The sequence below is a fragment of the Pseudomonas sp. 7P_10.2_Bac1 genome, from assembly GCF_025465935.1.
GTDB lineage: Bacteria > Pseudomonadota > Gammaproteobacteria > Pseudomonadales > Pseudomonadaceae > Aquipseudomonas.
Genome location: NZ_JANLNV010000009.1, coordinates 1 through 82,492 on the forward strand (window position 1 = coordinate 1; position 82,492 = coordinate 82,492).

An 82,492-nucleotide genomic window follows, 5' to 3' on the forward strand; every position below is an offset into this window, starting at 1 on the left:
TTCGCAGATCAAAAGATCGCGAGGCAAGCCCGCTCCTACTGGAGGTGTTTATTTTCTGGGCATAAAAAAACGCCAACCCTTTGGGGGTTGGCGTTTTTTTACAACACTGAGCGTTTACTCAGGCTTGCGACGGCCAGAGCCTGGACGCTGGCCGGAACCTACCGGCGCACCACGACGTTTGCCAGACGGCGCGTCATCAACCAGTTTTGGCCCCGTACGGGTTGGCTTGGTTGGACGTTTGTTGACTTCGCTTGGACGCTCGGCGATGGGCGCACCACGGCCCGCAGGCACACGGTCAGTACGGCCGGCTGGCTTGCGTGCCGGACGGGCAGCCTCATCGCGGGCCGGACGACCTGGACGCTCGCCTTCAATGTGCGGCTGACGCGCCGGACGCGGTGCCGAAGGCTCGCCATTGGCCGGTCGCAAGGTCCGCGCAACGCGGTCTGCACGCGCCACAGGGCGCGAAGACTTGCGCTGCATACGCTCAAGCTTGTCTTTGCTCTTGGCGTTCATTTCAGGCAAGGCCACCGGCGTGAGGCCGACTTCTGCACTGAGAATGTCGATTTCGTACTGGCTCATTTCGCGCCAGCGCCCCATCGGCAAGTCGGAGTTGAGGAACACCGGACCGAAACGCACGCGCTTCAGACGGCTGACCACCAAGCCTTGGGATTCCCACAAACGACGAACTTCACGGTTACGACCTTCCATCACCACGCAGTGGTACCAATGGTTGAAGCCTTCGCCGCCCGGTGCTTGCTGAATATCAGTGAAACGCGCCGGACCGTCCTCCAGCACGACACCCGCCTTGAGGCGCGCGATCATGTCGTCATCGACTTCGCCACGCACACGAACAGCGTATTCACGGTCCATTTCAAAGGAAGGGTGCATCAGACGGTTGGCCAGCTCACCGTCGGTGGTGAACATCAACAAACCTGTGGTGTTGATGTCGAGACGACCGATGTTGATCCAGCGGCCTTCTTTGGGGCGCGGCAGCTTGTCAAACACGGTCGGACGGCCTTCTGGGTCGTCACGGGTGCAGATTTCACCGTCCGGCTTGTTGTACATGATCACGCGGCGCACCGACTCGGCAGCCTCTTCACGCTTGATCACCTTGCCATCGATGGAGATGGCGTCGTGCAGGTCTACGCGCAGACCAAGGGTTGCATCCTTGCCATTGACCTTGATGCGGCCCTGGCTGATCCAGCTTTCTACGTCACGGCGCGAGCCGACGCCGATACGGGCGAGCACTTTTTGCAGTTTTTCGCCTGCTGGAGCCATTTCCTGGCTGTCTTTAGGGTCTAGATCACTCATCTGGGCACCTCCCGGTGTGTCAACTCAGGCCTGGCCTGAGGTATTAAAAATAGGTCCTGCGGCTCGAACGAGCATGCGGGGGTCGCGAATCATACGCCGATGTTGGCCATTACGCATCAACGAGTAGCCGTGAAGCCGCCGGCTTACTTCTTTTTCCGCCGACCGGTGGCCTTAAGGGCCCGAAGACGCAAGGCGGCTTCGGCCATCACGGCACGCTTTTCATCCTTGTCGAGTTTCTTCCAGCTTTTGATTTCACGCTTGCTGCGCCCGCAGCCGATGCAGATGTCATCGGTGAACTTGCAGAGGCTGATGCAGGGGTTTTTCATGGTGCAATCTCCCAAAATCCCTGTAGGAGCGAGCTTGCCTCGCGAACTTTTAAAGATCAAAAGATCGCGAGACAAGCTCGCCCCTACAGGGGCGTGCGTCAGTCTTCGAGATCGCGGCGCTCCTGTTCGATGGCCTCGGCCAGGGCCTGTGCCTCGAGCTCTTCTTCACTCAGGGCGGCGCGGGCCTCCAGAGCCGCTACGGCTGCACGCAAGCGATCACGCGCCAGCTCCGCCGCGCTGAGCCGTGGCTCAGCCTCAGGCTGTGGCTCTGGCTCAGGTTGCGGTTCGGGCACTTGTTCTTCACTTGCCGCTTGCAGCTCAACGCTTACAACTGCTTCTTCTCTCAACAGATCATCAAAGTCTGTCTTAAGACCTTCCTCCATCGAGTCCAGCTCCACCAGCAAGGTGCGGAAGCTGGTTTCTTCCTTGGGCTCTTCGGGCTCCAGGCTTTCGTCCGCCAGGGCTTGCAGATGCTCGGGCACCGGTGCGTCGTCGAAGTCGAGGACCGGGTCCGGTTCCAGCTCACGCAATTCGGCCAAAGGCGGCAAGTCATCGAGGTTTTTCAGGTTGAAGTGGTCCAGAAACGCCTTGGTTGTCGCAAACATCGCGGGCTTGCCCGGCACGTCACGGTAACCCACGACCCGAATCCACTCGCGCTCAAGCAGGGTCTTGACGATATGGCTGTTGACCGCCACACCCCGCACATCTTCAATCTCGCCACGGGTGATGGGCTGACGATAGGCAATCAGCGCCATGGTTTCGAGCATCGCCCGCGAATAACGCTGCGGACGTTCTTCCCACAGCCGCCCGACCCAAGGTGAAAACTTCTCGCGGATTTGCAGGCGATAACCCGAGGCCACCTCCTTGAGTTCAAAGGCGCGGCCATCACAGGACTTGCGCAGCAAATCGAGGGCTTTCTTGAACACCGGCGGCTCGGGCCGCTCGTTTTCTTCAAACAGCTCAAACAGCCGCTCAAGGCTCTGCGGTTTTCCGGAGGCCAACAAAAAAGCCTCCAGCAGCGGTGCCAGTTCGCGAGGTTCAGTCAGATTCATGGTTTCAGCTCTTTATTCGGCTCGCGCCCGCACGTGGATTGCCGCAAAGGGCTCATTTTGGACCAGCTCGACCAGCGATTCCTTGACCAGTTCCAGAATGGCCATAAAGGTCACGACCACACCCAGACGACCCTCTTCGACGGTGAACAGCTCAATAAACGGCACGAATCCGCCACCTTTCAGGCGCTCCAGCACTTCACTCATGCGCTCGCGGGTAGACAGGGCTTCACGGCTGACCTGATGGTTTTCAAACATGTCCGTGCGCCGCAGCACTTCGGCCATGGACATCAGCAGTTCTTCTAGCGCGACATCCGGCAACAGTTTGCGCGCACGCGCTTCAGGCGCGTCGAGTTTGGGCACAATGACATCTCGCCCAACCCGGCTCAAGGCATCGATGCCCTCAGCGGCGGCCTTGAATCGCTCGTACTGTTGCAGACGTCGAATCAGTTCGGCACGCGGATCGCCCTCTTCCTCTTCAACCTCGGCCGAACGCGGCAGCAACATGCGCGACTTGATCTCGGCCAACATGGCGGCCATCACCAGGTATTCGGCAGCCAGCTCAAGTCGCACGGTTTTCATCAACTCGACATAGCCCATGTACTGACGGGTAATTTCCGCCACGGGTATATCCAGAATGTCGATGTTTTGCTTGCGGATCAGGTACAGCAACAAGTCGAGCGGGCCTTCAAAGGCATCAAGAAACACCTCCAGCGCATCCGGCGGGATGTACAGGTCCATCGGCATTTCAATGACGGCCTGGCCATAGACCATGGCAAACGGCAGCTCTTGCTGGGCACCGGCCTGATCATCAATCACGTCTGCAGGTTCTAGCTCTGACATCAGGCCTCGACCATAAACGGTGCTGGATCACCACACCCTACCCGAACGACTTCGGGCTCATCATTGACCAGACTGATCACGGTCGAGGCCTTGTGGCCGCCAAAACCGCCATCGATGATCAGGTCGACATGTTTTTCCAGCACGTCACGAATGGTATACGGGTCTTCCATGGGCTCGGCGTCGTCCGGCAGGATCAGCGTGACACTCATCAGCGGCTCGTTGAGCTCTTCAAGCAACGCCAGCGCAATCGGATGCTGTGGCACGCGCATGCCGATGGTACGCCGCTTGGGGTGCAACAGCAGGCGCGGTACTTCACGCGTGGCGTTCAGGATGAAGGTGTAAGGGCCCGGCGTGTGTGCCTTGAGCAAACGAAACACCTCGGTATCGACCTTGGCAAACAAGCCCAGTTGCGACAGGCCAGAACACATCAGGGTGAAGTTGTGCTTGTCATCCAGGTTACGCAGGCGCTTGATGCGCTCAATCGCGTTTTTATCCCCCATCTGACAGCCCACTGCGTAGGACGAATCGGTGGGGTAAATCACCACTCCACCCTTGCGAATGATCTCGACCGCCTGTTTGATCAGACGTGGCTGTGGGTTTTCCGGATGAATCTGGAAAAATTGACTCACGTTATGTTCCTGTTCAGTCGGTGGCAGCAGGCTGGTCATAGTTGAATCGACACCACAATGGCGGCAGATCTTCCGGGACGGGGCGGTATTCGCCGATCTCGGACCAACCTCCAGGGCCATGAAAATCACTGCCGGCACTCACCAGCAGACCAAATTCACGCGCCAGAATCGCCAGGCTTCCTACCTGATCAGCCGGTTGATAGCCATTGACGACCTCAATCGCGTGACCTCCCGCTTGAATATAGTCGCCAATCAGCCGACGTCGCTTGCTGCGCGTGAAATCATAGTGCGACGGATGCGCCAGACTGACCCACGCACCGGCCGCACGCAAGGTGCCGACGGTATCTTCAAGGCTCGGCCAATGCTGCTTTACGTCGCCCAGCTTGCCAGCACCCAGCCACTTGCGGAACGCTTCGGCACGGTCTTTGACGTATCCGGCTTCGACCAGATAATCGGCAAAATGTGGACGGGCTGGCGCGTTACCACTGTCACCCAGCCCCTGCTGAATGGCCCGGGCGCCTTCCAGCGCGCCCGGCATGCCTTTTTGGGCCAGTTTGCGGCTGATCTCTTCGGCGCGCAGCCAGCGCCCCTGATGCAGGTTGGCAATGGCCTCGAGCAAGGCCGGGGCATTGAGGTCAAAACCATACCCCAGCACATGAATCGTCGCGCCGCCCCAGGTGCAGGACAATTCAATGCCGTTTATCAACGTCATGTTCAAGGCCAGCGCCGCCGTACGGGCTTCTTCAAGGCCTTCAAGTGTATCGTGATCGGTCAGGGCCAGGACTCGCACACCTTTCTCGAACGCACGCGCAACCAGCGCCGCCGGCGCCAATGCGCCATCAGATGCCGTGCTATGGCAATGCAAGTCTATTTCCACGGGGATTTAATAACCTCTAGCTGACGCTTTCGCTGTCATTGATGTTTGTTATTATGCCGCCACATCCTGCTTCTGGCTGCCACTGTGAAACAATTCATCGATTTCATCCCGCTGTTACTGTTTTTCGTTGTCTACAAAATCGAACCACGCGTCGTCGATATCGCCGGGCACAGCCTCACGGTCGGGGGTATCTTCAGCGCGACAGCGATGCTGATCCTCAGCTCGGTGGTGGTTTACGGCATTCTGTTCATCAAGCAGCGCAAGCTCGAAAAGAGCCAATGGCTGACCCTGATCGCCTGTCTGGTATTTGGTAGCCTGACCTTGGCCTTCCACAGCGAAACCTTCTTGAAGTGGAAGGCTCCGGTAGTGAACTGGTTGTTTGCACTGGCATTTGCCGGTAGCCATTTCATTGGCGACAAGCCGCTGATCAAACGCATCATGGGCCACGCAGTGACCCTGCCAGATGCCATCTGGACACGCCTGAACGTGGCCTGGATCGGCTTTTTCCTGTTCTGCGGCGCGGCCAACCTGTTCGTGGCCTTCACTTACCAGAGCATCTGGGTCGACTTCAAAGTCTTCGGCAGCCTGGGCATGACCGTGTTGTTCCTGGTCGCTCAGGGCATTTATCTGTCGCGTCATATGCATGACACCGATTCTGCACCGACCAACACCAAATCCGAGGACTGACATGCTCTACGCAATCATTTCCACCGACATAGCCGATTCCCTTGAAAAACGCCTTGCCGCACGCCCCGCTCACCTTGAGCGTTTGAACGCACTCAAGGACGCTGGTCGCCTGGTCCTGGCTGGCCCGCACCCGGCCATCGACAGTAACGACCCAGGCGCGGCCGGTTTCAGTGGCAGCCTGGTGGTGGCCGAATTCGACTCCCTGCAAGCTGCCAAGACCTGGGCCGATGCTGACCCTTACGTGGCTGCAGGCGTCTACGACAATGTGACCATCAAGCCGTTCAAGAAAGTCCTGCCATAAACGCGGTATTTTTGCCGGTCGCCGACGCGTACAGCGTCGGCACTGGCTAAATCGAGTAAGACATGAGCGACCTGTTACTGATAGATGATGACCAGGAGCTCTGCGAGCTTCTGAGCAGTTGGTTAAGCCAGGAAGGCTTCCAGGTACGCGCCTGCCACGACGGCCTGAGTGCCCGCAAGGCGCTGCTCGATGCGAGCCCTGACGCCGTGGTGCTGGATGTGATGCTGCCAGACGGCAGCGGTCTGGAGCTGCTCAAGCAACTGCGCAACGATCACCCCGACCTGCCCGTGCTGATGCTATCGGCCCGCGGTGAGCCACTGGACCGCATTCTGGGCCTTGAACTGGGCGCCGATGATTACCTGGCCAAACCCTGCGACCCGCGCGAACTGACCGCCCGCTTGCGTGCTGTCTTGCGCCGCAGCCACCCCGCTGCCGTGTCCACCCAGCTGGAGTTGGGCGACCTGTGCTTCAGCCCGGTACGTGGCGTGGTCACCATCGACGAACATGACATTCCCCTGACCGTATCGGAAAGCCGCTTGCTGGAAGCACTGCTGCGTCAGCCGGGCGAGCCGCTGGACAAGCAGGAACTGGCGCAAATCGCGCTGGGACGCAAACTGACCCTGTACGACCGCAGCCTCGACATGCACGTCAGCAACCTGCGTAAAAAGATCGGCCCGCATCCCGACGGTCGCCCCCGGATCATGGCACTGCGCAGCCGGGGCTATTTCTATAGCGTTTAAGAACCGTTGCAGGCGGCGAAACCCTGTAGCAGGTGACGAGCAACGCGCGCCTGCGTCAGGCCGCGAAACAGTCGTAATCCAGACTTCACGGTCCGTGCCATGAGCCTTTACGATCGTTTCGCAATCGGACGCAGCCTGCGGCAACTGCCACAGAGTACGCGCCATAATCACAACTATTTTGTAAACCTCCCTTCAAACCCTCTTTACCTAAGCTTTACGCTCGACTGACAGCCATTGACCTTGATCTCCCTAAACTGGGCGCATCCGGATTCACCGGAATCGAACGAAGGAGACACACCATGCGTAAGACTTTAATTGCTCTGATGTTTGCTGCAGCCCTGCCAACCGTCGCAATGGCAATGCCAGGTGGCGACGGCCCAATGGGCCCACGCCATGGCGGTGACCATGGTCGAGGCGATGCCCCTTACAGCCAACTGGACCTGAGCCGCGACCAACGCCAGCAGATCGGCAAGCTGATGGGCGAGCAAATGCGCGAACGTAAGCAACTGGTCGAGAAGTACCTGGAAAAACTCCCAGCGGCAGATCAGAAAGCCCTGAAAGACGAAATTGCTGCCAAGCATCAGAAAACCCAGAGCGAGATTCGCGCCCTGCTCAAGCCTGATCAGCAAAAAACTTTTGATGAAATTCAAAAAAAACGCGCTGAACGCCAAGCTGAATGGAAACAGTTCAAGGAGTGGAAAGCTCAACAAGCTGTAAAAGCGCAATAATCTACAGTCTTACCAAGCCCAACGACCTTCGGTCGTTGGGCTTTGGTCGTTTCCATCAATAAAGTGTGAGGATTTACTGTGCGTTCACTGTTTTGGCGCATTCTGGCCAGTTTTTGGCTGGCAATAGCTTTGGTCGCAGGGCTGTCGATTCTGTTGGGGCATATGCTCAATCAAGACGCCTGGATCCTGAGCCGCCATCCCGGCCTGCATAATCTGGCGCAACAGTGGACTGAACGTTACGAAAGCCAAGGCCCGGATGCCGCCCAGGACTTCCTCGAACGTCGCAAGCGTCGTTATCACATTGACGTCCAAGTACTTAATGAAAGCGGTGATCCCGTGGTGGAAGGCACCTTCCCACGCCGTGCAGCGGTCTGGGAAGCCCGCCAGGGGCATGGTAAGGAGCAACTGCCGTGGCGCCGACTGACCGTGGAGTACACCAGCCCCAACACAGCCGAAACCTACTTGCTGATTTACCGTATTCCACACCCGGAGCTGGATGCCTGGCATCGTCAAAGCCTGATCTGGCCACTGAGCGCGCTAGGGATCGCACTGGTGGTGCTGACCCTGTTCAGTTTGCTGGTCACGCTGTCGATCACCCGCCCGCTGAGTCGCCTGCGCGGGGCTGTCCACGACCTGGGGCAAACCACCTATCAGCAAAACAGCCTGGCCCAACTGGCTTCGCGGCGCGATGAGTTCGGGGTGCTTGCCACCGACTTCAACCGCATGGGCGCACGTTTGCAAAGCTTGATCGGCAGCCAGCGGCAATTGCTTCGCGATGTGTCGCACGAACTGCGCTCACCCTTGGCGCGTCTGCGCATAGCATTGGCCTTGGCCGAACGCGCCGGGCCGCAAGAGCGCGAAAAGCTCTGGCCGCGCCTGACCCGCGAGTGTGATCGCCTGGAATCCTTGATCAGTGAAATCCTGGCGCTGGCCCGGGTGGATGCCGATCAGGCCAGCGCTGAACACATCGAATTGCCCCCGCTGCTTGCGGCCATCCAGAAGGACGCCACCTTGGCCGCGCCCGAACAACGGGTGCAGCTCAATACCGAGCCCGATCTGAGCATCAGCGGCTGGCCGACCATGATCGAGCGCGCCGTCGACAACCTGCTGCGCAACGCTCAACGTTTTAACCCACACGATCAGCCAATTGAATTGACCGCCCAGCGCTCAGGTGAACACATCACCATCAGCGTGCGCGACCACGGGCCCGGGGTTGCCAAAGAGTATCTGGCGCATCTGGGTGAGCCGTTCTTTCGCGCGCCGGGCCAGACCGCTGCGGGGCATGGATTGGGCCTGGCGATTGCCCGCCGCGCTGCAGAGCGCCACGGCGGTCGGCTGCTGCTCGACAATCACCCGCAGGGTGGCTTTGTTGCCACGCTGGAGCTGCCGGTGGAGCCCAATGCCACTTAGACAAAAGACTTCAGGAGCAGGCTTGCCTGCGACTTTTTGATCTTGACCTGGCCTTTGATCCAAGAGGCCAGGTCAAACCGCGCTGGTCAATCGCGCAGTAAAGCCGGAACCCGCATAAGGCAGGACGGCCACTCATAGAGCCAACGCTTAGGCTGACCAGACCTTTACAAATTCGGCACTGTTCACTTTTGGCGCATCACGCAGGTCGTTCTGCGGGGTGCCCAGGTACAGGAACGCAACCACCTCTTCGCCGTCTTCCAGACCCAGCCCCTTGGCCACGTGCGCGTTGTATGACAGCTCGCCGGTGCGCCACACCGCGCCAACACCTTGGGCAAACGCGGCCAGCTCAATGGCATGGGCCGCGCAACCGGCGGTAATCAGTTGCTCGGACTTGGGCACTTTGAAGTGATCCTGCAAGCGAGCCACCACCACGACGATCAGCGGTGCGCGCAATGGCATAGCCCGCGCTTTGTCCAGTGCAGCCTGAGTCACTTCGCCACCCTGCCCCTGCACGGCTTGCGCGAGGATTTCACCCAACTGGTTACGCGCCTCACCTTCAATCGTTAAAAACCGGTAAGGCCGCAGTTGGCCGTGATCTGGAGCGCGCAAGGCGGCCGCGAACAGGATTTCACGTTGTTCGGCCGTCGGCGCAGGATCAAGCAAGCGCGGAGCAGAAACACGGTGAAGCAAAGCGTCGAGAGCCTCCATTGGCCACCTCCTGAAGAAAATGTGCGGCTATTCTAACGGTATCCATCGAAAGTCTGGCGGTTTACATCGCTCAGACCACAGGTAGAATGGCGCCCCCCTTCAAGCCCGAGCTGATTTCATGGCATTGCCGACTTTACGCATTATCGGTTTTGTAATCGGCATCTTCCTGATTACGCTCGCGGTCAGCATGTCTGTGCCGATGCTGACGCTGGTCATTTTTGACCGCATGAGTGATCTGCCGTCCTTTCTCTGGGCCAGCCTGATCACCTTCCTGGCCGGGCTTGCACTGGTGATTCCGGGCCGCCCCGAGCAGGTTCACCTGCGACCGCGGGACATGTATCTGCTCACGGTGTCCAGTTGGCTGGTGGTGTGCATTTTTGCCGCGCTACCGTTTTTGCTGACACAGCACATCAGTTACACCGACTCGTTTTTTGAAAGCATGTCCGGGATTACCGCCACCGGTTCGACAGTGTTGAGCGGGCTGGACACCATGACCCCCGGGATCTTGATGTGGCGCTCGATGCTGCACTGGCTCGGCGGCATCGGCTTTATCGGTATGGCGGTGGCGATTCTGCCCTTGCTGCGCATCGGCGGCATGCGCCTGTTCCAGACCGAGTCGAGTGACCGCTCAGAAAAAGTCATGCCGCGCTCGCACATGGTGGCGCGCTTGATTGTCGCTACGTATGTCAGCATCACCATCCTCGGCAGCCTGGCGTTCTGGTGGGCTGGCATGAGCGTGTTCGACGCAATCAACCACGCAATGTCAGCGATTTCCACGGGGGGGTTCTCCACCTCCGACCAGTCTCTGGCCAAGTGGACACAACCGGCAGTGCACTGGGTGGCCATCGTGATGATGATTCTCGGCAGCCTGCCCTTCACCTTGTATGTCGCCACCTTGCGCGGCCATCGCAAGGCTTTGTTCAAGGATCAACAGGTTCAGGGCTTGCTAGGGCTGCTGGTGGTGACCTGGTTCGTCATGGGCACCTGGATGTGGTGGACCACCGATATGTCGTGGTGGGACGCCTTCCGGCATGTGGCACTTAACGTCACGTCGGTGGTGACCACGACCGGCTTCGCTCTGGGTGACTACAGCCTGTGGGGCAACTTCTCACTGATGCTGTTTTTCTATCTGGGTTTTATCGGGGGCTGTTCGGGCTCTACGGCGGGCGGGATCAAGATTTTCCGCTTTCAGGTGGCTTACATTCTGCTCAAGGCCAACCTTAACCAACTGATTCACCCGCGTGCGGTCATCAAGCAAAAATACAACGGGCACCGCCTCGACGAAGAAATCGTGCGCTCGATTTTGACCTTTTCGTTTTTCTTCGCCATCACCATTTGCGTGATTGCACTGGCGCTGTCAATGCTGGGCCTTGACTGGATGACCGCCCTCACCGGCGCCGCCAGCACCGTATCTGGCGTGGGCCCGGGGCTGGGCGAGATCATCGGCCCGTCCGGCAATTTTTCCACCTTGCCGGATGCCGCCAAGTGGATTCTGTCGTTTGGCATGTTGCTCGGACGCCTCGAGATCATTACCGTGTTCGTATTGTGTGTTCCGGCGTTCTGGCGGCATTGATCCACCTGCACACTGCAAGCCCGCGCCACCCGGGCGCGTCTACTCAAGAGGTTCCGCATGGGCCAGATCCTGTCACTGCGTCACTACCGCCAAGAGGTGATCGCGCATAGCCACGAGCATGCGCAGGTGGTGATCAGTCTGTCCGGCTCACTCGCTTTCGAGATTGACGGCCGCGGTACGTTGTTGCGTCAACAGCACCTGGTGGTGGTGCCCGCCGGTGCGCATCACACCTGCGGCAGTGACCAAGGCAGCCAATGCCTGGTGCTTGATGTACCGAGCCAGGACTGGCTGGGTGAGTCGCTGGGCAGTCATGCCGACGCCAGCCGACGCTTGCTCGACAGTGCCGGGCACTTGAGCCTCGACGCCAATCAACACCAGTTGGTGAGCTGGCTTGCCAACAGCCCGGTGAACGATCCCCTGATTGCCCGCCAAGGGGCGATCCTGTTGCTGGCAAGTCTGAACAACAGCGTCGCGCCGGTGACCGCAAAACGCCTGCCTTTTGCCGCACTGGATGCCTACATCGATCAAAACCTCGCTTACCCGTTGCAGGTAATCGATCTGGCACGTGTCGCCGGTTTATCCTGCGCCCGCTTGCACAGCCGCTTCCTCAGTGAATGCGGGCTAACGCCCATGGATTACATTCGCCAGCGTCGCCTCAACTGTGCCTTGCAGCTGCTGCGCCATAGCGCCCTGCCCATGGGTGAAGTCGCCAGCCGGGTCGGCTACGCGTCGCAAAGCGCATTCAGCGCCGCCATGCTGCGTGAGTTCGGGGCTTCACCGTCAAAGCTGCGCCGCGAGTCTGGCGACAACTGACGCGAGTCCGGCGACAGACAGCCTCCGCCCCCCACCCTTAGACTGCACGCCTTGCTTGTATCGACTTAAGGACTGCAATGACTCCGCGTACCGCTTTGGGCGCCCTGCATATTGGCGCACTGATGTTTGGCCTGACCGGCGTGTTCGGCAAACTCGCCGCCGCGTCGGCTTCGATTATTGTGTTTGGCCGGGCCGGGTTCGCGGTGCTGGCACTGGCCTTCTTTGCTGCCCTGGCCAAAGGCACCCGCTGGAAAAAGCTGGCACTGCGTGACGCCCGCAACTTGCTGGTCAGCGGGTTGCTGCTGGCCGGGCACTGGGTGAGTTTTTTTGTCTCGGTGAAAATTGCCGGCGTGGCGATTGCGACCCTGGGCTTTGCCAGCTTTCCGGCGTTTACGGTGATTCTTGAAGGGCTGATTTTTCGCGAGCGCATCCGTCTCAACGAAATAGTACTGGTGCTACTGGTCAGCATCGGCCTGATTCTGGTGACCCCAAGCTTTGACCTGGCCAGCCAGGCCACTGAAGGGCTGATTTGGGCGGTTGCCTCGGGCTTGCTGTTTTCGCTGCTGTCACTGAACAACCGGGCCAACAGCGGGCGGGTGCCAGCAGTCCAGGCGGCAATGTGGCAAAACGCGGTGGTCGCCTTTTGCCTGCTGCCCTTTGCAGCGCCAGGCCTGAGTGCGGTTCAGCCGCTGGATTGGCTGTGGATCGCTTTGCTCGGAGTGTTCTGCACAGGCGTGGCCCATAGCCTGTTTGTCGCCAGCCTGGCGGTGATCAAGGCCCGCACAGCGGCCGTGGTCTTTGCCCTGGAGCCGGTGTACGGCATCACCCTGGCGTGGCTGTTGTTCCATGAAACCCCAACGCTTCGCATGCTGATCGGTGGGGTTTTGATCATCGTCGCGATCGTAGTGTCGAGCCGCATGCCCAGTGGCCAGACGCTCAAAAAAGTCGAACAGGGTTCAGCCGCTCACTGAACCCGGTCGTTGTGCCCCAGGTCACGCTGGGGGTCAATCTGATCGCGCACCCGCTGCTTGAGCACCTTGGCCTCGGGGAAGCCGCCATCAGTCTTGCGCTCCCAGATCTGCACGTCGTCACAGGTGATCCGGAACACACCGCCTGTGCCCGGCTGCAGCGCCACTTGCCCCAGGTCGTCAGCAAAGGTGCTGAGCAGCTCTTGCGCCAACCAGGCCGCCCGGAGCAACCACTGACACTGGGTGCAATAAGTTATGACAATTTGAGGCTTGCTGGCAGTCATGTTTATGAAACTCCTGGGGTTGAAGGCGCCGCTATAATAGCCGCCTTTGCCGCTTGCCCAGAGACTCATGATGCGCCGTTTGCTGATTTTCCTGCTCGTGTGTTTAACCCCATTGGCGCTGTTTGCAGCCGATAAACCCCAGCCGAAGATCGGCCTGGTGCTCTCAGGGGGTGCGGCCCGTGGCCTGGCCCACGTCGGCGTACTCAAGGCCCTGGAAGAACAAGGCATTCACATTGATGCCATCGCCGGCACCAGCATGGGCGCGGTGATCGGCGGGCTGTATGCCTCGGGCTACAAAATTGATGAGCTGGAAAAGCTCGCCCTGAGCATCGACTGGCAACAAGCCCTGTCCGACAGCCCTGCTCGCGAGGACATCCCGTTTCGGCGCAAGCAGGATGACCGCGATTTTCTGGTCCGGCAAAAACTTAGCTTCCGTGACGATGGCAGCCTGGGCCTGCCCTTGGGAGTGATTCAGGGCCAGAACCTGTCCTTGCTGCTTGAAAGCCTGCTGGCACACAGCAGCGACGTACGCGACTTCGACAAGCTGCCCATCCCCTTCCGCGCCGTAGCCACTGACATCGTCAACGGCGAAAAGGTGGTGTTCCGCAAAGGCCACTTGCCGCAAGTGATCCGTGCCAGCATGTCGATTCCTGCAGTATTTGCCCCTGTAGAAATCAACGGCCAGTTGCTGGTCGATGGCGGCATGGTCGACAACATCCCGGTGGACGTCGCCCGGGAGATGGGCGTGGACAGAGTGATCGTGGTGGACATCGGCACCCCGCTGCGCGGGCGCAAGGAGCTCAACACCGTCTTCGACATTCTTAACCAGTCCATCACCCTGATGACCCGCAGCAACTCTGAGGTCCAACTGGCCACGCTAAAACCGGACGACGTACTGATCAAACCGTCGCTCGCGAGCATTGGCGCGACGGACTTTGGCCGCTCAGAAGACATCATCAATGCCGGCTATCGCGCGACGCAGATTCTCGAAAACCGTCTGGCCAGCCTGCGCCAACCCGCCGACGCGCAACTGAGCATCGCCCGCTCTGCCGAAGAACGGACCCCGGTGATTACCGCGATCAAAATCGAGAACGATTCGAAAATCGACGACTCAGTGATCCGCTATTACATCCGCCAACCGGTCGGTGAGCCCTTGGATCTCGCACGTCTGCAACGGGACATGGGCACACTGTACGGCCTGGATTACTTTGACCAAGTGCAGTACCGCGTGGTGCACAAAGGTCAGGAGCGCACCCTGGTGATCAGCGCCCGGGCCAAGCGCAGCGGCACCGATTTCCTGCGTCTGGGCATCAACCTCTCGGATGACATGCACGGCGACAGCGCCTTCAACCTCGGCGCCAGCTACCGGGTCAATGGCATTAACCGCCTGGGCGCCGAGTGGCTGACGCGGGTGCAAATCGGCGATAAGCAAGAGCTGTACAGCGAGTTCTATCAACCGCTGGATGCGGGCTCGCGGTTCTTTGTGGCGCCGTATATCAACGCTCAATCGCAGAACGTCGAGGCCATTCTGGATAACGACCCGATTGCTGAATACCGTCTTGAGCGCTATGGATTTGGCTTGAACCTGGGCCGCCAGATCGGCAACAGCGGTGAGATCCGTGTGGGCGTCGGTGAGGCATGGGGCAAGGCCGATGTACGAATCGGCGAGCGTGATTTGCCGAGCACCAGCTTCACCGAAGGCTTTTATGACGTTAAGTACTCGTTCGATTCGCTGGATAACGTTTACTTCCCGCACACGGGTGAAGACATCAGCTTGAACTTCCGCCAGTTTGACCCGGCGCTGGGCTCGGACGAGCGTTATCGCCAATGGGAATTCAACCTCGACAAGGCCCTGAGTTCGGGGCCGAACACCTGGATTCTGGGCGGGCGTTACGGGCGTACGCTGGACCAGGCCAACGTCGTGACCTCAAGCTTTTTGCTCGGCGGTGCGCGGCAGCTGTCCGGGTTCCGTGAGGATGCGATTTCGGGGCAGAACATCAGCCTGCTACGGGCTGTCTACTATCGGCGCCTGACACCGCGTTCGTACCTGCCGCTGGATTTCCCACTGTATGCCGGTGCGTCCCTGGAGCGCGGCCGCGCCTGGAACAATGACAACGAATTCGACAGTGGCTATATCAATGCCGCGAGCATTTTTATCGGTTTCGACACACCGCTGGGGCCGCTGAACTTCAGCTACGGCTTTAACGATGACAATCAGAAGGCGCTGTACCTGAACCTGGGGCAGACGTTCTAAGCTGTGCTCTTACAGGAGCGAGCTTGCCTCGCGATCTTTTAAACGATCAAAAGATCGCGAGGCAAGCTCGCGCCTACAGATAGGGAATGGGAATCAGTTTTTTTCGAGATTTTCGAGGATTCGCTTGTGCACGCGCATGCAGATGCGTTGCTCTTCTTCGTCAATGCCGACAAACAATTCCTGACGCAACGCAGTGGCAATGGCCTCGATCTGGGAAATCAGAGGCCGGGCAGTTTCACTCAATTCAATTTTTTTGGCGCGACGGTCTTCCAGTACCGCCTGGCGTTGCACCAACCCTTGAGCTTCCAGGCTGTCGAGCAAACGTGCAAGAGTCGGACCTTCAACCCCGACGCTTTGCGCCAATTCCCGCTGGGTAGGCTTGCCATCAAAGCGTGCCAAGTGCAGCAGCACCAGCCAGCGGGCTTGCGATAGACCGAGACCGGCCAGGCGTCGGTCCAGCTCAGCGCGCCAGCCACGGGACATTTGGGCCAGCTGCATACCAAAACGGTGTTGATCGGTTAACGGCATAAAAAACTCAATGTTTAGACTGAAAAATAGTGAAACTAATTGTTAGTCAGCTAAGCATGGAGCTTGCTCATAGGCAAGACCTGAGCGTCAATCAATTCGTTACATGCCAGTAACGTTTACAGCTCGAACTCCGATTGCAGAGCGGCTCGCACACAATACAGGACGCCTTCTGGGACTCGACCCTTGAACTGTTCGGCAATGCTGGAAACGCTTGGCAACTCGCCCTCGCCGTCCAGGAAGGCATCCTGTACTTCTTCCATCAGCTCTTCGGGCAAGTCCAGTGCTTGTTCCAGCGACAGTTCCTGACGGCCGATGGCTTCCGCCAGCAGGGTGTAGACGTTCTTCTCGGAACACTGCAACTGCCCGGAAATCTGCAGCGGGGTCATGCCTGCGCGCGCCAGGCTGATCAGTTCGTGGCGAATGTCCGCGACCACTTTCGGGGTCTCGACCTGCCCGCCCAATACCTCGAGGAATGCCTCGCCGTAGCGCTCCAGTTTGCGCGCACCGATACCGCTGACTTTGGCCATGTCGGACAACGACGTCGGCTGGCTGCGCAGCATTTCGAGCAGCGTCGAATCGGGGAAGATGACGTAAGGCGGCACGCCATGCTCTTCGGCCAGCTTGCGGCGCAAGGCGCGCAATGCTTCCCACTGCTCGCGTTCGTCGCCGCGTACCAGTTGGCTGGCCGGGCTGGCGGAGCTGCTCTTGACCGTAGTTTGCGGCTTGAGCTCACGGCGCAGTTCCAGGGTTACCTCACCGCGCAACAGGGAGCGGCAGCTATCGTTCAACCGCAATCCGCCGTAGCCTTCGATATCAATGTCAGCCAGACCACGAGCGACCAGTTGGCGGAACAAGGTGCGCCACTCCCCTTCGGAGCGGGCCTTGCCCAGACCAAAGACCGATAAATGCTGATGGCCCACGCTACGGATTTTTTCGTTCTCGCGACCCAGCAATACGTCGATCAGGTGGCCCGTGCCATAACGCTGGCCGGTGCGATGAATGGCCGACAACGCCTGACGCGCAGGCTCTGTAGCGTCCCAGGTTTGCACCCCATCGACGCAGTTATCGCAATGCCCACAGGGTTGGGGCATGTCTTCATCAAAATAAGCGAGCAAGGTCTGACGGCGGCAGCGGGTTTCTTCGCACAAAGCCAACATCGCGTCGAGCTTGTGATGCTCCAGACGCTTGTGCCGCTCATCGCCTTCGGAGTTTTGCAGCATTTGCTTGAGCATCACCACGTCCTGCAGACCGTAGGCCATCCACGCATCTGCCGGCAAGCCATCACGGCCTGCCCGACCGGTTTCCTGGTAATACGCCTCAAGGGATTTGGGCAGGTCCAGGTGCGCGACAAAACGCACATTGGACTTGTCGATGCCCATGCCGAAGGCAATGGTCGCCACCATGATCAACCCTTCCTCGATCAGGAAGCGTTTCTGGTTGGCTGCTCGCGTTTCGTTGGGCAGACCGGCGTGGTAAGGCAAGGCCGGGAAGCCTTGATCGCACAAAAATTGCGCCACTTCGTCGACCTTTTTGCGCGACAGGCAATAGACAATCCCTGCATCGCTGCGCCGTTCCGAGAGAAACGCCAGCAATTGTTTGCGCGGCTGTTCCTTGGGCACGATGCGATAAAAAATGTTCGGACGGTCGAAACTCGACAAAAAGCGTTCCGCATTCTGCAAATGCAGACGGGTGACGATTTCTTCGCGGGTGCGTTTGTCGGCAGTGGCGGTCAGGGCGATGCGCGGAACATGCGGAAACATCTCCGCCAATTGACCCAATTGCAGGTATTCCGGGCGGAAGTCATGCCCCCATTGCGACACACAATGCGCTTCGTCGATGGCAAACAGCGCAATATCGAGGCTCTGCAAAAACGCCATCATGCGCGGCTGCACCAGACGCTCGGGCGCCAGGTACAGCATTTTGACTTCGCCACGGCGAATCCGGCTGGCCAGGTCACGCTGCTGATCGGCGCTCAGGGTCGAGTTCAAGGAAGCCGCGGCCACGCCCAGTTCTTCCAGCGTGGCGACCTGATCGTCCATCAAGGCAATCAACGGCGAGACCACCACCGCCAGACCGTCACGCAACAGCGCCGGGACTTGGAAGCACAAGGACTTGCCGCCGCCGGTGGGCATCAGCACCAAAGCGTCGCCACCACTGGCCACGCGCTCAATGATCTCACCCTGGCGGCCACGGAAACTGTCGTAGCCGAAGATGTCTTTGAGTACGCGTTGAGCCTGTTCGAGCATAGAAACTCCAGAAATCGCCGAAACACCCCTGCGCCAGTGGACCCGGCGCGGCCGCAAGCCTCGTGTAAAAGCTCGGGCGCAGAGCGCTGGACCCGCTGTACTGAGCACAGGGCATCACAAAACGCGGCAGTATACCCGAGCACTCCATCGTGCAGGGTGCTGTGATTGCAGTACCGATCACCGGGAAGTGATGGCAAATGTGCTCAACGACTGGCTTGGGCGCTCAAGAAAGCCTAGAATTCAGTATTGTTTATTTTCTAGGTAGTCCCTTAATGTCCTTCGCTGAGCAACTAACCCGCCTGCAAGCCTTTCTCGACGCTGACGAGCTGCATGACGAGGCGCTGGACTACGTCGCCACTCACGGCTACCTGACTGCCCTTTCCATCTGTTCTGAGGAAGTCCCGGAGCGTGAATGGATCGATGCCATTTTCTCCGAAACCCCAGATTACAAGGACGAGGCGCAACGCGCCGAGATCGAAGGCACCCTGGTAAAACTCAAGGAGCACATCGCTCGCCAACTGGCTTCCGATGAAGAGTTCGAACTGCCGTGCGACCTGGACCTGGGCGATGAGCCAGACGAGTCTGATCTGCGCGGCTGGTGCATCGGCTTCATGGAAGGCGTATTCCTGCGTGAAGCCGCCTGGTTCGAAACCGCCGAAGAAGAAGTCAGCGAGATGCTGCTGCCGATCATGGTCGGTTCGGGGTTGTTCGACGACCAGCCTGAATTCTCCGATATCGCACAGGACGCCAACCTGATGGACGACATGATCGTCCAGATCCCGGAAGCCCTGACCGCCCTGTTCCTGCTGTGCCACGCACCAGACGAAAAACCGGCGATTCTCAAGCCGCGTCACCACTGATTCAATGCCCACTCCCACGTTCAGCAGCCGTTCGCGGCTGCTGCGCTACGTTCTGTTTGCTATTGGCTGGCTGAGCGTCGCACTGGGAGTACTGGGTATTTTCCTGCCGGTGTTGCCCACTACCCCCTTTCTTCTATTGGCTGCCGCCTGCTTTGCGCGCAGTTCTCCGCGCTTTTACCACTGGCTGGTCGAGCATCCTCGCCTGGGGCCATGGATTCGCGACTACCTCGACGGCAACGGTATCCCGCTCAAGGCCAAGGTCTACGCCATTGGCTTGATGTGGCTGAGCATCGGGGTGTCCTGCTATCTCGTGCCATTGCCGTGGGCACGAGGGTTCATGCTGCTCAGCGCGATACTGGTAAGCATTTATATCCTGCGACAGAAAACCCTGGAAAAACGCTGAAGACATAAAGATCACGAGGCGAGTTCGCTCCTACAGAGAGCGTTTTAAGACGTGGTTGCGCTGGTAGGTGTCGGCGCCCATGGCGTCGATTTGCCCCTCGATCAGCGCTTCAAACGGACGCAGCAGCGGTGCAAAGGATGCCGGAGCTTCAAGAATGTCCAGCGCCTGAACGATGGCTTCCACGGTAGACAAGGCCCCAGGCCCCGGCGCCTTGCGCAGACGGTAACGGGACACCGCGCCCTCGGGCAGGGTCACTCGCGGCAGTTGCGCCAGCAACGGGTTAAGGTGCAGCAGTTTGCGCGCCTTGCGCCACGTACCATCGGGCACCACCAGGAGCAGTGGCTGATCCACCGCCATGCCCGGCTCAAGCAACTGCGCGCCCTCCCCCGGAAACAACAACCGCGCCTGATACCCCGGCACGTTGAGCAGCGTGGACAAATCCTCGAACACTTCGCCCACCCGCAACTCGGCATGGGTCAAGCCCAGGGCGGCCAGCCGCGCGGTGTTCAATGCATGATTGACCTCACTCGGGTGTTGCAACAGCAAGACGCGGGTGCGGCTGTCCAATTGCGGGATCAAGGCGCACAAGCAGTGCGTTTGCGGGCGCAAGCAACGAGGGCATTGGGCACGGGACATAGCGATAACGCTCTTATTCAAGGTTGATTTAACTGCGCTTTGAGCAGGTCACGGAAGGTTTGAATCAGCGGCTCGCGGCTACGGCCACGGCGCACGATCATCGAGAATGGCGCCTGATAGCCAAAGGTGGCGGGCAGCAGCACGCGCAAGTCGCCCTTTTCGACCCATGGTTCGGCGTAATGCTCGGGCAAATAGCCGATGTAGGCGCCAGATAGCACCAGGATCAGTTGCGCCTCCATACTGTCGACGGTGGCCGCGCTGTGTTTAAAGCCGTGCCGCGCCAGCTCGGCCTGGCTCCAATACCCACGCCCAACCATGCGTTGCTGGGTGATCACCGGCTCGGGAATTCGTCGCTCGGCGAACAAAGGATGGCGCGTGCTGCAATACAACCAGTGCTGCTCGCGGTACAGGGGCTGGTAGACCAGCCCGCTCATGCGCGAGGAAAACGCCCCGATGGCCAGATCCAGCCGATTGTCTTGCACCCCGAGCTGTAGCTCATACGGGCTCATCACGGACAGGTGCAAGTGCACCGCCGGATGTTCCTGGCTGTAAGCGCCAATGGCCTCGGCAAAGGGCAAGGCTTTATCGCTGACCGTTGAATCGATCACGCCCAGGTTCAGGGTGCCGCGCAGCTCACCCTTTAGCGCAGCCGCGTATTGCTCGAAGCCTTCCAGCTCGCCCAACAGACGCAAGGTTTCCTGATGAAACAACTCGCCCTTGCTGGTCAGACTGAACCCACCGCGGCCACGGTGGCACAACACCAGACCCAGATTGGCCTCCAACTGGCTCATGTAGGTGCTGATGGCCGAAGTCGACAGGTTGAGCTCCTGCTGCGCAGTGGCAAACCCCTGATGCCTGACCACGCTGGCAAAGATTCGTAATAGTTTTAGATCGGGTAAAGCGTTGGCCATGTATGACTCACTTTTCACTGCAGCCGCGAGCTTATCTCGCGCTCATCTCAAGCTCAAAAGGTCGCGAGACAAGCACGCTCCTCCACGTGGCGCGCATATTTTAGGCTCGGAGTCTAACTCGGGACCTTGGATTAGTTTAGAAAAATCTGAACTAAGTATTTGCCCATAGAGATTCTTCCCGCCGCCCGCCTTTCGCAGAATCGACCGCAATAACCACAACAAACGACGAGGTCTTTCCCGTGGATAAAATTCTTCACCAGCCACTGGGCGGCAATGAAATGCCACGCTTCGCCGGCATTGCTACCATGATGCGCCTGCCCCACGTGCAATCCGCTGCCGGTCTGGACGCTGCCTTTGTTGGTGTGCCCCTGGATATCGGAACATCATTGCGTGCAGGCACCCGCTTCGGCCCTCGCGAAATCCGCGCCGAATCCGTGATGATCCGCCCATACAACATGGCCACTGGCGCTGCCCCTTTCGACTCGCTGTCGGTCGCGGATATCGGCGACGTGGCAATCAACACCTTCAACCTGCTGGACGCCGTGCGCATCATCGAAGAGGCCTACGATGACATTCTCGAGCACAACGTGATCCCGTTGACGCTGGGTGGCGACCACACCATTACCCTGCCGATCCTGCGCGCTATCCATAAAAAGCACGGCAAGGTAGGCCTGGTGCATATCGATGCCCACGCCGATGTAAACGATCACATGTTCGGCGAAAAAATTGCCCACGGCACCACGTTCCGTCGCGCCGCCGAAGAAGGCTTGCTGGACTGCGACCGTGTCGTGCAAATCGGTTTGCGCGCCCAGGGCTACACCGCTGAAGACTTCAACTGGAGCCGCAAACAAGGTTTTCGTGTGGTTCAGGCCGAAGAGTGCTGGCACAAATCGCTGGAACCACTGATGGCAGAAGTCCGCGAAAAAGTCGGCAACGGCCCGGTTTACCTGAGCTTTGACATTGACGGGATTGACCCTGCCTGGGCACCTGGCACCGGCACCCCGGAAATTGGCGGCCTGACCACCATTCAAGCCATTGAAATCATTCGCGGCTGCCAAGGCCTCGACCTGATTGGTTGCGATCTGGTAGAAGTCTCGCCGCCCTACGACACCACCGGTAATACCTCACTGTTAGGCGCGAACTTGCTGTACGAAATGCTCTGCGTCTTGCCCGGCGTAGCCCATCGCTGAGGCCCGCCCATGAACGCACACGATGAAGTATTGAGTGCTGCGGCACAGTTGGTATCTGCCTTCGCCCGTAATGACCGCGAGGCTTATTTCGGCGCCTTCAGCGCAGATGCCAGCTTTGTGTTTTACACCTTGCCCGAACCGCTGCTGAGTCGCGACGCCTACCAGGTGTTGTGGGACAGCTGGCGGCAGGAGCAAGGGTTCGAGGTGCTTTCGTGTACCTCGAGCAACGCTTTTGTCAGCCTGCAAGGTGACGTGGCGATTTTTGTGCATGACGTGGCCACCGAGCTGCGCATGCAAGGGGAGCAGTACTTTAGCCAGGAGCGCGAGACCATTGTCTTTAAAAGACAAGAACCCCGCGCACAAGAACAAAAAGGCCTTTGGCTGGCCTGTCACGAACATTTATCCGCGATGCCGGAAAGGCTGCCCTCCCCTTAGCCAATGTGATCGGAGATGATCATGAATAATAAAAACAACCAAAATAGTGTGCGTCAAATTGAAACCCACGGAGTCGAACAGATTCCGGACAACGAGCGCAGTGCCAAGCCCAGCGACCTGTTCAGGCTGATCTTCGGCGGCGCCAATACCTTTGCCACTGCAGTGCTGGGCAGTTTCCCCGTACTGTTTGGCTTGTCGTTTCAAGCCGGTGTCTGGGCCATTGTGCTTGGTGTACTGCTGGGCTCGGTGATTCTGGCGCCGATGGGCCTGTTCGGGCCGATCAATGGCACCAGTAACGCCGTATCTTCCGGGGCACACTTCGGTGTGCACGGGCGGATTGTTGGCTCATTCCTTTCCTTGCTGACCGCCATCGCCTTCTTCTCACTGTCTGTGTGGAGTTCAGGGGATGCGTTGATCGGCGGGGCCAAGCGCATGATTGGCCTTCCAGAAAGCGACCTCAGCCTGGGCCTGGCCTATGGCCTGTTCGCGATTCTGGTGCTGACCGTATGCATCTATGGCTTCCGGTTCATGCTGTGGGTCAACCGGATTGCCGTGTGGGCCGCCAGCTTGCTGTTTTTACTGGGCATCTTCGCTTTTGCTCCAGCCTTCGACAGCCATTTCGCAGGCACTGTAGCAATGGGCCAGACCGGCTTTTGGGCAGCCTTTATTGGTGCCGCATTGGTCGCGATGAGCAACCCGATATCCTTCGGTGCGTTCCTCGGTGACTGGTCACGTTATATCCCTCGCCACACCCCAAAGCACCGCATCATGCTGGCCGTGATTGCAGCCCAAATAGCCACCTTGATCCCGTTTCTGTTTGGCCTGGCCACCGCCACCATCGTCGCGAGCAAGGCGCCGGACTACATCGCTGCCAATAACTACGTTGGCGGGTTGCTGGCGGTAGCACCGAGCTGGTTTTTCCTGCCGGTTTGCCTGATCGCACTGATTGGCGGCATGTCCACCGGGACTACCTCGCTGTATGGCACCGGGCTGGATTTATCGAGTGTGTTTCCCCGTGTGTTGTCGCGGGTAAAAGCAACGGTGCTGATTGGTCTGCTGTCGATTGCCTTCATCTTCATAGGACGCTTCGCCGCGAACCTGGTGCAGAGCGTCTCGACCTTCGCCGTGCTGATCATCACCTGCACCACGCCATGGATGGTGATCATGTTGATCGGCCTGATCGTGCGTCGCGGGTTCTATTGCCCGGATGACTTGCAGGTGTTCACCCGTGGCGAAAGTGGCGGCCGTTACTGGTTCCATCATGGCTGGAACTGGCGTGGCCTGGGTGCCTGGATCCCCAGCGCACTGGTTGGCCTGTGCTTCGTCAACCTGCCGGGACAGTTCGTGGGGCCGCTGGGCAATCTGGCCGATGGCATTGATATCAGCTTGCCAATAACCCTCGGGTTGGCGTCGCTGATGTACCTGGCCTTGCTCAGTCTGTTCCCGGAGCCTGCGCAGGTGTTTGCCCCGCACGACCCACGCAGCACACCCAAGGCTGCACCCGAAAAACCGGTGATCCCTGAAATCGCCTGATCGATCATAAAAAAAATAACCGGAGACTCGCCATCATGGCTTTAGATCTAATAGTCGTCCTTATCTACGCTGCGGCAATGCTGGTGCTGGGTTACTACGGCATGCGCAAGGCAAAAACCCACGAAGAATATCTGGTTGCGGGGCGCAATCTGGGCCCGACGCTGTACATGGGCACCATGGCTGCCACTGTGCTGGGCGGTGCGTCCACGGTGGGTACGGTACGTTTGGGTTATGTGCACGGGATTTCGGGCTTCTGGCTGTGCGCGGCACTGGGCTGCGGGATCATCGCGCTCAACCTGTTCCTGGCCAAGCCATTGCTCAAGCTGAAAATCTTTACCGTGACCCAAGTGCTGGAAAAACGGTACAACCCGATGGCTCGCCAGGCCAGTGCGGTGATCATGCTGGCCTATGCGCTGATGATTGGCGTAACGTCGATCCTGGCCATCGGCACCGTGCTGGAAGTGCTGTTCGGCCTGCCGTTCTGGGTCTCTGTGCTGCTTGGTGGCGGTGTTGTAGTGGTGTACTCGACCATCGGCGGGATGTGGTCGCTGACCCTGACTGACATCGTGCAGTTTGTGATCAAGACCGTAGGCCTGATGTTCGTGCTGCTGCCGATCTGCCTCTACCGTGTCGGTGGTTGGGATGAGCTGGTGAGCAAACTGCCGGCCTCAGACTTCAACTTCACCAGCATTGGCTGGGAAACCATCGTCACCTACTTCATGATCTACTTCTTCGGCATTTTGATCGGCCAAGACATCTGGCAGCGGGTGTTTACCGCTAAAACGGACAAAGTAGCCAAGTACGCCGGTACGTTTGCAGGCTTCTATTGCATCCTTTACGGCCTGACCTGCGCTCTGATCGGCATGGCCGCACATGTGTTGATCCCGGATCTGGGCAACGTCAACAACGCATTCGCCGCCATTGTTAAAGTCTCGCTACCGGACGGCATTCGCGGGCTGGTGATTGCAGCAGCCCTGGCAGCCATGATGTCCACTGCCAGCGCTGGCTTGCTCGCCGCCTCCACCGTCTTGACCGAAGACCTGTTGCCCAAGTTGCGTGGCGGCAAGCAGTCGAGCCTGAAGATCAACCGCCTGTTCACCTTGCTCACCGGCTTTGTGGTTCTGGCCATCGCGCTGGTGGTCAACGATGTGATCAGCGCGCTCACGCTGGCCTACAACCTGCTGGTTGGCGGCATGCTGGTGCCATTGATTGGGGCGATTTACTGGAAGCGCGCCACCACGGCAGGCGCCATCAGCAGCATGAGCCTGGGCTTTATCACGGCACTGGTCTTCATGTTCAAGGATGGTCTGGACGCCAACACGCCTATCTATTACAGCCTGGGCGTAGGCCTCATCAGCTTTATCGTGGTCAGCCTGCTGGATCGTCGTCCAGCCACATTGGCCAACGCTGCCTGATACCCACTTTCTTCAGCGGGCGCGACGTCGGAGGTCGTGCCCGTTTTTTTTCGGTATCACGCGCTAGCGCTTCAACGGCGACGTTGCGGACGGCGACGCGGATCTTCGACGGGAATCGGAATCGGTTGCAATGGAGGCTCAATCAGGCCCAGGGCAACGCCGACGTCATGCAGCCAAGTTTTCAGTTTGTCTTTCATATTTCCCCCTTGGGGCCACTCTTGCGACCGGGTTCCTTGGTCGCTTCGTACAGATGATAGTCCTAACTCCTACAAGATGCTTGCTTAAGGTCAATGAACTTTAGGCTAGTGCTCCTCTTTTTTGGTTATGCCGACACCCGTTGTGGCACCGCATTCAGGTTGTGGTTTTGAGGCAGCGCCTGTTGCAACGCTATCCACGCATTCAAGTTGGCGCCCAGCATGCCCTTTCGCCACATTAACCATGTAGTGGCAGAGGCAAAAGGTTGTTTCAAGGGATGTACGCCAACGCTTTCTCGGCCCGGCAAGCTAGCCAGCATCGAGGCGGGCATCAACGCGACGCCTGAGCCTGCCACCACACAGGCCAACATGCCCTGATAAGACTCGATCTCCATGACCCGCCCCATCGCTGCCCGATCGCTGGCGTACCAGGCCTCAAGCCGGGTGCGGTAGGAACAGCCCTGGCGAAAAGCAAACACTTCACGCCCTTGCACATCCTGGGCGCGGGTGATCGGCGGGTGATCCAGATCGCTGATCAACACCAGTTGTTCTTCGCAGAACTCAACACCATCCAACCCCGCCAGCTCCAGCGGGCCGTCAACCAAGGCGGCATCCAGGCGCCCGGTGAGCAACCCTTCGAGCAACTCTGCACTCGGAGCCGACTGTACGTGCAAGTTCACTGCCGGGTAGGTGCGGTGGTAGTGCGCCAGCAAGCCGGGCAAATGTATGGCCGCGGTGCTGTACATCGTCCCGAGAGTAAATTTGCCGGACGGCACTCCGCCTTGAACGGCCCCAAGCGCTTCATCACGCAGGGCAAACAGGCGCTCGGTGTAATCGAGCAACACCTTGCCCGCTGGGGACAGTTGCAAGCGCTGACGCTCGCGCATGAACAGCTCGACCCCCATCTGCTCTTCCAGTTGCTTGAGCCGCGTCGACAGATTGGAAGGCACGCGATGCAGGCGCTCAGCCGCGCGGGTGATCGAGCCCTCCTCGGCCACGGCCTGAAATATTCGTAATTGACTGAACTCCACGCCTTTCTCCAAAACTGAACAAGTAACTCACTATTATTCAATTTTATAGAAAGTCAATTACCACTAGCCTGACGGTCATTGTCACTGCTCGGGAATTAACAGCATGTCACCCCTGACTCGTTTACTCGCCAGCTTTATCGCACTCATGATGGCCATGGGTATTGGCCGCTTTTCACTCACACCGCAGTTGCCGCACTTGATCAGCGAAGGTCAGATCGACTTGACCGGCGCCGGGCTGATTGCCGCCGCCAACTACCTGGGTTATTTGATCGGCGCTTTGGATGCCATCCGCGCCAGGCGCCCTGAGCAAGTACGCGGCCGCCTGCACATCGGCCTGTGGCTCTGTGTGCTGCTAACGCTGGTTTCATACTGGGCAAAAGGCTTTTGGCCGCATTTGCTGCTGCGCTTTGGCGCCGGGGCGGCCAGTGCATGGGTCATGGTGATGATCACCGCCCTGAGCCAACAGGTGGCCGTCAGCAGCAACCGTCCTCGCTTGGGTGCCCTGGTGTTCGCCGGGCCAGGCGCCGGCGTTGTACTCACCGGGTTGCTGGCACTGTTTGCCAACGTCCACGGGCAGAACTCATCCATGCTGTGGTTGATTTATGCAGTGGCGGCCTTGCTGATGTTGCTGGTTATCATGCCGATCCTGCCGCAATCGAACGCGCTTGCCCCACAAGCGCAAGCGGCACCGTCCAGCCCACGTCACCCGGGCATCACCCGCTTAGGGGCAATTTATGCCTTATACGGTCTGGGCTACATCATTCCAGCGACCTTCTTGTCGCAAATGGCCAGCGCGCAGTTTCACGGTCAGTGGCAAGCCGATCTGTTCTGGCCGGCATTCGGGCTGTGCGCCGCGATCGGTGTGGTGTTGATCAGCTTTCATCGCCCCTCGCCCCGTACCACTCGCCTGTGGCTGATGGCGGCGTTGTGGGTTCAAGCGGCAGGTGTTCTGGCGTGCTTGCTGCCCAGCAGCGCAGGGTTGGCACTAGGTGTGATCTTGTGTGGGACGCCTTTTCTGGCCTGTATGCCGCTGGTGATGCAAAGCTCGCGAGATATCGCCCCCCACGCCACTGCGCGCAACGCGGCCTTGCTGACGGCCTGCTTTGCCGTCGGCCAGTTGTGCGGGCCTTTGCTCGCGGCGGTTAGCAGCCATGTCAGTGGCGGCTTACAGCCAGCACTGATCATCGCGGCCAGCGGTTTAGTGCTGGCCGGCGTGCTGGCTTTGCAGTTGATCAATTTTGTAGCCATTGCCGAAATCCCCGAACGTGCGGTTTAAGGCATGCCCGGGGTAAAGACCAGCACCACATCCGTCGACCGCTTGCTTAAACCAGTTCGATGCGGTCGGCGTGGATCACAATCTTGCCTTCTTTGTATAACGCACCAATGGCCTTTTTAAAGTTGCCCTTGCTGACGCCAAACAGGCTGCTGATCAAGTCCGGTGAACTTTTATCACTGACCGGCAGTACACCGTTGTTTTCACGCAACTTGCTGAGGATCTTCGAGTTCAAGCTGCTGGCCGCTTGCTGCCCCACAGGCTGCAAACTCAGGCTGATCTTGCCGTCCGGGCGAACTTCTTTGATGTAGCCTTTTTCTTGCTTGCCCGCGCGCAGAAACTTGAACACTTCGTTCTTGTGGATCAAGCCCCAATGCTTGTTGTTAATCACAGCCTTGAAGCCCATGTCCGTAGCTTCAGCCACCAGCAGATCGACTTCCTGGCCAACCTGGTAATTAGCCGGGGTTTTGTCCAGGTAGCGGTCCAGGCGGGCTGTAGCCGTGATGCGACGGGTATGTTTGTCGAGGTAAACGTGCACGACAACATATTCGCCAGCGGTCATCTGGCGTTTTTCTTCGGAATACGGCAACAGCAAATCTTTTGGCAATCCCCAATCAAGGAAAACACCTATGCTATTGATTTCCACAACTTTAAGACTGGCAAACTCACCTACTTGAACTTTTGGTTTTTCAGTGGTGGCAATTAACTTGTCATCGCTGTCCAAATAAACAAATACATTGAGCCAATCTTCATCTTCACTGGGAATATCTTTTGGAATATAACGATTGGGCAACAGAATTTCTCCGTCTGCCCCACCGTCCAGATACAAACCAAAGTTAGTGTGTTTAACCACTTGCAAGCTGTTGTAGCGACCGATTAAAGCCATGTCCAATACCCTCATTACGTGGGGCGCATTCTACCCGAGTTTGGCCCGGCGAATCGGGGGGTTGCAGCACGGCGTTCAATTTTTTTGCAAAAGGCCTGATTTATCAGGGATTTTCCCCTGCTCCATGGGACCACTCGTCAGCCCGACGCAGGCCCCACGCCAGCCTGAACCGCTTAAATGCATGCCGATGATATGAATTAAAACAGCGAGTTAGCGGACTATTAGAGTGTTGATTATGGGCCTGATGATGGTCTTTATAATAATCCAGAGAGATATTTACCAAGCAATTATCACGTAATTCAGTTACTATCTGCGGCCAAGTTATTTTCTACAGGTGAATAGCCGCCATGCGTGTAAAAGCATCCGCCAGCAAAGTAAAGCCAGCGCCCGCTGTTGAAACCAGTGATTCAATCAATGCTCAAATTGCAGCATTCCTGAAATCCGGCGGCGAAATCCAGCAAATTGACAAAGGCGTCAGCGGCCAAACTTTCGGCGCATCCAAGCAAATTTCGCTGGGTAAAAAGTAATATCTCCGCTCCATTCTGGTCCTGATGCGCTTTGCCTCCCAAAGCGCTGGGACTTCTGACGGGGTTGCTCCCCCGCTGCGCAATATCCAGGAAATCGACGAACGGCGCCCATCTGCCGGTCTACATCCGTATTCTTGATCCTCTCTAGAGCAAGCCTTCGAGCCAATCACTGCATCCAGCTGTCAAGGGAGTGACCCATGCTCACACGGGCGTTATTACTCACCGGCACCTTGCTGTCCAGCGCGGCGGTAAACGCACAAGTGTTTTCCCGCGAATTGGGCGATTTCGACCTCAAGATGGGCACTCAACCAAGCCGCAGCATGGCCCAGGGCCTGGTCAAGCCAACCAGCCCGGGCTCGACGTTCCACGGTGGCCTGGACCTCACGCACAACAGTGGCTGGTACATCGGCCAATGGGCACCAACCATGGGCCTCAAGCCCGGCAGTAACCTGGAAGTCGACTCCTACCTCGGTTACAAACACCCTTTTGACCAGACCCTGAGCTATGAACTGGGGATGATTCATTACAGTTACCCCAAGGTCAGCCCTTTGGACAGCCAGCAGTTTTATGCGGGGCTTACCCTGTTGGGCACCCGGATCGGCGCGGCATTCACCAATGATCCGGATAGACGCGACAGCACCGTATTTGCCGACTTAGGCGCCAATCGTGCGTTGGGTATTGGGGTTAGCGTGAAATACACCACGCATCAATTGGGCACACCGGTTTCCATCGCCGACGGCGGCAGCGTGCGTACCTTCAATGACTGGTCGATCACCTTCTCACGCCCCTGGATGGGCATGAACCTGAACGTGATCTACAGCGACTCCAGCCTCGACGGCGGTGATTGCTCAGCCTACTCGGGGCAAAATCCGCAGTGCGATGGGTTGCTGACGTTCAAGGCTGAACGTTCGTTTTATTGAGGGGTATTACAGAATCTGCAGGAGCGAGTGTGCCTCGCGATCTTTTGCTCTGAAAAGCTCGCGAGGCAGTCTTTACCCGTGAGCGTTACTCAGCAGCCGGGGCCGGCTTGCGGCGCTTGAGCGGCGCCATGCCGTCGTTGCTGACCAGGGACGGAGCATCGGACTTGGGACGGTTGGCGGTTTTGCGCTTGGTCGGTGCCTTGGCGCCGGTTTTTTTCTTGTCGCCTTTGGCGTCCGTCTTTTTCTTCTTGACGCCCACGGCCTTACCCGAAGCCTTGACTTTCTTCGGACCGCTGTAGGTGCCTTTGACTTCCTTGATCACTCGGCGCTCGAAGCTTTGCTTCAAGTAGCGCTCGATGCTGGACATCAGGTTCCAGTCACCGTGGCAAATCAACGAAATTGCCAGGCCATCGTTACCGGCACGACCGGTACGACCAATGCGGTGAACGTATTCGTCGCCGCTGCGAGGCATGTCAAAGTTGATGACCAGGTCCAGACCTTCAACGTCCAGGCCGCGGGCAGCTACGTCGGTAGCGACCAGGATCTTCACACCGCCCTGCTTCAGGCGATCGATGGCCAGCTTGCGGTCCTTTTGATCTTTCTCGCCGTGCAGCACAAACGCCTTGTACTCCTGAGCCACCAGACGGCCGTAGATACGGTCGGCCATGGCCCGAGTGTTAGTGAAGACGATAGCTTTTTGATAAGTCTCGTTGGCCAGTAACCAGTTCACAATCTGCTCTTTGTGCTGGTTGTGATCCGCAGTGATGATTTGCTGACGGGTGGTGGAGTTCAGTTGGCTGACCTGGTTGAGCTGCAAATGCTCCGGGTTGGTCAAGACCTTGCCGATCATGTCGCGCAGACCCGAACCACCGGTGGTGGCCGAGAACAACATGGTCTGCTGACGGTTCGGGCATTCATCAACCAGACGCTGCACGTCTTCGGCAAATCCCATGTCGAGCATGCGGTCGGCCTCGTCGAGCACCAGCACCTCGACGTCGTTCAATTGCAGGTTGCCGGCGTTCAGTTGCTCAAGCAAACGACCCGGCGTACCGATCAGGATGTCAGGCACCTTGCGCAGCATGGCGGCCTGCACCTTGAAGTCTTCACCGCCGGTAATCAGGCCGGACTTGATGAACGTGAACTGCGAAAAGCGTTCAACTTCTTTGAGTGTTTGCTGGGCCAGTTCACGGGTTGGCAGCAAAATCAACGCTTTGATGCTGACACGGATTTTGGCCGGGCCGATCAGGCGGTTGAGAATCGGCAGGACGAAAGCGGCGGTTTTGCCACTCCCGGTTTGAGCTGTAACCCGCAGGTCACGCCCTTCGAGCGCGAGCGGGATGGCCGCTGCCTGCACAGGCGTAGGCTCGACAAATTTAAGCTCGGCCACAGCTTTAAGCAGGCGTTCGTGCAGGGCGAAATCGGAAAACACGGGTGCTACCTCGAAGAAATGCGAAAAATCAGCGGCATAGAGTAACGGTTTCGAGCGCTCAGGCCGAGTTTCTTTGCATCAACGGCCCGAAACAAATGCTTTTTTAGGGTCTTTAGTCCATTAACGGCCCATAAATCGCCTTGAGATGCTCTAATCACACGGCCATTTCTTTTTGGGATAACGCTTTAACTTATGGATACTCAAACACTCTGGAGCCAAATCGTGGGCCTATGGGCCAATCTGGAACAACATCCCTGGGTGTCGGCAATTCTGGGCCTGATCATTTTAGTGAGTATTGCCCTGTTTGCCGGTCACATCGCTCGCATCATCATCTTGCGCGTTACTAAAATGCTTGCACGCCAACCCGCACTGCATTGGGTCAGTGACTTACGCGAACACAAAGTCTTTCATCGCATTGCGCAAATGACGCCTTCGTTGATGATCCAGTTCGGACGCAACCTGGTGCCTGATCTGACCGAGAACGGTCGCCACTTCCTCGGCAATCTGGCACTAGCCATCACTATTTTCGTGCTGACGCGGGTCATCAGTGCCCTGCTCGACGCCTTGCTCGATATTTATTCGCGCACCAATTACGCCAAGACCCGCCCTATCAAGGGCTATGTCCAACTCGGCAAAATGCTGCTGTATGTGTTTTCCGCGATCATCATTGTCGCGACCTTGATCGACCGCTCGCCCATGCTGCTGCTCTCGGGCCTGGGTGCAATGTCTGCGGTCATCCTGCTGGTTTACAAAGACACGCTGCTGTCATTTGTCGCCAGTGTGCAGTTGACCAGCAACGATCTGCTGCGTGTCGGCGACTGGATCGAAATGCCGCAAGTGGGCGCTGACGGCGACGTGATCGACATCACTTTGCACACCGTCAAAGTGCAGAACTTTGACAAGACCATCGTTTCGATTCCGACCTGGCGCCTGATGTCCGAATCGTTCAAGAACTGGCGCGGCATGCAGCAGTCCGGTGGTCGGCGGATCAAGCGCAGTATCTTTATCGATGCCGGACAAATCGGTTTCTTGAGTGATGAACAGGAAGAACGCCTGGAAAAAGTACGCTTATTGAGCGACTACCTGGTGCGCAAAAAAATCGAACTCGAAAAATGGAACGAGGCACAGGGCAAGGTGGCCTCACTGGCCGCCAACCGTCGGCGCATGACCAACATCGGCACCTTCCGTGCCTATGCACTGGCCTACCTGAAAAGCCACGCACAGATCCAACCGAACATGACGTGCATGGTGCGCCAACTGCAAGCCACCCCGCAGGGTGTTCCCCTCGAAATCTACTGCTTCACGCGTACCACCGTGTGGGACGATTACGAGCAGATTCAGGGCGATATCTTCGACTACTTGCTCTCGGTATTGCCTGAGTTCGGCCTGAGCTTGTATCAACAGCCGAGCGGCAACGACTTGCGTAATGGGCTCTTGAGCAAAATCAAAGGGCCCGAGGAAAAAGAGCCACAGCAAATCGATATGCAATAAGTAAAAGGCTGCGATCCACGGGTAACCGTTGATCGCAGCCTCTCGCTTGGGCAGCCGTTCAGGTGTGCTTGAACTGCGGATCGCCGGTCAGCTGGAACAACAACTTGATGCCTTCGGGCCAGTCACCCAGGCCACTCTCATGGTTGATGTGCCTGGCTTGCTGCAACCACACCAATTCACTGCCCCAGGCCTGGCTGAAGGCTGTCGCCCGCTCAACGCTCACATAGGGATCATCCGTGCTGGCCACGGTTATCGAGTCAAAGGGTAAAAGGCCCAGGTGCATGGGTGTAAAACCTGACGTACCTTGCGGATAACTCGGCGCTTCAGTGTCGCTGGGGGCTACCAGCAATGCGCCGCGAACCCGGTTTTTGGCATCGTTGGGGTACTGTTTCGACCACGCCGCAATCAGGTTGCACGCAAGACTGTGCCCCACCAACACGACCGGTCGCTGGCTGGAAGTGACTTTGTCGTGTAATCGCTGAACCCAGTCAGCGCACACCGGCGTGTTCCAGTCGTCTTGCTTGACCCGTTTCAGTCCGCTGTAGTTCTTCTCCCAGCGCGTTTGCCAATGATCTTCCCCCGAGTTATTCAGGCCCGGCAAGATCAACACTTTGACTGTCATTCCTACTCCCCTTTAAGGCGTTAGTTAGGCCTTAAAGACCTTAGCCCCTCACAGCCCTGCGGTCTAGCCGACTGATCCAGACGGCCAACAGAATCACCGTGCCGCCCAACAACAAACGGCCCAACGGTTCGTGCTGGTTCCAGATCAGCAGGTTGAGCAGCAGACCGACCGGCACATGCAGGTTGTTCATGACCGCCAGGGTGCCACCGCTCACCAGGCAGGCGCCCTTGTTCCACCAGTACATGCCCAGCGCCGTCGACACCAGGCCCAGAAACAGCAGCACGCCCCACTGCAACGGTGCATCGGGTAAAAAGTGGGCTTTGCCGAACAGCAAGAAGGCAGGCAACACCACGACGAGTGCGCCGACATAAAAGAATCCGAAGCGCTGGTAACCCGGTAGGTCACTCGGATAACGCACCACCAAGCGACGGTACAACACCTGACCAGCGGCATAGGTGAAGTTGGCCAGTTGCAGTAGCAAGAAGCCTTTGAAAAAGTCAGGGCTGATGCTGTCAAAACGAATCACCGCAGCCCCCGAGACTGCCACCAGCGCAGCGACCAGCGCCCACGGGTTGAAGCGCCGATTGAGCGCGTCTTCGATCAGGGTGACGTGCAGTGGCGTCAGAATCGTGAACAACAGCACTTCGGGCACGGTGAGCACGCGGAAGCTCAAATACAGACACACATAGGTGATGCCGAACTGCAGGGCGCCAATCACCAGCATGCCGCGCATAAAGCCAGGTTCGACCTGACGCCAGCGTGTCAGTGGGATAAACACCAGGCCGGCCAGCACCACACGTACCAGCACAGCGAAGTAACTATCGACATGCCCGGCCAGATATTCGCCAATCAGGCTGAAAGAAAACGCCTGGATGAGCGTTACAACCAACAAGTAACCCATAAATCTCTCGCCCGAAATTGAATGGACGCGACCTTAGCGGTTTTTCAGCAGGCAGCGCTATCGGCCCGTAAACCGCAGGCAAAAAAAAACCCGATCCAGCGTAGAGCTGATCGGGCGATAGCACTCAAAGAAAGTGCCAAGGGAGGTTCGATGCGCGAACCGCTTGCTTGAAGGAGCAGTGATGCGAATTAAGCCATGGAACGATTATCTGTCGATTAACAGACCGGGCTCATGCCACATCAGAGAGCTTGGCCTTGGCATGGTTCAACCCTTTTTCCTGGAAATCACCGCCCAGGTTCATGCCTTCAGCATGGATAAAGGTCACATCGTGAATTCCGATAAAGGCCAGCACTTGCCGCAGGTACGGCTCCTGGTGGTCTGCGGCGCTGCCTGCATAAATGCCGCCACGGGCAGTCAACACATAGGCTTTTTTGCCGGTCAGCAGGCCCTGTGGCCCGGTGTCGGTGTATTTGAAGGTCAGGCCTGCACGCAACACATGGTCCAGCCAGGCCTTGAGTGTGCTGGGAATTGCAAAGTTGTACATCGGAGCCGCCAGGACCACGACATCTGCTGCCAGCAGTTCGTCGGTCAGCCGGTTGGAGCGCTGCAACGATTGCTGCTCGGCTGCACTACGCTGCGCTTCGGGCTTCATCCAGCCGCCGAGCAAATCAGCGTCCAGGTGTGGCACCGGATTAGCTGCCAGATCGCGAACAGTCAGTTGGTCAGCCGGATGGAGAGTCTTCCAATGGCTGATGAACTGCTGAGTCAGTTCGCGGGAAAACGAATCCTGTAAGCGAGCACTGCTTTCAACGATCAAAACATTAGACATGAGAGATAGGCTCCATCTGTAGGGGCTGTAAGGCGATGGACTAAATCCTAGAGGTCATTTCATTGATGAAAAAGCATAAATATCTGCTACAACCTATCTATAAATTTGTTTATTAATGAGTACCCTGTAACGGCTGCGCCAGCCACACACTGTCTCGAACCCAAAGGAATACAACGTGAAAGCGCCCCGCGTGACCCTGGATCAATGGCGTACTCTGCAAGCGGTGGTCGACCACGGCGGTTTTGCGCAAGCTGCCGAGGTGCTGCACCGCTCACAGTCGTCTGTCAGTTACACCGTCGCTCGCATGCAGGATCAACTCGGCGTGCCACTGTTGCGTATCGACGGGCGTAAAGCCGTGCTTACCGAAGCCGGCGGTGTTTTGCTACGCCGCTCTCGCCAACTGGTCAAACAGGCCAGCCAGTTGGAAGACCTCGCTCATCATATGGAGCAAGGCTGGGAAGCCGAGGTGCGGCTGGTGGTTGATGCCGCCTACCCGAACGCGCGACTGGTGCGTGCCCTGACAGCCTTTATGCCGCAAAGCCGTGGCTGCCGTGTGAGGTTGCGCGAAGAGGTGCTGTCCGGTGTCGAAGAGGTGTTACTCGAAGGCGTGGCCGACTTGGCCATCAGCAGTTTCAACATTCCCGGCTACCTGGGAACAGAGCTGAGCACGGTCGAATTCATTGCCGTGGCACATCCCGAGCACGCCTTGCATCGCATGCAACGGGTGTTGCATTTCCAGGACCTTGAAAGCCAGTTGCAAGTGGTTATTCGCGACTCCGGCCGCCAACAGCCTCGTGACGTAGGCTGGCTGGGCTCCGAACAACGCTGGACGGTGGGCAGCCTGGCCACGGCGGCAGCGTTTGTGGCCAGCGGCCTGGGCTTTGCGTGGCTGCCACGACACATGATCGAGCGCGAACTCAAAGAAGGCGTACTCAAGCCGTTGCCACTGGATCAGGGCGGTGACCGTCACCCGGTGTTCTACCTGTACGCCAATAAAGACAAGCCATTGGGCCCGGCCACGCAAATTCTGGTCGAGTTGTTGCGCATCTTCGACACCGCACCACTGGACGCGGCATTTGCCGCACCTGAGCAGGCATAAACAGCAGATTGCAGCCATGACGGCGGTGGGCAGGAACATCGATCACGCATATCCTGTCCAAGCTTCGCGGCTGGCCATCTATCATTGCCTACCTCATCACCTTCCATCCAACACACAGCGCGTTTACTGACGCCGTGGTTGCCACCTTTCAGGACTTTTGCCTTATGTTGAAAAAAATCGCCTTCGCTGCCAGTGCCCTGCTCTTTGCTGCCAACCTGATGGCCGCAACACCTGCGCCAAACAAAGCGGCAAACGCGCCTGCCGCGCAAAAAGCCCCGCACGTTCTACTGGACACCAGCTTTGGCCCTATCGAAGTCGAACTGGACCCGGTTCATGCCCCCATCAGCTCCAAGAACTTTTTGGACTATGTCGACAGTGGCTTTTACAACAACACGATTTTCCACCGTGTGATTCCGGGCTTTATGGCCCAAGGCGGCGGCTTTACCGGGCAAATGGTGCAAAAGACCACCCGCGACCCTATCAAGAACGAAGCCAGCAATGGCCTGCATAACGTGCGCGGCACCCTGTCGATGGCGCGCACCTCCAATCCGAACTCAGCAACCAGTCAATTTTTTATCAATGTGGTCGATAACCCGATCCTGGACCCGGGCCGTGATGAAGGTTATGCCGTGTTTGCCAAAGTCGTAAAAGGCATGGATGTAGTCGACAACATCGTCAATACCCAGACCACGACCAAGTCCGGCATGCGTGATGTGCCAATTGACCCTATCTACATCAAGTCTGCCAAACGCATCGACTAAGTGCTTCGAATGCTGCGCGGAGCCTGACCGGCCCTGGCCGGTCATACCACATAAGGAGAGTCCGCTCTGCGGGCGTCAGTGACCATGCTTTATCGTCGTTTTGAACAACTGATCGATATATTTCGCGAAGCTCCCAGCGCCGCACCGCCTAACACCGTTTGGGCGTTTTACGTTTACTACCTGCGCCAGGTCTGGCCGATTTTTGCTGCCCTGCTGGTCGTAGGGTTGGTCGCCGCCCTGATCGAGGTCTCGCTGTTCAGTTACCTGAGCACCCTGATTGACCTGGCACAAGGTACGCCCAATACCGACTTTTTCCACGCTCACAGCGGCGAACTGATCTGGATGGCAGTGGTTGCGCTGATCATTCGCCCGGTGTTCTTTGGCCTGCATGATCTGCTCGTGCACCAGACCCTGAGCCCGAGCATGACCAGCCTGATTCGCTGGCAAAACCACAGCTATGTGCTGAAACAGAGCCTGAACTTTTTCCAGAACGATTTCGCCGGGCGGATTGCCCAGCGCATCATGCAAACCGGTAACTCGCTGCGCGACTCCGCGGTGCAGGCGGTCGATGCCTTGTGGCACGTGCTGATCTACGCCATCAGCTCGCTGGTGCTGTTTGCCGAAGCAGACTGGCGACTGATGATCCCGCTGCTGACCTGGATCGCGTGCTACATCGGCGCGTTGTACTACTTCGTGCCCCGGGTCAAGGAACGCTCGGTGGTGTCCTCGGATGCACGCTCGAAGTTGATGGGCCGCATCGTCGACGGCTACACCAACATCACGACGCTCAAGCTGTTTGCCCATACCAATTACGAGCAGCAGTACGCCCGTGAAGCCATCGTCGAACAGACCGAAAAGACCCAGCAGGCCAGCCGCATCATCACCAGCATGGACGTCAGCATCACTACCCTGAACGGGCTGTTGATTGTCAGCACCAGCGGCCTCGCGCTGTGGCTGTGGAGTCAATCACTGATCAGCGTCGGCGCCATTGCCCTGGCCACCGGCCTGGTGATCCGCATCGTTAACATGTCCGGCTGGATCATGTGGGTGGTCAACGGTATTTTCGAAAATATCGGCATGGTACAGGACGGTTTGCAGACCATCGCACAACCCATTGTGGTCAAGGACCGGGACAACGCGCCGCGCTTGAAAGTCGATCACGGCGAAGTACGCTTTGAACACGTGGACTTTCACTACGGCAAGCACAGCGGGATCATCAGCGACCTGAATCTGCTGATCAAACCCGGTGAAAAGATCGGCTTGATCGGCCCATCGGGAGCAGGTAAATCGACGCTGGTTAACCTGCTTCTGCGCCTGTATGACCTGCAAGGCGGAAGGATCTTGATAGACGGTCAGAATATCGCCGAGGTAACGCAAGAAAGCCTGCGCGAACAGATCGGCATGATTACCCAGGACACGTCCTTGCTGCACCGCTCGATCCGCGACAACTTGCTGTATGGCAAGCCGGACGCCACGGACGAAGAGCTCTGGGCCGCCGTGCACAAAGCCCGTGCGGATGAGTTCATCCCTGCCCTTTCAGACGCTCAGGGCCGTACTGGTTTTGACGCACATGTGGGTGAGCGTGGGGTCAAGCTGTCGGGTGGCCAGCGCCAGCGCATCGCCATCGCGCGGGTGCTGCTCAAGAATGCGCCGATCCTGATCATGGATGAAGCGACTTCGGCGCTCGACTCCGAAGTCGAAGCTGCCATCCAGGAAAGCCTCGAAACCTTGATGCAAGGCAAAACCGTGATCGCCATCGCCCACCGACTTTCCACCATTGCCAAAATGGACCGTCTGGTGGTGCTCGAAAAGGGCCGTATTGCCGAGTCTGGAACCCATAGCGAGTTGCTTGCTCACGGCGGGTTGTATGCGCGTCTGTGGCAACACCAGACGGGAGGGTTTGTGGGCATCGACTGATCCGGCAACTCAGCGACCGCTTTCCCGCACAACACATCGCCAGGGCTCGTCATCAGCGAGCCCTGGCTTTTTTTTGAGCGCTTTGCAGCAGGGCGCGTCAAGCCTGGCGATAAGGCAGCGCGGTACGGGCTTCGTCGGCATAAGCCAGCACACCGACCCGCTCGCGCACCAGAAAATCACTGACGGCGGCTTTGAGGCCCTGATGGCGCAGGTAATGCCAGGAATGGGTGATGACCGGCTCAAACCCGCGTATCAGCTTGTGCTCCCCCTGAGCACCCGCATCAAAACGCTGGATGCCCTGGGCAATCGCATAATCCATGCCCTGATAAAAACAGGTTTCGAAATGCAAACGGTCGAACTCGGCCAGACAGCCCCAATAACGGCCGTAGAGACTACCGCCGCCGATCAAGCTGAACGCCATGGCCACCGGGGTTGAGCCCTGCTTTGCCAATACCACGCGTATTGACTCGGGCATGCGCTCGGCCAACAGGCTGAAAAAAGCACGGCTCAGGTAAGGCGTTTGGCGTCGCACGGCATAGGTGTTGGCGTAGCAGGCGTAGACAAAATCCCACTGCGCTTCGGTCACCTGCTGACCTTGCAGCCATTCAAACTCAAACCCCTGCCCCGCTACTTGCTCGCGCTCCTTGCGCATTTGCTTGCGCTTGCGCGAACTCAGCGCATCGAGAAAGTCCTGAAAATCGCGGTACTCGCGGTTTTGCCAATGAAACTGGCAACCCAACCGCTGCAACCAGCCAGGTTGCTGTGCGAGTGCGGCATCAGCCAGTTCATCGGTGAAGTTGATGTGCGCACTGGACAGCCCTTCGATCTCCAGATAACCGGGCACTGCACCCAGTAACTCAAGACCGTCTTCAGCGCGCGCGGCCAGCAGTCGCGGGCCGCCTACCGGGCTGAAAGGCACCGCCGTCAACAACTTGGGGTAGTACTCGATCCCGGCCCGTTCGCAGGCGTTGGCCCACTCGTGATCAAACACGTATTCGCCGTATGAATGCCACTTGCGGTAACTGGGCAAAGCCGCCAGCACCCGGCCATTCTCGATGTGCAACAGGTGTTCAGGCTGCCAACCGGATTGCGGGCCCAGGCTGCCGCTGTCTTCCAGAGCACTGAGGAACGCATGGCGAAGGAACGGCTGCGCCGCAGGCACCAGTGAATCCCATTGCTGGGCCGAGATGGACGACAGGCTGTCCAAACGTTGTAACGGCATGCAAAGCCCCTGACCTGTTGCGTAGAAGCGCGATCTTAACACCTGACATGTGACAGCGCGTTCATTGCGTTAATAGGCCCACAACGTACTCGGGTAATGACGAACGCGCGCAGATGACCCGTTTCAACCTCTCACGGAGCTGTCACAGAGCTGATGTCACTAAGCCGCCTTTTAGTCATATCCAATGGCGATGATTGCGCCGCTTCCTTGAAGCCGGAGTTATGAGCGAGCACTTACAACCCCACGTAAACACCCTATTTGAGAGCCCATAAGGCTTCTGTTCTATTTGTGCCGCGAGTGTTCACTCAACATTCGCTGAACCGTCGCCTCCAGATCACTGGGTAACGACTCGGGCAGCGTCTGCATCGTTGCCCTCATCAAACGCATTTGCCTGATAAAGCGCCGACAGTTCGGACAAAACAGCAAGTGATGCTGGACCAGAAAACGCTCACGAACGCTCAACTGCCGGTCCATATGATCACTTGATCGCGCGACGAATTGCTTGCAGCTCAACATTCACCGGTCTCCTCGAAATGCTCCACGGTCGCAAAGACTTTAAGCCGGGCACGATGCACCAGCACTCGGGCATTAGAGAGCGAGATGTCGAGAAGATTACAAATCTGCTCCAACTCCAGCCCCTGGCGTTCACGCAGTATCAGCACCGAGCGTTGCAATTGCGGCAAGCTGAGCAGCGTGTGCTCTAGGCAATCGCGCAATTCCTCTTCGGTGAGCAGCGCTTCAGGGGTGTCATGGTGCCAGGCATAAGGGGCCATCAACCAATGGCCATCAGCCGCAAAGCGCTCATCATCCACCGTCCCGTGGGGCGACGGCAGATCGTCAAGCAAGACTTCACGGCGGTTGTGTTTAAGGCGGGTTTTAGCGGCGTTGGCGGTGATGGTCAGCAGCCAGGTCTTGAGGCTTGAGCGGCCTTCAAACCCGGACAGGTTGCGCACCACTGAGAGCCAGGCGTCCTGAACCACTTCATCGGCATGGCGACTGCCGACAATGGCATAGGCCACAGCGAGCATGGCCCCTTGATAGGTACTCACCAACTGCCGAAAAGCCTGTTGCTCGCCGGCGAGCAGGCGCTGGAGCCAGTGCGAGTCGTCAGTGGCTGCCATTCACGCTCTCCTGATTAGGTACAACCAGACTGGAGCGAGCTTGCCTCGCGATCTTTAGACCGTTTAAAAAGCTCGCTCCTACAAGGAATGTATTGTCCTTGCTTATCGTTTACGCAGGATCACGCTACCAATCGAGTAGCCGGCACCGAACGAGCTGAGCACGGCCAGCGAGCCTGTGGCCAGATCATCCTGGTACTTATGGAAGGCAATGACCGAACCCGCCGAACTGGTGTTGGCGTAGGTATCGAGAATCACCGGCGCTTCTTCAACCGACGCTTCACGGCCCAGCAGGCGCTTGACGATCAGGTGGTTCATGCTCAGGTTGGCCTGGTGCAGCCAGAAGCGTTTTACGTCGGCCACGTCGACTTTGTTTTCTTCCAGGTGCTGAGCGATCAGCTCGGCCACCATCGGGCAGACGTCGCGGAAGACCTTGCGACCTTCCTGTACGAACAACTTGTCCGGGCTGTCAGGGTTTTCGTCCGATGCACGGTTCAAGAAACCAAAGTTGTTGCGGATATTGTTCGAGAACGTAGTCAGCAGTTTGGTGCTGACGATGTCGAATTGGTGCTCGGACGTCGCCAGATCAGCGCGCTCAACCACAATCGCAGTGGCCGCATCGCCAAAAATGAAGTGGCTGTCGCGGTCACGGAAATTCAAGTGGCCAGTGCACACTTCAGGGCTGACCAGCAGAACGGCACGCGCCTGCCCCAATTGCACGCTGTTGCTGGCGGTCTGCAGACCGAAGGTCGCCGACGAACACGCTACGTTCATGTCAAAACCGAAGCCCTGAATACCCAGCGCCTGCTGCACTTCAATGGCGATGGCCGGGTACGGCCGCTGCAGGTTCGAGCAGGCCACGATCACGCCATCAATGTCGGCGGCCGTCTTGCCGGCGCGCTCCAGCGCTTGCTTGGCGGCACCTACGGCCATTTCGCAAAGCACCGACATTTCGTCATTGGAGCGCTGCGGTAACCGCGGGCGCATGCGTTGCGGGTCAAGGATGCCGTCCTTGTCCATCACAAAACGGCTTTTGATACCTGACGCCTTTTCGATAAAGGCAGCGCTGGACTCAGCCAGAGGCTCAACCTCTCCGGCCTCGATAGCGTCAGCGTTATCCGCGTTGAACTGCTGCACATAAGCGTTGAAAGACTGCACCAACTCTTCGTTGGAAATGCTGTTGGCCGGGGTGAACAGGCCGGTGCCACTGATGACGACGTTATACACGGTCGTTCCTCTTATTCTGTTCAAGCAGAAAATAAACGTGTCAGGTATTTATAGCCGCGAAGTTTGCCATAAATGGCAACATTTGGCCTGATTTGCCGAATCAAGAAAACACGTCCTCCGCCAGGAGCGGGCTTGCCTCGCGATCTTTTGACCTTTTAAAAGATCGCGAGACTGGCTAGCTCCTACCGCAAGCTTAAGCGTCTACGAGACTCCATTGCTTACTCAACCGCTTGTCCGAAATGGGCACTTTAGTGCCCAACTGCTGGCCAAACAGCGACACACGATACTCCTCCAGCCACCAGCGATAGATCTCCAGTTGCGGGTCTCGCTTGCCTTCCTGGGCATGCTTGGTGGCCCGTGCCTGGTACTGGGCCCACAAGCCGCTCAACTCTGCACTCCAGACCCGGTCTTTCTGCACCTGGGCCGGCAGTTTTTCCAGACGCATTTCAATGGCCTTCAAATAGCGCGGCAGCTCTTTGAGCCACAGCGCAGGCGTTTCACGCACAAAGCCCGGATACACCAAATGGCTCAGTTGCTGCTTGATGTCATTCAAGGCCACAGCCTGGGCCAGATCAATCTTGCCCTTGAAACGTTTTTGCAGGCCGTGCCAAAGCTTGAGGATTTCCAGCGTCAGTTTGGCCAGCTTTTCTGCGTGCTCGGTCAAGGCGCCGCGCTTGCGCTCGGCCAACGAAGCCAGACCGGCACCGTCACGCGGCAGTGTCGCCTCGCCTTCAAGGATGCAACTGTCCAGGCTGGCCAGCAGAATGTCTTCGACCAGGCTCTCGACCCGGCCCAGTTCGCGGTACATCAAACCCAGCTCGGTCTGACCCGGCAATTTGCTGCGCAAGAACTTGGTTGGTTCAGCCAACTGCTGCATCAGCAAACGCTGCAAGGCACGCCGATGCTGATACTCCGCCTCTGCGGGCGTCGAGAAGCGTCCTTCTTTGACCGTATTGCCCTCTTCCACCAGTGCCGGATAGACCGTCATCGATAATCCGGCAATCTTTTGCTGGGCCTTTTCGGCCACAGGCGCAAACACTTTTGCCTCGACAGGCTGTTGGCCTTTCGCTGTGTGCGGCACCGCCAGCGCAGCCTGGCTGGCTTGGGCAAAGCGCGCGGTCAACTCTGCCAGATCACGACCCTCGCCGAGGAACTTCCCCTCGCCGTCAACAATTTCGAGGTTCATCTTAAGATGACTCTCAACCTGCTGTGCGGCTTCGGCCCACGCCTCGTCAGACACCCGTGCACCGGTCATGCGCAATAACTCGCGGCCCAAGGCCTGCGGCAACGAGCCTTCGCCAAACGTCATGCGTTGCAGGGCGGCCTTGACGAAGTCCGGCACGGGTACAAAATTTTTGCGCAACGCCTTGGGCAAACTGCGTACCAGCGCAATGCACTTGGCTTCTATCATGCCCGGCACCAGCCATTCCAGGCGCTCAGGAGACAGCACCGGCAATAACGGCGCGGGCACCTTAACCGTCACCCCGTCACGTGGGTGATTGGGCTCAAAGTGGTAGCTCAATTCGAGGGTCAAATCCCCCAGGTGCAGGGTGTTCGGGTAGTGTTTGGCAGTGATCTCGGTGGCTTCACGGGCGAGCACGTCCTCTTCGCGCATGATCAGCAACTGTGGATCTTTTTGGCTATTGACCCGGTACCAGCTGTCAAACGTCGCGGTCTGGTGGATCTCGGCTGGCAAACGCGCGTCATAAAACGCATACAGGGTTTCTTCATCGGCCAAAATGTCACGCCGCCGCGCCTTGGCTTCCAGCTCATCGAGCTGTTCAAGGAGCTTGGCATTAGCGGCCAGGCACTTGGCCCGCGACTGAATCTCACCGCGCACCAGCCCTTCACGGATAAACAATTCGCGTGACAGCACCGGATCAATCGGGCCGTAATGCACGGCGCGACGTCCCACCACGATCAACCCGTATAAAGTGATCTGCTCATAGGCCACCACTTGCCCGCGCTTCTTCTCCCAGTGCGGCTCAAAGTAGTTCTTTTTGACCAAGTGCCCGGCCAGCGGCTCGATCCAGTCTGATTCAATCTTGGCCACCATCCGCGCATACAGCTTGGTGGTCTCGACCAACTCGGCAGTCATCAACCATTGCGGGCGCTTTTTGCCCAGGCCCGACGCCGGGTGAATCCAGAACCGGCGCTGACGTGCGCCCAGGTAATCGCCGTCTTCGGTCTTTTGCCCGATTTGACTGAGCAAGCCGGACAACACTGCTTTGTGCAATTTTGGATAATCCGCCGGCTCTTTATTGACGCTGAGCTGCATGTCTCGGCAGATCAGGCTCAACTGGCGATGTGAATCACGCCACTCGCGCAGCCGCAAGTAATTCAGGAAATTCTTGCGGCACCAATTGCGCAGCGGGCTCGCGGTCAGGGCCTGGCGCTGCTCTTCAAAGCCGCGCCACACATTGATCAGCGCGGCAAAATCCGAGTCGGGGTCTTTCCATTGCGCGTGGGCCTGGTCCGCGGCTTGTTGACGCTCAGGCGGGCGTTCACGCGGGTCTTGCACCGACATCGCACTGGCAACAATCAACACTTCCTGCAAGCTGCCCAGCTTGGCCGCTTCCAGCAGCATGCGGCCCATGCGCGGGTCCACCGGCAAGCGCGCCAATTGACGGCCCAGCGGCGTCAGTTGGTTCTCGCGGTTAACCGCCGAGAGCTCCTGCAGCAGGTTGAAACCGTCGGTAATCGCCTTGCCATCAGGCGGCTCGATAAATGGAAACGCGGTAATTTCCCCCAGACGCAGGTGCAGCATCTGCAGGATAACGGCCGCAAGGTTGGTGCGCAGAATCTCTGGATCGGTGAATTCCGGGCGCGCGTTGAAGTCTTCCTCGGCGTACAAGCGCACGCAAATCCCCGGTTCTACCCGACCGCAACGGCCTTTTCGCTGATTGGCGCTGGCCTGGGAAATCGCTTCGATCGGCAGGCGCTGGACCTTGGCCCGGTAGCTGTAACGACTGATACGCGCGGTGCCGCTGTCGATCACGTAGCGAATGCCCGGCACCGTCAGGGAAGTTTCCGCGACGTTGGTCGCCAGGACCACGCGACGCCCTGGGTGCGATTGGAAAATCCGCTGCTGTTCAGCCGGCGACAGACGCGCATACAAAGGCAGGATTTCGGTGTGCTTGAGTTGCGCCTTGCGCAGCATCTCGGCGGCATCGCGGATCTCGCGCTCGCCGGGCAAGAACACCAGCACATCACCCGGGCTTTTGCGTTCGCTACGCTCATGGGCGGCAATTTCATCCAGGGTGGCGATGATCGCCTGGTCGACACTTAAATCCTCTTCGACACTGTTGCCCTCTTCGTCCTGCTCGGAGGTCAAGGGGCGGTACCAGGTCTCCACCGGGAAGGTGCGACCCGAGACTTCGACGATGGGCGCATCGTTGAAGTGTTTGGAGAACCGCTCCAGGTCGATGGTGGCCGAAGTGATGATGACTTTCAGGTCCGGGCGCCGGGGCAGCAACAGCTTCAGATAACCGAGCAAGAAGTCGATGTTCAGGCTGCGCTCATGGGCTTCGTCGACGATGATCGTGTCATAGCGCTCAAGGAAACGGTCGTGCTGGGTTTCGGCCAGCAGAATCCCGTCGGTCATCAGCTTGATCAGGGTGTTGGCGTCACTTTGGTCCTCAAACCGCACCTGATACCCGACCAGCGCTCCCAATGGCGTACCCAGCTCCTCGGCAACCCGGCTGGCCACACTGCGCGCCGCGATCCGGCGCGGCTGGGTGTGACCGATCAGACCGTGCTGACCGCGGCCAATTTCGAGACAGATTTTTGGTAACTGGGTGGTTTTGCCCGAGCCGGTTTCACCGGCCAGGATCAGCACCTGATGCTTGAGCAACGCCGCCTTGATCTCATCACGCTTGGCGGCAATCGGCAGATTTTCGTCATAACGAATCAACGGCACACTGGCCGCCCGCGCAGTCACCTGCGCGCACGACGCCTGCACACGCTCGGCCCAGGCCGCCAGCTTGGCGTCATCAGGTTTTTTGCGCAGTTCATGCAACTGCCGACGCAACTTGTGGCGGTCGGCAATCATGGCTTGATCGAGGTTTTTCAGCAGTTGGTCGATAGCAGGCGATTCGTCAGTCATCAGGTGCGCATAAGTCTTCGTAAATGCAGGCGGCGATTGTCGCAGATTTAAGCGGTTATGCACGAATCTGTAGGAATTGCGCCTAGCCATTGCCTTGCAGGCTGCATCCCCTACACTGCGCGGCTTATTCCTTGTAAGAGAACCGCCGTGAGATTCGCAGACTTTGTACGCATGCTGTCGCTGGCCGGGATTTGGGGCGCCAGTTTTCTGTTCATGCGAATTATCGCGCCAGTACTCGGCTCAATTCCTACCGCGTTTTTCCGGGTGTCGATTGCCGCCACCGGCTTGCTGGTGATACTGGCGCTGATGCGAGTCAACTGGAATTTCGGCGGCAAGCTCAAGGTGGTGTTGATACTGGGGGTGATCAACTCAGGGCTGCCGGCGACGCTGTATTCGGTCGCGGCTCAAGTACTGCCTGCGGGGTATTCGGCGATTTTCAATGCGACCACGCCACTGATGGGTGTCTTGATTGGTGGGCTGTTTTTCAGTGAACAACTCACCTTCACCAAGTTGGTTGGGGTCTTTCTCGGATTATTCGGCGTCGGTGTACTGACTGGAGCCGGGCCGGTGGCCTTTGACCTGAACTTGCTGATGGGCGCACTCGCCTGCCTGTTGGCGACGATCTGCTATGGCTTTGCGGGCTTTCTGGCACGTCGTTGGCTGGACCAGCAAGGCGGGCTTGATCCGCGTCTTTCGGCCATGGGCAGCATGCTGGGAGCGACCCTGTTTTTGCTGCCGCTGTTTGGCTTGAGCCTGCTCAATCAGCCTCCCGTTGATTGGGGCGGGGCACGCGTGTGGCTGTCATTATTGGGGCTGGGATTGGTGTGTACAGCGTTTGCCTACATCCTGTTCTTCCGTTTGCTCACCAACATTGGCCCGGTCAAATCCATGACCGTGACCTTTATGACCCCGCCATTCGGGATTTTGTGGGGCGCGCTGTTTCTGGGTGAGCCGCTGTCAATCGCACATCTGTACGGCGGGTTACTGATCGCCGTGTCATTGTGGCTGGTGCTCAAGCCCGCCAAGCCCTGAAACTGTAGTCGCTGCCGCAGTCCTTATCGCAGCCTGCGGCAGCGGCAACAGTGATGTTTCGTTTATGTAGTCTTACGGAACACGAAGACCAGGCCAATGATGATCAAGGCCATCCCGAGTATGCTCAGCAAGGCCAGTTTGTTGCCGAAGATCAAGTAATCCATGACCGCAGTCACTGCAGGCACCAGGTAAAAAAGGCTGGTGACATTGACCAGGTTGCCTCGGGCGATCATCCGGTACAGCAATACGGTGGCCAGCACCGACACCACCAAGCCCATCCACAACACCGGCACCACAAAGCCTGCACCGTGCTCGAAGTGGAACGACTGAAACGGCACAAACACCGCGCACAACAGCAACCCGGCGAAGTACTGCAACGGCAACGTGCCCAGCGGGTTCTGGGTAATGCGTTTTTGCATCAGGGTGCCGACAGTCATACTCCCCAGCGCCAACAGCGCACAGAGCATGCCGCCCCATGACAACCCCGCCAGACCAATATTCTGGTACACCACCAGAATCAATCCAGTGAGCCCCAGCATCAACCCCAACGACCGGCTGAAGGAGTGACGACGCTCCAGGATCACCGCGGTCAATATCGGCTGCACGCCCATGACGGTGGCCATCACCCCCGGCGTGACCTTCAGGTCCAGCGCCAGCAGATAGAAAATCTGATACGCGCCTAACAGCACGGTGCCGGTGGCCAGTGCATAACCGATGGCCTTGGCGCCGCGTGGCATCTGCATCTTCATGGACGGGATCAACAGCACCAGCGCTACCAGGGCGATGGCAAAACGGATCAACAGAAAGGCAAAGGGCGAAGCGTGGGCCAGGCCCCATTTGGAGAAAATTGCGCCGCTGCTCCACAGCAGGACAAACAGGCTTGTGGACGCCGCCGCCAGTGCGGATTCTTTAGACATCGAAAACATGGGTAACACCTGTCATCAGACATAAAAAGCCAACTCAGCCGAAACTGAAATTCAATGGTTTTTTAGACGGGTACGGGCAGCCGAGGATCGGCTCAGCCCGCAATACCAACACCCGGTGGCGAGACAACGACGCTCACCACGGTGCGGCTGACAGGAGGAGGATAGTGACTGATCTGCACAGGCTGTTTGCCCCCGCACGGCGCCACGCCAGCAAAAACTGCTGGTTCGACAACGCTGTGAGTAAGGGAAAGCGGCATGTACTGATCTTTTAGAAGAGAGTGGTATGAGCTATCTGCTCAACGAGCGCTGACTATAACCAGCGCTCGACATGAATTGCAATGACTTATCCGAACAACCAACGCCACAGCAGCACCAGCACGATAACGGCCAGCACCGGGCGCGCGATGCGATAGAGCTTGGGATTGCGGCGTTTCCATTGCTTGACCACCCCACTGAAGCGGTCACTGAAACTTTTGCTCCAGGCGTAGGCCTTGTTGATCCCGCCGACGCGCTCGTCATCAAGGTTTTGCGGCGCAGTGGCCTTGCCCAGTTGGGCGCTGACCCAGCGATTGATGCGGGTCATAAGGCGGCTGGTAAGCGGACGCTCGACGTCGCAGAACAGAATCACGCGGGTCATGTCGGTTTCGTTCTTGACCCAGTGCACGTAGGTTTCGTCGAACATGACGTCTTCGCCGTCACGCCATGCGTATTCCACGCCATCGACAAAGATGCGGCAGGCGTCGGAGTTCGGCGTCGACAGGCCCAGGTGGTAGCGCAAGGAACCGGCAAACGGGTCGCGGTGCGGGTTGAGGTGGCTGCCACCCGGCAACAGGGCAAACATCGCGCCCTTGACGTTGGGGATGCTGTTGACCAGCTCAACGGTTTTTGGGCACAGCAATTCAGCTGACGGCAGCGGTTTGTCGTACCACTTGAGGTAAAAGCGCTTCCAGCCCTTTTTGAAGAACGAACCAAAACCGGCATCGTTGTTCTTCTCGGCAGCACGAATGTACCCCTCGTCGAACAAGTGCATGGCCTCTTCGCGAATGGCTTGCCAGTTGTCTTTGAGGACATCCAGTTCCGGGAATTTGCTGCGGTCCAGGTACGGCTTGGACGGCACGCCCGAGAACAGATACATCAGGGCGTTGTAGGGCGCAAAGAATGCGGAGTGGTTGACGAACTGGCGCAGCACCGGCAAACGCGCCTTGCCGCGCAGATGCACGTACAGGATGCTGCCGACAAACAGCAGTATGAGCCCTGCCTTGATGGCAAAGGATAAGGTCATGCAACAACTCCTCGAATATACCGTGCGGCACCCAAAGCCCGCCGTGGCAGCCCGCCATGATAAACACTCGCGACGCGGGACAAAACCCGCGCGCTCCAACATTCAGCCTTAAGCACTACGTATTAAAGGCGTAATTATGCATAAGCAGGCTTTAAAGTCGTTTGATTTGAGTCATCAGTAACGGGTGGGAGCGGCCTTGCTCGCGATTCAAGCTGTCGCGAGCAAGCCCGCTCCCACAGGACCCTGGGCGTTACTGGTGCAATTCCTGATCGCTGAACAGATCGCTGAACAGGAAGCTCGACAGGTAACGCTCACCGGAGTCCGGCAGGATCACAACAATGGTCTTGCCTTGCATTTCCGGGGTCTCGGCCAAACGTGCCGCCACCGCCATGGCCGCGCCGCACGAGATTCCGCTCAGAATGCCCTCCTCTTGCATCAGACGCAGAGCCATGGCCTTGGACTCTTCGTCGCTGACCAGCTCCACTTTGTCGAGAATCGACAGGTCGAGGTTTTTCGGCACAAAACCGGCACCAATGCCCTGAATCTTGTGCGGCGAAGGCTTGATTTCTTGACCCGCCAACGCCTGAGTAATGACCGGCGAAGTGATGGGCTCTACCGCAACCGACAAGATCGGCTTGCCCTGGGTCTTTTTGATATAACGCGACACTCCAGTGATGGTGCCGCCAGTGCCTACGCCCGCGACCAGCACATCGACGGCGCCATCGGTGTCATTCCAGATTTCCGGACCGGTGGTTTTTTCGTGGATCGCCGGGTTGGCCGGGTTTTCAAACTGTTGCGGCATAAAGTATTGCTCAGGGTTGCTGGCCTGAATTTCAGCCGCTTTATCGATAGCCCCCTTCATCCCCTTGGCCGGCTCTGTGAGCACCAACTCGGCCCCCAGCGCCTTAAGCACTTTGCGTCGCTCGAGGCTCATCGAAGACGGCATGGTCAGCATCAATTTGTAACCACGCGCGGCAGCAACGAAGGCCAGGCCAATCCCCGTGTTGCCGGAAGTCGGCTCGATGATGGTCATGCCTGGCTTGAGCACGCCACGGCTTTCAGCGTCCCAGATCATGTTGGCGCCAATCCGGCATTTCACCGAATAACCCGGGTTACGCCCTTCAATCTTGGCCAAAATCGTCACGCCACGCGGCGCAATGCTGTTGATCTGGATAAGCGGCGTGTTACCGATCGATTGTGCGTTATCTGCAAAAATGCGGCTCATGGCGAGGTCCTTATGCACCTTTTGGGAAGGACCCAAGGGTAGGCTTCACGATTCAAGGCGTCCAGTCATGGCGTGACGCCTCATTCAGAGACTGAATACCGCGTCTACGTTCACCTGAAGCGGTCGCCGCGTTATAGTCGGACATACTTTTTTATCCCCCGCCCTGCCCTTGCAGGCCTGGATCATGGTTTGAGGAATTGCAGATGAAGTTTGAAGGCACCCGCGCCTATGTGGCCACTGATGACCTGAAACTGGCGGTCAACGCAGCGATCACCCTGGAGCGCCCGTTGCTGGTCAAGGGCGAACCCGGCACCGGTAAAACCATGCTGGCCGAGCAACTGGCCGCCTCCTTTGGCTGCAAGCTGATTACCTGGCACATCAAGTCCACCACCAAGGCTCATCAAGGCTTGTACGAGTACGACGCCGTAAGCCGTCTGCGTGACTCACAACTGGGCGTGGACAAGGTGCACGATGTGCGCAACTACCTTAAAAAAGGCAAATTGTGGGAAGCCTTTGAGGCCGAAGAGCGGGTGATTCTGCTGATCGATGAAATCGACAAGGCTGACATCGAATTCCCCAACGACCTGCTGCAAGAACTCGACAAGATGGAGTTCTACGTTTACGAGACCGATGAAACCATCAAGGCCAAGGTCCGCCCGATCATCATCATTACCTCCAACAACGAAAAAGAACTGCCGGATGCGTTCCTGCGCCGCTGCTTCTTCCATTACATCAATTTCCCGGATCGCGCGACGCTGCAAAAGATCGTCGACGTGCACTTCCCCAATATCAAGAAAGAGCTGGTGAGCGAAGCGCTGGACGTGTTTTTCGACATACGCAAAGTGCCTGGCCTGAAGAAAAAGCCGTCGACCTCTGAACTGGTGGACTGGCTCAAGCTGCTGATGGCCGACAACATTGGCGAGACGGTGTTGCGCGAGCGCGATCCAACCAAGGCGATCCCGCCACTGGCCGGCGCACTGGTTAAAAACGAGCAAGACGTACAACTGCTGGAGCGTCTGGCCTTTATGAGCCGTCGCGGTAATCGCTGATTTTTCAAGAAGGCGATAAGCATGCTCCTTAATCTGTTCAATGAAATGCGTGCAGCCAAGGTGCCGGTGTCGGTGCGCGAGCTGCTGGATCTGATCAACGCGCTGAAAAACCGGGTGACATTCGCCGACATGGACGAATTTTACTACCTGGCGCGTACGATCCTGGTGAAAGACGAACGCCATTTCGACAAGTTCGACCGCGCGTTCGGGGCCTACTTCAATGGCTTGCAAAACCTCAATGAACACCTTGAGGCGCTGATCCCCGAAGACTGGTTGCGCAAGGAGTTTGAGCGTTCGTTGAGTGACGAAGACCGCGCCCAATTGCAGTCGCTGGGCGGCCTGGACAAGCTGATCGAGGCGTTTAAACAACGTCTTGAGGAGCAGAAGGAGCGCCATGCCGGGGGTAACAAATGGATCGGCACTGGCGGCACCAGCCCGTTTGGCTCAGGTGGTTATCATCCGGAAGGCATTCGGGTGGGCGATGCCGGGGCACGCCAGGGTAAGGCGGCAAAAGTCTGGGAGCAGCGCGAATACAAGAACCTCGACGATCAGGTCGAACTGGGGACGCGCAACATCAAGGTGGCACTACGCCGTCTGCGCAAGTTTGCCCGCCAGGGCGCGGCAGATGAGCTGGACATTGATGGCACCATCGACCATACCGCCCGCGATGCGGGGCTGTTGAATATCCAGATGCGGCCCGAGCGACGCAACAACATCAAGCTGCTGTTGCTGTTTGATATTGGCGGCTCGATGGATGCCCACGTAAAAATCTGCGAGGAGCTGTTCTCGGCCTGCAAGACTGAGTTCAAGCACCTTGAGTACTACTACTTCCATAACTTTATTTACGAGTCGATTTGGAAGAACAACCAGCGCCGCCATGTCGAGCGCATCGCCACACAGGATGTGCTGAACACTTACGGCGCCGATTACAAAGTGATTTTCATCGGCGACGCCGCGATGGGGCCGTATGAGATCACCCACGCGGGCGGCAGTGTCGAGCACTGGAACGAAGAGCCGGGTTACAAATGGATGCAGCGGTTCATGGAGAAGTACAAAAAGCTGATCTGGATTAACCCCTACCCCAAAGACACCTGGAAGTACACGGCGTCCACCGGAATCGTGCGCGAGTTGGTTGAAGACCGCATGTACCCGCTGACCCTGGACGGACTGGAAGAAGGCATGCGTTTTTTGGCGAAGTAATGAAGTGCTGTGGCCGCTATCGAGGCACAAAGGTTGCTCTCGACTGGCGGCAGTCGTAAAAACATCCCGCGGGTACAGGCTGCGCATTTGCATTGCTGCAGTAGCGGCTCCTGCCACACCTCAAAATCACTACATTAATTGCAGTGATGATAACTATCGAAACGACCGCCTGCCTGATCCTCCGGGCAGCTTCATATAATCGCGTTAACTTTTTCCCCGCTCGCCTGGCTTCAGGTGACACCCATCCCGGAATTCCCACATCATGCCAAGCCCCAGCCAGGCCTCCAACGGCCTACCCGAACATAATCAACAGAGTGTCAAACAGCAGTGGCTGGCGATTCTCTCGGTCGCTGTGGGCGCTTTTGCCCTGGTGACCAGCGAGTTTCTTCCGGTTGGCGTACTTAACGACGTCGCCACTGATCTGGGCATCAGCGCTGGCCATGCCGGCCTGATGGTGACCTTGCCCGGCATAATGGCCGCTCTGGCAGCCCCTATACTCTCTATCGGTATTGGCGCTCTGGACCGCCGCTATCTGCTCATCGGCCTCACGCTGATCATGATCATCGCCAACTTGCTCGTGGCCTTTGCCAACGACTTCAATCTGCTGCTATTGGGTCGAGTATTTCTGGGTATCAGCATCGGCGGCTTCTGGGCTACAGCCATAGGCCTCAGCAGTCGACTGGCGCCTAAAGGTGTGGGGGTCGCTCAGGCGACTTCAATCATCATGTTCGGCGTGACCCTGGCCACCGTCCTCGGTGTCCCTGTAGGGACCTGGCTCAGTGGCTTGACGGGCTGGCGCATGACATTTCTGATCACTGGCCTGCTGGGGATTCCGGTACTACTGGCACAACTCTTATTCCTACCGCGCCTGACCCCGGAAAAGGCGATTCTCATCAAAGATCTGCCCGCCTTGTTGATCAACCCGCTCTCCCGGGTCGGAATGATTGCCGTCTTGCTCATCGGCCTGGCCCACTTTGCTGCCTACACTTATGTGGCACCATTTTTCAAAAACAGCTCGGGCTTCGACGGCCAGACTATCGGCTCATTGCTGCTGCTCTACGGCATTGCAGGCGTATTCGGTAACATTTTTGCCGGCTTCGCGGCGAACCGCAGCGTGCGTTACACGCTGCTTCTGGTTGCGCTGATGATCGGTATCAGCACTACCCTGTTCCCCCTCTTTGCTACTCACATGACCGGCGCAGTCATGCTAATTGCACTTTGGGGCTTCGCCTTTGGTGCATTCCCGGCCTGCGCCAGCATCTGGATGTTTGTCGTGGCCCCTGAAGACGTCGAACGCGGCATGCCGCTGTTCATTGCCATGTTTCAGGTCATTATTGCCTTCGGTTCGTTCTTTGGCGGTCAGATCGTCGACCAAATGGGCAGCTCTGTGTTGTTTAGCCTGGCCACGGCGCTGGTCGTAATCGGAATTCTGACTGTCGCAGTCCTGGGGCGTGGTGTCAGTAACAACCTGATGGCTCAACCGGATTGATCCCAGGCAATCCGGCACCCTAAACAGCAAGCAGTGCTGCTGATTATCTCCAGGCAGGCAAATACTGCCCGCAGAACCCGCATAAAGAGGCGCAGTGTTCAACCAAAGCGGAGCATGAAGTCTCGCTGCTGACGCTGCGCTGCCTCTTGGGTGATGGGCCGCAAGTACACCGTTTCTGCGGGCAGACATTGCGCCAGGCGCGCCTGGGCCAGCGGGCTCAGCGCACCCAGCCGCGGGTAACCGCCAATGGTCTGGCGATCATTGAGCAACACAATGGGCTGGCCATCGGGAGGTACTTGGATGGCTCCCAACGGTATCCCTTCGGAGATCATCGGCGCGCCTTGATATTCCAACACCGGCCCTTGCAGACGAATGCCCATGCGGTCGGCGCGGCTGTCGAGCGTCCATGGATGATTGAAAGCATCGAAGGTGCTTTGCCCGCTGAACGCGCCGATCTGCGCGCCCAACACGACGTCCAGCAAAGGCTTGGGCTTGAATGCAGGCTGTTGCGCCAACGGGATTTCGCGCAACGCTGGCGCATCAGCCGCGCAAGTCAGTTCATCACCCACCGCCACTGCGCGGCCAAAGCCATCGGGGCCACCCAGTTGCTCACGCACAACCGTGGCGCTGCTACCCAGCACGTGGGGCGCCACAAAGCCGCCTGGGGCTGCGAGGTAGGCACGGGCGCCCAGCAGCGGCTGGGTAAGGCTCAGAGTCTGGCCTTTTTTCAGCTCCAGATGCCGCCAAGGCTTCAACGCCTGCCCGTCTACAGTGGCAGCCAAATCAGCGCCCGCCAGTGCCAGCGTGCAATCGTCCAGGGCAATCAGGGTCAGGCCGCCCAAGGTGATCTCGAGTGTGGCAGCGCCCAACGGATTGCCCAATAACCAGTTGGCCCACGTCATCGACAGCCAGTCCGCTGGCCCGCCCTGAGTCACGCCCAAATGCCTTACGCCAAAACGCCCGGCATCTTGCAACTGGCACATCGGGTTGCTGGCCTTTATCAGTAAACGGCTCATGCCAAAGCCTCCTGAGGCGTGTCATCTCCGCCTAGACGGATGAATTCTGCGTGGGAAATCGCTTCAAATTGGACCGTGTCACCTGGTTGCATCAGGCTGTAGCCCTCGCGATTACGGTCAAACAGCGCGCTCGGCGTGCGCCCGATCAGGTTCCAGCCTCCCGGTGATTGCGCCGGGTAGGCCGCCGTCTGGCGCTCGGCGATCCCGACACTGCCCGCTGCCACCCGCTTGCGCGGGGTATTGAGACGCGGCGCGGCCAAGGCGTCTTCGACCAGCCCCATAAAGGCAAACCCTGGTGCGAAGCCGAGGGCGAACACTTGATATTCACGCTCGGTGTGTCGGCGAATAACTTCACTGACAGAGCCGCCTATGCGCGTGGCCAGTAACGCCAGCTCAGGTCCGACACTGAGGTCATACCACACCGCCAGCACATGATGCTGGCCAAGGGCTCGGGTCTCTGGACGCAGATCGGTAATGGCCTGGTTAATCAAATCCCGCGCTTGGGCCGAGGTCAACGCCAGCCCGTTGTAGTGGACCATCAGGGTGGTGTAGGACGGCACCAGATCAATCAAGTCTTCGGCAAACACCGCGCGCAATCGTTCGCTGGCCGCCAACATCCACGGCATATTGCTTTCGGCAATGTCATCGAATAACCGCAGCATCAGGCAGTCGATGGCTACGATTTCGATGCGCGGCTTCATAACTGCGCCTGCTGGTTCAAGGCTTCGCGGATACGCTGCACGGCGGCGACTGAACTGGCGTTGTCGCCATGGACACACAAGGTGTTGGCGTGCAGGTGCAAGGCGCTGCCATCACTGGCGGTAAGGGGTTGCCCGGCGGCAATCGTCAGCGCTTGCTGGACGATAACCTCTGCTTCGTGGTGCACGGCACCGGGCAACTGACGCGAAACCAACCGCCCGGCGTTGTCGTAGGCGCGATCGGCAAAAGCTTCGAACCACAGCGTCACGCCAAATTCATCGCCAATCGCCTGGGCGGCGCTGTTGTCTCGAGTGGCCAGAAGCATCAACGGCAGGCTGGCATCATAGGCCGCGAGCGCCTGAACCACGGCGCGCAGTTGCGCGGGGTTGGCCATCATGTCGTTGTACATCGCGCCGTGGGGTTTGATGTAGCTGACCCGAGTACCTTGGGCGCGGCATATCCCGTCCAGAGCGCCGATCTGGTAATGCAGCAAGTCTTGCAGCTCTTGCGCCGTGTAGGCCATGGAGCGTCGTCCAAAACCCGCCAGGTCTTGATACGCCGGGTGGGCACCGATCTTGACATTATTCGCCAGCGCCAGCGCCACGGTCTTGCGCATGATGCCCGGGTCTCCGGCGTGAAAGCCGCACGCAATGTTGGCGCAATCAATAAAGGGCATCACCTCGGCATCCAGGCCCATGGTCCAGTTGCCAAAGCTTTCGCCAATGTCGCAGTTCAATAACAGGCGGCTCACGATGATGCTCCTGAAGTCTTTCAAAGAGTTGTGCGGGCATTTTTCGACAGCACTACACCGCGCGTCCAACTAATAAAAGCTGGGTATGGGGATAAGAAAAGTTGATGGCTTGAAGCACGACTTGACGCAACCTGCAGGAGCAAGCTTGCTCGCGCCTGCAGGGGATGCAGTGAGTCAGCTATTGCGTTCGCGTCGGGCGATGCGTTCACGCTGGCGTTTACCGCCCAGCACCACCCAGTCCACCAGCCGGAAAAAGCCTTCGATGATGAAGGAAAACAACAGTGCGCCCGCCATGGCCCAGCCAATGGCAGTCGGCGACAGCAGCACTTGGTAGGAGTATGTGTTGAGGGTTTCCTGACGGATATCCGGGTCGGCAGCGTAAGCCACTTGCAGGGCGCGGATGTACCACGGGCCTTGCATGGCCTGGAATTGCTCGTCGAGCAGGCGCTGACGCTTGAGCATGGTGCTCAGGCTAGCGGCGTCGCTACGAAACACCGGGTCATCACTGGCCTGGTAATGCGCCACCAGTGCGTGCAGATCACCGTTGAAAAACTGGTTGGCGGTGTTCTGGAAACCGGCCAGCCCGGTCTGGGCTTCGATCAGGTGAGCTTCCACGCGGTTGGCGTAGTCGTTGATAAAACCCGGCACTTGCACGCCAATCAACAGACCCAGCGTAAACAGCACCAACCGCAGGTAACTCAGCCACATAGACGCTTACTCTTAATCGGTTTTACCTTGGCTGACGCATTCGCCGCGTCGCCACAGGCTCCAGTGGCCCGGCTCATAACGAGTCCAGATTTCGTTTTCCGTCAGCGGCTCGGTGGCAATCACGGTCACGACGTCGTTAGGAGTGGTTTCTGACTGAAAATCGACGATAACGTCGACATCTTTCAACCGTGCAGGACCGAATGGCGCGCGTCGGGTGATGTGCACCAGTTTGGTCGAGCAATAACAAAACAGCCAGTCGCCGTCACTGAGCATGCAGTTGAAGACGCCCTTGCTGCGAAATTCGGCGCACGCCTGGGTCAAAACCGGAATCAGTTCTTCGACCTCAACCGGCTCCGGAAACGCTTCACGCACGCGGTTGAGCACATCACAGAAAGCTGCCTCGCTGTCGGTATCGCCCACCGGACGGTAAAAACTGGCGCTCGGGGAAAAGTCCGCCAGTTGGCCGTTGTGCGCGAAGCACCAGTTACGCCCCCACAACTCCCGGACAAAGGGATGGGTGTTGGACAAGCAGACTTTGCCAACGTTGGCCTGGCGAATATGGCCTATAACGACTTCACTTTTTATCGGATAACGCTGCACCAGCAATGCAACTTGCGACTCGCAACTGGCGGCTGGGTCTTGGAACAGACGCAGGCCACGGCCTTCATAAAAGGCGATACCCCAGCCATCACGATGCGGGCCGGTACGCCCGCCCCGCTGCATCAGGCCGGTAAAACTGAACACAATGTCGGTCGGGACATTTGCGCTCATGCCCAATAATTCACACACGCTTGCACACTCGCATTCAAACTCAACGAAAAAGAATCAGACCCGCGGCTCAACCCGCGTCGTGCCTGCAGGACGCGGCGCTGGCTGACGGCCGTAGCGATCGTCACCGGCCGAGCCGAATGGTTGATCGTCTTCAGGGTCAATGCTGCGGTTTTGTTCAAAGTCTGCGTTTTGCGCGGCACGTGCCTTGCGGGCACGCTCAATCGGCCAACGGATCAACACAAACACCGCGTACAGGCAAAACGCGAAAAGGGTGTACATCAGCAAGTCGGACGCTGCACGCCACACGTTGTCACCCACCTTGAACGCGAGGTCCAAGGCCGTGATGGCCACTGCAGGAGCAAATTGATCTTTGACGGGGTCAATAATGGTCGGGCTGAACAGCAGCACCGCCATTAGCACGCGCAACGGCTCACGCAACCAGCGCCACATAAAACGGGTCAGGCGGCACCATACGAGCAGGCAGCCCAAAGCAGCGATGGCATATAAGCCCCAGGCGATCAGATAGTCGTTCTCGGTCATGGTATCCGTGGTCGGCAGGCAATGAAGCGCTATGATAACGGCTTTTCGAGAGTGCGGCTGCACCGCCGTCAGCGTCACTTCTATTCATTCAGATTTCAGAGAACGCTCAATGACCGAATCAGCCTACACAAATAGCGCACCAATCGCACACAAGGTCGAGGGTTCTGACCCCTACGCATGGTTACAAAATCGCGATAGCAAAGAGGTTTTGGACTACCTGATAGCGGAAAACAAGTACCAGGAAGCGCAGTTGGCCGATCAGGCCGAATTGCGTGAAACCCTGTTTCAAGAGATCAAGGGGCGTATTCGCGAGACAGATTTATCGCTGCCCTCCCCTTGGGGGCCATTCTTGTACTACACGCGCACCCAGGCCGGTGATGAATACGCGCGTCACTACCGCTGCCCGCGTCCGGCTGATGACAGCCAGCTGATCGACGACAGTGCAGAACAATTGCTGCTGGACCCGAACGCCCTGGCCAATGGCGGTTTCATTTCTGTGGGCGCGCTCTGTGTCAGCCCGGACAACCAGCGCCTGGCTTACAGCCTGGACACCAGCGGCGAGGAAGTGTATCGCCTGTACGTCAAAGAGCTGGTGACTGGCGCCGTGACGGAACTGCCCTTTGCAGACTGCGATGGCAGCATGACGTGGGCCAATGACAGCCAGACGCTGTTTTTCGCTGAGTTGGATGAGACCCATCGTCCGCACAAATTGCTGCGTCATACCCTGGGTGAAGACGCAGCGCATGAAGTGTTTCATGAGGCCGACGGTCGATTCTTCCTGCATTGCTATCGCTCAAGCTCTGAGCGCCAGTTGATCCTGTTGCTCAACTGCAAAACCACCAGTGAAACCTGGGTGCTGGACGCCGATCAGCCGAAGCAAGCGTTTCGCTGCCTGGCGCCACGGGTCGAAGGCCACGACTACAGTGTCGATCACGGTTTGTACGAGGACCAATGGGCGTGGTTTATCCGCACCAATCAGGACGGTATCAACTTCGCGCTGTATTACGCACTGGGTGATGCTCCGCAACGTGATCAATGGCAGCGTCTGATCGCCCATGACGACCAGGTAATGCTCGAAGGCCTGACACTCAAAGCAAATGCGTTGTGCCTGAGCCTGCGTGAAGGCGGCCTGCCGATAATCGAGATCCGCCCGCAGGGTTTGCCGCCTTACCGTGTGCAACTCCCGGACGCAGCCTACACCCTTTATATCCAGGACAGCCTTGAGTTTCGCAGCACACACATCCGTCTGCGTTACGAATCACTGAATCGACCGGCGCAAGTGCGCCAACTGACGCTCACCACTGGCGAGCAAACGGTGCTCAAGGAAACCCCGGTACTCGGACCGTTTGATGCCGATGACTATGTCAGCCAACGTCTATGGGCGACCGCGCCGGATGGCACGCAAGTGCCGATCAGCCTGGTGATCAAGCGCGAAGCCCTGGGCAAACCGACTCCGCTGTACCTGTATGGTTACGGCGCGTATGGCGAAAGCCTTGACCCGTGGTTTTCCCATGCACGGCTGAGTTTGCTTGAGCGCGGCGTGGCGTTTGCGATTGCCCATGTGCGCGGCGGCGGTGAGTTGGGCGAGGCCTGGTATCGTGCGGGCAAGCAGGAGCACAAGCAGAACACGTTCAACGATTTCATAGCCTGTGCCGAGCATTTGATCGCCCAGGGTCTCACCCGTAGCGAGCAACTGGTGATCAGTGGTGGCAGTGCGGGAGGCCTGTTGATCGGCGCCGTGCTCAATCAGCGTCCGGAACTGTTCAAGGCGGCAATTGCCGAGGTGCCGTTTGTCGATGTGCTCAACACCATGCTCGACCCTGACTTGCCGCTGACCGTGACCGAATACGACGAGTGGGGCAACCCGCAAGAGCCTGAGGTCTACGAACGCATCAAGGCATACGCGCCATATGAAAATGTGGTGCCACAAGCGTATCCGGCAATGCTGGTGATCGCCGGCTATAACGACAGCCGCGTGCAATATTGGGAAGCCGCCAAATGGGTGGCCAAGCTGCGTGCCACCAAGACCGACGACCATCTGTTGTTGCTCAAGACCGAACTGGACGCCGGCCATGGTGGCATGAGCGGGCGCTATCAGGGCCTGCGTGACGTAGCGCTGGAGTATGCGTTTGTGTTCAAGGTGCTTGCTTCGTAGTCGCTGCCCGGGGCAGTAAAAGGCCTTGGAACATCGAGGTCATGGTTACCAAGCAAGCATTAGCCCTGTGCGGTAGCGACTGCCGGGTTAAGACGCTCTGCGGTCATTCGGCCGCAGGCTTGGTTTTCTGATCCTTAACCTCTAGCCCCGGCACTGGTTGGTCCTTGGGCGGCGGTTGCGGCAGTTCGATCGGCGGCAGCGGCACCAAGCTGCTGCCGGGAGCCGGTTTGGGCGCAGCCCGTGGAGTGACCTGTGGATATGGGGTGGGTGTTGGCGTGCCCGGAGACCCCGGTGCAGGGGTCACGGGAACACTGGGAATGGTGGTTAATTCAGCAGCCTGAACCGCACTTATCGAGAGCGCGCCCCACACAATGGCCGTTAGAATAGTGCGTTTCATTGATTACTCCGTTGCCAGACCGGCTTGTCAGGCGTCAGGCTACTCGCAACCAGCTGTTTTTGTCCCCTTTTATAAGCGTTCATGCAACATTCGCCTGCTGCAACAAAGGCACAGGGCAGACGCTCTGGATGACTAAAACCGCTAAAGCTGAGCAACAGCTAAACTTCACGACATAACCGTCATTCGTCTTTAAGGTGCACCCCATGAGTTCAGCGAACCCACCCTCCCACACCGCCAAGCTGGACCGCATCCTGGCCGATGCCCAGCGTGACCGTGAAATGGGCTATCGCGACAAAGCCCTGAAAATGTACCCCCATGTGTGCGGCCGCTGCGCCCGTGAGTTCTCCGGCAAGCGCCTGAGCGAACTGACGGTGCATCATCGCGATCACAACCATGACAACAACCCGCAGGACGGCTCCAACTGGGAGTTACTGTGCCTGTACTGCCACGACAACGAACACTCGCGCTACACCGACCAGCAGTACTTTTCGGACAGCTCGATCAGCAGCCCGAAAGCCGCCAAGGCAACCCATAACCCGTTCGCCGCTCTGGCTGGATTGATGAAAAAAGACGACTAAACACCCAGTGCCTCACGGGGCGGACCTGCATGGCGACGGGAGCAAAAGGCCCTTATCGCAAGGCTGGTTCGCGCCTGCGGGGGTGTATACTCGCGTCTTTTTTTCTGAAAGGCACCGACACGTGGCAGACAAACGGTACAGCTGCATTGGTTTGTATAACCCTAAATCACCGGAAAACGTCGGCTCGGTGATGCGTGCGGCTGGTTGCTATAACGTGGCCTCGGTGTTTTACACCGGCAAACGCTATGAACGCGCCCGCGACTTCATTACTGATACCAAGAAGATCCATCAGGACATTCCGCTGATTGGCATCGACGACCTTAAAAAGATCATCCCGTTGGGCTGCATTCCAGTCGCCGTGGAGTTGGTTGAAGGTGCGCGTTCCTTACCGGAATACACGCACCCGGACCGGGCAATTTATATCTTTGGCCCCGAAGACGGCTCACTGGATAAAGAGGTGCTCGACTGGTGTGAGGATGTGATCTACATCCCGACCAATGGCTGCATGAACCTGGCCGCCACGGTCAATGTGGTGCTGTACGACCGCCTGGCCAAGGGCAAGAACACACGTTCCGGCCCTAAGTTTGGCTAGGGTTTTTTCCCATATTGCTGGCCGGTGCTCCAATCGACCAGCAAGCTGTAGGCAATCGCCAGCAAGGTCGGCCCGATAAACAGACCGATAAAGCCGAAGGCGATCAGCCCGCCAAACACCCCCAGCAATACGATCACCAACGGTAAATTGCCGCCCCGACTGATCAGGTACGGCTTGAGCACGTTATCGACACCGCTGATGATCAGCGTGCCCCAGATACCCAGGAAAATCGCCATCCCGTACTCGCCCTTCCAGGCCAGCCAGGCGGTGGCGGGGATCCAGATCAGAGGTGGACCCATGGGGATCAGGCTGAGCAGGAAAGTGGCCAACCCCAGCACCAGCGCCCCCGGCACACCGGCGATCAGAAAGCCGATCAGCGCCAGCAAGGCCTGGGCGGCGGCCGTGCCAATCACGCCGTTGACCACCCGCTGCACAGTGCCTGCCACCAATTCCTGATAGTAATCGGCACGTTCCCCGATCAGCCGCACCAGCAGGCTGTGCACAAAGGTCGCTAAACGCGGGCCATCGCGATAGAAAAAGAACACGAAGACAATGCTCAGGGACAGCTCCAGAATCCCGCCTCCGATCTGCGCACTGCGGGCCAGCAGCCAGTTGCCCACCTGCCCCAGATACGGCTTGACCGCCACAATCATGGCCGCACCCTGTTGATCGAGGGTGTTCCACATGCCGACCAGTCGCTCGCCGACCAGCGGAATGCCTGCCAGCCAGCTTGGTGCTTCAGGCAAGCCTTCGAGCTGCACATCTTTGACAAATGTAGTGGCGTCACGCACATGGTCGGCCAGGTTGAACCCCAGCCACACCATCGGCCCGGCCACCAGTAACATCCAGCCGAGCGTCAGGATGCTCGCGGCCAACGACTCGCGGCCGTTGAGCCAGCGCGTGAGCAATCGCATCAGAGGCCAACTGGCAAACGCCAGCACCGCTCCCCAGAATAATGCCGACCAAAACGGCGCCATCACCCACAGGCTCGCGCCGAACAGCACCACGAGCAGGATCTGCACCAAGAGGCGATCGTTATTGAGCATGTAGGTTCCGCAGAAAAGGTAAGGGATCGAAAGGCACGACGACTACCAGAAGTGTAGCCGTCGCTTGCAAGGATTTAGCGCAATAACTCGAGATTCAGGCCTTTGGCCGGTTTTGTGCCGAGGTCCATGCGGGCCGCTCGAACCCCGTGCTGGATCAGAGCATCGCGCCAGGCCGACGCATTTTCGCCGGTCAGGCTGACCCGTGAAGTCACATCAAGGCTCAACGCGCGGGCGATCAAGGTGACCCACTGTGAGTCCGGTTCTCCGACAAGCTTGGGGAAATCCAGCACGCCCGTGCTTCGCAACTGACGCTGCAAGGTCGCTGAGGTCGGCAGTAGTTGACCAAGATCGGTGCTCGCTTGAAGTTGCTCGACGTGCAGGTAGGCTTTGCGCCCGCCCCGATTGATGCCGTACAACGCAATCAGCTGATTTTGATCGGGCGCTGCCCGGCGCAGCAACAGGTAGGATTGTTGCTCGTCGGCGCCCACCAGCTTGGCGTTACCAAATACCTCATTGGCCCACAAGCTGCTTTCGCCGCAGTCCCTGCCCTGACACCAGAACAGCAGCTCGGCGCCTTGTTTCTGCAAAGCCTCCCGTGCAGCCGTAAACGCTTCAGAGCCGGAGTGTTCGGCAGGCAGTTCGTAGGTAACCGCGGTGGTTTGGCCGCGAGTATTGACCTGGCCTTCCAGGCGCAGGCGCCCGCTGATCTTGCGGATCGACCCCATGGGGTAAATGCGTTCAATGTCGGGCTTGACGCTGTAGTCGACAATTTGCGCGTCGGCCAGCCGTGGCAGACCTTGCAGGTCTTGGCTACCGGGCACATCCGCAGCCCATGCCATTGTGCTGATGCAACTCAGGCCCAGTGCCCAGATGAAACGATTGGGTCTGTTCATCGGCGTCTCACACTTGAGACCGAATGGCCTGTGGAGGGCGCAGCGGTGTAGTAATCCATGATGATGTCTCCCCTTTCAAGCCGCCAAGCCTCGACAGTTGGCCGGCGCAAGTCAAGGAGTGGCGAAGAACCGATTGAAACAGTCTGCAACAAGGATTGCCCCGGCCTCGTCATTCAGGTGCAAATGATGGCCGCCTGCTAAGGGTTCCACTGTAAAGGGTAGACGATCCAGCAATTGCATATGACTGGCCAGCATACCCTCCTCGGCCACTATCAAGGTTGTCGGGCAACTGACCCTGTGTACAAAAGACATGGCTTGCTCATCGCTCAAACGCAGCGGCGACGGTAACGTCAACCGGCTGTCACTGCGCCAGCTATAGCCGCCGGGGATAGGCATCAAGCCGCGCTGGGCGAGCAGTTCGGCCGCTTCGCGACTGACGGCAACCATGCCCTTCATGCGGGCTTCAATGGCCCGATCGAGGGTGGGGTGCACCGATTTGCGCTTATGCGCATGCGCCAGCTGCGCCTGCAGGGCCTTGCCCATGTTCTCGGCCGCGTCACTTGCGAGGCCGCTATGCGGTATGACGCCGTCGATCAATGCCAATCGGCTGACATGCTCTGGAAACGAGCCGGCAATAATCACCGAAACAATCGCCCCCAGTGAATGCCCCAGCAGGGCAAAGCGCTCCCAGCCCAACTGCTCGGCGACACACAGCACATCAAAGGCATAATCGGCCAGCGTATAGCCGGCCCCCCGCGGGCGGTGGTCAGAATGACCATGACCAGCAAAATCCAGTGCCACAATGCGCAAGCCGTGCAGTTTGGGCGCCAGTCGGGCAAAGCTGTTGGCGTTGTCCAGCCAGCCATGCAGGGCAATGACTGGCAGGCCGTCTTCCGGGCCAAAGATATGCGCCGCCAATTCGATATGCGGCAGACTCAGACGGATTTCTTCAACCACAGGACTCATGCGGATGCTCTTCAGAGGCCGGGTTGAGGCAGTTCCCAGCGGGCAAAAATTTGTTTCAGCAGGCTGGCGGTTTCTTGCGGCTGCTCCAGGGGGAACATGTGACCGCCAGGTACGCTCAGCGACTCTCCGCGAGGCAGGCGCGCCACGGCCCGGGCATGATGGCGCATGACGACGCGACTGTCTCGCCCACGCACCACGGTTAATGGCACCTGCAATTGGAAAATACGCCCCGGACTGATGTGGGGCACACCGCGATAGATGTTGATCTCCGTGGCCGGATCAAAACTCAGGCGTAACCGATCATCGACGGTTTGCAGGCCATGCTCAAGGTACGCGTCAAAACAATCGGGGTCGAAGCTGCGAAACAACGCCTTGCCCGCGAAGTATTCCCGTGCAGCCGCGCGATCTGCAAATTCTGCACGGCGCCCCAACGTGCGGCCTGCCGGAGTGAGGCGGTCGATAAAACCAAAACGCTTGGCGGCACGAATCATCCATTGATCGGCCACGGTCAGCACCGGCGAATCCAGCATCACCACGCCTTTGTACAAGTGCGGGCACCGTAACGCGGCGTGCAGGTGCAACATGCCGCCCAGTGAATGACCGACACCGAGCACAGGTTCGGCTTGCTGTTGCAGGTGGTAAATCAGCTCATCGACCAGGTTGCGCCAATTGTTGTCCACCGGAAACCGTGGATCATGCCCGTGCTGCGGTAACCGGGCAACGCTGAAGTCTGGCGCCAGGGCGTCAAACAATTTGCCGTAGGTGCCTGACGGGAATCCATTGGCATGGGCGAAGAAAATCTGCCGAGACATACAAGGCGTCCACACATATGAAGTACGCCTTATTGTCTGTATGAAAAACCCTTGCAACAACGACCGTATGCGCCATGAAAGGCGACACAACGGCCATTACCGTGCCGAATCAGCGCGCTGGGGGCGTTTCGCCCAGCGGGACGACGGCGATGGTCAGTCGCGAAATGCAGTTGAGTTTGCCGTTGTCGTCGGTCAGGCGAATGTCCCAGACATGGGTGGTGCGCCCGATGTGAACCGGCTTTGCCACCGCACTCACCCGCCCGCTACGCACGCCGCGCAGGTGGTTGGCGTTGACTTCAAGGCCCACGCAATAGAATTTTTTAGTGTCTATGCATAGGTAGCTGGCCATCGAACCAAGGGTTTCGGCCAGCACCACCGAGGCCCCGCCATGCAACAAACCGAACGGTTGATGAGTGCGATGATCGACCACCATGCTCGCAGTGATCGACTGGTCATCGTAGGCATCAAAGGTAATGTCGAGCACGTCGCAGATGGTGTTTTTACGCATCTCGTTGAGGTACGCGAGGTCCGGCTGGGTCGTCCACAAACTCATGGGTCATTCCTTGCTCTGTGAGTGATGGCTGTCATTTTGTCGTAGGATTTTTCGACAGCCTGGACCCAACTATCTTTCACACCGACCTGATTCTGCAACTGTTGCTCAACTCGCAAGCGACGGCGACGGTTTCAAACACCGGGGTTATATACCCCAAGCAATGTCATGCTGCCCGCCAGCGGCCACTCCCCTTCCAGCTCGGCCAGGCTAGCCGTGTGCATCGGCTGTGGCCTGCGCACGTTACCGTATTGCAGCAGGCTGATCAGTTCGCCCACGAAAGGCTGATGGCTTACCAGCAATACGTGGCCGCTGTCTGGCAACTGGCTCACCGCGAACCTGGGATCGCTTTCGGGGGTCAGCCACGGCACGGTGATGAGTTCAGGAGTAAAACCCAGGGCTGCGCGCACCAGTGCAGCCGTCTGCTGAGCGCGTACATATGGACTGACCAATATGCGATCCAGCGGCTGGCCGATCAACTGCGCCGCCGTGTGCAGGACTTGATCACGACCGTGGTGGGTGAGTTCGCGCTCGGCATCACGGGGAGCGTGAGGCTGGGCTTCACCATGGCGCAAGATCCAGAGCTTCATGGCTTGGTCTCGGTGCCGTTCGACGGCGAAACATAGGGCGCCTCCCCTTCTGGGGCACGCGGCGCTGGCCAATCGGCAAAGGGCCATGGCTTTTGCTCAGTGTGAAAGCTGCCAAAACGTCCGATTTGAGCGAAGTAGAGGCTCAGGCTGTCACCGAAGTTCATCAGGCCACCATTGGGGGCGCCGTACAGCAGACGATAAATCAGTTGCACCAGCACCAGCCCGCCGAGCACCAATTGGGCGACTTGCCATACCACTAGAAAAACCAGCATCCACAGCACGCGGATCACGATGGATTCGTACTTGGGGGCTTTATTGCTGTCACTCATGTGCTGCTCCTGTCCTACTCAGTTAAAACCACTGGTGGAGATAAAGTCGACATCCGTCTTGGGTTCTGCGCGCATCAGCAATTCGATCACCTGGTTGAGCGTGCGCCCCTCAAACAGAATGGCATGCAGGCCTGCAACCAAGGGCATGTATACGTTCAGTTCCTGCGCCTTGGCCTTTAGGACCTTGAGGGTATTCACCCCCTCAGCCACTTCACCCAGGCGCGCAACTGCGTCTTCCAGGCTCAGGCCCTCGCCCAGGGCATAGCCAACTTGATAGTTGCGGCTTTTGGGCGACGAACAGGTCACGATCAAATCGCCTACGCCCGCCAAGCCGAGAAATGTCATCGGGTTAGCGCCTTGACTGACAGCAAAACGAGTCATTTCTGCTAACGCGCGAGTTATCAACATGCTTTTGGTGTTTTCGCCCATGCCCAGCGCAACGGCCATGCCGGCGATAATTGCGTACACATTCTTCAACGCACCACCCAGCTCCACGCCGAATCGATCAGCACTGGCATAGACCCGGAACGTACGACCATGCAAGGCCTCTTGAACCCGTGTGCAGAGCGCCTCGTCCGCGCTGGCAACCACGGTGGCCGTTAATGCATGCTCGGCCACTTCCCGGGCCAGGTTCGGGCCGGACAGCACCCCGATTCTGGCTTGAGGCGCGATTTCTTCGAGGATTTCACTCATCAGTTTAAAACTGTGAGCTTCGATGCCCTTGGTCAGGCTGACCAGCATCTTGGCCCGCAAACGCTCGGCATGAGCAGCCAGCACCTGACGCAGGGCGCTGGAAGGCAATGCCACAAAACACAATTCGCAGCTATCCAGAGTGGCTTGCAGGTCGGTGACCGGCTCGACGCTCGGATGAAGCTTGATGCCTTTGAGGTAACGCGGATTTTCTCGATTAAGGCGCATGGCCTCGGCTTGCTCGGGGTCGCGCATCCACTGATGCACGCGATGACCGTTTTCTGCCAGCAAGTTGGCCACGGCGGTGCCAAAACTACCGCCTCCCAAGACCGCAATAGCGTGCTGTTCAGTCATATGCAATCCCGTCATCCATCTAGCAGTGGCAATCGCGGCATTATACGGGGCGCATGCCCGGCGACCAGCCCCATAGTGCAAGGTGTCTACACAAGAGGGTCGCGGCCTTGCCAGCGAACAACGAAGCTCAGCCAGGGCATTGGCCCACTCACGGCAGATGATGGCTTTTTTGCGCGGTTTGAGCGTTTATAACCCAAGAAAAAGCTCGGGGTTGACTGTCAAACCATGACAGCTCAGTTACCATGCCGCTCCGAAAGCAGCCACCGCTGCCCACGCGAATGACCAATCTCGAGTCTAGGATGACAGCATCTATGAGTGACATTTCTGCTGTCATGCGCACAACTGAAGGGATTCCTCATTCATGACGACACGTAGTCGCTGGGATATTCACACCCGTACTCAGATGATGAGCCTGGGCCCAGCTTTATTGATCACCTTGCTGTTAATCAGTTTTTTTACCTGCGTCCGGATTCAGGACTTGCGCCAGGAACTGAATTACACCGGCCAATTGATTGCCAACCAATTGGCCCCGGCCAGTGAATACGGCGTGATTTCAGGCAATGCATTGATCCTGAAAAGCCTGATTACTGCCGCACTCAACACCCCGCACGTTGAATTCATTCAGGTACAGGACCGCGCAGGCAACATACTGGCTCATGCTGAAAGAGCAGCGTTTTCACGGGATGAAGGGGCGCAGTTTGAAATTTTCCAGGCACCGGTGCGCTGGCAGAAAAGCCATTCAAGCGATGTTTTTTTACTGAACAACCTGCCTGCTACGGCGCCGGAAGAGGATTATCTGGGCCAAGTGCTGGTGGGCATGTCTAATGACGCCTTCAACAAGCGCCAGCAGGAAATCCTGCTTAAGGCTGTCATTCTTGCTCTGTTCGCCCTGGGCTTTACCTTTTTGCTGGCCCGACGCCTGGCTGCAAACCTGTCCAAGCCAATCAGCGACATGAGCAAGGCCGTCAAGGCCATCCAGCACGGCGATTACCAGGCACCATTACCGGTGGTCGACGACGGCGAGCTGGGCAGTCTGGCCCAGCACATCAATAATCTGGCCGCAGGTCTGGAGCAGGCCAGCCGCGAGCAACAGACTGCCATTTCACAACTGATTCAGGCTCGCGAAGAGGCCGAGCGCGCTAACCGCGCCAAAACCGACTTTCTGGCGATGATGAGCCACGAGTTGCGCACGCCCATGAATGGCGTGCTGGGGATGCTGCAACTGCTCGAAACGACGCAGATGACCGAGGAGCAAAAGGAATATGCAGACATCGCTTCGCAGTCCACCGAGCATTTGCTGAAAGTGATCAACGACATTCTTGATTTCTCGCGGATCGAACGCTCAACGCTGGAACTTGAACACATTGCCTTCAACTTGCTGGATCTTATCGACAACTGCGCGCAAACCTTCCAGTTCAGCGCGAGTCAACGCGGCTTGCAGTTGCAACTGGCCCTCCCCGAAGGCTTGTCAGTGTTGCATGTACTCGGCGACCCGACCCGGATACGACAGATTTTGGTCAATCTGATTGGAAACGCGCTGAAATTCACCGAGCGCGGCAGCGTCAGCATTGAAGCGAAATGGCAGCCACTTGATCACCAACTGATCTGGTTCACCTGCACGGTGCGCGACAGTGGTATCGGGATCTGCAACGAGAAGCTTGAGTCCATGTTCAATGCCTTCCAACAGGCCGACAGCTCAATATCGCGTCGTTATGGCGGCACCGGCCTGGGCCTGCCCATCGCCCGCACGCTGGCCGAGCGAATGGGCGGCACACTGCGTGCAAAGAGTGCGGAGGGCCAAGGCTCAGTGTTCACCCTGGAAATCCCGTTGGAACTGCACCAGCCCGTAGCCGCTAGCTATGGGCCAACTGCGGCTTCGCAACCGCCGATAGCGCACGGATACAAAGTGCTGTTGGTGGAGGATAACCCGGTCAACCAAGCGGTAATCGAGGCCACGCTCCGCAGTCTGGGCTATGAAGTGTGTGTAGTCAGCGATGGTGCGCAAGCCATCCACCAGGCCAATACCGAAGACTACGCGGCGATTCTGATGGACTGCCGCCTGCCTGTTATCGATGGTTATGAGGCCACCCGGCAGATTCGCCAATTGGCGAGTTGCAAGACGGTGCCGATTATTGCTCTGACGGCCAATGCCTTACAGGGAGACAGGGAAGCCTGCCTGCAAGCCGGTATGAATGATTACCTGGCAAAGCCGTTCAAACGAGCTGATCTGGAACAAATTCTCCAGTGCTGGGTCCAGTAACTTGTGGCTAAAGAGGCACCTGCGACTGGCGTAAAATGCAAAAGTGCGGCAGTCTTAGGCACCCGAATGGGCCCCTGAACCGGCCCGATTTAAATTTTCAGTGCACAAGTGTACATTCCTGTCCTTTGCGCTGTGACTTTCACTACAACGCAATAGTCTATGTGTAGGCTGGCGAACTGAGACACCATGTTTCAGTTGGTCGGGAAGATTTGCCCCACCCTGCCGCATGGGATTATTGAGGAGCTCGCATGACCAAACAAAACGCCTTTACTCGGGAAGATCTGCTGCGCTGTAGCCGCGGCGAACTGTTCGGCCCAGGTAACGCGCAACTGCCCGCCCCTAACATGCTGATGGTGGATCGCATTACCCATATCAGTGAAGAAGGCGGCAAGTACGGCAAAGGTGAATTGGTCGCCGAGCTGGATATCACTCCAGACCTGTGGTTCTTTGCCTGCCACTTTGAAGGCGATCCGGTAATGCCGGGCTGCCTGGGCCTCGACGCCATGTGGCAGTTGGTAGGCTTTTACCTGGGCTGGCAAGGCTTGCCAGGCCGCGGTCGCGCCTTGGGTTCGGGCGAAGTGAAGTTCTTTGGCCAGGTTCTGCCGAGCGCCAAGAAAGTCACCTACAACATTCAGATCAAACGCGTCCTCAAGGGCAAGCTGAACCTGGCCATTGCCGATGGTTCGGTGACTGTCGACGGTCGCGAGATTTATACCGCTGAAGGCCTTCGGGTCGGCGTGTTCACTTCAACTGACAACTTTTAAGGGTTATCCGCATGCGCCGCGTCGTTATCACTGGTCTGGGCATTGTTTCGTGCCTGGGCAATGACAAAGAGACCGTCTCCGCTAACCTGCGTGCTAGTCGCCCTGGCATCCGCTTCAACCCGGAATACGCTGAAATGGGTCTGCGTAGCCAGGTTTCCGGCTCCATTGACCTGAACCTTGAAGAACTGATCGATCGCAAGATCTACCGCTTTGTCGGCCACGCAGCGGCTTACGCCTACCTGGCCATGAAAGACGCCATCACTGACTCGGGCCTGACCGAAGAGCAAGTCTCCAACCCGCGCACTGGCCTGATCGCCGGTTCCGGTGGTGCGTCGACCCTGAACCAGATGGAAGCGTTGGACATCCTGCGCGAGAAAGGCGTCAAGCGTGTCGGTCCATACCGTGTAACTCGGACCATGAGCAGCACCGTTTCGGCTTGCCTGGCGACCCCATTCAAGATCAAGGGCCTGAACTACTCCATCGCTTCTGCCTGCGCCACCAGTGCTCACTGCATCGGTCACGCCATGGAACAGATCCAGATGGGCAAGCAAGACATCGTATTTGCTGGCGGTGGTGAAGAAGAGCACTGGAGCCAATCGTTCCTGTTCGACGCCATGGGCGCTCTGTCCAGCAAGCGTAATGACACCCCGGAAGAAGCCTCCCGCGCCTACGACGCCGACCGTGACGGTTTCGTCATCGCCGGTGGCGGCGGCATGGTGGTGGTCGAAGAGCTGGAACACGCTCTGGCACGTGGCGCCAAGATCTACGCCGAAATCGTTGGCTACGGCGCAACGTCCGACGGCTACGACATGGTTGCTCCGAGCGGCGAAGGCGCTATCCGCTGCATGCAGATGGCAATGTCGACTGTTGATGCACCGATCGACTACATCAACACCCACGGCACCTCGACTCCGGTTGGCGACGTGGCTGAGATGAAAGGTATTCGTGAAGTCTTCGCTGACAAGGCACCGCCTATCAGCTCGACCAAGAGCCTGTCGGGTCACTCCTTGGGCGCCGCGGGCGTTCACGAAGCGATCTACTGCATGTTGATGATGGAAGGTAACTTCATTGCTGGCTCCGCCAACATTGATGAGCTGGACCCAGCGGTTGCAGACATGCCAGTGCTGACCAAAACGCGTGAAGATGCCACCATCAACACCGTGATGAGCAACAGCTTCGGCTTTGGTGGCACTAACGCCACGCTGGTCCTGAAGCGCTGGGAAGGCAAGTAAGCCCTCCCCCGCTCACTGAAAATGCCCCGACCTGGTCGGGGCATTTTTTTTGCCCATGGAACGTACAATTCGCAGAGTGCTCTATAAAGATCAGGACCTTTATCACTGCCCTCTGAGGTTTGCCATGACTGTTACCGTGAATACCGTGTCTCACGAAAGTTTTCGCCACAGCATTAAAATCGACGATTACGAAGTGTTTACTGATGTTCCTACATCCATTGGTGGCGACGGTTCTGCGCCGTCTCCCCACGATTATTTCGATGCGGCACTGGGCGCGTGCAAGGCGTTGACGCTTAAGCTTTATGCACAAAAGAAAAACATCCCCCTCACCGGAGTCACCGTTGAGGTCAAGCACGATGCCAGCCAAGAGCAACAAGGCAAGTATGCGCTGCACGTCAAACTGACCCTCAAGGGCGTGTTAACTGATGCACAACGCGATGAGCTGCATAAAATCGCCGACAAGTGCCCAGTGCATAAGCTGATGACCACCGCTGAGGTCACCATCGAAACTCACTTGTCAGAAGGTGCATTCAGCCAGTAATGCCAGCCTCACAGGCGTTGGGTTATGCTCAACGCCCTCTCTTTTAGCGTGGACAGCCACATGCCACCATTCACCGTGATTCAACCGCGCGCCGAAGAGATAGAGGGCCAGCCTATCTTGCGCCCGCTGCCGTCAGCCAAATGTCGCAGTGTCGGGCCATTTGTATTTTTCGATCACATGCTCTTGAAGCATTACCCGCCAGGCGATGGGATGAATATCCTGCAACACCCACACATCGGCCTATCAACCCTGACGTACTTGTTCGAAGGCCAGTTACAGCACAAAGACAGCCTGGGTTCTGACCAGCAGGTGGGCCCCGGTGAAGTCAGCTGGATGACCGCAGGCGCAGCAATTGCTCATATCGAGCGCACCCCCTCTGCGTTACGTGCTCAAGGCTCGACCTTGCACGGCCTGCAAGTGTGGCTGGCGTCACCCAAAGAGCACGAGCAAGGCGAAGGCTTTTACAGCCATCACACCGCGGACAGCCTGCCCATGAGCGACAGCCTGGGCGTCAGAATCCGATTGATTGCTGGGACAGGCTTTTGCCTGGAGTCACCGGTGCCCGTGCTCTCCCCTACGCTGTATGCCGAAATACACATGCAAACAGCCACTACCCTGTTGATCCCTGATGAGCATCAGGAACGGGCACTGTATGTGTTGCAAGGCGATTTACAGCTGGAAGGCCAAACACTAGAAACTCAGAGCCTGGTGCTGTTGCCGGCAGGAGAAGCGCTGACACTGAGTGCAGGCAGCGATTGCCACGCGGTTCTGATCGGTGGAGCACCGCTTGATGGACCACGGCGCATGAACTGGAATTTCGTGGCCAGTGATCGGGCCTTGATTGAGCGGGCAAGAAGCCGCTGGGCCACGGGCGACTGGCCGACCGTCCCCGGAGAGAACGGCCGGATCGAATTACCCTGAAGGCCCGGCCTTACAAGATCATTGCCGCCACCCAGCCAAAGGCCAGCAGTGGCAGGTTGTAATGCACAAAAGTGGGCACCACGGTGTCCCATATGTGGTGGTGCTGACCGTCAATATTCAAACCAGAGGTTGGGCCTAGCGTGGAGTCCGAGGCTGGTGAGCCTGCATCACCCAGGGCGCCCGCAGTGCCGACGATGCAGACAATCGCCATCGGGCTGAACCCCAACTGCACACACAGCGGTACGAAGATCGCAGCCAGAATTGGCACTGTCGAAAAAGATGAACCGATCCCCATCGTCACCAGTAGGCCGACCAGCAGCATCAGCAAGGCACCGACGCCCTGGCTGTGATTGATCAATCCTGCAGACGCTTCGACCAGGGATTTCACTTCACCGGTGGCTTTCATGACCTCTGCAAAGCCTGAGGCGGCGATCATGATGAAACCAATCATGGCCATCATTTTCATGCCTTCTGTGAACAGGTCGTCGGTCTCGCGCCAACGAACAATGCCGGACACAGAAAAGATCAGGAAGCCAACCAGGGCACCGATGATCATGGAGCCCAGCCAGAGCTGGATAATGAACGCAGCCGCAATCGCAACCCCGGCCACCAGCAGTGTCAGGGGGTTATAACTGATTGCGGTCTGTTCAACCTGCTCGATCTTGGCCAAGTCATACTCGCGTTTTTTGCGGTAGCTGATGAACACCGCCACCAACAGCCCCACCAGCATACCCAGCGCCGGGATGGCCATCGCATGGGTAACATTGACCTGGCTGATATCCACGCCACTTTTGCTGACGTTGGCGAGCAGAATCTGATTAAGGAAGATATTGCCGAAGCCGACCGGCAGGAACATGTATGGCGTAATCAAGCCAAACGTCATGACACAGGCCACCAGACGGCGGTCAATCTTGAGCTTGGTCAGCACATACAGCAAAGGCGGAACCAGCAGCGGGATAAAGGCGATATGAATCGGCAGAATGTTCTGCGAACAGATCGCGACCACCAGCAGCAGACTGACCAATAGCCATTTGACGCGATTGCCGCCGACGGCCTGTTGCTTGTTGACCATCGCCAGCGCCCTGTCAGCCAGGGCATGAGCCAGCCCGGACTTGGCAATCGCCACCGCAAAAGCGCCCAACAGTGCGTAAGACAACGCAACGGTGGCACCACCGCCCAAACCGCTGTTGAACGCCTCGAGTGTTGCCTCGATGCTCAACCCCCCGACCAGACCGCCGACAACGGCCCCCACAATCAGAGCGATTACGACATGCACGCGGGACAGACTGAGCACCAACATGATGCCGACCGCGGCAATTACTGCATTCATCATTACAACCTCATAGTGCGCACCACGATAAAAACACCGTAAAGCGGAAAATTCCGGACAATCGACTGCGGTTCCAGTCGCCGGATCAGGAAGGGAGGACATATTTGAGGGCGCACACTTTGCAGCAGCATCGCCGCCTTGTCAAAAAACGGGCCCAGGACGATCAACAAACACCCGAAAACAGGCTTATCCCTAATGTTTACAGGGCTTTAGCGTTGCTTTTTTAAGATGAAATTTCATTTTTATCGTAAAGAAATATGTCAAATGGCCGCTAAGGGTAAAAGCCTCTTTCTAGGATGTCTCCATGTCGCTCAGACAGCTTTCCATACAGTGGAAAATCACTCTTCTCGCCGGACTTTGCCTTGTGGGTGTTGTTGCCCTGTTGGTAGGGCTTTCTATCTACCGCATGGAGTACACCTCCAATCTGGTTGAAGCCTCAAGCTCACAGATGCTCAATGAGTCAGCCCAGGCCCGCATTGAAGCTCAAGGTGAAGCACAGGCTCAGGCCATCAGCCGTCAGTTCATGGACGCCTACCAGTACGGAAACGGGTTTGCCCGCCAGGTTCTGTTTTTGCGTGAGCAATCCGAAAAGCGCTTTCTGGATGCCTTCGATCTGCGTGAGGACCTGACTCGCCAAGTCAAGGCGGCGCTACAGGCCAACCCGGACTTGCTGGGTTTGTCGCTGGTGTTTGAAGCCAATGCACTGGATGGCAAAGACAAGCTGTTTGACCACCAACAGGCACTGGGGAGCAATGACAAAGGCCGCTTTGCGCTTTACTGGTCGCAACCGACACCCGGCAAGCTGACCTCAATGGCATTGCCTGAAACCGATATGACCGACACCAGCATCGGACCGAGCGGACAGGCTAATAACTCATGGTTTACCTGCCCACGCACGACGCTGAAACCGTGCATTATCGAACCCTACTTTTATGACATTGACGGGCAGCGCGTGCTGATGACCAGCATCGTCTTCCCGCTGATGGTCGATGGCAAGGTCATTGCTTCGCTCTCGGTGGATATCAACCTCAACAGCTTGCAAGAGATGAGCCTGCAAGCCAGCAAAAAGCTCTACAACGGGCAAACCCATGTCGGCATCATCACCTCGGCAGGCTTGCTCTCCGGCTTCAGTGCCGATGCCAGTAAACTTAGCCTGCGCCTGAACCAGGTGGATCCGGATGATGGCGCCAAGCTGATTGAGTTGATGACCTCGGCAAATGAGACGGACAGCATCCGCAGCCATCAACGCTTGAAAGTCCTGACCCCTTTCCTACCTATTCCTGGCAGCAAACCCTGGGGGGTCTTACTCGATGTGCCTGAAAAGGTCCTGGTAGGCCCAGCCCAGGCACTACAAGCTGATCTGGAAAAACGTAATAACACAGGAACCCTGATCGAGTTGGGGCTTGGCTCACTGGCTGCGATCATCGGTTTGTTGCTGGTGTGGTTGATGGCCCGCAGCGTTACCCGCCCGATACTCGGCGTTGCACGCATGCTTGAGGACATTGCCAGTGGTGAAGGCGACCTCACACGTCGTCTGGTCTACGACAAGAAAGATGAGCTAGGCCAACTGGCGGGCTGGTTCAATCGCTTCCTCGATAAACTTCAACCAATCATTGCCGAGGTCAAACGCTCGGTTCAGGACGCACGCAGCACGGCGGATCAGTCGGCGGCGATTGCAACCCAGACCAGTGCGGGCATGGAGCAGCAGTACCGCCAGGTTGACCAGGTGGCCACAGCGTCTCATGAGATGAGCGCAACGGCCCAGGACGTCGCACGTAGCGCTGCACAGGCCGCACAAGCCGCCCGCGATGCCGACCAGGCAACGCGCCAGGGTCTGACCATTATTGATCGCACTACCAACAGCATCGATCACCTGGCTGCCGATATGAGCGAGGCCATGATCCAGGTGGAAGGCCTGGCGGCCAACAGCGAGAAAATTGGTTCGGTTCTGGAGGTCATCCGCGCGATTGCCGAACAGACCAACCTGCTCGCCCTGAATGCGGCAATTGAAGCCGCACGTGCCGGTGAAGCTGGGCGTGGATTTGCGGTTGTGGCTGACGAAGTGCGCAACCTGGCGCGACGCACGCAGGAGTCAGTCGAAGAAACCCGCCAAGTGATCGAGCAACTGCAAGTTGGCACTCAAGAAGTTGTGACATCCATGGGCAACAGTCATCGCCAGGCTCAAGGCAGTGTCGAGCAAGTAGGGCAAGCAGTCACCGCTTTGCAGCAAATCGGCGAAGCGGTCACGGTGATTACGGACATGAACTTGCAGATCGCCAGTGCTGCCGAAGAGCAAAGTGCGGTGGCCGAAGAGATCAACCATAACGTGGCTACGATTCGCGACGTCACCGAGTCGTTGTCCGGACAAGCCAATGAGTCGGCGCGGGTGAGTCAGTCGTTGAACTCGCTGGCAAACCAGCAACAGAACTTGATGGATCAGTTCCGCGTCTGATTTTTTGAAGGCTGGTGCGGTAACAGAAAAGCGACGGCTGAAGTGCTCAGCCGTCGCTTTTTACCGTTTACGCCTGTGCAGCTCTATGTTTACTGACAGTCCGCCCAGCGTACTGGTTTCTAGCTGCATCTGCCCCCCCAGGGCCTGCACAATATCGCGCACGATGCCTAGCCCAAGACCATGCCCGCTGACCTGCTCGTCCAGACGAGCCCCTCGACTCAATACCTGACCACGCTCAGCCTCAGGAATGCCAGGACCATCGTCTTGTACCGAGATGACAAAACCATCGCAGCTCTGGCTAACACTCAGTTCAACCCGAGAATCGGCCCATTTACAGGCGTTGTCCAATAGGTTGCCGAGTAACTCGAGCATATCTTCACGGTTCCAGGGCATATGCAGGCCGGGTTCTGCATTCAACACAAGTTGCAAGTGGTCGCCATGAATCATGCTGAGAGTCGACAGCAGTGCAGGCAGTTCGACATCCCCGTCAAATTGTGCCCCTGGCAAGGCATCACCGGCCAAACGAGCGCGATTGAGTTCACGCTCCATGCGCTGCTGTATGTGCTCAATCTGCTCGCGCAGACTTTTTTGCAGGTCAGGACAGCGTTCCAGTTGCGGGTCATTGATCACGCTGTATAAAACGGCCAGAGGCGTTTTCAAGGCGTGCCCTAGGTTACCCAATGCATTTCTCGAACGTTTCAACGTGTCTTCGGTGTAGGTCAGCAGGTCATTTATTTGTGTAACCAGAGGCTCAAGTTCTATAGGAACCTGAGTATCCAACTGTGAGCGCAGACCTGATTGCAACTGCACAATTTGTTTACGTGCCGTTTCCAGTGGCCGAAGTGCCCGGCGGACTGTCAGGCGCTGCATGAGCAGGATGATCATGAGGGTCAAGAGGCCAATGCTTAGACCAATTCTCTGCACTTGCTTGAAGCTTTCACGAATAGGCGTGTAGTCCTGAGCCACCGTGATAGAAACAGGCTGACCAAAACGCTGGTAATCAGTGCGCATAAGCAACAACATCTGCCCTTCTGGCCCAGGTTGAAGTGTGCTCGCCAGGCCGGGTCGTTGAGGTCTGGGTAATTGCGCGTCCCACAAAGAACGCGAACGCCATTGAGTGTCGCCAAATTCGATGCTGAAGTAATGCCCCGAAAAAGGTCGATGGTAAGCGGGCGAAAGTCGTCGCTCGTCCAATTGCAAGCCTTGAGGACCGCGATTCAGTGCGATCAGTAGATTTTCACTGTCAATTTGCAGGTCAGACTCTAAATAACGCTGAAGGCCATTTTCAAATAACCAGAGGCTGATCTGGCTGACCACCAGGCCCGATATCAAGAGGACACTGATCAGGCCGATGCTCAAGCGCCGTTGAATGGACTTCACTGCTCGGCTGCCCCGAAGATGTAGCCCTGGCCGCGGCGGGTTTCAATAACAGAGCGTCCGAGCTTGCGCCGTATGTGGTTAACATGAACCTCAAGTACATTGGAGTCACGCTCGGTCTCGCCGTTGTACAGATGCTCGGCCAGATGGCTTTTGGACAGAATTTGCTGTGGATGAAGCATGAAGTAACGCAGCAGGCGAAATTCGGCAGCGGTCAGTTGTACTTCACTCTCGCCACTGACGACAGTTTGGCGTGACTCATCCAAGTGCAACCCTGCGGACTTCAGTAGCGGCTGGTTCGACTGACCATGGGAACGGCGCAGCAGCGCCTGTACTCGCAGTTGCAATTCTTCGGGGTGGAAGGGTTTGGTCACGTAATCATCGGCACCGGCCTTGAGCCCTTCAATTCGTTCAGACCATGAGCTGCGGGCGGTCAGAATCAGTACTGGCGTAGCAAGCCCCTGTGCACGCCATTGCCTGAGGACATCGATACCGGGAACACCGGGCAACCCAAGATCCAGAATGATCAGATCATACGGCTCACTTTGTCCCTGATACAGGGCATCACGGCCATCGGCCAGCCAGTCCACGGCATATCCTTGGCGCGTTAACCCGCCTATCAGTTCGTCAGCCAAAGCGACGTGGTCTTCTACCAGCAACAACCGCATTAATCATCAACCTCATCTTTGAGCAATCGGCCGTCAGCGGCATTCAACTTGAGCTCACGGACAACACCGCCCTGAGTCAGCAGCTCAACCTCGTACACGTAAATGTCGTCATCCTCTTCAAGCTCTATCTCAAGCAGCTTGGCCCCCGGATGATGCTGGAATGCCTTTTGAAGCAATTGCTCCAAGGGCAAGATGGCCCCTTTTTCTCGTAAACGCAGCGCTTCATCCTGGCCTAGGTCTCGCGAGATGGCCAAGCAGGAAAACGTGCAGAGCAGGAGCGCAACACAGCAGCGTACGTACTGATTCACTGAGACCACTGACCTCCCACGTTTAAAACCGAACTATAGCGTTGTTGGCTTAATCGAAACTGAATCCGAAGGTCTACTGTCGCTGACATGGACCACAGTTTTTGTTCGCACGGCGTTAACTGCTAAACTGCCGGCCTGCATTCATCGCCAAAGCGATAGCCACCTCTTCAGAGCAATAAACACTGTGGAAATTTTTAAAGAGTTTACCTTCGAATCAGCGCATCGCTTGCCTTACGTCCCGGAAGGCCATAAATGCGGTCGTCTGCATGGACATTCATTTAAGGTTGCGATCCATTTGAGTGGCGACATTGATCCTGCAACCGGCTGGATACGTGATTTCTCGGAAATCAAAGCGATTTTCAAACCGCTATATGAGCGGCTTGACCATAACTACCTGAACGACATTCCAGGCCTGGAAAATCCAACCAGCGAAGTATTGGCGAAGTGGATTTGGCAACAGCTCAAGCCCCTGCTTCCAGAACTGTCTGCCATTCGAATTCATGAAACATGCACCAGCGGCTGTATTTATTACGGCGATTAAAGACCTAAGCATAAAAAAACCACCTTACGGTGGTTTTTTTATATTCAGAAATTGAGCTGCAAGCTGCAAGCTGCAAGCTGCAAGCTGCAAGCTGCAAGCTGCAAGCTGCAAGCTGCAAGCTGCAAGCTGCAAGCTGCAAGCTGCAAGAGCCTGGGGGCGGTGGAAAGGGTTGTCCAGCGCTTGGGGGGGTTTTTCGAGCACAAAAACAAAATCCCTATCTGCGTTAGCAGATAGGGATTTCGGAATTT

At 57.7% G+C, this 82,492-nt stretch carries 82 protein-coding genes and 2 pseudogenes; 37 read left to right on the top strand and 47 right to left on the bottom strand.

The window, feature by feature from the left end; genetic code table 11:
- Nucleotides 1–114: 114 nt before the first annotated feature.
- The 6 genes from rluB to NTD86_RS01910 all read right to left on the bottom strand — a co-directional run bounded on the left by rluB (nucleotide 115) and on the right by NTD86_RS01910 (nucleotide 5,035).
- Nucleotides 115–1,311 carry a 23S rRNA pseudouridine(2605) synthase RluB gene (gene rluB / locus NTD86_RS01885; protein WP_262200459.1) on the bottom strand — a complete coding sequence of 399 codons (1,197 nt, stop codon included), beginning with the start codon at nucleotides 1,309–1,311 and terminating at the stop codon, nucleotides 115–117.
- Nucleotides 1,312–1,454: 143 nt separating this feature from the next.
- Nucleotides 1,455–1,637, bottom strand: coding sequence for a DUF1289 domain-containing protein (locus tag NTD86_RS01890; RefSeq protein ID WP_262200460.1), 183 nt, complete (start codon nucleotides 1,635–1,637; stop codon nucleotides 1,455–1,457).
- A 98-nt stretch (nucleotides 1,638–1,735) separates the two neighbouring features.
- Nucleotides 1,736–2,689 carry an SMC-Scp complex subunit ScpB gene (gene scpB, locus NTD86_RS01895; protein ID WP_262200461.1) on the bottom strand — a complete coding sequence of 318 codons (954 nt, stop codon included), beginning with the start codon at nucleotides 2,687–2,689 and terminating at the stop codon, nucleotides 1,736–1,738.
- Between the two features lie 12 nt (nucleotides 2,690–2,701).
- On the bottom strand, nucleotides 2,702–3,400 hold the full coding sequence (locus tag NTD86_RS01900) for a segregation and condensation protein A (RefSeq protein ID WP_262200542.1): 699 nt from the start codon (nucleotides 3,398–3,400) through the stop codon (nucleotides 2,702–2,704).
- A 128-nt stretch (nucleotides 3,401–3,528) separates the two neighbouring features.
- On the bottom strand, nucleotides 3,529–4,158 hold the full coding sequence (locus NTD86_RS01905) for an L-threonylcarbamoyladenylate synthase (RefSeq protein ID WP_262200462.1): 630 nt from the start codon (nucleotides 4,156–4,158) through the stop codon (nucleotides 3,529–3,531).
- A 13-nt stretch (nucleotides 4,159–4,171) separates the two neighbouring features.
- Nucleotides 4,172–5,035 (bottom strand): PHP domain-containing protein, encoded by an 864-nt coding sequence (locus NTD86_RS01910; RefSeq protein ID WP_262200464.1) that lies wholly within the window; start codon nucleotides 5,033–5,035, stop codon nucleotides 4,172–4,174.
- Between the two features lie 84 nt (nucleotides 5,036–5,119).
- Between NTD86_RS01910 and NTD86_RS01915 the strand changes: the two genes are divergently transcribed.
- The 5 genes from NTD86_RS01915 (at nucleotide 5,120) to NTD86_RS01935 (ending at nucleotide 8,901) form a co-directional block, all read left to right on the top strand.
- On the top strand, nucleotides 5,120–5,722 hold the full coding sequence (locus tag NTD86_RS01915; protein ID WP_262200465.1) for a septation protein A: 603 nt from the start codon (nucleotides 5,120–5,122) through the stop codon (nucleotides 5,720–5,722).
- 1 nt (nucleotide 5,723) lies between these two features.
- The gene (locus NTD86_RS01920) at nucleotides 5,724–6,023 is read left to right on the top strand and encodes a YciI family protein (RefSeq protein WP_262200466.1); all 300 of its coding nucleotides are present in this window, start codon (nucleotides 5,724–5,726) and stop codon (nucleotides 6,021–6,023) included.
- 62 nt (nucleotides 6,024–6,085) lie between these two features.
- Nucleotides 6,086–6,763: a response regulator transcription factor gene (locus NTD86_RS01925; protein WP_262200467.1), complete on the top strand. Its 678-nt coding sequence runs from the start codon at nucleotides 6,086–6,088 to the stop codon at nucleotides 6,761–6,763.
- A 299-nt stretch (nucleotides 6,764–7,062) separates the two neighbouring features.
- The gene (locus NTD86_RS01930; RefSeq protein ID WP_262200468.1) at nucleotides 7,063–7,491 is read left to right on the top strand and encodes a Spy/CpxP family protein refolding chaperone; all 429 of its coding nucleotides are present in this window, start codon (nucleotides 7,063–7,065) and stop codon (nucleotides 7,489–7,491) included.
- A gap of 78 nt (nucleotides 7,492–7,569) precedes the next feature.
- Entirely contained in the window at nucleotides 7,570–8,901 is a 1,332-nt protein-coding gene (locus NTD86_RS01935; protein WP_262200469.1) for a sensor histidine kinase, read from the top strand.
- A gap of 147 nt (nucleotides 8,902–9,048) precedes the next feature.
- On the opposite strand, the gene NTD86_RS01940 is transcribed toward NTD86_RS01935, so the two are convergent.
- Nucleotides 9,049–9,609 carry an NAD(P)H nitroreductase gene (locus tag NTD86_RS01940; protein ID WP_262200470.1) on the bottom strand — a complete coding sequence of 187 codons (561 nt, stop codon included), beginning with the start codon at nucleotides 9,607–9,609 and terminating at the stop codon, nucleotides 9,049–9,051.
- A gap of 118 nt (nucleotides 9,610–9,727) precedes the next feature.
- Here NTD86_RS01940 and NTD86_RS01945 point away from each other — a divergent pair, with 118 nt between their 5' ends.
- The 3 genes from NTD86_RS01945 to NTD86_RS01955 all read left to right on the top strand — a co-directional run bounded on the left by NTD86_RS01945 (nucleotide 9,728) and on the right by NTD86_RS01955 (nucleotide 12,966).
- Nucleotides 9,728–11,182: a TrkH family potassium uptake protein gene (locus NTD86_RS01945; RefSeq protein ID WP_262200471.1), complete on the top strand. Its 1,455-nt coding sequence runs from the start codon at nucleotides 9,728–9,730 to the stop codon at nucleotides 11,180–11,182.
- Between the two features lie 57 nt (nucleotides 11,183–11,239).
- Nucleotides 11,240–11,995, top strand: a complete 756-nt coding sequence (locus NTD86_RS01950; protein ID WP_262200472.1) for a helix-turn-helix transcriptional regulator — start codon at nucleotides 11,240–11,242, stop codon at nucleotides 11,993–11,995.
- Nucleotides 11,996–12,072: 77 nt separating this feature from the next.
- A complete protein-coding gene (locus NTD86_RS01955) occupies nucleotides 12,073–12,966 on the top strand; it encodes a DMT family transporter (protein WP_262200473.1) in 894 nt (297 codons plus the stop codon).
- Here the strand turns inward: NTD86_RS01955 and NTD86_RS01960 are convergent.
- A complete protein-coding gene (locus tag NTD86_RS01960) occupies nucleotides 12,960–13,247 on the bottom strand; it encodes a SelT/SelW/SelH family protein (protein WP_262200474.1) in 288 nt (95 codons plus the stop codon). The two genes, NTD86_RS01955 and NTD86_RS01960, sit on opposite strands and share 7 nt — an antisense overlap.
- Before the next feature lie 70 nt (nucleotides 13,248–13,317).
- On the opposite strand from NTD86_RS01960, the gene NTD86_RS01965 reads away from it, so the two are divergent.
- Nucleotides 13,318–15,501: a patatin-like phospholipase family protein gene (locus NTD86_RS01965; protein WP_262200475.1), complete on the top strand. Its 2,184-nt coding sequence runs from the start codon at nucleotides 13,318–13,320 to the stop codon at nucleotides 15,499–15,501.
- Between the two features lie 93 nt (nucleotides 15,502–15,594).
- On the opposite strand, the gene NTD86_RS01970 is transcribed toward NTD86_RS01965, so the two are convergent.
- Both NTD86_RS01970 and recQ read right to left on the bottom strand, forming a co-directional pair.
- Nucleotides 15,595–16,029 (bottom strand): MarR family transcriptional regulator, encoded by a 435-nt coding sequence (locus NTD86_RS01970; RefSeq protein ID WP_262200476.1) that lies wholly within the window; start codon nucleotides 16,027–16,029, stop codon nucleotides 15,595–15,597.
- A gap of 116 nt (nucleotides 16,030–16,145) precedes the next feature.
- Nucleotides 16,146–18,275: a DNA helicase RecQ gene (gene recQ / locus NTD86_RS01975; RefSeq protein ID WP_262200477.1), complete on the bottom strand. Its 2,130-nt coding sequence runs from the start codon at nucleotides 18,273–18,275 to the stop codon at nucleotides 16,146–16,148.
- Nucleotides 18,276–18,547: 272 nt separating this feature from the next.
- On the opposite strand from recQ, the gene NTD86_RS01980 reads away from it, so the two are divergent.
- A complete protein-coding gene (locus tag NTD86_RS01980) occupies nucleotides 18,548–19,135 on the top strand; it encodes a YecA family protein (protein ID WP_262200478.1) in 588 nt (195 codons plus the stop codon).
- A 4-nt stretch (nucleotides 19,136–19,139) separates the two neighbouring features.
- Complete coding sequence (locus NTD86_RS01985) at nucleotides 19,140–19,538, top strand: YbaN family protein (RefSeq protein ID WP_262200479.1); 399 nt, start codon at nucleotides 19,140–19,142, stop codon at nucleotides 19,536–19,538.
- Between the two features lie 30 nt (nucleotides 19,539–19,568).
- Here NTD86_RS01985 and NTD86_RS01990 read toward each other — a convergent pair whose 3' ends face one another.
- A complete protein-coding gene (locus NTD86_RS01990) occupies nucleotides 19,569–20,174 on the bottom strand; it encodes a tRNA-uridine aminocarboxypropyltransferase (protein ID WP_262200480.1) in 606 nt (201 codons plus the stop codon).
- Nucleotides 20,175–20,191: 17 nt separating this feature from the next.
- Nucleotides 20,192–21,085, bottom strand: coding sequence for a LysR family transcriptional regulator (locus NTD86_RS01995; protein ID WP_048371511.1), 894 nt, complete (start codon nucleotides 21,083–21,085; stop codon nucleotides 20,192–20,194).
- Between the two features lie 239 nt (nucleotides 21,086–21,324).
- Between NTD86_RS01995 and speB the strand changes: the two genes are divergently transcribed.
- From speB to NTD86_RS02015, 4 genes are read left to right on the top strand one after another with little or no spacing between them, the layout of a single operon-like run.
- Nucleotides 21,325–22,275, top strand: coding sequence for an agmatinase (speB, locus tag NTD86_RS02000; RefSeq protein ID WP_262200481.1), 951 nt, complete (start codon nucleotides 21,325–21,327; stop codon nucleotides 22,273–22,275).
- Nucleotides 22,276–22,284: 9 nt separating this feature from the next.
- Nucleotides 22,285–22,710: a YybH family protein gene (locus tag NTD86_RS02005; RefSeq protein ID WP_262200482.1), complete on the top strand. Its 426-nt coding sequence runs from the start codon at nucleotides 22,285–22,287 to the stop codon at nucleotides 22,708–22,710.
- A gap of 21 nt (nucleotides 22,711–22,731) precedes the next feature.
- Complete coding sequence (locus NTD86_RS02010) at nucleotides 22,732–24,243, top strand: purine-cytosine permease family protein (protein WP_262200483.1); 1,512 nt, start codon at nucleotides 22,732–22,734, stop codon at nucleotides 24,241–24,243.
- Nucleotides 24,244–24,278: 35 nt separating this feature from the next.
- Nucleotides 24,279–25,658, top strand: a complete 1,380-nt coding sequence (locus NTD86_RS02015) for a sodium:solute symporter (protein ID WP_262200484.1) — start codon at nucleotides 24,279–24,281, stop codon at nucleotides 25,656–25,658.
- A 71-nt stretch (nucleotides 25,659–25,729) separates the two neighbouring features.
- Here the strand turns inward: NTD86_RS02015 and NTD86_RS02020 are convergent, their stop codons facing one another.
- Both NTD86_RS02020 and ptrR read right to left on the bottom strand, forming a co-directional pair.
- Nucleotides 25,730–25,855, bottom strand: coding sequence for a PA1414 family protein (locus tag NTD86_RS02020; RefSeq protein ID WP_262200485.1), 126 nt, complete (start codon nucleotides 25,853–25,855; stop codon nucleotides 25,730–25,732).
- 125 nt (nucleotides 25,856–25,980) lie between these two features.
- Entirely contained in the window at nucleotides 25,981–26,883 is a 903-nt protein-coding gene (gene ptrR, locus NTD86_RS02025; RefSeq protein ID WP_262200486.1) for a putrescine utilization regulator PtrR, read from the bottom strand.
- 103 nt (nucleotides 26,884–26,986) lie between these two features.
- Here ptrR and NTD86_RS02030 point away from each other — a divergent pair, with 103 nt between their 5' ends.
- Entirely contained in the window at nucleotides 26,987–28,159 is a 1,173-nt protein-coding gene (locus tag NTD86_RS02030; protein ID WP_262200488.1) for an MFS transporter, read from the top strand.
- 46 nt (nucleotides 28,160–28,205) lie between these two features.
- On the opposite strand, the gene NTD86_RS02035 is transcribed toward NTD86_RS02030, so the two are convergent.
- Nucleotides 28,206–29,042, bottom strand: coding sequence for a S1 RNA-binding domain-containing protein (locus tag NTD86_RS02035; RefSeq protein WP_262200489.1), 837 nt, complete (start codon nucleotides 29,040–29,042; stop codon nucleotides 28,206–28,208).
- A gap of 347 nt (nucleotides 29,043–29,389) precedes the next feature.
- Between NTD86_RS02035 and NTD86_RS02040 the strand changes: the two genes are divergently transcribed.
- The gene (locus tag NTD86_RS02040; protein WP_048371526.1) at nucleotides 29,390–29,569 is read left to right on the top strand and encodes a hypothetical protein; all 180 of its coding nucleotides are present in this window, start codon (nucleotides 29,390–29,392) and stop codon (nucleotides 29,567–29,569) included.
- 197 nt (nucleotides 29,570–29,766) lie between these two features.
- Entirely contained in the window at nucleotides 29,767–30,489 is a 723-nt protein-coding gene (locus NTD86_RS02045) for a TorF family putative porin (RefSeq protein WP_262200491.1), read from the top strand.
- A gap of 85 nt (nucleotides 30,490–30,574) precedes the next feature.
- On the opposite strand, the gene NTD86_RS02050 is transcribed toward NTD86_RS02045, so the two are convergent.
- The gene (locus NTD86_RS02050; protein ID WP_262200492.1) at nucleotides 30,575–31,918 is read right to left on the bottom strand and encodes a DEAD/DEAH box helicase; all 1,344 of its coding nucleotides are present in this window, start codon (nucleotides 31,916–31,918) and stop codon (nucleotides 30,575–30,577) included.
- Nucleotides 31,919–32,110: 192 nt separating this feature from the next.
- Here NTD86_RS02050 and NTD86_RS02055 point away from each other — a divergent pair, with 192 nt between their 5' ends.
- Nucleotides 32,111–33,409, top strand: coding sequence for a mechanosensitive ion channel family protein (locus NTD86_RS02055; protein ID WP_262200493.1), 1,299 nt, complete (start codon nucleotides 32,111–32,113; stop codon nucleotides 33,407–33,409).
- A 58-nt stretch (nucleotides 33,410–33,467) separates the two neighbouring features.
- Here the strand turns inward: NTD86_RS02055 and NTD86_RS02060 are convergent, their stop codons facing one another.
- The 3 genes from NTD86_RS02060 to NTD86_RS02070 all read right to left on the bottom strand — a co-directional run bounded on the left by NTD86_RS02060 (nucleotide 33,468) and on the right by NTD86_RS02070 (nucleotide 35,761).
- Nucleotides 33,468–34,031, bottom strand: a complete 564-nt coding sequence (locus NTD86_RS02060) for an RBBP9/YdeN family alpha/beta hydrolase (protein WP_262200494.1) — start codon at nucleotides 34,029–34,031, stop codon at nucleotides 33,468–33,470.
- A gap of 40 nt (nucleotides 34,032–34,071) precedes the next feature.
- Entirely contained in the window at nucleotides 34,072–34,932 is an 861-nt protein-coding gene (locus NTD86_RS02065) for a carboxylate/amino acid/amine transporter (RefSeq protein ID WP_262200495.1), read from the bottom strand.
- 229 nt (nucleotides 34,933–35,161) lie between these two features.
- Nucleotides 35,162–35,761, bottom strand: coding sequence for an FMN-dependent NADH-azoreductase (locus NTD86_RS02070; RefSeq protein WP_262200496.1), 600 nt, complete (start codon nucleotides 35,759–35,761; stop codon nucleotides 35,162–35,164).
- Nucleotides 35,762–35,936: 175 nt separating this feature from the next.
- On the opposite strand from NTD86_RS02070, the gene NTD86_RS02075 reads away from it, so the two are divergent.
- The 3 genes from NTD86_RS02075 (at nucleotide 35,937) to NTD86_RS02085 (ending at nucleotide 39,538) form a co-directional block, all read left to right on the top strand.
- A complete protein-coding gene (locus NTD86_RS02075; protein ID WP_262200497.1) occupies nucleotides 35,937–36,860 on the top strand; it encodes a LysR family transcriptional regulator in 924 nt (307 codons plus the stop codon).
- Nucleotides 36,861–37,024: 164 nt separating this feature from the next.
- Entirely contained in the window at nucleotides 37,025–37,621 is a 597-nt protein-coding gene (locus NTD86_RS02080) for a peptidylprolyl isomerase (RefSeq protein WP_262200498.1), read from the top strand.
- An 84-nt stretch (nucleotides 37,622–37,705) separates the two neighbouring features.
- Nucleotides 37,706–39,538, top strand: coding sequence for an ABC transporter ATP-binding protein (locus NTD86_RS02085; protein WP_262200499.1), 1,833 nt, complete (start codon nucleotides 37,706–37,708; stop codon nucleotides 39,536–39,538).
- Between the two features lie 97 nt (nucleotides 39,539–39,635).
- On the opposite strand, the gene NTD86_RS02090 is transcribed toward NTD86_RS02085, so the two are convergent.
- The 5 genes from NTD86_RS02090 to hrpA form a co-directional block, all read right to left on the bottom strand.
- Nucleotides 39,636–40,760 carry a GNAT family N-acetyltransferase gene (locus tag NTD86_RS02090; protein WP_262200500.1) on the bottom strand — a complete coding sequence of 375 codons (1,125 nt, stop codon included), beginning with the start codon at nucleotides 40,758–40,760 and terminating at the stop codon, nucleotides 39,636–39,638.
- Between the two features lie 282 nt (nucleotides 40,761–41,042).
- Complete coding sequence (locus tag NTD86_RS02095; protein ID WP_262200501.1) at nucleotides 41,043–41,276, bottom strand: anti-sigma factor family protein; 234 nt, start codon at nucleotides 41,274–41,276, stop codon at nucleotides 41,043–41,045.
- On the bottom strand, nucleotides 41,270–41,881 hold the full coding sequence (locus tag NTD86_RS02100) for an RNA polymerase sigma factor (protein WP_262200502.1): 612 nt from the start codon (nucleotides 41,879–41,881) through the stop codon (nucleotides 41,270–41,272). Before NTD86_RS02100 ends, NTD86_RS02095 begins: the two co-directional genes overlap by 7 nt.
- Nucleotides 41,882–41,983: 102 nt before the next feature.
- Complete coding sequence (locus NTD86_RS02105) at nucleotides 41,984–43,105, bottom strand: beta-ketoacyl-ACP synthase III (RefSeq protein ID WP_262200503.1); 1,122 nt, start codon at nucleotides 43,103–43,105, stop codon at nucleotides 41,984–41,986.
- A 193-nt stretch (nucleotides 43,106–43,298) separates the two neighbouring features.
- Nucleotides 43,299–47,210 carry an ATP-dependent RNA helicase HrpA gene (hrpA, locus tag NTD86_RS02110; RefSeq protein ID WP_262200504.1) on the bottom strand — a complete coding sequence of 1,304 codons (3,912 nt, stop codon included), beginning with the start codon at nucleotides 47,208–47,210 and terminating at the stop codon, nucleotides 43,299–43,301.
- 171 nt (nucleotides 47,211–47,381) lie between these two features.
- Here hrpA and NTD86_RS02115 point away from each other — a divergent pair, with 171 nt between their 5' ends.
- Nucleotides 47,382–48,242 (top strand): DMT family transporter, encoded by an 861-nt coding sequence (locus tag NTD86_RS02115; protein WP_262200543.1) that lies wholly within the window; start codon nucleotides 47,382–47,384, stop codon nucleotides 48,240–48,242.
- A gap of 62 nt (nucleotides 48,243–48,304) precedes the next feature.
- On the opposite strand, the gene NTD86_RS02120 is transcribed toward NTD86_RS02115, so the two are convergent.
- From NTD86_RS02120 to cysK, 3 genes are all read right to left on the bottom strand, one after another.
- Nucleotides 48,305–49,168: a DMT family transporter gene (locus NTD86_RS02120; RefSeq protein ID WP_262200506.1), complete on the bottom strand. Its 864-nt coding sequence runs from the start codon at nucleotides 49,166–49,168 to the stop codon at nucleotides 48,305–48,307.
- A gap of 343 nt (nucleotides 49,169–49,511) precedes the next feature.
- The gene (locus NTD86_RS02125) at nucleotides 49,512–50,450 is read right to left on the bottom strand and encodes an aspartyl/asparaginyl beta-hydroxylase domain-containing protein (RefSeq protein WP_262200507.1); all 939 of its coding nucleotides are present in this window, start codon (nucleotides 50,448–50,450) and stop codon (nucleotides 49,512–49,514) included.
- Nucleotides 50,451–50,700: 250 nt separating this feature from the next.
- Nucleotides 50,701–51,675 (bottom strand): cysteine synthase A, encoded by a 975-nt coding sequence (gene cysK / locus NTD86_RS02130; RefSeq protein ID WP_262200508.1) that lies wholly within the window; start codon nucleotides 51,673–51,675, stop codon nucleotides 50,701–50,703.
- Nucleotides 51,676–51,878: 203 nt separating this feature from the next.
- Between cysK and NTD86_RS02135 the strand changes: the two genes are divergently transcribed.
- From NTD86_RS02135 to NTD86_RS02145, 3 genes are all read left to right on the top strand, one after another.
- Complete coding sequence (locus NTD86_RS02135; protein ID WP_262200509.1) at nucleotides 51,879–52,724, top strand: AAA family ATPase; 846 nt, start codon at nucleotides 51,879–51,881, stop codon at nucleotides 52,722–52,724.
- 21 nt (nucleotides 52,725–52,745) lie between these two features.
- Nucleotides 52,746–53,924, top strand: a complete 1,179-nt coding sequence (locus tag NTD86_RS02140; RefSeq protein ID WP_262200511.1) for a vWA domain-containing protein — start codon at nucleotides 52,746–52,748, stop codon at nucleotides 53,922–53,924.
- 262 nt (nucleotides 53,925–54,186) lie between these two features.
- Nucleotides 54,187–55,413: an MFS transporter gene (locus NTD86_RS02145; RefSeq protein ID WP_262200512.1), complete on the top strand. Its 1,227-nt coding sequence runs from the start codon at nucleotides 54,187–54,189 to the stop codon at nucleotides 55,411–55,413.
- Between the two features lie 98 nt (nucleotides 55,414–55,511).
- Here NTD86_RS02145 and NTD86_RS02150 read toward each other — a convergent pair whose 3' ends face one another.
- From NTD86_RS02150 to NTD86_RS02175, 6 genes are all read right to left on the bottom strand, one after another.
- Nucleotides 55,512–56,429: a biotin-dependent carboxyltransferase family protein gene (locus NTD86_RS02150; RefSeq protein WP_262200513.1), complete on the bottom strand. Its 918-nt coding sequence runs from the start codon at nucleotides 56,427–56,429 to the stop codon at nucleotides 55,512–55,514.
- Complete coding sequence (locus NTD86_RS02155; protein WP_262200514.1) at nucleotides 56,426–57,130, bottom strand: 5-oxoprolinase subunit B family protein; 705 nt, start codon at nucleotides 57,128–57,130, stop codon at nucleotides 56,426–56,428. The genes NTD86_RS02150 and NTD86_RS02155 overlap by 4 nt, the downstream gene beginning before the upstream one ends.
- The gene (locus NTD86_RS02160) at nucleotides 57,127–57,879 is read right to left on the bottom strand and encodes a 5-oxoprolinase subunit PxpA (protein WP_262200515.1); all 753 of its coding nucleotides are present in this window, start codon (nucleotides 57,877–57,879) and stop codon (nucleotides 57,127–57,129) included. The genes NTD86_RS02155 and NTD86_RS02160 overlap by 4 nt, the downstream gene beginning before the upstream one ends.
- Nucleotides 57,880–58,053: 174 nt before the next feature.
- Nucleotides 58,054–58,587, bottom strand: a complete 534-nt coding sequence (locus NTD86_RS02165; RefSeq protein WP_262200516.1) for a DUF2937 family protein — start codon at nucleotides 58,585–58,587, stop codon at nucleotides 58,054–58,056.
- A 12-nt stretch (nucleotides 58,588–58,599) separates the two neighbouring features.
- On the bottom strand, nucleotides 58,600–59,376 hold the full coding sequence (locus NTD86_RS02170) for a class II glutamine amidotransferase (protein ID WP_262200517.1): 777 nt from the start codon (nucleotides 59,374–59,376) through the stop codon (nucleotides 58,600–58,602).
- Between the two features lie 36 nt (nucleotides 59,377–59,412).
- The gene (locus NTD86_RS02175; protein WP_262200518.1) at nucleotides 59,413–59,898 is read right to left on the bottom strand and encodes an MFS transporter; all 486 of its coding nucleotides are present in this window, start codon (nucleotides 59,896–59,898) and stop codon (nucleotides 59,413–59,415) included.
- Nucleotides 59,899–60,007: 109 nt separating this feature from the next.
- Between NTD86_RS02175 and NTD86_RS02180 the strand changes: the two genes are divergently transcribed.
- Nucleotides 60,008–62,053 carry a S9 family peptidase gene (locus tag NTD86_RS02180; protein WP_262200519.1) on the top strand — a complete coding sequence of 682 codons (2,046 nt, stop codon included), beginning with the start codon at nucleotides 60,008–60,010 and terminating at the stop codon, nucleotides 62,051–62,053.
- A gap of 103 nt (nucleotides 62,054–62,156) precedes the next feature.
- On the opposite strand, the gene NTD86_RS02185 is transcribed toward NTD86_RS02180, so the two are convergent.
- Nucleotides 62,157–62,450 carry a hypothetical protein gene (locus NTD86_RS02185; RefSeq protein ID WP_262200520.1) on the bottom strand — a complete coding sequence of 98 codons (294 nt, stop codon included), beginning with the start codon at nucleotides 62,448–62,450 and terminating at the stop codon, nucleotides 62,157–62,159.
- A 203-nt stretch (nucleotides 62,451–62,653) separates the two neighbouring features.
- Here NTD86_RS02185 and NTD86_RS02190 point away from each other — a divergent pair, with 203 nt between their 5' ends.
- Nucleotides 62,654–63,028 carry a YajD family HNH nuclease gene (locus tag NTD86_RS02190; protein WP_262200521.1) on the top strand — a complete coding sequence of 125 codons (375 nt, stop codon included), beginning with the start codon at nucleotides 62,654–62,656 and terminating at the stop codon, nucleotides 63,026–63,028.
- Between the two features lie 121 nt (nucleotides 63,029–63,149).
- Nucleotides 63,150–63,620 (top strand): RNA methyltransferase, encoded by a 471-nt coding sequence (locus tag NTD86_RS02195; RefSeq protein ID WP_048371586.1) that lies wholly within the window; start codon nucleotides 63,150–63,152, stop codon nucleotides 63,618–63,620.
- Here the strand turns inward: NTD86_RS02195 and NTD86_RS02200 are convergent.
- The 8 genes from NTD86_RS02200 to NTD86_RS02235 all read right to left on the bottom strand — a co-directional run bounded on the left by NTD86_RS02200 (nucleotide 63,617) and on the right by NTD86_RS02235 (nucleotide 69,850).
- A complete protein-coding gene (locus NTD86_RS02200) occupies nucleotides 63,617–64,666 on the bottom strand; it encodes an AI-2E family transporter (RefSeq protein WP_262200523.1) in 1,050 nt (349 codons plus the stop codon). The two genes, NTD86_RS02195 and NTD86_RS02200, sit on opposite strands and share 4 nt — an antisense overlap.
- 74 nt (nucleotides 64,667–64,740) lie before the next feature.
- Complete coding sequence (locus tag NTD86_RS02205; RefSeq protein ID WP_262200525.1) at nucleotides 64,741–65,559, bottom strand: DUF4892 domain-containing protein; 819 nt, start codon at nucleotides 65,557–65,559, stop codon at nucleotides 64,741–64,743.
- A 111-nt stretch (nucleotides 65,560–65,670) separates the two neighbouring features.
- Nucleotides 65,671–66,525, bottom strand: a complete 855-nt coding sequence (locus tag NTD86_RS02210) for an alpha/beta fold hydrolase (RefSeq protein ID WP_262200527.1) — start codon at nucleotides 66,523–66,525, stop codon at nucleotides 65,671–65,673.
- Between the two features lie 11 nt (nucleotides 66,526–66,536).
- A complete protein-coding gene (locus NTD86_RS02215; RefSeq protein ID WP_262200528.1) occupies nucleotides 66,537–67,337 on the bottom strand; it encodes an alpha/beta fold hydrolase in 801 nt (266 codons plus the stop codon).
- A gap of 109 nt (nucleotides 67,338–67,446) precedes the next feature.
- The gene (locus NTD86_RS02220; RefSeq protein WP_262200529.1) at nucleotides 67,447–67,890 is read right to left on the bottom strand and encodes a hotdog fold thioesterase; all 444 of its coding nucleotides are present in this window, start codon (nucleotides 67,888–67,890) and stop codon (nucleotides 67,447–67,449) included.
- A gap of 131 nt (nucleotides 67,891–68,021) precedes the next feature.
- Nucleotides 68,022–68,477 (bottom strand): phosphohistidine phosphatase SixA, encoded by a 456-nt coding sequence (gene sixA / locus NTD86_RS02225; RefSeq protein ID WP_262200530.1) that lies wholly within the window; start codon nucleotides 68,475–68,477, stop codon nucleotides 68,022–68,024.
- Entirely contained in the window at nucleotides 68,474–68,806 is a 333-nt protein-coding gene (locus tag NTD86_RS02230) for a DUF4389 domain-containing protein (protein ID WP_262200531.1), read from the bottom strand. The genes sixA and NTD86_RS02230 overlap by 4 nt, the downstream gene beginning before the upstream one ends.
- An 18-nt stretch (nucleotides 68,807–68,824) precedes the next feature.
- Complete coding sequence (locus tag NTD86_RS02235) at nucleotides 68,825–69,850, bottom strand: NAD(P)H-dependent glycerol-3-phosphate dehydrogenase (protein ID WP_262200532.1); 1,026 nt, start codon at nucleotides 69,848–69,850, stop codon at nucleotides 68,825–68,827.
- Between the two features lie 361 nt (nucleotides 69,851–70,211).
- On the opposite strand from NTD86_RS02235, the gene NTD86_RS02240 reads away from it, so the two are divergent.
- The 5 genes from NTD86_RS02240 to NTD86_RS02260 all read left to right on the top strand — a co-directional run bounded on the left by NTD86_RS02240 (nucleotide 70,212) and on the right by NTD86_RS02260 (nucleotide 75,568).
- Nucleotides 70,212–72,110, top strand: a complete 1,899-nt coding sequence (locus NTD86_RS02240; protein ID WP_262200533.1) for a response regulator — start codon at nucleotides 70,212–70,214, stop codon at nucleotides 72,108–72,110.
- Between the two features lie 248 nt (nucleotides 72,111–72,358).
- Nucleotides 72,359–72,874 (top strand): 3-hydroxyacyl-[acyl-carrier-protein] dehydratase FabA, encoded by a 516-nt coding sequence (gene fabA, locus NTD86_RS02245; protein ID WP_003190035.1) that lies wholly within the window; start codon nucleotides 72,359–72,361, stop codon nucleotides 72,872–72,874.
- 11 nt (nucleotides 72,875–72,885) lie between these two features.
- On the top strand, nucleotides 72,886–74,106 hold the full coding sequence (fabB, locus tag NTD86_RS02250; RefSeq protein ID WP_262200534.1) for a beta-ketoacyl-ACP synthase I: 1,221 nt from the start codon (nucleotides 72,886–72,888) through the stop codon (nucleotides 74,104–74,106).
- A gap of 124 nt (nucleotides 74,107–74,230) precedes the next feature.
- Nucleotides 74,231–74,647: an OsmC family protein gene (locus NTD86_RS02255; protein ID WP_262200535.1), complete on the top strand. Its 417-nt coding sequence runs from the start codon at nucleotides 74,231–74,233 to the stop codon at nucleotides 74,645–74,647.
- A 60-nt stretch (nucleotides 74,648–74,707) separates the two neighbouring features.
- Nucleotides 74,708–75,568: a pirin family protein gene (locus tag NTD86_RS02260; protein ID WP_262200544.1), complete on the top strand. Its 861-nt coding sequence runs from the start codon at nucleotides 74,708–74,710 to the stop codon at nucleotides 75,566–75,568.
- A gap of 10 nt (nucleotides 75,569–75,578) precedes the next feature.
- On the opposite strand, the gene NTD86_RS02265 is transcribed toward NTD86_RS02260, so the two are convergent.
- Nucleotides 75,579–76,898 carry a Na+/H+ antiporter family protein gene (locus NTD86_RS02265; RefSeq protein ID WP_262200545.1) on the bottom strand — a complete coding sequence of 440 codons (1,320 nt, stop codon included), beginning with the start codon at nucleotides 76,896–76,898 and terminating at the stop codon, nucleotides 75,579–75,581.
- 523 nt (nucleotides 76,899–77,421) lie between these two features.
- Between NTD86_RS02265 and NTD86_RS24290 the strand changes: the two are divergent.
- Nucleotides 77,422–78,492: pseudogene (locus NTD86_RS24290) on the top strand (HAMP domain-containing protein); the annotation flags it as partial.
- A gap of 333 nt (nucleotides 78,493–78,825) precedes the next feature.
- A pseudogene (locus NTD86_RS24295) lies at nucleotides 78,826–79,350 on the top strand (methyl-accepting chemotaxis protein); the annotation flags it as partial.
- Nucleotides 79,351–79,410: 60 nt separating this feature from the next.
- On the opposite strand, the gene NTD86_RS02275 reads toward NTD86_RS24295, so the two are convergent.
- From NTD86_RS02275 to NTD86_RS02285, 3 genes are read right to left on the bottom strand one after another with little or no spacing between them, the layout of a single operon-like run.
- Nucleotides 79,411–80,730 (bottom strand): sensor histidine kinase, encoded by a 1,320-nt coding sequence (locus NTD86_RS02275; protein ID WP_262200538.1) that lies wholly within the window; start codon nucleotides 80,728–80,730, stop codon nucleotides 79,411–79,413.
- Entirely contained in the window at nucleotides 80,727–81,395 is a 669-nt protein-coding gene (locus NTD86_RS02280) for a response regulator transcription factor (protein ID WP_262200539.1), read from the bottom strand. The genes NTD86_RS02275 and NTD86_RS02280 overlap by 4 nt, the downstream gene beginning before the upstream one ends.
- Nucleotides 81,395–81,649 (bottom strand): PepSY domain-containing protein, encoded by a 255-nt coding sequence (locus NTD86_RS02285; RefSeq protein WP_262200540.1) that lies wholly within the window; start codon nucleotides 81,647–81,649, stop codon nucleotides 81,395–81,397. Before NTD86_RS02285 ends, NTD86_RS02280 begins: the two co-directional genes overlap by 1 nt.
- Before the next feature lie 238 nt (nucleotides 81,650–81,887).
- On the opposite strand from NTD86_RS02285, the gene queD reads away from it, so the two are divergent.
- A complete protein-coding gene (gene queD / locus NTD86_RS02290; protein WP_082136262.1) occupies nucleotides 81,888–82,244 on the top strand; it encodes a 6-carboxytetrahydropterin synthase QueD in 357 nt (118 codons plus the stop codon).
- 24 nt (nucleotides 82,245–82,268) lie between these two features.
- Here the strand turns inward: queD and NTD86_RS02295 are convergent.
- A partial coding sequence (locus tag NTD86_RS02295; RefSeq protein ID WP_262200541.1) for a hypothetical protein occupies nucleotides 82,269–82,492 on the bottom strand: 224 nt, incomplete at its 5' end.

What these genes read in the sequence shown, in the direction of transcription:
- recQ (WP_262200477.1), bottom strand. Translation starts at nt 18,275, where the DNA reads ATGCTCGAACAGGCTCAACGCGTACTCAAAGACATCTTCGGCTACGAC.
- NTD86_RS02045 (WP_262200491.1), top strand. Translation starts at nt 29,767, where the DNA reads ATGCTCACACGGGCGTTATTACTCACCGGCACCTTGCTGTCCAGCGCG.
- NTD86_RS02260 (WP_262200544.1), top strand. Translation starts at nt 74,708, where the DNA reads ATGCCACCATTCACCGTGATTCAACCGCGCGCCGAAGAGATAGAGGGC.
- NTD86_RS02140 (WP_262200511.1), top strand. Translation starts at nt 52,746, where the DNA reads ATGCTCCTTAATCTGTTCAATGAAATGCGTGCAGCCAAGGTGCCGGTG.
- NTD86_RS02235 (WP_262200532.1), bottom strand. Translation starts at nt 69,850, where the DNA reads ATGACTGAACAGCACGCTATTGCGGTCTTGGGAGGCGGTAGTTTTGGC.
- NTD86_RS02005 (WP_262200482.1), top strand. Translation starts at nt 22,285, where the DNA reads ATGAACGCACACGATGAAGTATTGAGTGCTGCGGCACAGTTGGTATCT.
- NTD86_RS01945 (WP_262200471.1), top strand. Translation starts at nt 9,728, where the DNA reads ATGGCATTGCCGACTTTACGCATTATCGGTTTTGTAATCGGCATCTTC.
- NTD86_RS02030 (WP_262200488.1), top strand. Translation starts at nt 26,987, where the DNA reads ATGTCACCCCTGACTCGTTTACTCGCCAGCTTTATCGCACTCATGATG.
- NTD86_RS02155 (WP_262200514.1), bottom strand. Translation starts at nt 57,130, where the DNA reads ATGAAGCCGCGCATCGAAATCGTAGCCATCGACTGCCTGATGCTGCGG.
- sixA (WP_262200530.1), bottom strand. Translation starts at nt 68,477, where the DNA reads ATGAAGCTCTGGATCTTGCGCCATGGTGAAGCCCAGCCTCACGCTCCC.
- fabA (WP_003190035.1), top strand. Translation starts at nt 72,359, where the DNA reads ATGACCAAACAAAACGCCTTTACTCGGGAAGATCTGCTGCGCTGTAGC.
- NTD86_RS01995 (WP_048371511.1), bottom strand. Translation starts at nt 21,085, where the DNA reads ATGGCCAACGCTTTACCCGATCTAAAACTATTACGAATCTTTGCCAGC.
- NTD86_RS02010 (WP_262200483.1), top strand. Translation starts at nt 22,732, where the DNA reads ATGAATAATAAAAACAACCAAAATAGTGTGCGTCAAATTGAAACCCAC.
- NTD86_RS02125 (WP_262200507.1), bottom strand. Translation starts at nt 50,450, where the DNA reads ATGACCTTATCCTTTGCCATCAAGGCAGGGCTCATACTGCTGTTTGTC.
- NTD86_RS01955 (WP_262200473.1), top strand. Translation starts at nt 12,073, where the DNA reads ATGACTCCGCGTACCGCTTTGGGCGCCCTGCATATTGGCGCACTGATG.
- NTD86_RS02035 (WP_262200489.1), bottom strand. Translation starts at nt 29,042, where the DNA reads ATGGCTTTAATCGGTCGCTACAACAGCTTGCAAGTGGTTAAACACACT.
- NTD86_RS02205 (WP_262200525.1), bottom strand. Translation starts at nt 65,559, where the DNA reads ATGAACAGACCCAATCGTTTCATCTGGGCACTGGGCCTGAGTTGCATC.
- cysK (WP_262200508.1), bottom strand. Translation starts at nt 51,675, where the DNA reads ATGAGCCGCATTTTTGCAGATAACGCACAATCGATCGGTAACACGCCG.
- NTD86_RS01965 (WP_262200475.1), top strand. Translation starts at nt 13,318, where the DNA reads ATGCGCCGTTTGCTGATTTTCCTGCTCGTGTGTTTAACCCCATTGGCG.
- NTD86_RS02185 (WP_262200520.1), bottom strand. Translation starts at nt 62,450, where the DNA reads ATGAAACGCACTATTCTAACGGCCATTGTGTGGGGCGCGCTCTCGATA.
- NTD86_RS02255 (WP_262200535.1), top strand. Translation starts at nt 74,231, where the DNA reads ATGACTGTTACCGTGAATACCGTGTCTCACGAAAGTTTTCGCCACAGC.
- NTD86_RS02040 (WP_048371526.1), top strand. Translation starts at nt 29,390, where the DNA reads ATGCGTGTAAAAGCATCCGCCAGCAAAGTAAAGCCAGCGCCCGCTGTT.
- NTD86_RS02175 (WP_262200518.1), bottom strand. Translation starts at nt 59,898, where the DNA reads ATGACCGAGAACGACTATCTGATCGCCTGGGGCTTATATGCCATCGCT.
- NTD86_RS02070 (WP_262200496.1), bottom strand. Translation starts at nt 35,761, where the DNA reads ATGTCTAATGTTTTGATCGTTGAAAGCAGTGCTCGCTTACAGGATTCG.
- NTD86_RS02015 (WP_262200484.1), top strand. Translation starts at nt 24,279, where the DNA reads ATGGCTTTAGATCTAATAGTCGTCCTTATCTACGCTGCGGCAATGCTG.
- hrpA (WP_262200504.1), bottom strand. Translation starts at nt 47,210, where the DNA reads ATGACTGACGAATCGCCTGCTATCGACCAACTGCTGAAAAACCTCGAT.
- NTD86_RS01890 (WP_262200460.1), bottom strand. Translation starts at nt 1,637, where the DNA reads ATGAAAAACCCCTGCATCAGCCTCTGCAAGTTCACCGATGACATCTGC.
- NTD86_RS01970 (WP_262200476.1), bottom strand. Translation starts at nt 16,029, where the DNA reads ATGCCGTTAACCGATCAACACCGTTTTGGTATGCAGCTGGCCCAAATG.
- NTD86_RS01985 (WP_262200479.1), top strand. Translation starts at nt 19,140, where the DNA reads ATGCCCACTCCCACGTTCAGCAGCCGTTCGCGGCTGCTGCGCTACGTT.
- NTD86_RS01990 (WP_262200480.1), bottom strand. Translation starts at nt 20,174, where the DNA reads ATGTCCCGTGCCCAATGCCCTCGTTGCTTGCGCCCGCAAACGCACTGC.
- NTD86_RS02020 (WP_262200485.1), bottom strand. Translation starts at nt 25,855, where the DNA reads ATGAAAGACAAACTGAAAACTTGGCTGCATGACGTCGGCGTTGCCCTG.
- NTD86_RS02220 (WP_262200529.1), bottom strand. Translation starts at nt 67,890, where the DNA reads ATGAGTTTGTGGACGACCCAGCCGGACCTCGCGTACCTCAACGAGATG.
- NTD86_RS01920 (WP_262200466.1), top strand. Translation starts at nt 5,724, where the DNA reads ATGCTCTACGCAATCATTTCCACCGACATAGCCGATTCCCTTGAAAAA.
- NTD86_RS02135 (WP_262200509.1), top strand. Translation starts at nt 51,879, where the DNA reads ATGAAGTTTGAAGGCACCCGCGCCTATGTGGCCACTGATGACCTGAAA.
- NTD86_RS02200 (WP_262200523.1), bottom strand. Translation starts at nt 64,666, where the DNA reads ATGCTCAATAACGATCGCCTCTTGGTGCAGATCCTGCTCGTGGTGCTG.
- NTD86_RS02115 (WP_262200543.1), top strand. Translation starts at nt 47,382, where the DNA reads ATGCTGTCGCTGGCCGGGATTTGGGGCGCCAGTTTTCTGTTCATGCGA.
- NTD86_RS02210 (WP_262200527.1), bottom strand. Translation starts at nt 66,525, where the DNA reads ATGAGTCCTGTGGTTGAAGAAATCCGTCTGAGTCTGCCGCATATCGAA.
- NTD86_RS02190 (WP_262200521.1), top strand. Translation starts at nt 62,654, where the DNA reads ATGAGTTCAGCGAACCCACCCTCCCACACCGCCAAGCTGGACCGCATC.
- NTD86_RS02165 (WP_262200516.1), bottom strand. Translation starts at nt 58,587, where the DNA reads ATGTGGCTGAGTTACCTGCGGTTGGTGCTGTTTACGCTGGGTCTGTTG.
- NTD86_RS02060 (WP_262200494.1), bottom strand. Translation starts at nt 34,031, where the DNA reads ATGACAGTCAAAGTGTTGATCTTGCCGGGCCTGAATAACTCGGGGGAA.
- NTD86_RS02100 (WP_262200502.1), bottom strand. Translation starts at nt 41,881, where the DNA reads ATGGCAGCCACTGACGACTCGCACTGGCTCCAGCGCCTGCTCGCCGGC.
- NTD86_RS01950 (WP_262200472.1), top strand. Translation starts at nt 11,240, where the DNA reads ATGGGCCAGATCCTGTCACTGCGTCACTACCGCCAAGAGGTGATCGCG.
- NTD86_RS01960 (WP_262200474.1), bottom strand. Translation starts at nt 13,247, where the DNA reads ATGACTGCCAGCAAGCCTCAAATTGTCATAACTTATTGCACCCAGTGT.
- NTD86_RS02240 (WP_262200533.1), top strand. Translation starts at nt 70,212, where the DNA reads ATGACGACACGTAGTCGCTGGGATATTCACACCCGTACTCAGATGATG.
- NTD86_RS02215 (WP_262200528.1), bottom strand. Translation starts at nt 67,337, where the DNA reads ATGTCTCGGCAGATTTTCTTCGCCCATGCCAATGGATTCCCGTCAGGC.
- NTD86_RS02265 (WP_262200545.1), bottom strand. Translation starts at nt 76,898, where the DNA reads ATGAATGCAGTAATTGCCGCGGTCGGCATCATGTTGGTGCTCAGTCTG.
- NTD86_RS01940 (WP_262200470.1), bottom strand. Translation starts at nt 9,609, where the DNA reads ATGGAGGCTCTCGACGCTTTGCTTCACCGTGTTTCTGCTCCGCGCTTG.
- fabB (WP_262200534.1), top strand. Translation starts at nt 72,886, where the DNA reads ATGCGCCGCGTCGTTATCACTGGTCTGGGCATTGTTTCGTGCCTGGGC.
- rluB (WP_262200459.1), bottom strand. Translation starts at nt 1,311, where the DNA reads ATGAGTGATCTAGACCCTAAAGACAGCCAGGAAATGGCTCCAGCAGGC.
- NTD86_RS02145 (WP_262200512.1), top strand. Translation starts at nt 54,187, where the DNA reads ATGCCAAGCCCCAGCCAGGCCTCCAACGGCCTACCCGAACATAATCAA.
- NTD86_RS02280 (WP_262200539.1), bottom strand. Translation starts at nt 81,395, where the DNA reads ATGCGGTTGTTGCTGGTAGAAGACCACGTCGCTTTGGCTGACGAACTG.
- NTD86_RS02090 (WP_262200500.1), bottom strand. Translation starts at nt 40,760, where the DNA reads ATGCCGTTACAACGTTTGGACAGCCTGTCGTCCATCTCGGCCCAGCAA.
- NTD86_RS02120 (WP_262200506.1), bottom strand. Translation starts at nt 49,168, where the DNA reads ATGTTTTCGATGTCTAAAGAATCCGCACTGGCGGCGGCGTCCACAAGC.
- NTD86_RS02065 (WP_262200495.1), bottom strand. Translation starts at nt 34,932, where the DNA reads ATGGGTTACTTGTTGGTTGTAACGCTCATCCAGGCGTTTTCTTTCAGC.
- NTD86_RS02080 (WP_262200498.1), top strand. Translation starts at nt 37,025, where the DNA reads ATGTTGAAAAAAATCGCCTTCGCTGCCAGTGCCCTGCTCTTTGCTGCC.
- NTD86_RS02180 (WP_262200519.1), top strand. Translation starts at nt 60,008, where the DNA reads ATGACCGAATCAGCCTACACAAATAGCGCACCAATCGCACACAAGGTC.
- NTD86_RS01925 (WP_262200467.1), top strand. Translation starts at nt 6,086, where the DNA reads ATGAGCGACCTGTTACTGATAGATGATGACCAGGAGCTCTGCGAGCTT.
- scpB (WP_262200461.1), bottom strand. Translation starts at nt 2,689, where the DNA reads ATGAATCTGACTGAACCTCGCGAACTGGCACCGCTGCTGGAGGCTTTT.
- NTD86_RS02085 (WP_262200499.1), top strand. Translation starts at nt 37,706, where the DNA reads ATGCTTTATCGTCGTTTTGAACAACTGATCGATATATTTCGCGAAGCT.
- NTD86_RS02230 (WP_262200531.1), bottom strand. Translation starts at nt 68,806, where the DNA reads ATGAGTGACAGCAATAAAGCCCCCAAGTACGAATCCATCGTGATCCGC.
- NTD86_RS02095 (WP_262200501.1), bottom strand. Translation starts at nt 41,276, where the DNA reads ATGTTGAGCTGCAAGCAATTCGTCGCGCGATCAAGTGATCATATGGAC.
- NTD86_RS02055 (WP_262200493.1), top strand. Translation starts at nt 32,111, where the DNA reads ATGGATACTCAAACACTCTGGAGCCAAATCGTGGGCCTATGGGCCAAT.
- NTD86_RS01930 (WP_262200468.1), top strand. Translation starts at nt 7,063, where the DNA reads ATGCGTAAGACTTTAATTGCTCTGATGTTTGCTGCAGCCCTGCCAACC.
- NTD86_RS01980 (WP_262200478.1), top strand. Translation starts at nt 18,548, where the DNA reads ATGTCCTTCGCTGAGCAACTAACCCGCCTGCAAGCCTTTCTCGACGCT.
- NTD86_RS02150 (WP_262200513.1), bottom strand. Translation starts at nt 56,429, where the DNA reads ATGAGCCGTTTACTGATAAAGGCCAGCAACCCGATGTGCCAGTTGCAA.